The sequence below is a fragment of the Streptomyces sp. NPDC006339 genome, assembly GCF_040612775.1.
Classification (GTDB): domain Bacteria; phylum Actinomycetota; class Actinomycetes; order Streptomycetales; family Streptomycetaceae; genus Streptomyces.
Genome location: NZ_JBEXQW010000012.1, coordinates 57,672 through 169,524 on the forward strand (window position 1 = coordinate 57,672; position 111,853 = coordinate 169,524).

Below are 111,853 nucleotides of genomic sequence, written 5' to 3' on the forward strand. Positions count from 1 at the left end.
GCCCGGCGGACGCGGCGCTGACGCCGACGTCCCGCCTTCCATCACCCACCAGACCCATACCGTACGCACGGCGCCGCCCACGGCCGTCCGGGGCGCGGCCGTGTCGACACACGGCCGTCCGACCCGCCATCCGTCCGACCCACCGGTCGTCCGACACACCGGCCATCCGGCCCACGTCGTTCGGACACCAGGCCGTTCGGAACCCGGCCGTTCGGACACCCGGCCGTCACCCGACCGTTCGCCGGCGTACGCCCGAGGGGGAACCATGTCCACACAGCAGCAGCCCGTGCTGCGTCTGCAGAACCTGACCCGTGTCCACGGCTCGGGCGCCACCGAGGTCCACGCCCTGCGCGGCATCGACCTCGACGTCCACCCCGGCGAACTCGTCGCCGTCATGGGCCCGTCCGGCTCCGGCAAGTCGACCCTGCTCACCATCGCCGGCGGTCTCGACACCCCCACCTCCGGCCGGGTCGTCGTCGAGGGCACCGACATCACCACCGCGGGCCGCAAGGAACTCGCTGCCCTGCGCCGCCGCAGCATCGGCTACGTCTTCCAGGACTACAACCTCATCCCGGCCCTCACCGCCGCCGAGAACGTGGCCCTGCCGCGCGAACTGGACGGCGTCTCCGCCCGCAAGGCCCGCACCGAGGCCCTCGCCGCCCTCGCCGAGATGGACCTCGGCCACCTCGCCGACCGGTTCCCCGACGAGATGTCCGGCGGCCAGCAGCAGCGCGTGGCCATCGCCCGCGCCCTCGTCGGCGACCGCCGGCTCGTCCTCGCCGACGAGCCCACCGGCGCCCTCGACTCCGAGACCGGCGAGTCCGTGCTCGCCCTGCTGCGCTCCCGCTGCGACGCCGGCGCCGCCGGCATCCTGGTCACCCACGAGCCGCGGTTCGCCGCCTGGGCCGACCGCGTCGTGTTCCTGCGGGACGGCGCCGTCGTCGACCAGACCGTACGCAGCGACGCCGACTCGCTCCTGACCGGCCGGGCGGCCCAGCGGTGACGGCCTGGTTCCACTCCTGGCGGGCCGCGGTCCGCATCGCCCGTCGTGACGCCTGGCGCTCCAAGGGCCGCAGCTTCCTCGTCCTCGCCATGATCGCCCTGCCGATCCTCGGTGTGAGCGCCTTCGACCTGACCTTCCGCAGCTCCGAACTCACCGCCGCGCAGCAGCTCGAGCGCACCATAGGCGCCGCCGACGCCCGTCTCATCGACGCGCACGTCGGCGGAGCACCCCTGCTCCAGGACCCCAAGGGCGAGCAGTACGTACCGGCCGCGGGCCTCGACTCCCCGGACAAGCCCTGGCCCGAGGGCGACACCGACGTCACCAAGGCCGTCCCGGCCGGCTCGACGGTGCTCACCGACAGCACCGGCAGCGCCAAGCTGACCACCGCGCACGGCCTGCTCCGGGCCGACGTCCGTGAACTGAAGGCCGCCGACTCCGTCGCCCGGGGCATCATGCGGCTGCGCGAGGGCCGCTTCCCCGAGAAGAACGACGAGATCGCGGCGACCACCCGGTTCCTGGAGAGCAGCGGCCTGTCGATCGGCTCGACCGTCACCGCCCGCGGCTTCGACCGCACCTATGTGATCAGCGGCGAGTACGAGCTGCCCAGCGACCTCACCGCGGAGCAGGTCAACGCCCTGCCCGGCGCCTTCCTCGCGCCGTACGCCAAGGCCGTCGAGAAGGCCGGGATGCAGAAGCCCGACGTCTCCCTCTCGTATCTGGTGAAGAAGCCCGGTGGTTTCACGTGGAACACGGTCCAGGCGATCAACGCCAAGGGCGTCGTGGTCACCTCCCGTGCCGTCATCCTCGACCCGCCCGCCGATTCCGAGGTGCCGCTCTTCCAGAAGGAGGGCTGGGGCTCCTACGAGACCAGCGGGGCCGCCGACGCCGCCGCGCTCGCCGCCGTGGGCACGGTGGTCGGCCTGGCGATGCTGGAGATCTGCCTGCTCGCCGGCCCCGCCTTCGCCGTCGGCGCCCGCCGCTCCCGCCGCCAGTTGGGTCTGGTCGGCGCCAACGGCGGTGACCGCAGCCACATCCGGGCCATCGTGCTGAGCGGCGGCCTCGTCATCGGCGCCGCCGCGGCCGTGGTCGGCACGGTCCTCGCGCTGATCCTGACCTTCGCCCTCCGGCCGCTCCTCGAGGAGTACATGGGCCGGCGGTTCGGCGGCTTCACCGTCCGTCCGGCGGAACTGCTCGCCATCGCCGCGATCGCCGTCCTCACCGGCCTGCTCGCCGCGATCGTGCCGGCCGTCACCGCCTCCCGGCAGACCGTCCTCGCCTCGCTCACCGGCCGCCGCGGGGTCCGCCGCAGCAGCCGCGTGCTGCCCCTGGTCGGCCTCGGCGCCGTCCTGCTGGGCGGCGTCATCGCCCTGTACGGCTCGGTCGTCAGCGACCAGTTCGTCATCGTCGCGGGCGGCTCCGCGATCGCCGAGCTGGGCGTGGTCGCCATGACCCCCGCCCTGGTCGGGCTCTTCGGCCGCACCGGCCGCTGGCTGCCGCTCTCGCCGCGCCTCGCCCTGCGCGACGCCGTGCGCAACCGGGGGCGTACGGCACCCGCCGTCGCCGCCGTCCTGGCCGCCGTCGCCGGCACCGTCGCCGTCTCCACGTACGCCGTGAGCCGGGACGCCCAGGACCGGGCCGGCTACGAGGCCAGCCTGCCCTACGGCGCCGTCGCCGTCCTCGCCCCCGAGGAGGGCGGCCGGGACGCCGCACCGGCCCGCGAGGCCGTACAGCGCACCCTGCCCGTCGACCTGCGCGCCGACGTCTCCCGGATCGCCGTCGGCAAGGCGAGCTGCGCGCCCTGGGGCGAAGGAGCCGGCTGCGGACGCTCGGACATCGTCATCCCGCCGGCCAACGAGTGCCCCCTGTGGGCCCCCACCCCCGACGGCTCCGACCCCTCCGAGAAGTTCACCAAGGAGCAGCGGCGCGCCCTCGCCAAGGACTGGCGCTGCCAGTCCGACCCGAGCAGCGGCTTCCTTCCGCTCCCGGACGGCATCCTCGTCGCCGACGCCTCGCTGCTCACCGTCCTCGGCGTCGACGACCCCGGCGCCGCCCGGGCCCTCGCCGACGGGAAGTACGTGAGCTTCTCCCGCACCCAGGTCGACAGGACGGGCAAGGTCGGCGTGAAGCTGATCACCGACGTGGACGCCGCGAACAAGGCCGCCGAGCAGCGCAAGCCGGTGCCCGGCGAGGTGAAGTCCTTCACCGCCTATCAGGTACGGGACGTCACGCGCAGCTACGGTGTACGGGGCGTGATCAGCCCCGCGACGGCCAAGGCGGCCGGGCTCACCACGGCCCCCCTCGGCGCGTTCTACACCACCGATCACCTGCCCAGCACCGAGCAGCGGCAGAAGCTCGACTCCGAGATCGCCAAGCTCGGCGGCACCGTCAACCTGACCATCGAGGAGGGGTTCGTCAGCGACAACAGCATCGTGCTGCTGACCCTCACCCTCTTCGCCGGCCTGGTCACCATCGGCGCGGCAGGCATCGCCACCGGTCTCGCCCAGGCCGACGCCGAGGCCGACCTCAAGACCCTCGCCGCGGTCGGTGCCCCGCCCCGGGTCCGCCGCACCCTGAGCGGCTTCCAGTGCGGTGTGGTCGCGGCGATGGGCGTGGTCCTCGGCTCGGCGGCCGGTGTCCTGCCGGCGATCGGGCTGCGGCTCACCGAGGAGCGCGAGCAGATCCGCTTCTACCAGGAGGCCCTCGACAACGGCTGGGGCGGCAACGAGAACCCGCCGTACGTGCCGATCGTCGTCCCCTGGGAGACGCTGGGCGCCCTCCTCGTGGCCGTGCCCCTCGGCGCCGCCCTGCTGGCGGCCCTGGTGACCCGCTCGCGCGGGGCCCTGGCCCGCCGCGCCGCGCACTGACCCGTACCGGCTCTTCCTGACCGTACGGAGCGGTTCGTTGCCGTGCTGTGCCCCTGGACGAGGGTGGATCACCCTCGTCCAGGGGCACACCGTCTGGGAAAGCACGCGTGCGAGAGAATGGCGGCATGGAGATGCCGAGGAATGACAGGTCGCAGGAGAGCCCCCAGGTCCTCATCGTGGGCCAGGACGGGATGGCGCTCGGCGGCACTCAGGGTGACGACGAATCCCGCGAGGTCCCGGTGACGGAAATGGTCGAGCAGCCTGCGAAGGTCATGCGCATCGGCAGCATGATCAAGCAGCTTCTGGAGGAGGTCAGGGCGGCACCTCTCGACGAGGCCAGCCGCGTACGGCTCAAGGAGATCCACGCCAGCTCGGTGAAGGAGCTGGAGGACGGGCTCGCCCCGGAGCTGGTGGAGGAACTGGAGCGGCTCTCCCTGCCGTTCACCGACGAGGCCATTCCCTCCGAGGCGGAACTGCGCATCGCGCAGGCCCAGTTGGTGGGCTGGCTCGAGGGCCTCTTCCACGGCATCCAGACGGCGCTGTTCGCCCAGCAGATGGCGGCCCGTGCCCAGTTGGAGCAGATGCGCCGCGCCCTGCCGCCGGGCGTCGCCTCTCACGACGATGACGACGACCAGGGCCCCGGCCGCGGCCGCGCGGTCGGCTCGGGGCCGTATCTGTAGACCGGGAGACCGGTGGGGCGAAGGCCCGGCACCCGCGGCGGCTGTGGCTGCCGCGGGCGCCGGGCCTTCGTCGTGCTCGGGGGCGTGGGGGGGGACGGGGCCGCGCCCGGGTCAGCGGGGCTGGTCGTGTACGGCGGCCGGGTCAGCGGGGCTGGTCGTGGTGCGGTGCCTGGGGCGCCAGGAGCAGCACCTTGCCGACGTGGCCGCTCGCTTCGACGGCCCGGTGGGCCTCGACGGCGTCCGTCATCGCCACCGTGCGGTCCACGACCGGCTTGACCGTGCCCGCGCCGATCAGCGGCCACACGTGCTCGCGGACCGCGGCGACCACCGCCGCCTTCTCGTTCAGCGGGCGCGAGCGCAGCGTGGTGGCGAGCACGGCGGCCCGCTTGGCCATCAGGGCACCCAGGTTCAACTCGCCCTTGACGCCGCCCTGGAGGCCGATCACGACCAGACGGCCGCTGACGGCGAGGGCCTTGATGTTCCGGTCCAGGTACTTGGCGCCGACGATGTCGAGGATGACGTCCGCCCCGGCCCCGTCCGTCGCCTTGTGGAGCTCCTCGACGAAGTCCTGTTCGCGGTAGTCGATGAGGATGTCGGCGCCCAGCTCGGCGCAGCGGGCCAGCTTCTCGGGCCCGCCGGCCGTGACCGCCACCCGCGCGCCGACCGCCTTGGCCAACTGGATCGCCATGGTGCCGATGCCGCTCCCGCCGCCGTGCACGAGCAGCGTCTCGCCCGGCCGCAGGTGCGCCAGCATGAAGACGTTGGACCACACCGTGCAGGCCACCTCGGGCAGCGCCGCGGCCGTCACCAGGTCGACGCCCTCCGGCCGGGGCAGCAACTGGCCCACCGGGACGGCGACCTTCTGCGCGTAACCGCCGCCGACCAGCAGCGCGCACACCTCGTCGCCGACGGACCAGCCCGAGACGCCCGGGCCGAGCGCGACGATCCGGCCCGAACACTCCAGGCCGGGGTACGGGGAGCTGCCCGGCGGCGGGTCGTAGAAGCCCTGGCGCTGGAGCAGATCGGCACGGTTGACGGCGCTCGCCACCACCTCGACGAGAACCTCGCCCTCGGCGGGGACGGGGTCGGGCACCTCGGCCCAGACCAGCGCCTCGGGCCCGCCGGGTTCGGGAATCGTGATCGCATGCATGTCGGCGAGGCTACTCCGGTGCCGGGTGCCGCGGGCGTGCCTCCGGGCCGTGCCTAGTCGTGCGTGGGCGTGGTGAGCGGGGCGACGGGCGCGGCGCGGACGATGGTGATCACCCGGTCGGTCAACTGGAGCGGACTGGCGGCCGGATCGTCGTAACTGAGCAGGCGGTGGCCGCGCAGCACGCTCACCACCAGGTCGTCGGTCTCCCGCACGCTGCGGCCCGCCTCGGCCTTGGTCACCGGGCGTTCGACGAGGTCGAGGCCGGAGCCCTGCTGGATGAGGTCCTCCATCACCGTGCCCGCGCTCGGGCTGAGCACCGAGAGGCCGAGCAGCCGGCCGGCCGCGCTGGCGCTGGTGATCACGGCGTCGGCGCCGGACTGCTTCAGCAGCGGCGCGTTCTCCTCCTCGCGGACCGCGGCGACGATCTTCGCGCCGCGGTTGAGCTGGCGGGCCGTCAGGGTGACGAGGACGGCGGTGTCGTCGCGCTGGGTGGCGATGACGATCTGACGGGCCTTCTGGACCTCGGCCCGCAGCAGCACATCGCTGCGGGTCGCGTCACCGATGACACCGACGAAGCCGTCGGAGTTGGCCGCCTCGATCACCTTGCTGGAGGGATCGACGATGACGATCTGGTCCTTGCGCAGCCCGGTCGCGCACAGCGTCTGGATCGCCGAGCGCCCCTTGGTTCCGAAGCCGACGATGACGGTGTGGTCGCGCAAGGTGGACCTCCAGCGGTTGAGTCGGAATTCCTCCCGGGTGCGCTCCGTGAGGACCTCGAGGGTGGTGCCGACCAGGATGATCAGGAACAGGACGCGCAGCGGGGTGATCAGCAGGACGTTCACCAGCCGGGCCGAGTCGCTGTGCGGGACGATGTCGCCGTAGCCGGTGGTGGAGAGGGTGACGGTCGCGTAGTAGACGCAGTCCAGGAAGTCGAGCGTCTCGTTGGCGTTGTCGTGGTAGCCGTCCCGGTCCACGTAGACGAGGAGGACGGTCGCGACCATCACGCCCAGGGCCATCAGCAGGCGTTTGGCCACCTGGCGCAGCGGGTTCTCGACGACCCGCCCCGGCAGCCGGACCCGGGAGGCCGTCACCTTCTCGTCCGCCTGCCGGGCCATCACGTCACGGCTGGGCAGTTTCACGTGAAACACACTCCTTCGTCCTCGCCCTGGTCGACCGGGCCGGCCTGGTGCATCCGGTGCGCCGGACGCACCTGGTCCGCGGGTCCGGCCGGACCTACGGGGTCGGCGTGGGGCGCCGGGTCGGTCCGAGGCGGCTGCCGCGCCGGGGGCTCCTGCTCGGCGGTGGCCGGCCAGGGAAGGCCGAGGACGTCCAGCGACCGGCCGAGCCGAGCGCCCCCGGGCGGGACCACGGCCATGCCGTCGGCGACGGCGATGCCGCGGAGCATCGCCGGTCCGTTGTAGTGCAGCGGCACCGCCTCGTCTCCGCGCCGGACGACGGGGACGAGCCGGGTGTCGTGCGGATGCCCCTGGATCTCCTCGCGCACCACCACGCGGTACGGGACGGGGGCCGCCCCTCCGCCGAGGGTGCGCAGCAGCGGCTCGGCGAGCGTGAGCAGCCCGGAGACGGCGGCCAGGGGGTTGCCGGGCAGCCCGACGAGATGCCGTGGGCGGCGGGGCGGGGCCGTCTGGGTGTCGGGGGTGGTGGGGGTGTGGGGGGCGCTGGGAGCGCCGGGGGTGCTCGGGGTGCTGGGGGGAGCGCCGGGGGTGCTCGGGGCGTCGGGGGCGTCGAATTCGGCGAGGAGCATGGGGTGGCCGGGGCGGACCTTCACCCCGTCCACGAGCAGCCGGGCGCCCGCCTTGGCGAGCACCGGATGCACGTGGTCGACCGGCCCGGCGGCCGTACCGCCGGTGGTGACGACCACATCGGCGGCGGAACCGGTGACGGCCGCGTACAGCGCCTCCGCGTCGTCCCCGATCCGGCGGGTCCCGAGGACCTCGGCGCCGAGCGCCCGCAACCAGGGGCCGAGCAGGGGGCCGAGGGCGTCACGGATCAGGCCCTCGTGCGGGAGCCCCGAGGCCAGCAGTTCGTCGCCGAGGACGAGCACCTCCACCCGAGGACACGGGTGCACGGTCAGCTCGTCGTATCCGGCCGCGGCGGCGAGCCCGAGCACGGCGGGCGTGACGGTGCTCCCGGCGGGCAGCAGTCGGTCGCCGGAGCGGCACTCCTGGCCGCGGGGCCGGATGTCCTGCCCGGGGACGACCTCCCGCCGGGCGTGCAGCCGGCCGGCGGGGTCGGCGTGGGCGTGCTCGCTGCGGATGACGGCGGTCGCCCCGGACGGCACCCGGGCGCCGGTGGCGATGCGTACGGCGTCGCCGTCGGCGAGCTCGGAGGCGGCGACGTGGCCGGCGAGGACGGCTCCGTCGGGGTCGATCCGCCAGGGGCCGGGGCCGGCGACGGCCCAGCCGTCCATGGCGGAGGTGTCGAAGGAGGGCAGGTCGGTGAGGGCGTGCAGCGGTTCGGCCAGCACCCGGCCGAGCGCCCGCGCGAGCGGGACCGGCTCGGGTGGCCGGGCGGCCGCGGCCGTGGCCCCGGCCCGCGCGGCGACGGCCCGGGCCTCGGGCCAGGGAGTGGCACGGTGGGGTTCGTGGGACGCGCGGCCGCCACCGCTCCGGCCGACGAGGGCGAGGGCGTCGTCCACGCCGTCGTCGGGTACGGGCTCCTGCCTGGTCATCCGGCCTCGTCCTGCTCGGCGGCCCAGCGCTGGGCGAGCGCGGCGGCCTTGGCGGCGGCCTCCGCGACGGCCTCGGCACCGCCGTCCGTCCCGGCCGCCTTCGCCGCCGCGTACCCGACCAGGAACGTGGTCAGCGGCGCCGCGGGCCGCGCGACACCGTGCGCGGCGTCCCGGGCCAGATCGAGCAGCAGGGCGGTGTCGACGTCCAGGTCGATGCCCAGTTCGTCCTTGACTGCGGTGATCCATTCATCCAACACGTTCCCATGCTCCCTGATCCGCGACCGGGCCGTGGCGATGTCCTCCCAGGTGTCGCAGTCGAACGACACGTCGACATCCCCCACCGCGGCCACCGGAACGAGCCGCAGCCCCGCCGTCACCGTCCGCAGCGGAGCCCCCTCCACCCCGCCCCGCTCCCCGACGAGCCGCCCGACCTCCCGCCACAGCGCCCCGACCCGATACGCGGCGACCAACGGCTGCTCCCGCCCTCCGGAGTCCACGCTGACGGCCCCCTCGGCCTCGGGCACCGCCACCAACGCCTCCACGAGCCGCCGCGCGGCCCTGTCGTCGAAGAACGGCAGGTCGGCGGAGAGCACGAGCACGATGTCCCCGGCGGCGTCGGGGTGGGCGGAGTCCCGGGCCGGGCCAGAGTGTGCGACGTTCCCGACGGCGCCGCGCCGGGCGACATCCCGGGCCGCGTCGGCGTGGGTCGAGGCTCGGGCCTCGCCGGGGCGGACCACGCCCCCGGCCGCGTCAGGATCGGTGGAAGCCCCGGCCTCGCCGGGGCGAGCGCCGTCCCCCGCCTCGCCCGGGTGGGCGGTGGCCGCGGCCGGCGGCTCGGCGAGGTGGCGCAGGCCCGCCGCGAGCGCGGCGACGGGGCCGCCGCCGGGTGGGGACTCGCGGGTCCACTCGACGGGGCGGGCGGTGGGTCGGGGATCGGCGACGACGACGGTGCGGCGGGCGTCGCGGCAGCCCGCGAGGACCCGGTCGAGCAGGGGGCGGCCCCCGACCCGTACCGCGGGCTTGTCCGCTCCGCCGAGGCGCCGGGCGGCGCCGCCGGCGAGCACGAGGGCGTCGTACGCGGTCGTCATCCCAGCAGTATGGTCCGTCGCCGCCCCGGGGAACGCAGCCGGGCGGCCCGTCTCACGGAGGGAGACGGCCGCCCGACGGACCGAACGTGTCCGGGACCCGGCGTGGGGTTGGGTCCCGGACGAGACCGCCGGGTGCCGCCGGGGCCCCGTGCCCCGGCCGGCGTACGCCCCGGCGGAGTTCCGCCGACCCGTCGGCGCCGACGGCGCCGCGGGCGGCTCAGAGGGTGCGCAGCAGCACCGCCGGGTTCTCGACGCAGTCCGCGACGTAGCGCAGGAAGCCGCCGGCCGTCCCGCCGTCGCAGACCCGGTGGTCGAAGGTGAGCGACAACTGGACCACCTGACGCACGGCCAGTTCGCCCTGGTGGACCCACGGCTTGGGGACGATGCGGCCGACGCCGAGCATGGCCGCCTCGGGGTGGTTGATGATCGGCGTGGAGCCGTCGACCCCGAACACCCCGTAGTTGTTCAGCGTGAACGTGCCGCCCGTGAGGTCCGCCGGCGTCAGCGTGCCCTGCCGCGCCGACTCCGTGAGCCGGGCGAACTCGGCGGTCAGCGACTCGGCGGTGCGGCCGCCCGCGTCCTTGACCACGGGTACGACGAGACCGCGGTCGGTCTGCGCGGCGAACCCGAGGTGCACGGAGGGGAGCCGGACGATCTCCCGCGCGGCCGTGTCGACCGTGGAGTTGAGCTCCGGGAAGCGGGCCAGGGCGTGGGTGCAGATCCGGGCGAGCAGGGCGAGGACGGAGATCTTCGGTCCGCCCGCCGCGTTCATCGCCGCTCGCGCGGCCATGAGTTCGGTCGCGTCGGCGTCGACCCAGCAGGTTGCGTCGGGGATCTCGGTGCGGCTGCGGGACAGCTTGTCGGCGACGGCGCCGCGCACCCCGCGCAGCGGTACCCGCTCCCCCGCGGTGGCCGTCGCGGCCACGGCGACGGGAGCCGGCGCGGCGGCCGGCCGCTCCCGCTCGGCGAGGGCCGCCTCCACGTCGGCGCGCAGGATCAGTCCGTCCGGTCCCGAGCCGCGGACCTGCCGCAGGTCGAGCCCCTTGTCGCGGGCGAGCTTGCGGACCAGCGGCGAGATGACGGGCACGGGCCCCGTCGGGGCGTCCTGCACGGCGGGAGCGGGCGCGGGCGCGGGGACGGTGGGAGCCGCGGCGGCCGGTACGACGGCCGGTGACGCGCTGCGTACCCGGCGGCGCCGGGCGGCTGGCCCGGCGGTGCCGTATCCGACGAGCACGTTGCCCGAGTACTCCGAGGACTCGGCTGCCTCGGCGTCGGAGCGCTGCCCCGCGGCGGACGCGGTGGAGGCGGGGGAGGCGGCGGCGGACGCGCCGTCGCCGTCCTGGGCGCCGCCGACGGCGACCGTCAGGAGCGGCGCGCCGACGGGCAGTTCCGTGCCCTCGTCGCCGAAGCGGGCGGTGACCACGCCGCCGTAGGGGCAGGGCACCTCCACCATCGCCTTGGCCGTCTCGACCTCGACGACCGGCTGGTCGATGGCGACGACGTCGCCGACGTCGACGAGCCAGCGCACGATCTCGGCCTCGGTGAGCCCCTCGCCGAGGTCGGGCAGCTTGAATTCGAGCACCTGGGCCATCAGCTTCCCGCCTCCCACTGGAGGCGCGCGACCGCGTCGAGGACCCGGTCCACGCCCGGCAGGTGGTGCCGTTCCAGCATGGGCGGCGGGTACGGGATGTCGAAGCCCGCGACCCGCAGCACCGGCGCCTCCAGGTGGTGGAAGCAGCGCTCGGTGACCCGGGCGGCGATCTCGCCGCCGGGCCCGCCGAAGCCGGCCGACTCGTGCACGACGACGGCCCGGCCGGTGCGCTTCACGGACGCGCAGACGGTCTCGTCGTCGAAGGGCACGAGCGAGCGCAGGTCGACGACCTCCAGGTCCCAGCCCTCGGCCTGGGCGGCCTCGGCGGCCTCCATGCAGACCGGCAGGGAGGGGCCGTAGGTGATGAGGGTGGCGCTGGTACCGCGGCGGCGCACGACCGCCTTGCCGATCGGCTCGACGGCGGCCGGCGCCTCGGGTGACCAGTCGGCCTTGGACCAGTAGAGCCGCTTGGGCTCCAGGAAGACGACGGGGTCGTCGGAGGCGATTGCGGCGCGCAGCAGCCCGTAGGCGTCCTCGACGGTGGCCGGGGTGACGACGTGCAGGCCGGGCGTCGCCATGTAGTACGCCTCGGAGGAGTCGCTGTGGTGCTCGACGCCGCCGATGCCGCCGCCGTACGGCACGCGGACCGTGATCGGCATGGGCATCGTGCCGCGGGTGCGGTTGCGCATCCGCGACACATGGCTGATGAGCTGCTCGAACGCCGGGTAGGCGAAGGCGTCGAACTGCATCTCGACGACCGGCCGCAGCCCGTACATGGCCATGCCGACGGCCGTGCCGAGGATGCCCGCCTCGGCCAGCGGCGTGTCGGTGCAGCGGTCCTCGCCGAATTCCTTGGCGAGGCCGTCGGTGACCCGGAAGACGCCGCCGAGGGTGCCGACGTCCTCGCCCATCACATGGACGGTGGGGTCCTCGGCCATCGCGTCGCGCATGGCCCGCTGGAGGGCCTGCGCCATGGTGGCGGGCTTGGCGGCGGCCTTGGTGGCCGGCCGCGCGGTGGCGTGGGTGGTCATCCCGCCTCGCTCTCGGCGTCGAGCTCGGCCCGCAGTTGTGCCGCCTGGTCCCGCAGTTGCGCGGTCTTCTCGGCGTACACGTGGGCGAACAGGTCCATCGGGTCGAGCACGGGGTCGGCGTTCATCCGCTCGCGCAGGCGCGCCGCCATCGTCTCGGCCTCCTCGGCGGCCTCGCGGCGGCCGTCCTCGTCGAGCAGCCCGCGCTCGGTCAGCTCCCGCTCCAGGATCAGGATGGGGTCGTGCGCCCGCCAAGCCTCGACCTCCGCCTCGACCCGGTAGCGGGTGGCGTCGTCGGCGTTGGTGTGGGCGTCGATGCGGTAGGTGACGGCCTCGACGAGGGTGGGTCCGCCGCCGCGCCGGGCGCGGGCCACGGCCTCGGTGAGCACCTGGTGGACGGCGACCGCGTCGTTGCCGTCGACGAGCCGGCCGGGCATCCCGTATCCGACGGCCTTGTGGGCCAGGGAGGGGGCGGCGGTCTGCTTGGCGATCGGCACGGAGATCGCGAAGCCGTTGTTCTGCACGAGGAAGACCACGGGGGCCTGCCACACGGCGGCGAAGTTCAGCGCCTCGTGGAAGTCGCCCTCGCTGGTGCCGCCGTCGCCGACCATGGCGAGCGCGACGACGTCGTCGCCCTTGAGGCGGGCGGCGTGGGCGAGGCCCACGGCGTGCGGGAGCTGGGTGGCGAGCGGGGTGCTCAGGGGCGCGATGCGGTGCTCGTGCGGGTCGTAGCCGGTGTGCCAGTCGCCGCGCAGCAGGGTCAGGGCCTGCACGGGATCGAGGCCGCGGGCGACGGCCGCGAGGGTGTCGCGGTAGGAGGGGAAGAGCCAGTCCCGCTCCTCCAGGGCCAGTGCGGCCGCGACCTCGCTGGCCTCCTGCCCGGTCGTGGAGGGGTAGACGGCGAGCCGGCCCTGCTTGGTGAGGGCGGTCGCCTGCGCGTTGTACCGACGGCCCCGGACGAGCTCCCGGTAGAGCCGGCGCAGCAGCTCGGGGTCGGCGTCGGCCACCGCGTCCGTGCCGAGCACGCGCAGCGGCTCGGCGTCCGGCAGCAGCGGGGCCGGGTCCGTGCGCGGCCGCCATGCCGGGGGCGGGGTGGGCCGGTAGGCACCGGGGGGCTCTTGGACTGTCGAACTGCGCTGTTGCAACGAGTCCACCTCCTCGTGGGAGCGGGCATAACACCCGAAGGCGGGTGGCGCGGAATGTGGCGCGCCTCACCTACCGATTGTTCGGTCGTGGAGGCATTTTGGCTACAGGCACCTCCAGCCTGTGGACAAACGGTTCTCCACAGCTTGGGATGGGTGCAGGTCGTCCACAGGAGAGAGGCGGGGGGACATGGCGGATGAACAAATGGCCGACGTCGACGAGCAGGCGGACACCGAGCCGTTGAACGCGCCCCTGAACGCGCCCCCCGGCGCCGCCCTCCCGGCGGGGTCGGCGACCGGCCCTGCCATGGTCTCCCCGATGCCGCCGGCCCGCCCGCTGGACGCGATCGACCGGGACATCCTGCGACTGCTCCAGGCCGACGGCCGGGCCTCGGTGCGCTCGGTGGCCGAGCGGGTCCACGTCTCGCGCGCCAACGCGTACGCGCGGATCAACCGGCTCATCGACGACGGGGTGATCCGGGGCTTCGGCGCCCGCGTCAACCACGAGCGCGCCGGGCACGGCGCCTCCGCCTACATCACCCTCAAGATCGTCCAGAATTCCTGGCGCACCGTGCGCGAACAGCTCCAGGCCCTGCCGGGCGCCGCGCACATCGCCCTGGTCAGCGGCGACTTCGACGTCCTGCTGCTCGTCCACACCCCGGACAACCGGACCCTGCGCGAGCTGGTGCTCACCCGGCTCCAGTCCATCCCCGAGGTCCTGTCGACCCGCACCCTGCTGGTGTTCGAGGAGACCGACCTCGACCCGGACCCGGACCGCCGCGGCTGACGCACGGCGGCAGCGGCGGGGCGGGCCTCTCAGGGGGCCGTGCGCAGCCCGTCGAAGGCGAGGTGGACGACGGTGTCCGCCAACTGGTCGCGGTCCGTCGTGGAGTCGGGGTGCGGCCGGTACCACTCCACCAGCGAGTTGATCATGCCGAAGAGCAGGCGGGTGGCGAGCCGGATGTCCACGTCCGTCCGCAGGTCGCCGTCGGCCGCCGCGGCCTTCAGGAGCTCGGCCACCCGGTGGTCGAACTCGCGGCGCCGCTCCAGCGCCCACCGCTCGGTCGTCGTGTTGCCCCGCACGCGCAGCAGCAGCGTCACGTACGGCAGCTCGGCGATCAGCACGTCGACGGTCCGCCGGGTCACGTACTCGACCCGCTCGATGGCCCGGCCGCGCCCCGCGGCCGGCTCGTCCAGGATCGCGAAGAGCCCGTCGAGCGCCCGGCTGACCGCCCGCCGCAGCAGCTCCTCCTTGCCGGCCACATGGTGGTAGATCGACGACTTGGAGATCCCCGCCGCCTTCGACAGGTGCTCCATGGAGGTGCCGTCGTAGCCGCGCTCGTTGAAGACCCGGACGGCGACCTGGAGCAGCGTCTCGGGGGTGTAGGTGTCGCGTCGCGCGGTGGTCATCCGATCTCCTCGGCCGGCTCGGCGAAGCCCCGGCGCGCGAGGCCGATGCTCGGCGCGTACCGCCCGGTCGGGTACCGCTTGTGCATCGCCACCAACAGGGAGCAGACTCGCCGGAAGCCGATCTTCGCTCCCCATTCCAGCGGCCCGGCCGGGTAGTTCACGCCGAGCCGCATGGCGGTGTCGACGTCCTCGGCGGTGGCCACGCCCCGGTCGACGGCGTCGACCGCGAGGTCCACCAGCATCGCGACCGTACGGGCCACGATCATGCCGGGCACGTCCCCGATGACGGAGACCTGCTTGCCGAGGGCCTGGAAGAGACCCACCGCCTCGGCGAGCTTCTCGTCCTCGATGCCCTCACGGGCGGAGACGACGATCCGGCCGGCCGACGCGTAGTCGAGCGCCAGGTCGAAGTGGACGATCTCCTCCTGGGGGCGCTCGAAGGAGGTGCTCCCGTTCGCGAGGCGGAGCTGGGCGCCGCGCGGCAGCTCGATGCCGCCGGTGTCGCCCTCCGCCCGCTCGACGGTGATCCCGGCCTCCTCGAAGAGCCCGACCAGCGGCTCGGCCGGCCCGAGGTCGCCGCGCACGACGATCCGCTCGGGGGCCTTCGCCGGGGCCGCGGTGTGCGGCTCGGGGCGCTGGGCCCCTTCCGCGTACGAGAACCAGCCGTGCCCGGACTTGCGGCCGAGCCGGCCCGACTCGACGAGCCGGCGCTGTGCGAGCGACGGCGTGAACTTGGGGTCCTGGTGGAAGGAGTCCCACACGGAACGGGTCACGGCCTCGTTGACGTCCTGGCCGATGAGGTCGGTCAGCTCGAAGGGGCCCATCCGGAAACCGCCGGACTCGCGCAGGGCCGCGTCGATCGTGGCCGGGTCGGCGACGCCCTCCTCGTAGACCCGCAGCGCCTCCGCGTAGAAGGGGCGCGCGACCCGGTTCACGATGAAGCCCGGGGTGTCGGTGCAGCGCACCGGCGTCTTGCCCCAGCGCTTCGCCGTCTCGTACGCGCGCGTGGCGACGTCCGGGTCGGTGGCGAAGCCGCTGACGACCTCGACCAGCGGCAGCAGCGGGGCGGGGTTGAAGAAGTGCAGGCCGACGAACCGGCCGGGCCGCCGCAGCCCTCCGGCGATGGCGGTGACGGACAGCGAGGACGTGTTGGTGGCGAGCACGGTGTCCTCGCCGACGACCTCTTCCAGGTCGGCGAAGAGCCGCTGCTTGACGGGGAGCTGTTCGACGATCGCCTCGACGACGAGGGCGGCGTCGGCGAGCTCGGCGAGGGCGTCCGCCGCGTGCAGCCGGGCCAGCGCCGCGTCGCGCTCCGCCGCGTCCAGCCGGCCCTTCTCGACGAGCCGGTCCAGGCGGCCGGCGACGGCGGTCACGGCCTCGGCGGCCCGGCCGGGGGCGCTGTCGTAGAGGCGTACGGGGTGGCCCGCGACCAGGGCGACCTGGGCGATGCCCTGGCCCATGGTGCCCGTGCCGACGACGGCGACGGTGCGGCTCGGATCGACGGGCCCGGCTCCGCCGGCCGACAGCTCGTCGCTCCCCGGGCGGACGTTCGCGTTGGCGGTCATAGGAGTGATCCTCCCCGATGGGTTTTCCACAGGATCGACGGACCCCCTTGTCCCGACCGATCGTTCGGTTACTCTAACTCCGTACGCGTCTCCCTGCCCAGCTCGACGAGGAGTTGGTCCATCCATGGCCACCGCTCAGTTGACCACCGACCGTCTGGCCGAGAAGCACCGGTCCACGCTCGACCAGGCCCTCGCCACGATCCGCACCCGCGCCTACTGGTCCCCGTATCCGGAGCACCCCAAGGCATACGGGGAGAACGGCTCGCTGGACGCCGCGGCCGGCCTCGCCGCCTACCAGGACCTGCTCGGCAAGCGCTTCGAGCTGGACCAGCCCGGCACCGACGGCTGGACCGGCGGCGAGACCTCGCCGTACGGCCCGGCGCTCGGCGTCGAGTATCCGCACGCCGACATCGACGTGCTGCTGCCCGCCATGCGCGCCGGCATGGCCGCCTGGCGCGACGCCGGCCCCGAGACCCGCGCCCTGGTGTGCCTGGAGATCCTCGCCCGGATCTCCGCCCGCACCCACGAGTTCGCGCACGCGGTCATGCACACCAGCGGCCAGGCGTTCATGATGGCCTTCCAGGCCGGCGGCCCCCACGCCCAGGACCGCGGCCTGGAGGCCGTGGCCTACGCGTACGAGGAGCAGACCCGCACCCCGGCCGGCCGCGCCGCCTGGTCCAAGCCGCAGGGCAAGCGGGACCCGCTGGAGCTCAGCAAGGAGTTCACGCCGGTCGGCCGCGGCATCGGCCTGGTCATCGGCTGCAACACCTTCCCGACGTGGAACGGGTACCCGGGCCTCTTCGCCTCCCTGGCCACCGGCAACCCGGTGCTGGTCAAGCCGCACCCGCGCGCCGTCCTGCCGCTGGCCCTCACGGTCCGCGTCGCCCGCGAGGTCCTCGCCGAGTCCGGTTTCGACCCGAACCTGGTGGCGCTGGCCGCCGAGCGTCCCGGCGAGGGCATCGCCAAGACGCTGGCCGTCCGCCCCGAGATCCGCATCATCGACTACACCGGCTCGACCGCCTTCGGCGACTGGCTGGAGGCCAACGCCCGCCAGGCCCAGGTGTACACCGAGAAGGCCGGCGTGAACACGGTCGTCGTCGACTCCACCGACGACTACAAGGGCATGCTGTCCAACCTGGCCTTCTCCCTGTCCCTGTACAGCGGCCAGATGTGCACCACCCCGCAGAACCTGCTGATCCCCCGCGACGGCATCACCACCGACCAGGGCCAGAAGTCGTACGACGAGGTGGTCACCGACCTCGCCGCCGCGGTCGGCGGCCTGCTCGGCGACGACGCCCGGGCGAACGCGCTGCTCGGCGCCCTGGTCAACCCGGACGTCAAGGCCCGCCTGGAGGCCGCGGCGGCCCTCGGCGAGGTGGCCCTCGCCTCCCGCGAGGTGGTGAACCCGGACTTCCCGGACGCCGTGGTGCGCACCCCGGTCATCGTGAAGCTCGACGGCTCCAAGCCGGACTCCGAGGCCGCCTACTTCTCCGAGTGCTTCGGCCCGGTCTCCTTCGCCGTCCAGGTCGACTCGACCGCCGACGCCCTGGAGCTCCTGCGCCGCACGGTCCGCGAGAAGGGCGCCATGACCGTCGGCGCCTACACCACCTCCGCCGACACCGAGCGCGCCATCGAGGAGGTCTGCCTGGAGGAGTCGGCCCAGCTCTCCCTGAACCTCACCGGCGGCGTCTACGTCAACCAGACCGCCGCCTTCTCCGACTTCCACGGCTCCGGCGGCAACCCCGCCGCCAACGCCGCCCTGTGCGACGGAGCCTTCGTCTCCAACCGCTTCCGCACGGTGGAAGTCCGCCGCCAGTCCTGACCCACGGCCCCCCGGCCCCGCCCCCTACGCCGCAAGGCGCAGGCGGCGGGGCCGGGGTCTAGGCAGGGCCAGAGGCGAAGACGCCGACTCCCTCGTGGGCCCGGCGCCGGTCAAGCGCTCCCGCTCCCGCCGCCGCAGGGGAAGGGCCGGTCCCGCCAGGATCTGTCTGCACGGCCCCGCGGCGGGCGGACGCACCAGCCCCCGGCAGGGTTTCGGGAAGGGGCGGGGTGGGGGAATCGCACCGCGCGGTCACACCCCGGCCCGCACCGTCAGTCGATCTCCGCGTACCGCTGTACCCACGCATGCATCGCGATCGCCGCCGCCGCCCCCGCGTTGATCGACCGCGTCGACCCGAACTGCGCGATCGAGCACACCCTCTCCGCCCGCGCCCGCGCCTCCTCCGTGAGCCCGGGCCCCTCCTGCCCGAACAGCAGCACACACCGCCGCGGCAGCACCGTCCGCTCCAGCGGCACCGCTCCCGGCAGGTTGTCGATGCCGATGATCGGCAGGCCCTCGGCCGCCGCCCACGCGGTCAGCGCCTCCGTGTCCGGGTGGTGCCGCACATGCTGGTAGCGGTCGGTGACCATCGCCCCGCGCCGGTTCCAGCGCCGCCGCCCCACGATGTGGACCTCCTTCGCCAGGAAGGCGTTGGCCGTCCGCACCACCGAACCGATGTTGAAGTCGTGGCCCCAGTTCTCCACCGCCACGTGGAAGTCGTGGCGCCGGGTGTCGAGGTCCGCGACGATCGCCTCCCGCGTCCAGTACCGGTAGCGGTCGACGACGTTGCGCCGGTCGCCGTGGGCCAGCAGCTCGGGGTCGTAACGCTCACCCCGCGGCCACGGCTCCGGGTGCGGCCCGACGCCGACCTCGGGGCCGAACCCCTCGTCGTACTGGATCGGCTCGCCGTCCTGGACCGGCATGGGCTGTTCTTCGGTGGTGCTCACCCGACGAGGGTACGGGGACTGGGCTCGTCACCCGAACGGCCCTGCTCGGCCACCCGCACCCCCGCCTCGCCCCGTTCCCGCGCCCCATCCCGGCCCCGTCCCCGGCCCAGCACTCGGCCCAGCACCCGGTCACGACCGCGCGCGACCCGCGTCCCCGCCCACACCAGGAACACCGTCGGCAGGAAGACCGCGTCCGCGGCGATCATCGCGAGCGAGAAGAACGGCAGTCCGAGCAGCACGGCGATACCGGCGTGCTCCAGCATCATCGCCGCCAGCAGGACGTTCTTGACCTTGCGGTTGAAGAGGGTGAAGGGGAAGGCGACCTGCACGATCACGGTGCCGTACGTCAGCAGCAGCACGATCAGCCCGCTCGCGCCCAGCAGGTCGGAGAGGGCGGGCCACGGCGAGAAGTAGTCGAGCTGGAGCGGGTAGTAGAGCGCGGTGCCGTCCTGCCAGCGCGAGCCCTGGACCTTGTACCAGCCGGCCGTGGCGTAGATCAGACAGACCTCCGCCATGATCACGACGAGGGTGGCGTTGTGGGTGAGGTTGGCCACGACGTCCAGGAGCGTGCGCGGCTCGTCGGACGCGGCGTAACGGCTCACCAGCCACCACAGTCCCTGCCCCAGCCACAGCAGCCACAGCAGCACCAGCAGCCACCACTCCCCGGTGGCGCCGGAGAAGAAGGTGGCGGCCATCAGGAAGCCGCCGAGCACGACCCACAGCAGCGGCCCTACGACTCCGCCGTCACCGGTGCCGGCATTGCCGTCGCCATTGCCGTCGCCGTCGCCACCGGCACGCGCCGCGCGCCGGGCGTCGAGCGACCAGACCTGCGCGCACCGGGTGAGGACGAGGTAGAGCGCCATCAGGTGGATGACGTTGTCGCCGCCGTCGCCCATGAAGATGGAGCGATTCTGCAGGGAGAGCACGCCGGCCATGAAGACCACGGAGACGGCCCGGGTGTGCCAGCCGAGCAGCAGCAGGAGGGCGGAGAGCACGGCGAGGCCATAGACGATCTCGAACCAGAGCCGTCCGTCCGACCACATCAGCACGGTGAACGCGTTGTTGTCGGCGATGAGCCGGTGGCCCATCTCCCAGGACCAGGGGCCGTCGGGGCCGTACAGCTCGAGCCGGTGGGGCCATTCGCGCAGCAGGAAGAGCAGCCAGGTGAGGGCGAAGCCGATGCGGACGATCGCCGTCTGGTAGGGGCCGAGGGCATTCGCCGTGACCTTCTGGACGGCGGCGGCGAGCCGCCGGTCGAAGGGGACGCGAGGCCGCTCGGCGGCGGGGGTCTGGCTCATCGGACGGCCTCCGTCCCGTTCAGGCCCTCGGACCGGGCCCCGGGGCCGGTCTGGGTGCTGGCGTCGGTCCGGGCTCCGGCGCCCGTGGGCCGGTCGGCGGGGGTGACGCGCCACCAGGGCGCGGCGCGGAAGACGGGTGCCGTGTCGACCTTCTCGTTGCTCCACACGGGGGCGGGGACGCCCCGGGTGGCGGAACGCAGTTGGATCTTCTCGACCGTGCCGCCGAGCGCCCGCTCGTCGAGGCGCAGGAGCACGATCCGCCGCATGTACTCCTCCGAGAGCTCGCCGCGCAGCCCGTTGGGGCGGTGGTCTTCGGTGTGGGAGTTGAGGTAGAAGTCCCAGGCCCGGCGCAGCTCGTTCTGGGCGGTGTGGCTGGGCAGGAGGCTGCCGCGGATCCGCGCCGTGTCCTGTGCGGTCAGATCGATCCAGCCGGTGGTCGTGCGGCCGCCGTCCGCGCCGGCGATCTGGGCGCGGACCTCGACGGAGATGTTCTGCTGGAGCGGGTTGGGAGCGAAGAGCTTCCAGTTCTGCTCGAACTCGGGGTACATCCAGTCGTCGACGGCCTCGCCGTGCTTCTTGGTCAGCGTGTTCGAGGGCGCGACGTGCAGGAAGACCATCGCGAGGTGGACGCAGGCGAAGACGCCGAGGACGGCGAGGGCGACGGCCGCGACCACCTGGTAGGGCATGGACAGCGCGGCGATCCCGGTCCTGGGCCGCTCCGTCACCCGTTCGGGCGAACCGCCCGGTTCCGACCCGTCCGGGCCCCCGTCGTCGTACGAGTCCATCGCGCCCCGCTCCCGCTCACACCTCAGCAGTTATCCACAGGGTTGACACCATACGGGCCGCCGAACGACCATTGAAGTCATTCAACCGAACGATCGGTCGGTAGGGGGTCCGATGACCGCAGGTACGGCAGAGACGACGACAGCGACAGCGGGGACGGAGGCGTCCCGAGCGGCCCTCGAAGCGGTGTTCGACGCCGCCGTCGCCGCCGACGAGCGCATCGAGCCCCGCGACTGGATGCCCGACGCCTATCGGGCGGGCCTGATCCGCCAGATCGCCCAGCACGCCCACTCCGAGATCATCGGCATGCAGCCCGAGGCCAACTGGATCACCCGCGCGCCCACCCTGCGGCGCAAGGCGATCCTCATGGCCAAGGTCCAGGACGAGGCCGGACACGGCCTGTATCTGTACAGCGCGGCCGAGACCCTCGGCGCCAGCCGCGACGAGCTCCTCGACAAGCTCCACTCCGGCCGCCAGAAGTACTCGTCGATCTTCAACTACCCCACGCTGACCTGGGCCGACGTCGGCGCCATCGGCTGGCTCGTCGACGGCGCCGCCATCACCAACCAGGTCCCCCTGTGCCGCTGCTCCTACGGGCCGTACGCCCGCGCGATGGTCCGCGTCTGCAAGGAGGAGTCCTTCCACCAGCGCCAGGGGTACGAGGCACTGCTCGCCCTCTCCCGCGGCACCGAGGCCCAGCACGCCATGGCCCAGGACGCGGTGAACCGCTGGTGGTGGCCCTCGCTGATGATGTTCGGCCCCCCGGACGACGAGTCGACCCACTCCGCCCAGGCCATGGCCTGGAAGATCAAGCGCCACTCCAACGACGAGCTGCGCCAGCGCTTCGTCGACATCGCCGTCCCGCAGGCCGAGAGCCTCGGCCTCACCCTCCCCGACCCCGACCTGAAGTGGAACGAGGAGCGCGGGCACTACGACTTCGGCCCGATCGACTGGGACGAGTTCTGGGACGTCCTCAAGGGCAACGGCCCCTGCAACGAGCAGCGGCTGAGCAAGCGCCGCCAGGCGCACGAGGACGGCGTCTGGGTCAGGGACGCCGCCGCGGCGTACGCGGAGAAGCACCAGAAGCACGAGAAGCACATGGGACACGACACCGGGCACCACTCCGGCCAGGACACCGGGCACGAAGCCGGCGACCGGGCCGGACAGCACACGGACGGGGAGGCACGCGCATGACCACCGACGGATGGCCGCTGTGGGAGGTGTTCGTGCGTTCGCGCCGCGGACTGTCCCACACCCACGCCGGCAGCCTGCACGCCCCGGACGCCGAGATGGCCCTGCGCAACGCCCGCGACCTCTACACCCGGCGCAACGAGGGCGTGTCGATCTGGGTCGTCCCCTCCACCGCGATCACCGCCTCCTCGCCCGACGAGAAGGACCCCTTCTTCGAGCCCTCCGCGGACAAGCCCTACCGCCACCCGACCTTCTACGAGATCCCGGACGGGGTGAAGCACCTGTGAACGGCCCCACCACCACCGTCCCGGCCGCGACGCTCGCCCTCGGCGACGACGCCCTCGTCCTCGCCCAGCGCCTGGGGGAGTGGGCCGGCAGCGCCCCCGTCCTCGAAGAGGAGGTCGCCCTCGCCAACATCGCGCTCGACCTCCTCGGCCAGGCCCGCATCCTGCTCTCCCTCGTCGGCGACGAGGACGAACTGGCCTACCTCCGCGAGGAACGCGCCTTCCGCAACTGCCAGCTCGTCGAACAGCCCAACGGCGATTTCGCCCACACCATCGCCCGCCAGTTGTACTTCTCCACCTACCAGCGGCTCCTGTACGGGCGGCTCGCCGCCGGCGAAAGCCCCCTCGCCGGACTCGCCGCCAAGGCGGTCAAGGAAGTCGCCTACCACCAGGACCACGCCGAGCACTGGACCCTGCGCCTCGGCGACGGCACCGACGAGAGCCACCGCCGGATGCAGCACGCCTGCGACGCCCTGTGGCGCTACACCGGCGAGCTGTTCCAGCCCCTCGACGGCCTGGACCTCGACACCGAGGCGATGGAGCGCGCCTGGCTCGACTCCGTCACCGCCGTCCTCGACAAGGCCACCCTCACCGTCCCCTCCGGGCCGCGCACCGGCGCCTGGAGCGCCGGCGCCGGCCGCCAGGGACTGCACACCGAGTCCTTCGGCCGCATGCTCGCCGAGATGCAGCACCTCCACCGCAGCCACCCGGGGGCGTCATGGTGACCGGCACGCCGACCACGGCCCCCACCCCGCTCGAAGAGGAACTGGCCCGGATCGCCGGCGCCGTCCCCGACCCCGAGCTGCCCGTCCTCACCCTCGCCGAGCTCGGCGTCGTCCGCGGCGTCCACGTCCACGGCCCCGGCCGGGTCGAGGTCGAGCTCACCCCCACCTACACCGGCTGCCCGGCCATCGAGGCCATGTCCTCCGACATCGAGCACGCCCTCCACGAGCACGGCGTCCCCGAGGTGTCCGTCGTCACCGTCCTCAGCCCCGCCTGGTCGACGGACGACATCACCGAGGAAGGCCGCCGGAAACTCGCCGAGTTCGGCATCGCCCCGCCCCGCCCCCAGGGCCCGGCCGGCGGTCCCGTCCCGCTCACCCTGGCGATCCGCTGCCCCCACTGCGGCTCCACCGACACCGAGCTCCTCAGCCGCTTCTCCTCCACCGCGTGCAAGGCACTGCGCCGCTGCACCGCCTGCCGCGAACCGTTCGACCACTTCAAGGAGTTGTAGATGCCGTCCCCCAGCGCCGCACGGGCCGGGTTCCATCCGCTCCGCGTGAGCGAGGTCGAGCAGCTCACCGACGACTCCGTGGCCGTCACCTTCGCCGTCCCGCCCGAGCTGCGCGAAGCCTTCCGCCACACCCCCGGCCAGCACCTCGCCCTGCGCCGCACCGCCCCGGACGGCACGGAGATCCGCCGCACGTACTCGATCTGCGCCCCCGCCGTTCCCGAAGGCGAGACGCCCGTCCTGCGCGTCGGCATCCGCCTCGTCGACGGCGGCGAGTTCTCCACCTACGCCCTCAAGGAACTCGCCGTGGGCGACACCGTCGAGGTCATGGAGCCGATGGGCCGCTTCCTCCTCGACCCGCGCCCCGGACACTTCGCGGCCGTCGTCGGCGGCAGCGGCATCACCCCGGTCCTGTCGATGGCCGCCACCCTGCTCGCCCGCGAACCCGAGGCCCGGTTCTGCCTCGTCCGCAGCGACCGCACCGCGGCCTCCACGATGTTCCTCGACGAGGTCGCCGACCTCAAGGACCGCTACCCCGACCGCTTCCAGTTGATCACCGCCCTCTCCCGCGAGGAACAGCAGGCCGGACTCCCCTCCGGGCGCCTCGACCGCGAACGGCTCACCACCCTGCTGCCCACGCTCCTCCCCGTCGGCGCGATCGACGGCTGGTTCCTGTGCGGCCCCTTCGGCCTCGTGCAGAACGCCGAACAGGCCCTGCGCGACCTCGGCGTCGACCGCGGCCGCATCCACCAGGAGATCTTCCACGTCGACGACGGCTCCGCCCCCGCGCCGGCCCCCTCGGCCGACGCCCCCGCGCACGCCACGCTGACCGCCACCCTGCACGGCCGGTCCGGCAACTGGCCCGTCCAGCAGGGCGAGACGCTCCTGGAGACCGTGCTGCGCGCCCGGGCGGACGCCCCGTACGCCTGCAAGGGCGGAGTGTGCGGCACCTGCCGCGCCTTCCTCGTCGCCGGCGAGGTGCGGATGGACCGCAACTTCGCCCTGGAGCCCGAAGAGACCGACGCCGGCTATGTGCTGGCCTGCCAGTCCCACCCCGCCACACCGGAGGTCGAGCTCGACTTCGACCGCTGACCGGCCACGCCCGCCCATTCCCTTCCGGTAGAACCTGTTCTATCTTGACGGTCCGTCAGGTCGGTCCGTCAGAACACGGCGTGCGCCACCGGAAGGGGCAGGACAGTGGACTTCACCTTCACCGAAGAACAGCAAGCGGCCGCCGAAACGGCCAAAGCCGTCTTCGCCGACGTCCCACCCGACGCCGTACCCAGCCCCGCCCTCACCCCGGGCGCGGTCGCCGACGACTTCGACCGCGCCCTCTGGGCCCGCCTCGCCGACACCGACCTGCTCGGCCTCGTCCTCGACCCCGCCCACGGCGGCTCCGGACTCGACGCCCTCGCACTCTGCCTCGTGCTGCGCGAAGCAGCCCGCGCCCTCGCCCGCGTCCCGCTCCTCGAAACCAGCGCGGTCGCCCTCACCCTCCGGCACCACGCCCCCGCCGCGACCGCCGACGCCCTGCTGCCCCGCGTCGCCCGCGGCGAACTCGTCCTCACCGCCGCCGCCCACGGCCGCACCGGCCACGACCCGGCCCCCCTCGCCGTCACCGCCCGCCGCGACACCACCCACTGGACCCTCGACGGCCACACCAGCGCCGTCCCCTGGGCCCACCAGGCCGACCGCATCGCCGTCCCCGCCCACACCCCCGACGGCCACACCGTCCTCGCCCTGCTGCCCCGCACCCAGCCCGGCCTCACCCTGGCCGAGCAGTACGCCACCCACGGCGAACTCCTCGCCGCACTCCACCTCGACGACGTCCGCCTCGACCCCGCCGACGTCATCGACACCGAAGGCGCCTGGGAAGAACTCCACGCACTCCTCACCACCGGAACCTGCGCCCTCGCCCTCGGCCTCGGCGAACAGGTCCTGGCCATGACAAGCCAGTACACCGGGCAGCGCGAACAGTTCGGCCACCCCGTGGCCACCTTCCAGGCCGTCGCCGTCCAGACGGCCGACCGCTACATCGACCTACGCGCCATGGAAGCCACCCTCTGGCAGGCCGCCTGGCGCCTCACCACCGACGCCGGCGGCCCACTCCCCGCCGCGGGAGACATCGCCGTCGCCAAGATATGGGCGGCCGAAGGCGTACGCCGCGTCGTCCAGACCGCCCAGCACCTCCACGGCGGGTTCGGCGCCGACACCGACTACCCGCTGCACCGCTACCACGCCTGGGCCAAGTACCTCGAACTGTCCCTCGGCCCCGCCGCCGCACACGAGGAGGAACTCGGCGACCTGCTCGCCGCCCACCCCCTCGCCTGACCCGCGCACCGACAGACCGTAAACCGCCGCGCCTCTGCCCTGTGGCCCTGTGGCCCGTCGGCTCAGAGCACGTACGCCGGGCTGCCGTCGTCCGTCACCATCGGCCGCCCGGCACCGTCCCAGGCCAGCATCCCGCCGTCCACGTTCACCGCGTCGATGCCCTGACCCACCAGATACTGCGTGACCTGCGCCGAACGGCCACCCACCCGGCACATCACAAACGCCCGCCGGCCCTCCGCCACGGCGTCGGTGACCTCACCGAACCGCGCCACGAACTGGCTCATCGGTACGTGCAGGGCACCCTCGACATGACCGGCCGCCCACTCGTCGTCCTCACGGACGTCCAGCACCAGGGCGTCGGCCGGCACCGAAGCCACGTCGACCGACGGCAGCGGGGCGAAATTCATGGACCAGGCCTTCTCTCTCGACAACTCCGCGCCCACGCGGACGCACCACCATCGAACCTACTGCACCCGGCCTACGCCGCGAGCGACGCGAGCTCCGCCTCACGCTCGGCGACCTGCGCGAGCAACTGCTCGGCGATCTCCTCCAGCAACCGGTCCGGATCCTCCGGCGCCATCCGCAGCATCGCACCGATCGCGCTCTCCTCCAGATCCCGCGCGACCACCGACAGCATCTCCTTGCGCTGCGCCAACCACTCCAGACGCGCGTACAGCTCCTCGGCCTCACTCATCCGCGACTCGGCCACCGGCCCCGCCGCCCACTCCTCGGACAGCTCCCGCAGCAGCTTCTCGTCACCACGGGCGTAGGCCGCGTTCACCCGCGTGATGAACTCCTCGCGCCGCCGGCGCTCGTCCTCCTCCCGCGCGAGATCCGGATGCGCCTTGCGCGCCAGGTCCCGGTACAGCTTGCGAGCCTCGTCGGACGGCCGCACCCGCTTCGGCGGCTGCACCGGCCGGTCCGTCAACATCGCCGCCGCCTCCGCGGACAGCCCGTCGGAGTCGACCCAGTCGTGGAACAGCTCCTCCACCCCGGGCATCGGCATGACCGCGGCCCGCGCCTCCTGCGCCCGCCGCACATCCTCCGGATCCCCGGTACGCGCCGCCCTGGCCTCCGCGATCTGCGCGTCCAGCTCGTCCAGCCGGGCATACATCGGGCCGAGCTTCTGGTGGTGCAGCCGGGAGAAGTTCTCCACCTCGACCCGGAACGTCTCCACCGCGATCTCGAACTCGATCAGAGCCTGCTCGGCCACCCGCACAGCCTGATCCAACCGCGCCTCCGGCCGCTCACCCTCCGACTGCACGTCCTCGGACCGCGCCTCCGGTTGTGCGTTCCCGGACGGCACCCCCTCAGGCCGTACGCCCTCGGGTGCCATGTCCTCGGCCCGCCCGGGCACCGGCCGCTCACCGTCCGGCCGCTCAGCCTCGGGCCGCTCCTCGGACCCGCCACCCACGCCCTGGTCCACGCTCACGTCCACGCCCGTCCACGTCCTCGTTCCGGCTCGTCCCGTCCAGCCTACGGTCCCTCCCGGGGGGGGCTCCCCCTCCCTCCCCCCTCCCCCTCCCACCCCTCCCCCGAAGTCGGCGCCCCGTGACGGGCGACGGGCGTGCTTCAGCTCGGCGACTGCTCGCCGCCGCGCTGCTGCGCTGCCGCGCCACCACCGCGCCGCCGGCACCCTGTCCACTGCTCCTCGGGCCCTCGAACCCACGACTCCTCGGGCGCCCGCCTCCCCTCGGGCGCCCGCGTCCTCTCGCCCCCTCGGCTCAGACGCCGCGTTCCGCGGCTATGCGCCCCGTGCGGATCGCCGACAGCAGGTCGGCGTGGTCGGCGGTGGTGCGGTCCGCGTAGGCGACGGCGAAGGAGGCGATGGCCTCGTCGAGTTCCTCGGTCTTGCCGCAGTAGCCGGCGATCAGTCGCGGGTCCGCGCTGTGGGCGTGGGCGCGGGCGAGGAGGGCGCCGGTCATGCGGCCGTAGTCGTCGAACTGGTCGGCGCTGAGGGCGGCTGGGTCGACGCTGCCCTTGCGGTTGCGGAACTGACGGACCTGGAAGGGCCGCCCGTCGACCGTGGTCCAGCCGAGCAGGATGTCGCTGACCACCTGCATCCGCTTCTGGCCGAGCACCACGCGCCGCCCTTCGTGGCCGGTGTCGGTCTCGGTGAAGCCGACGGCCTTGAGGTGGGGCAGCAGCGCCGAGGGGCGGGCCTCCTTGACCTGGAGGACCAGGGGTTCGCCCCGGTGGTCGAGGAGCAGCACGACGTAGGAGCGGGTGCCGACGCTGCCGGTGCCGACGACGCGGAAGGCCACGTCGTGGATGGCGTACCGGGCGAGCAGCGGAAGCCGGTCCTCGGAGACGGTCTCCAGGTAGGGGCCGAGGGAGGCGGCGACGGCGGCCGCTTCCGCGTCGGGCACGCGGCGCAGGACCGGTGGTGCGTCGACGAAGCGTCTGCCGCCGCCTTCGGTGGCGGGTATGGCTTCGGTGGAGCGGGCGGCGAAGCGGGCGCTGGTGTTGTTGCGGGCCTTGGCGGAGACCCGTTCGAGGGTGCCTATGAGGTCGCGGGCGTCGGTGTGGGAGACGAGTTCCTCGTCGGCGATGGCGTTCCAGGCGTCGAGGGCGGGGAGCCGGGCGAGCAGGCGCATGGTGCGCCGGTAGGCGCCGGCGGTGTCGAAGGCGGCGGCCCGGCAGGTGTCCTCGTCGGCGCCGGCTTCGCGTCCGGCGAGGACGAGGGAGGTGGCGAGCCGTTTGAGGTCCCATTCCCAGGGGCCGACGACGGTCTCGTCGAAGTCGTTGAGGTCGATGACGAGCCCGCCGCGGGCGTCGCCGTAGAGGCCGAAGTTGGCGGCGTGGGCGTCGCCGCAGATCTGGGCGGCGATGCCGGTGACGGGGGAGCCGGTGAGGTCGTGGGCCATGAGGCCGGCGCTGCCGCGGAGGAAGGCGAAGGGGCCGGCGGCCATGCGGCCGATCCTGATGGGGGTGAGCTCGGGGACGCGGCCGCGGTTGGACTCCTCGACGGCGCCGGCGGCGTCGGGCCGGTCGGGGGCGGGGAGGAAGGTGGCGTGGGCGGAGCGGGGGAGGTCCTGTCGGAGTTCCTTGCCGCGCCGTTTGGCTGTGGCGGCCGCTCCGTCGGCGGTGCGCGGGGCGAAGCCGGGTACGTGCGGCAGGCGGGTGGTGCCGTGGGCCGCGGGCCCGCTGTCGGGCGCGTGTTCGCGTTGTGCCGGTAGCGCTGTGCTGGTCACGTCCATGGGACGTCCTCCCCCGCCGTTCGGTGTTCGGCCGACATCGATTGCGTCGACTGGGCCTGACGGTACCGCCGGGTCCACGAGGCCGTCTCCCCCTGTGGACAACGGCCTGTGGACAACTTCGGGCGGCGGATTCGGGGGCCGGTGCGGCCGTGGGGTCGGCCGGGTTCCGGCCGGTCAGACGGCGACCGCCTCCTCCATCTCCTCCTCGGCCTCCGCGGCCTCGTCGGCCTGCGTGTGGGTCTCGTTCGCCGCGGCCGGGGCGGCGTGGGCGGCGGCGGAGTGGCGGCGGGCTTCGGTGAGGCCGGCGAGGACGACGAGGGCGATGCCGGCGAGGAGCCAGAGGGCGAGCACGAGGATGTTGCCGCCGAGGGCGTGGCCGTCGAAGTAGACGTGCTCGCGGACGCCTTCGACGTATCCGGCGCCGTTCCAGAAGGCGTGCAGGGAGCCGAAGAAGCCGGGCTGGAGTTCGGGCCGGTAGATGCCGCCGGAGCTGGTGAAGTTGAGCATCACGAACAGCACCATCACGCCGAGGGTGGTCCAGCGCTTGAGGAAGGTGTGGAGTCCGACGCCGATCAGCAGGATGCCGGCGCTGTACAGCCATGACAGGGCCCAGAGGCCGCCGAGTCCGTGGTCGACGAGGTGGAAGAGGGGCCCGGCGAAGACGGTGCCGATGAGGCTGACGACGAGGGACATGCCGGCGGCGAGGAGGGCCCTGACGCGCATGGGCAGGACGGCTCCGGCGCCGCCGATGACGGCGACGGAGGCGTAGGAGCCGATGCTGAGGGCGACGAGGAGGAAGAAGATGCCCTGCCCTGTGGGGTCGCCGGGGGCGACGGGGGCGACGTCGGTGATCCGGAGCGGGTCGCCGTGGGTGGCGGCGACCTTGGTGAAGACCTTCTCGACGGCCATGGCGCTGGTGTCGGAGGAGGCGGAGGCGACGAGCAGTTCGGGGGTGTCGGTCGGTCCGCCGGGGATGTAGGCGCCGAAGCTGGACCGGTCGTGCAGGGCGGCGGTGGCGGTGGCGCGGTCGGGGACGGTGCGGACGTCGAGGGCGCCGGCGCCCTTGTCCTGGAGGGTCTGGGCGAGGACCTGGGCCTGGGGTCCCGAACCGACGATGTCGACGCGCAGGTCGTGTGGTTCCGGGGCGTGGAAGGCGCCCAGGTAGGCGAGGCCCATGCCGATGCACATCAGCAGGGGGGTGAGCAGGTGGCCGAGGACGTGGCGCAGTGCTCCCTGTGGGGTCGGTCCGGCGGACACCTGAACCTCCATGGTTGGCTTTTACAACTACCTGACCGTTGTACTATACAACTGAAAGCGAAGGTCCGGCCAGCCCACGAGGCCGGCCCGCGGCGACAAGGAGCGCACCATGAGCGACGGCGCGCGGGAGACGTCCCTCGACACCATCCAGCGGGAACTGACGGCCTTCGCCCGCCGGGCGCGGGCCGCCGCGGCCCGGCTCCACCCGGAGCTGTCGCTGGTCTCGTACACGCTCCTGGCCCACATCGACGACCGGCGGGGCTGCCGGGCCACGGATCTGGCGGCCCACTACCTGCTGGACAAGTCGACGGTCAGCCGTCAGATCGGGGCCCTGGAGAAGCTCGGCCTGGTCGAGCGGCGGCCCGACCCGGACGACCACCGGGTGCAGGTGCTGCACCCCACGGAGGCGGGCCGGCAGGTCCTCGCCGCCACCCAGGCCAGCCGGCTGGCCGCGTACGAGGAACGCCTCAAGGACTGGTCTGCCGACGACCTCGCCGCGTTCGCGGCCTATCTGCTCCGCTACAACGCGGCGGGCGACAGCGGTGTGCCGGCCACCCCCGCCGCCTCTGGCACCACCGACACCCCCGGCACCCCCGCCGCCCCCGACAGCATGCCCTGACGCCCGCTACAGCCGGGCGTCGCGGGCCAGCAGTGCCGCCTGGACCCGGTTCTCGCAGTTCAGCTTGGCGAGGATCCGGCTCACATACGTCTTCACCGTGGCCTCGCTCATGTGCAGCCGCCGGCCGGCGTCGGCGTTGGAGAGCCCCTCCCCGAGCAGCGCGAGCACCTCGCGCTCCCGCTCGCTGAGGGCGGTCAGCCGCCGCCGCGCCTCCTCGGCGCGCGCCGCCTCACGGCCCGAGGCGAGCTGCTCGACCACATGCCGGGTCGCGGCGGGGGAGAGATAGGCGTCGCCGGCCGCGGCGGCCCGCACGGCGCGGATCAGCTCGGCCGGCGCGGTGTCCTTCAGAAGGAACCCGGCTCCGCCGTGCTCCAGGGCGCGCAACACGTTCTCCCGCTCGCCGAAGGTCGTCAGGACGATCACCTTCGTCGACGGCGCGGCCCGGCGCAGCTCGGGCAGGGCGGAGAGTCCGTCGAGCACGGGCATCTGGATGTCGAGCAGCACCACGTCCGCCGCGTGGGCGCGCGCCAGGTCGACGGCCTCGCGGCCGTTCGTGGCCTCGGCGGCGACCTCGATCTGCGGGTCCGAGGTGAGGATCATCCGGATTCCGGCTCGGATCAGGGGCTCGTCGTCGGCGATCACGACTCTGATCGGCCGCGCCGCCCCGGCCGCGGCCACCGGGCCCTCGCCCGCGCCCGCCCGTGCCTCGACCCCTGCCCCGCCCCCTGCTCCGGCCCCTGACGCAGCCCCTGCTCCGGTCCCTGCCCCGACCCCTGTCACAGCCTCTCCCCAACGGCTCGCGGTACGCACCGGCCACGCCCCGGGTCGGGGCCCGCCCCCGGCGCCCTGGCGTGGACCGCCCTAGCGCACGACGTCGTACGACTTCTTCTCGATCAGCTTGCCGTCCTTGAAGCAGAACCGGAAAACGGGCTCGGACTCGAAGCTGTCCCCGACCTCCGAACTCATCAGCACCAGGCACTTCGAGCCCTCGGGCTCCGCGGGGCCCTTTCCGTGCAGACCGGTCGTGGTGATGGTGTCGCCCGAGGGGAGCCGGTCGCGGACCTCCTTCTCGCTCTGCCCGACCTTGACGGCGTCGTACTCGGCCGGCTCGATCATGCCCTTCGACATCGAGCCCATCAGGAAGTAGATGCCGAAGCCGCCCGCGACCAGCAGCAGCACCAGCGCCGCGAACGCGATCCCGCAGCCCAGGGCTATCCCGCCGCCCGTGCTCCTGCCCCTGCCCGCCTGCATCGCCATCGCCAACTCCCGCTCGGTCACGGTCCAGTCGGACGGTCCGACCGGTACCCGACCACGGTGGCCTCGCGGACCCTTCATCGACTGCTGCCGGAAGTCGTCGGCCGCATCGACGAAAGACGCGGCGTGCGGGACGGCATGCGAGAGGGCGTGCGGCACCGGGTACGCGAACGTGGGCGACGGCGCGCCCTGGGCAGCGGCCGCGTCCGCCGACGGATCGGCGTACGGGTCCACGTACGGCGCGGCCTCCACCGCCCCGTACGGCAGGACTCCGGCGACCCGGAAGCCGCCGCCGTCGGCGGGGCCTGCGTGGACGATGCCGCCGACCAGACGGGCCCGCTCGTGCAGTCCGGTCAGCCCCTGCCCGCCGCTGACGACCTCGGCGGGCCGGTCGGCCGGGTCCTCGTTGAGGACCTCGACGACGAACGCGTCCGGCTCGTAGCGCACCTCCACGGTGATGGGGGCACCCGGGGCGTGCTTGTAGGCGTTCGTGAGGCCCTCCTGGACGATCCGGTACGCGGCGTGGTCCACGGCCGGCGCGAGCGCCCGGGGCTCTCCGTGCCGGGTCAGGTCGATGGTGGTCCCGGCGGAGCGGGCGGCCAGGACGAGTCCCTCGATACCGGCGGCCCCCCGCGCCGCCCGTCCCGTCTCGTCGCCGGGCCGCGCCACCGGTGCACCCGGGCCCTCGTCCGGGGCCTCGACGCCGTCGCGCAGGATGCCGACAACCTCCCGCAGCTCGTGCATGGCGTCCACGGACGCGTTCCGCAACACCGCCACCACCTCACGCTGGCGGTCCGTCAGATGGGGGTCCACCTCCAGGGCGCCGGTGTGCACGGAGATCAGCGCAAGCTGATGGCCGAGGCTGTCGTGCATGTCCTGGGCGATCCGCTGGCGCTCCCGCATCCTGGCCTGACCGGCGATCATCGCCCGCTCCCGCAGCAACTGGACGTTGCGCTCCTGGAGCGCGTGCAGCAGCGTCCTGCGCTGGGCCCAGTAGCGGTGGGCGAGTCCGGGGGCGAGCGTCGTCGCCAGGAAGTACAGCGTCGAGATGAACGTGACCGTCAGGATCCGGTGGCCGTCCCACATCTCGAGGACGGTGCCGGCGATGTTCAGCACGTACGCGGCGGTGCCCGCGGCCAGCGCCCGGCCCGCGCCCGGGATGTAACGCCCCGCCGACCAGCCGACGAGGATCAGCAGTGCCAGGAAGCCCGGTACGAACGGGGCGAGGAACGACGTGACGAGCAGCGCGGTCACGGGCAGCCGGCGCCGCAGCAGCGACAGCACCGCCGAGGCCAGGGCGACCCCCGCGAGCGCCCAGACCTCCCCGCCGAGGAGGTCCTCGGTGCCGGCGGCCAGCAGTGCCATGACGACGGCGAGCACCACCTCGCCCGCGGTCCTGCGCCGCGACCACTGCCCCGGCACCGCGAACCAGCGCCACCCGGCGCCGAGCCAGGTCCTGACGGTCCGGATCTTCGTAGGAGCTTCCACGCTCGCACGATAGGCGCGGCCTCGGATCGCCCGCCGTCCTCTTTCGTCTCGGCCGCCACCGACGAAGGTCGCGCCGCCGCCGCGTGCCTGCCCCGCGCCCCGATCGTCCACACACGGAAGCCCGCATGAGCGGAGCCCGACATACGCGGAAGCCCCGTAGGTCATCGACCTACAGGGCTTCCGTCTTGTGCGCGAGGGGGGAGTTGAACCCCCACGCCCTTTCGGGCACTGGAACCTGAATCCAGCGCGTCTGCCTATTCCGCCACCCGCGCATTGGGTGGTCTCCGGGCTCCTTCACCTTTCGGTGCGCTCGCCTGGCGACATCTGAAGATTAGCACGTCGGCGACGGTGGATTCACATCCGTTGTTTCGACCCCTCGCCTGCGGAGGAGGAGAGAGAAGGGCACGACGGTCGGGCTCGGCGGTCGGCTCGGCAGTCGGCTCGGCGGTCGGTTCGGCGGTCGGTTCGGCAGTCGTACGACGAGGACACGGAGGAAGTGGGGGGAGTGAGGGGGAGAGGTGACGCACGAGGCACTGCTGCTCCGGTCCCCGGTGCGCGACACTGTCCACAGGCCGCCTCTACGATCCCTGGGGGAAGGTCCGCGGAGGGTCTGTGAGAGGTGACACTCGTCCACAGGGCAGAGAAGGGGAACCAGCCGATTTCCCGACGCGTGGATACGATCAGTAAGCAGTACCAGGACGACAACGACGGAGGAGGTGCCCCATGGGAGTCCTGAAGCGGTTCGAGCAGCGACTCGAAGGTCTCGTCAACGGCACCTTCGCCAAGGTTTTCAAGTCCGAGGTCCAGCCCGTCGAGATCGCCGGCGCGCTCCAGCGCGAGTGCGACAACAACGCGACGATCTGGAACCGTGAGCGGACCGTCGTCCCCAACGACTTCATCGTGGAGCTGAGCGCGCCGGACTACGAGCGCCTCAGCCCCTACTCGGGCCAGCTCGGCGACGAGCTCGCCGGCCTGGTCAGGGACTACGCCAAGCAGCAGCGGTACACCTTCATGGGCCCGATCAAGGTCCACCTGGAGAAGGCCGACGACCTCGACACCGGTCTGTACCGGGTGCGCAGCCGTACGCTCGCGTCGAGTACGTCACAGCCGCAGCCGCCCGCCGGCGGTCCCGCCCCGCATCCCGGCCAGGGTCACCAGCAGCCGCCCCGCGGCGGCTACGGCTACCCTCCGGCCGGCGCTCCGCCGATGCCCGCGACCCCGCCGCCGGGTGCCCCGGCCATGCCGGGACACCGTCCGACGGCTCCGGCCGCGGGCCGCCCCGGCGGCCCCGCGCCCGTGCCGGGAGCGGCCGGTGCGGGCGGGCAGGTCCGCCGCTGGATCGAGATCAACGGCACCCGTCACCAGATTTCCCGCCCGACCCTGGTCCTCGGCCGCAGCACCGACGCGGACGTGAGGATCGACGATCCCGGCGTCTCGCGCCGGCACTGCGAGATCCGGACCGGAACGCCCTCGACGATCACGGATCTCGGGTCCACCAACGGCATCGTGGTGGACGGGCAGCACACCACCCGCGCTACGCTCCGCGACGGCTCGCGGATCGTCGTGGGCAGCACCACCATCGTTTACCGGCAAGCCGAAGGGTGAAGCGGGGGCAATGTCAGAGCTGACCCTGACGGTCATGCGGCTGGGTTTCCTGGCCGTTCTGTGGCTGTTCGTCATCGTGGCCGTCCAGGTCATCCGGAGCGACCTGTTCGGCACGCGGGTCACCCAGCGCGGTTCGCGGCGCCAGGAAGCACGCCCGCAGCAGGGCGGGCGCCAGCCCGCCGCGCCTCCGCAGCAGCGGGGCGGCCAGCAGGCCGCGGGCGGCGGGCGGCAGCGCCGCGGCGCCCCGACCAAACTCGTCGTCTCCGAGGGCACCCTCACCGGCACGACGGTCGCCCTCCAGGGGCAGACCATCACGCTGGGCCGTGCCCACGACTCGACGATCGTGCTGGACGACGACTACGCCTCCAGCAGGCACGCCAGGATCTACCCGGACCGGGACGGTCAGTGGATCGTCGAGGACCTCGGGTCCACCAACGGCACGTATCTCGACCGGACCCGCCTCACCACGGCCACGCCGATTCCGCTGGGCGCGCCGATCCGCATCGGCAAGACCGTCATCGAGCTTCGGAAGTAGTGCTACATCATGAATGAGCGCGAGCGGAGCGAGCGCGCCGGGACGGTCCCGAGGACGGGCCGCCCCGAGGACCGTGCGGCGGCCCGGGCAGCGGGCCAGGGCGGGTACGGGCTCCCGACCGGAGGGTGGGCAGTGTGGCTCGAGACCGGCGGCACCCCGAGGCGGCGCCGACAGGGCAGGTGCGCATGAGCTTGTCACTGCGTTTCGCCGCGGGCTCGCACAAGGGCATGATCCGCGAGGGCAACGAGGACTCGGGCTACGCCGGTCCGCGGCTGCTCGCGATCGCGGACGGCATGGGCGGCCAGGCCGCCGGTGAGGTCGCCTCGTCCGAGGTGATCTCCACCCTGGTGACGCTCGACGACGACGTCCCCGGCTCCGACATCCTCACCTCGCTCGGTACGGCGGTGCAGCGCGCCAACGACCAGCTCAGGATGATGGTCGAGGAGGACCCGCAACTGGAGGGCATGGGCACGACGCTCACCGCCCTGCTGTGGACGGGCCAGCGCCTCGGGCTCGTGCACGTCGGCGACTCCCGCGCGTATCTGCTGCGCGACGGCGTCCTCACCCAGATCACCCAGGACCACACGTGGGTGCAGCGGCTCGTCGACGAGGGCCGGATCACCGAGGAGGAGGCCACCACCCACCCGCAGAGGTCGCTCCTCATGCGCGCGCTGGGCAGTGGCGACCACGTCGAGCCGGACCTGTCCATCCGCGAGGTGCGGGCCGGCGACCGCTATCTGGTCTGCTCCGACGGCCTGTCGGGCGTGGTGTCGCACCAGACCCTCGAGGAGACCCTCGCCAGCTACCAGGGTCCGCAGGAGACCGTGCAGGAGCTGATCCAGCTCGCGCTGCGCGGCGGCGGCCCGGACAACATCACGGTGATCGTCGCCGATGTCCTCGACGTCGACGGCGGTGACACCCTCGCCGGCCACCTCAGCGACACCCCGGTGATCGTGGGCGCGGTCGCCGAGAACCAGGCGCAGCCGCACGACGGCGGCGCGATGCACACGCCCGCGGGCCGCGCCTCCGGGCTCGGCCGGCCGGCGCCGCCCCAGCAGCACGCGATGGGCGGCCCCCCGGCGCAGCCCGGCGGAGGCTTCGGCCCGCCCGGCAGCGGCGACGACCACGGCTACGGCGGGATGCCGCCGCAGGGTTCCTTCGGCGCGTACGCGGAGGACGACTTCGACAAGCCGCGCTCCGGCCGCAAGTGGCTGAAGCGCTCCTTCCTCCTCCTGCTGGCGCTCGGTGTGATCGGCGGCGGCCTGTACGGCGGGCACCGCTGGACGCAGTCGCAGTACTACGTGGGGACGAAGGACGAGCACGTGGCGCTGTACCGGGGCATCAGCCAGGACCTCGCCTGGCTGAAGCTGTCGGAGGTCGAGTCGGACCACCCCGAGATCGAACTCAAGTACCTGCCGGCGTACCAGCGCAAGCAGGTCGAGGACACGATCGCGGGCGGCAGCCTCGCCAAGGCGAAGGCGAAGATCGCCGAGCTGGCGGTGCAGGCGTCGGCCTGCAAGAAGACCGAGCAGCGCCAGAAGGCCGCCGCGGACGCGGCGGACAAGGCGAGCACGCCGCCGCCGTCGGCGGACGGTGCCGCGGCGCCGAACTCCAAGCCCACCACAGCCGCGCCGTCCCCCGGGCCCACCCTGTCCTCGGAGGAGCAGAAGCTGGCCTCGAACTGCGGCAAGCAGTAAGCAGACCCGTAGGGGGCCTTTCACCACCATGAGCGTTGTCACCAACACGACCACCATCGGCGCCATCGAGGCGCCGAGCCGCCGGAACACCGAGCTGGCGCTGCTGGCGTTCGCCGTCGCCATCCCGGTGCTCGCGTACCTCAACGTCGGTCTGGCGATCGACGGCAAGGTGCCGCCGGGCATGGCGGGATACGGGCTGGGGCTCGGCCTGCTCGCGGGCGTCGCGCATCTCGTGGTGCGCAAGTGGGCGCCGTACGCGGACCCGCTGCTGCTGCCGCTGGCGACGCTGCTGAACGGGATGGGACTGGTGCTGATCTGGCGCCTGGACCAGTCGCCGCGCATCATCGCCCGGTACAAGACCTTCAGCCCCGACGCACCGAACCAGATGCTGTACTCGGCGATCGGCATCGCCATGTTCGTGGGGGTGCTGCTGCTCCTGAAGGACCACCGGGTCCTGCAGCGCTACACGTACATCTCCATGGCGGCGGCCCTCGTGCTGCTGCTGCTGCCGCTCGTCCCCGGCCTCGGTACGGATGTCTTCGGCGCCAAGATCTGGATCAACGTCGGTGGTTTCTCGATCCAGCCCGGTGAGTTCGCGAAGCTGGTCCTGGCCGTGTTCTTCTCCGGCTATCTGATGGTGAAACGGGACGCGCTCGCGCTGGCCAGCCGCCGCTTCATGGGGCTGTATCTGCCGCGTGGCCGTGACCTGGGCCCGATCCTGACGATCTGGGCGATCAGCCTGATGATCCTCGTCTTCGAGAACGACCTCGGAACGTCGCTGCTGTTCTTCGGCATGTTCGTGATCATGCTGTACGTGGCGACGGAGCGGACGAGCTGGGTCGTCATGGGTCTGCTGATGTCCACCGCGGGCGCCGTGGTCGTCGGCTCCACCGCCAGCCACGTCCAGTCCCGTGTGGCCGCGTGGCTCGACCCCTTCGAGTGCCTGAAGACGGCCCCGGAGCGGTCGAACATGGCGGCCGCCTGCGACCAGATGACGCAGGTGCTGATGTCCTTCGGCTCCGGCGGCATCCTCGGCACCGGCATGGGGCAGGGCAACTCCGACCTCATCGGCTTCGCCGCCAACTCCGACTTCATCTTTGCCACCGTCGGCGAGGAGCTCGGCCTCACCGGTGTGATGGTCTTCCTGCTCTTCTACGGGCTGATCATCGAACGCGGTGTGCGCACCGCCCTCGCGGCCCGCGACCCGTTCGGCAAGCTGCTCGCGATGGGCCTGTCGGGCGCGTTCGCGCTGCAGGTCTTCGTCGTCGCCGGCGGTGTGATGGGCCTCATCCCGCTGACCGGTATGACGATGCCGTTCCTCGCCTACGGTGGTTCGTCCGTGATCGCCAACTGGGCGTTGATCGGCGTGCTGATCCGTATCAGCGACACCGCGCGCCGCCCCGCGCCCTCCCCCGCCCCGAACCCCGACGCCGAGATGACGCAGGTGGTCCGTCCGTGAACAAGCCGCTGCGCCGCGTCGCGATCTTCTGCGGCCTGCTGATCCTCGCCCTGCTGGTGCGGGACAACTGGCTCCAGTACGTGCGCGCCGACGAGCTGAACGCCCACCCGAAGAACAAGCGGGTCACGATCGAGCGCTACGCCAGCGAGCGCGGCAACATCATCGTGGACGGCAAGCCGATCACGGGCTCGGTCGATTCCAAGGACAACTTCTACAAGTTCAAGCGGACGTACGTCGACGGCCCCATGTGGGCGCCGGTGACGGGCTACGCCTCGCAGGCTTTCGACGCCAGCCAGATCGAGAAGATCGAGGACGGCATCCTCACCGGCAACGACGACCGGCTGTTCTTCGACCGCACGCTCGCGATGTTCACCGGCGAGAAGAAGAAGGGCGGCGACGTCGTCACCACCCTGAGCGGGGCGGCGCAGAAGGCCGCGTACAAGGGTCTGGGGTCGAAGACGGGCGCGGTCGTGGCGATCGAGCCGTCGACGGGCAAGATCCTCGCGCTGGCCTCGACGCCGTCGTACGACCCGGCGTCCTTCGCGGGCTACCACAACGCGGACGCCAAGGCGTGGCAGGCGCTGGAGACGGACAAGAACAAGCCGAAGCTGAACCGGGCGCTGCGCGAGATCTACCCGCCCGGCTCGGTGTTCAAGGTGGTCACGGCCGCGGCGGCGCTGGAGAACGGCGCGGTCAAGGACATCAACGCGGCGACGGACACCCCTGAGGGCTGGAAGATCCCGCTCTCCACGGTGCCGATGAAGAACCACTCGGGCGGTTGTGCCAACGCCAGCCTGAACGAGGCGCTGCGGATCTCGTGCAACTCGGTGTTCGCCAAGCTCGGTGACGACGTCGGCCGGGACAAGATGGCGGAGATGGCGGAGAAGTTCGGTTTCAACGCCGAGCAGTTCACGCCGGTCCGCGCCGTCGCCTCCGTCTACGACAAGAAGGCCGACCGCGGTGGAAACGCGCTGTCGTCGATCGGCCAGTTCAACACGGCCACCACGCCGCTGCAGATGGCCATGGTGACGGCGGCGATCGCCAACGACGGCAAGCTGATGAAGCCGTACATGATCGACAAGCTGGTGGCGCCGAACCTCGACGTCATCAAGCAGAACGAGCCGGAGGAGCTGAGCCGCCCGGTCTCGCCGGAGAACGCGCAGTTGCTCCAGACGATGATGGAGAACGTCGTCGAGAACGGCACCGGCGGCAAGGCCGATCTGGGCATGGCCGGTGTGAAGGTCGGCGGCAAGACCGGTACGGCCCAGCACGGTGAGAAGAACGCCAAGCGTCCCTACGCGTGGTTCATCTCCTACGCCAAGACCGACCAGGGCTCCCCGGTCGCGGTGGCCGTGATCGTCGAGGACGCGGCGGGCACGGACCGTGAGGACATCAGCGGTGGCGGCCTGGCGGCGCCGATCGCGAAGGCTGTGATGAAGGCGGTACTGAAGAGCAGGAGCTGATCTTCCGGGCCGGGACCGCCGCCGGGACCGTTGCCGGATCGCTGCCGGATCGCGGCGGAACCGCCGCCGGATCGCGCTGGGGCTCCCACCAGGGATTCCCTCGCGATTTCTTCGGGATTCCCTCGGGATGCCCTCGCGATTGCACCGCGATCCCGCTCAGGATCCCGGCCGTGATCGCCGGGGGCCGGGCCGGATACCGGTCGGGTATCAGGTGACGGTCGGCGGGCGAAGTGCCTTCCCGCGGCCGGTAGCGTATGCGCGAACAGCACACACCGCCGGACCACACACGGGTGCGGTCGGGACAGACGGAGAGGGCTGGAGAAGCTATGGAAGAGCCGCGTCGCCTCGGCGGCCGGTACGAGCTGGGCTCGGTGCTCGGCCGTGGTGGCATGGCCGAGGTGTACCTCGCGCACGACACCCGGCTCGGCCGCACCGTCGCCGTGAAGACCTTGCGGGCCGACCTCGCCCGTGACCCGTCCTTCCAGGCCCGGTTCCGCCGTGAGGCCCAGTCCGCCGCCTCGCTCAACCACCCGGCGATCGTCGCGGTCTACGACACCGGTGAGGACTACGTCGACGGCGTGTCCATCCCGTACATCGTGATGGAGTACGTCGACGGCTCCACCCTGCGTGAGCTGCTGCACTCCGGGCGCAAGCTGCTGCCCGAGCGCACGCTGGAGATGACCGTCGGCATCCTGCAGGCGCTGGAGTACTCGCACCGCGCCGGCATCGTCCACCGCGACATCAAGCCGGCGAACGTCATGCTGACCCGCACCGGCCAGGTCAAGGTCATGGACTTCGGCATCGCGCGCGCCATGGGCGACGCGGGCATGACCATGACGCAGACCGCCGCGGTGATCGGCACGGCCCAGTACCTGTCTCCGGAGCAGGCCAAGGGCGAGCAGGTCGACGCCCGCTCCGACCTCTACTCCACCGGCTGTCTGCTGTACGAGCTGCTGACGGTCCGGCCGCCGTTCATCGGCGACTCGCCGGTCGCGGTCGCCTACCAGCACGTGCGGGAGGAGCCGCAGCCGCCGAGCGTCTTCGACCCCGAGATCACGCCGGAGATGGACGCGATCGTCCTGAAGGCGCTGGTCAAGGACCCCGACTACCGCTACCAGTCCGCCGACGAGATGCGCGCGGACATCGAGGCGTGCCTCGACGGGCAGCCGGTCGCGGCGACCGCCGCGATGGGCGCGGTGGGCTACGGCGGGGCGTACGGCGGTTACGCGCCGGAGGACCAGCCGACGACGGCGCTGCGCCAGGCCGACCCGGCGGGCGCGCACACGGCGATGCTGCCGCCGATGAACCCGGACGACGGCGGCTACGGCTACGACGACCGCCCCGATCGCCGCCGCCAGAAGAAGTCGAAGACCTCGACGATCCTGCTCGTCCTCGCGGGCATCCTCGTGCTGGTCGGCGCGATCCTCATCGGCCAGGCGGTGTTCAAGTCCAAGGACGGCGCCGACCAGGTGCCGGTGCCGCTGCTCGTCGGCAAGACGCTGAAGGAAGCGGAGGGCCTCGCGCAGAACGCGCAGGTCAAGGTGGTGCAGAGCGGCACCGAGCGGTGTGAGCAGCCGAAGGGCGCGATCTGCCGGCAGTCGCCGGAGTCGCTGCCGGAGGCGAAGATGGACGTCGGCGAGACGATCTCCGTCGTCGTGTCCGAGGGCGCCCCGCAGGTCGAGGTGCCGGACGTCACCGAGAAGCAGCAGGCGAGCGCCGAGGAGCAGCTCCGCGCCAAGGGCTTCAAGGTCACCGTGAAGTACGAGGAGTCCGACCAGGAGCCGGGCCGGGTGCTGAGCCAGAGCCCCGACGGCGGTTCGAAGGCGGAGAAGAACTCCGAGGTCACGATCACCGTGGCGAAGAAGGAGAAGTCGCGTCTGCCGGACGTCACGGGTCGTTCCTACGACCAGGCCGTCCAGGACCTGAAGCTGCTCGGCTTCGAGAACGTGGCCCGTCAGGACGTGGACTCCGACCAGCCCGCGGGCACGGTCATCGGCCAGACCCCCAACGGCAACACGGACCAGCCGAAGGACGTGCAGATCGCGCTGAAGGTCTCCAAGGGCCCGCAGCAGACGCAGCAGCCGGTGCCGTTCGTCATCGGCCAGACCCTCGACGAGGCGCGCGCGACGCTCGCCGCCAACGGCTACCAGCTCGGTAACGTCGACGGTTCCTCCGACGGTGACGCCCGCGTCCGGCAGCAGGACCCGCTGCCGGGGACGCCGGGCCAGCCGAACCAGGCGGTCAACGTGAAGACGGAGAAGAACGGCAACGGTGGCGGCGGCTGGTTCGACTAGAGCCTCCCGCTCTCCATGAGCAGGCCATGAGCAGGCCATGAGTACGGCCCGCGTACGGCATGGGTAAGCCCCGGCGTCCTGGACGCCGGGGCTTACCCATGTCGCCTACCGCAGTTCCGCCGGCGGGGTGCGGGCGGCGTCGACCTTCTCGGTGCGCACCAGTTCGCCCCACACGATGTAGCGGTAGTCGGAGGTGTACATCGGGGTGCAGGTCGTCAGGGTGATGTAGCGGCCCGGCTTGGTCCTGCCGGACTCCTCGGGGACGGGCTGGAGGACGTCCACGTTGTACTTCGTGGTCTGCGGGAGGGTCTTGTAGACCTTGTAGACGTACCAGGTGTCCTTGGACTCGAAGACGATCGGGTCACCGGTCTTGAGCTTGTGGATGTTGTGGAACTTCGCGCCGTGCCCGTCGCGGTGCGCGGCGAGCGTGAAGTTGCCCTTCTTGTCCTGGGGCAGGGCGGACTTCACGGGTTCGGTGTAGTAGCCGGCGACACCGTTGTTGAGGGTCTCGGGGTCGGTGCCCTTCTTCACCAGCACCTCGTCGCCGCCGAAGGCCGGCACGTGCAGGAAGCCGATGCCGTCCTTGGTGTCGAGCGCGCCGGGTCCGCTGTCGGCCCAGTGGTCGCGGACCTGGTCGCCGTCCTTGTCGGCGGCCCGGTCGGCGAGGACGTTGGTCCACCACAGGGAGTAGACGACGAAGAGGCCGAGGACCAGGCCGGCGGTGATGAGGAGTTCACCGAAGACGCTGATGATCCCGGCGATCCGGTTGCGCGCACGTGCCACTAGGTCGTCCCGTCGAGGTGTGGAGGAGCTCGGTCGTGGGGGTCAGCCTACGAGCGCGTCCGGCTTTCCCTTGCTGCGCGGGCGTTCCTCGACGAGCTTTCCCCACACGATCATGCGGTACGTGCTCGTGAACTCCGGCGTGCAGGTCGTCAGCGTGATGTAGCGGCCGGGCTTGGTGAAGCCGGAGCCCTTCGGTACGGGGTCGATGACGGCCACGTTGGACGGCGCGGTCTGCGGCAGGATGCTCGCCATCTCGTACGTGTAGTAGGCGTCCCGGGTCTCGACGACGATCGGGTCGCCGGGGACGAGGCGGTTGATGTACCGGAACGGCTCGCCGTGGGTGTTGCGGTGCCCGGCGACGGCGAAGTTGCCCTGCTTGTCGGCGGGCATGGCGGTCTTCAGCCTGCCCTCGGCGTAGTGGCCGACCATGCCCTTGTCGAGGACCTTGTTCTTGTCGATGCCCTCGGCGACGGGGACGACGACGTCCAGCTTCGGGATGTACATGAGGGCGAAGCCCTCGCCGGGCTCGAAGGCGCCGGGCTTGCGGTCCTCCTGGGACCAGGAGTTCTCGATCTTCTCCTTGGCCTTGTCGGTCTCGTGGCCGGCGCGGACGTTGGTCCACCACAACTGGTAGGTGACGAACAGCAGCATGACGACGCCGAAGGTGATGAACAGCTCGCCGACGACACGGCTGAGGACGACGCCGACGCTGTCCTTGGCGGCGCGGGCGGCGCGGCGGGCCTCCACGCGGGAGAGCGGCGCGGTGGCCTGCGCGGGCGCGGCCGGCTCGGGGGCGGCGCCGCGGCCCTTGCGCTTGGCGGCCCGGCGGCGCTCGGCCCGGCCGGGACCGGGTGGCGGCGCGGCGGCCGGTTCGACGGTGCGCAGCGCCATCGTCCCGTCGTCCGGCTCCTGCGGCTGCTCGTAGGGAGCGGGAGAAGGACCGGGGGGAGGAGCCGCGTACGTCTCCTGCGCGGGTACGTACGCGTCCGGCGGAGCCGCGTAGGCGTCCTGAGCGGCTGTGTACGCATCCTGAGGATCCGGGTACGTGTCCTGAGGGGCTGTGTAGGCCCCCTGAGGCTGCTGGACGGCCTGGACGCCCTGGTAGGCGTCCGGCCCCGGTATCGCCTCGTAGACGGCCGTCTCGGCCTCGTACAGCGGCTGCGCGGCGGGGTGTGCGGGCCCGGGTGCGGGTCCCGAGGCGGGGTCGGGGGAGGGTGTCGGCTGGGGCTCGGGCTCGTCCGGCAGGTTCGTCGCCCGGAACCACGGAGACCCGGCCGTCACGCGACGGCCTTGCCCACCACCGGCGCGAGTCCCGCCGACCGTGCGACCGCCCCCTTGTCGCCGCACTGCTCCAGCCAGTTGGCGAGCATCAGGTGGCCGTGCTCGGTGAGCACCGACTCGGGGTGGAACTGCACGCCCTCGACCGGCAGTTCGCGGTGGCGCAGCCCCATGATGATGCCGTCCTCGGTGCGCGCGGTGACCTCGAGCTCGGCCGGCAGGGCGGCGGGCTCGGCGGCCAGCGAGTGGTAGCGGGTCGCGGTGAACGGCGAGGGCAGGCCGGTGAAGACGCCCTTGCCCTCGTGGGTGACGAGGGAGGTCTTGCCGTGCAGCAGCTCGGGCGCGCGGTCGACGACTCCGCCGTAGGCGACGGCCATCGACTGCATGCCGAGGCAGACGCCGAAGACGGGTACGCCGGTGGCGGCGCAGTGGCGCACCATGTCGATGCAGACCCCGGCCTGTTCGGGCGCGCCGGGCCCGGGCGACAGGAGCACCCCGTCGAACCCGTCCTGCGCGTGGGAGAGCTCCACCTCGTCGTTGCGCAGGACTTCGCACTCGGCGCCGAGCTGGTAGAGGTACTGAACGAGGTTGAAGACGAAGCTGTCGTAGTTGTCGACGACGAGAATTCGCGCGCTCACTGGCCGTCCACCGTCACATCGTTGAACGGAAGCAGGGGCTCCGCCCAAGGGAACACGTACTGGAAGAGGACGTAGACGACCGCGAGGACCAGCACGACCGAGATCAGCGCCCGCACGAGGGCGTTGCCCGGCAGGTGCCGCCAGATCCATCCGTACATGACGTCCGCCGCCCCTTCCGTTCGTTACGGCACCAGAGTACGGGTCGCGGGGCGGTCGCGGGTCAGCCGTCCAAAGCCTGTGGACGACCGGCGGTCACGGGCCGGGTGGCGTCCAGGTGCGCCCAGGCGATCAGCCGGTGGCTGCTGCCCCACTCGGGGTCGCAGGTGGTGAGGGTGAGATAGCGGCCGGGGCCGGTGAAGCCGGACCCGCGCGGTACGGGATCGACGACGGCGGTGTCGGTCGGCACCGTGCGGTGGGGCGCGCGGACGATCCGGTACGTGTACCAGGTCGTGCCGTCGGTGAGGACGACGGCGTCGCCGCGGCGCAGGCGGGGGAAGTCCTTGAAGGGGTCCCCGTAGGTGCGGCGGTGTCCGGCGACGGCGAAGTTCCCGGTGGCGCCGAGGCGTGCGGTGCCGGCGTAGTGGCCGAGGCCCTTCTTCAGGGTGGCGGCCCGGGTGCCTTCCAGGACGGGCCACTCCCAGTCGCGGCCGAGGCGGGGGACGTACATGACGGCGAGGCCCTTGCCGTCGGCGTACGGGGCGGGGGCGGGCGCGGGCGCGGGCCCGGGCGGTCCGGAGGGTGGTGCGGGGGCGGCCGGCGCGACCGGGCGGTCCGCCCACTCCTTCTGGAGGCCGGCGAGCTGCCCGGCGGCGGCGCTGTCGGCCCGCACGCCCGTCCAGTACAGGACGTACCCGACGAAGAGGACGATCAGGGCGCCGACGGTGATGCACAGCTCGCTGAGGCTCCGTACGACCAGGCGCAGCGCCACCGGCCCCTCCCAGGCAGTCGGCCTCAGCTCACGGGCTTCGCGTAGTGGAGGTCCACTGTGCCCGAGTAGCCGGGAAGAGTCACCGCCCGGTGCTCGTCCACTTTCCAGCCGAGGCCGTATGCCTTCACGTAGAGCTGGTAGTTCTGGATGGCGGGGGAGTCGGCGAGGGCCCGGGTCAGCCGGTCGCGGTCACCGACGGCGGTGATTCTGTAGGGCGGCGAGTAGACGCGGCCCTGGAGGATCAGGGTGTTGCCGACGCAGCGCACGGCGCTGGTGGAGATGAGGCGCTGGTCCATGACCCGGATGCCCTGGGCGCCGCCCTGCCACAGGGCGTTGACGACGGCCTGGAGGTCCTGCTGGTGGATGACCAGGTCGTTGGCCTGCGGCTCGGGGTAGCCGGGGGCGGCCTGGGCGTTCGGCGGGGCGTCGTTGAGGGTGACGGTGAGGCCGGGGCCGCGGGCCTCGGTGGTGCCGGCGGCCGCCTCCAGGGCGCGCAGCCGCTCGTCCTGGGCCCGGGTGGAGCCGTCGTCGCGGGCGGCGAGGGCGTCGACCTGGCGGCGCAGGGCGGCGGTGGTCTCGTCGAGGCCGGCGTTCTTGTGGCTGCGCTCCTCGATCAGGTCGGAGAGCCTGAGCAGGGAGGCGTCGGTGCGCAGGTTGGTGCCCTTGGCGGTGTTGAAACTCGTGACGAAGATGAGTCCGGCGAGGGCGAACACGGCAGCGGTGAGGGCCCGGACCGGGCGCCACCCGAGGCGTCGGCCCGGCTGTGCGGGAGTGTCGGCGGAATTGCTCAACGTACCCTGATCCCCTTCGGTGCCGCGGAAGCACTACGCTAACGGACGCCCGGGGGACGCAGCGGTCCTCTACGTCACATCCCGGCGCCAGCCACAGTTCCCTGCGCGGTCACGCAGCGCATCGACAGGAGAGTCCCTCGTGCCGAAGTCACGGATCCGCAAGAAGGCCGACTACACGCCGCCGCCCGCCGCGAAGCAGGCCGCGTCCATCAAGCTGACGAACCGTAGCTGGGTGGCACCGGTGATGCTGGCGTTGTTCGCCATCGGGCTGGTGTGGATCGTGGTCTTCTACGTCACCGACGGCACGCTGCCGGTCAAGTCCCTCAGCAACTGGAACATCGTGGTGGGCTTCGGCTTCATCGCCGCCGGCTTCGGTGTCTCCACCCAGTGGAAGTGACCCGTCAAGCTCTGCCCTGAGTTATCCACAGTGTTGTGCACAGCACTGGATAACTTAAGAAGATCTGTGGATAACTCTCGCGAGGTTGACGCCGGTACGACCGCGAGTTCGCGGGGACAGCCCCGCACCGCCCTTCGCCCCTGACACGAAATGCCTGGTCAGAGGCGGAGGGCGTGGTCATGTCCCGACCAGCGTGGCCATCCCGCCACGCACTGTGGATAACTCTGGGGAAAGCTTCCCTCAGAGCTCGTCCACAGCACTCACCGCTCAGGTGAGCGCGGCGGTGCGGCCGAGCACCATCCCCAGGTCGACCAGGAGCAGCAGGCCGCCCACCCCGTACTGCACCAGCTCCCGCCGGGCCCGGGGCGCGTGCACCAGCCCGTACGTGAGGACGGCGCCGGCGACGAGGCCGCCGATGTGCGCCTCCCAGGAGACACCCGGCCGGGCGAAGGTGAACACCAGCGAGATCGCGACGAAGAGCATGACCGGCCGCATGTCGTAGCGCCGGCGCCTGGCGAGCACCACCCAGGAGCCGATCAGGCCGTAGACGATGCCCGAGGCACCGAGCGACGCCTGGTTCGGGGCGTCCAGGAGATAGACGAGCGCGGAGCCGGAGAGCCCGGACAGCAGGCACAGCGCGGCGTAGCGGACCCGGCCGAGCTCCGGCTCCACGATCCCGCCGATGAGCCACAGACCGAGCATGTTGAAGACGAAGTGCGCGACCTCCTGATGGAGGAAGGCCGAGGTGATCAGCCGGTACCACTCGCCGTCCGCGACGCCCACGACCTGGCCGAGCACCGGGTTGTAGGCGTACCCGATCATGACCAGCTCGCCCACGAAGCGCTCGCCGGCCACCTGGACCGCGATGAACAGGGCGAGGTTGACCGCGATGAGGATCTTGGTGACGAACCGCTCGTCCGCCGCCACCCGGCCGCCCGCGAGCGTCCTCGGCTGGTTGGCGTCCGGGGCGTGGCCGGTGCCGGAGCCGTTCCGCACGCAGTCCGGGCACTGGAAGCCGACGGACGCGGACACCATGCAGTCCGGGCAGATCGGCTTCTCGCAGCGGGTGCAGCGGATGCCGGTCTCGACGTCCGGGTGTCGGTAGCAGTGCATCAGGGTCCTTCCGAGGGCGGTCGTCGGGAACGGGTCAGCACGTCGCCCCGCCCTCCTGACGGACGGGCGGGGCGCGAAGGTTCCCGGAACCCCGCGGGTCAGCGGCTCTCGATGACGACGGTCTCGAGGACGATGTCCTCGACCGGGCGCGTGGTGCTCGGGTTGGTCTCGACGGCGGCGATGGCGTCCACGACCTTCTTGCTCGCCTCGCCGACGACCTCGCCGAAGATCGTGTGCTTGCGGTTGAGCCAGGTCGTCGCGCCGACCGTGATGAAGAACTGCGAGCCGTTGGTGCCGGGGCCGGCGTTGGCCATCGCGAGCAGATACGGCTTGTCGAAGAAGAGCTCGGGGTGGAACTCGTCGGCGAACTGGTAGCCCGGGCCGCCCGTGCCGTCCGCCAGCGGGTCGCCGCCCTGGATCATGAAGTCCTTGATCACCCGGTGGAAGACCGTGCCGTCGTAGAGCGGCGCCGTGGAGACCTCGCCGGTCGCCGGGTGGGTCCACTCGCGCTCGCCGCGGGCGAGTTCCACGAAGTTCCTGACCGTCTTGGGAGCGTGGAACGGCAGCAGCCGAATCTCGATGTCGCCCTGGCTGGTCTTCAGAGTCGCGTAAAGCTGCTCGGCCACGATCCGCCCTTCTCACACCTCGTACCGGCGCGCTCGCGCCCGTGGTCCGATCCTCGCATGCCCCGGATGCCCGCCCCACATGCCGGAGCACGGTCCGGCAGGCATGATTCCGAAAAGGATGGAAAGGCGAAAACCCGACATCGCCACCGAGGAGGAGGAATCCCGTGACCCGCATGGACAGCGTGCGCGCCGCGACAGGTTCGGCGAAGGAGAGCGTCCTGCACGCCGCGGAAGTGGTGGCGCCGTACGCCGGCACGGCCAAGGACCAGGCCGCCCTCTATGCGCACGAAGCGCGCGTCAAACTTGCTCCCACCGTATCGAAGGCCGCTCGGCAGGCCCGTGTTCAGGCCCGTCAGGCCCGTGTTCTGGCACGCATGCAGTACGACAGTCATGTCGCACCGCGCGTACCGCCGCGGGTCGACGAGGCCGCGCATCGTGCGGCGGCCGTGACCCGCAAGGCCGCCCGTCAGGCGACCGTCTACACCGTTCCGCGTGTCGAGCACGCGGTCGCCGCGACCGGTCCCGTCCTGGAGGAGGCCGGGTCGCGTTCGACTGCCGCCTGGGCCGCGCTGCGCGGTCAGGTGACGCCGAAGGACGTACGGAAGATCGTGAGGATGCACCGGCGTCGGGCCAGGGCCGGACGCCTCGCCAAGGGACTCGCGGTCCTCGGCCTGCTGGCCGGCGGCGCGTTCGCCGCCTGGAAGTGGTGGGACAAGCAGGCCAACCCCGACTGGCTGGTCGAGCCGCCCGCTCCCACCGAGGTGGACGACAGGACGGCGCATGCGTCGGTCGTCGACGACGGATCGTCTCTCGATCCCGAGGTGGCGGCCAAGGAGGCCGAGGCCGGGACGGAGGCGGAGGGCACGGACCGCGACGAAGAGCGTCGCTGATCACCGGCCGGTCGACGGACGGACTGCTCCGGGGTGACGGCGAGGGGCGCGGCGGAGAATCCGCCGCGCCCTACGCGGCGTGAGCGGCCGGAACGGCGGCCGGCGCGGCCTGAGCGGCCGCCGTGCCCGCGGGGGCCGGCGTGCCGGCGGTGGCGAGGGCGGCACCCGCCAGGTCGAAGGCGTCGGCCGGGACCGCCTCGGTCGAGGCGTCGGCGCGCAGGTGGCGGACGGAGGGGGAGGAGCCGTGCGCCTCGGCGCGGATGCGCTGCTTGATGGTGGGCGGCAGGGCACGGCCCCGCGCGGTGTGCCACGGTTGGGCCGCCCGTTGTGCCGGTACGGAGGCCAGGGCGCGCGCCTGCTTCGTCGTGGGGGCGGACGCGGGCGTGGCGGCCGGCTCCTCGCCCTGCTGGAGGGCGGTGCGCTGGGCGGCGGTGGCGGGGCTCGCCAGGCCGAGGGAGGCGAGCAGGGCGAAGAGGACGGAGACGAAGGCGGTCCAGAACTGCTTGACCTTGGCGGTGGCCATGACCCCTCACTTTCGTGATGTCGAGGTTCGAGACGAGTCGGGCGTTCTCGGATGGTTCATTTCGGATTGCGCGCTTTTCGTACCTTCCTCATGATGAGGAAGCGCGTCCGCGATCCGTGGAGCGACGCCGTCGCCGCGCAGTTCTTCCGATGAACACCACTCGTCCGGCTCAGTGCGCCCCGGCCGGTTCCGCGGCCCGCCCGCCCGGCTCGCCCGGCTCGCCCGCCGGTCCGTACGGGGCCCGGGAGCGCTCGGCCCAGCGCACCGCCGGTTTCGTGGCGAAGCCCGCCACCACGAAGATCCCGCCCAGGACCAGCCAGCCCGCCACGCCCCAGCCGATCAGCAGCGTGGTGACGAGAAGCGGTCCCAGCGTCCTGGCGATCGGCACGCCCGTGCCGTAGAAGCCCTGGTACTGGCCGATCCGGTCGGCCGGCGCGAGGGAGAAGCCGATCTGCCACGACCCGGCGGAGTGGCGCATCTCGGCGATCACCTGGAGGACGGCGCCGAGGACGAGCACCGCGACCGTCGGCCAGGGCCCGAAGCCGGCCGCCGTCACCGCGAACACCGCGCACGACGCCAGCATGACGAGGCTGGAGCGGCCCACCGCCCGGGTGGCCTCGCCGAGCCCGGTCACCGAGCGCGCGGCCCGCACCTGAAAGAGCATCACCGCGCCGGTGTTGAGGACGAAGAGCGCCGAGACCGTCCAGCCGGGTGCCGAGGTCCGCTCCACGATCCACAGCGGCAGGGCCAGGCTGAGCAGGGGCAGCCGGAGCAGCAGCAGCGCGTTGAGGAGGGTGAGCACCGCGTACGGGCGGTCCCGCAGCACCACGAGCCGCGGCTCGCCGCCGGCCCCGGCCGGGGTGCCCGGCAGCGCCGGGAGCCGGTGCAGCACCAGGGCGCAGACGAGGAAGCCGGCCGCGTCGAGGGCGAAGACCGCGAGGTAGGCGCCGCGGGTCCCGGCGCTCAGGGCGAGGCCGCCGAGCGCGGCGCCGACGGCGAGGCCGGCGTTGAGCGTGGCCTGGATCCGGGCCAGCATCCCGACCCGGGCGGCCGGCTCGACCAGACCCGCGAGGAGGGCCTGGCGGGCCGCGGCGAGGCCGCTCTGAGCCGTGGCGTACACGACGGCGGCCAGCAGGAAGGGCAGGAAGGAGCGGATCAGGAGGAAGGAGGCGACGGCCGCCGCGGTGGCCAGGGCGAGGAGCACGGCGCTGCCGCGCGGCCCGCGCCGGTCGGCCAGGTGCCCGAGCGGCACCCCGGCGAGCGAGCCGATCCCCCAGGCCACGGCGAGTCCGGCCCCGATCTGCGGGGCGGACAGGCCGACGATCCGGGAGAAGTAGAGCGCCGAGGTCACATAGAAGGCGCCGTCGCCGATCGCGTTGCTGAGCTGGGCCGCCAGCAGCGCTCGCTGGGTCCGTGTGGGGCCGCCGGTCTTCGTCGTCTTCGCCATGGACACGACGCTACGGCCGGGTGGCCCACTGATCCTGGTCCATTCCAGCCCCGTACGGCTGGGCCACTTCCCCACCCGTACGAAAAAGCTCCCCGCCCCGCGTTACCGCAGGTCAGGGAGCTTTTTTCCGGAGTGGAGCCTAGGGGAGTCGAACCCCTGACATCTGCCATGCAAAGACAGCGCTCTACCAACTGAGCTAAGGCCCCGGAACGACAACAGAGTACCGGGTCACCCCCCGTATTCCGCAAAAGGATTGGGACTCCCCGTGGGCGACCACGCTCCGTAAGATGCTGATCGGGGTTCGCAGTGGCGAACCCAAGGGATGGGGAGAAGTAGTAATGGATACAGCGCAGCAGGAAGCCACGGCCAGAGCCCGAGAGCTTCAGCGCAGTTGGTACGGGGAGCCGTTGGGGGCGCTCTTCCGCCGGCTGATCGACGATCTCGGACTGAATCAGGCCCGGCTCGCGGCCGTGCTCGGCCTGTCGGCGCCCATGCTGTCGCAGCTCATGAGCGGCCAGCGGGCCAAGATCGGCAATCCCGCTGTCGTCCAGCGTGTCCAGGCCCTGCAGGAGCTCGCCGGCCAGGTCGCCGACGGCAGCGTCAGCGCGGCCGAGGCAACCGACCGGATGGACGAGATCAAGAAGTCCCAGGGCGGCTCCGTCCTCACCTCCGGCAGCACGGCCACCGCCACCAGCGGCGCGCCCACCGTGCGCCGCGTGGTCCGGGAGATCCAGTCCCTGCTGCGCTCCGTGGCCGCGGCGGGCGACATCATCGAGGCGGCCGACTCGCTCGCGCCCGCGCACCCGGAACTGGCAGAGTTCCTCCGGGTGTACGGCGCGGGACGCACCGCGGACGCGGTGGCCCACTACGAGTCGCACCAGAACTGACGCCGGTACGGCATCATCCGAGACGGTACGGGGAGCGGGCGCAGCGCGATGGGTGAGGTCTTCGCTGGGCGGTACGAGCTGATCGATCCGATCGGCCGCGGTGGGGTCGGCGCGGTGTGGCGTGCCTGGGACCACCGGCGCCGCCGCTATGTGGCGGCGAAGGTGCTCCAGCAGAGCGACGCCCACACCCTGCTGCGCTTCGTCCGCGAGCAGGCGCTCAGGATCGACCACCCGCACGTCCTCGCCCCGGCCAGTTGGGCCGCGGACGACGACAAGGTCCTCTTCACCATGGACCTCGTGGCGGGCGGCTCGCTGGCGCACGTCATCGGGGACTACGGCGCGCTGCCGCCCCGCTTCGTGTGCACCCTGCTCGACCAACTGCTGTCCGGACTGACCGCGGTGCACGCGGAGGGGGTCGTGCACCGCGACATCAAGCCGGCCAACATCCTGCTCGAAGTGACCGGGACCGGACGGCCGCATCTGCGGCTGTCCGACTTCGGCATCTCGATGCGCAAGGGCGAGCCCCGGCTCACCGAGACCAACTACGTGGTGGGCACGCCCGGTTATTTCGCGCCCGAGCAACTGATGGGCGCCGAGCCGGACTTCACCGCGGACCTGTTCGCGGTCGGCCTGGTCGCGCTCTATCTGCTCCAGGGCCGCAGGCCGGACTCCCAGGCCCTCGTGGACCACTTCATGATGTACGGCACGCCGAGCGCCCCCCGGGGGATCTCCGAGCCTCTGTGGCAGGTGATCGCCGGGCTGCTGCAGCCCGACCCTCAGGCCCGCTTCAAGACGGCCACGGGCGCGCGAAAGGCGCTGAACGCGGCGGCGGAGCTGCTGCCCGAGCCCGGCCCCGCCGAGGAGCCGGTCGAGATCCGCGACCAGATCGGCCCGCTGCCGGCCGGCTTCGGCCCGAACGGCCCCGAGCCGGCGCAGCCCGGCCAGGCACCCCGGCAGGACCCTCAGCAGGACCGTCAGGACACGCCCCCGCACCTGCCGAACCCGTCCGAGACCGGCAGCTTCCATCTGCCGCCGCCGCCCCGGACGCCCACCCGGCCCGTGGCCGTCCCGCCGGCCCCGGCCTACGGCCCGGCCCCGTCGCCGCTCGCCTCGCCGGCCGGGCACGCTCAGCCCGGACCCGCTCAGCTCGGGACTCCCCCGGCCGGGGCCCCGGCCACGCCCCCCGTACAGCCGTCCGCGCACTCCCCCGCCTCCTTCGCCCAGGCCCCCACGGCCGCGGCGCCGTACGAGCAGGTCTCCACTCGTTCATACACCGCTCAGGCCGCATCGGTTCCCGCGCGCCGGCCGGGACCGCCCGCGAAGGTCGCGGTCCCGGTGCTGGTCGTGGCGCTCGTCTGCTACGCCGTGGGGATCTGGGCGCTCATCCAGGCGTAGGCCCGGCGCCCGCCGCCCGCCGGGCCAGCAGCCACCAGGCGCCCAGGCCCAGGACGAGGACCGTGCCGGCGCCGATCCCGGCCACGCCGACGACCCGCAGCGTGCCGCTCCTGGCCGCCTGCGGGCCGCTCTGGCCGGTGGCGGCCGCGTCCCGGTCGTCCTCGGTCACCGTGAAGGGCCCGGGATCGCCGTCGTACGGCGGTGCGGGCTTGGGCTGCCCGGTGACGTTCACCCGCAGGGTCAGCGGCAGGGGCTTGTCCCCGTACGCCTTGGCGATCTCGGGGCTGAGCGTGGCCGACAGGTAGTACCAGCCGGCGAACCGCAGGCCGTTGGTGGCGTCGTCCGAGGCGAAGCGGTTCTCGAAGGCCACGGGCCGCTCCGGGTCGAACGCCAGGGTCGACGGATCGCCGTCGTAGCTCAGGTCCCGGCTGGCGACGTAGCCGCGGGCCGGATTCATCAGGGACAGCGTGAGCGCGTTGCTGACGAAGGTGTCGGCGACGGGGCTGCTGCCCAGCTCGGCGGTGGCGAAGATCTGCTGGCCCCAGTCGACCGGGACCCGGTAGTACACCGTCTGGCCCGGCTTGATGTCGGTGCGCCACTCGCCCTGGCGCACCGAGGCCGCGTCGTGGAACCCGCCGCCTCCGTCCCGCCGTTGCGGCCCGCCCGTGGGCGGCTGGGGCGTGCCCGAGGCCCAGTTCTCCGGCAGCGCCGTCGGGCCCGTCTTCTTCACGCCCGGCTCGGTCAGGTAGCGGATCTCCAGCTCCCAGTCCGCGCTGTCGTCCTGGGAGGTGCGCTCCACGAGGACGTAGTACGCGCCGGCCTGCCGGCAGGTGGAGGAGTCCGGGTCGATCGTGCGGTGGGTGTACGCGGCGAGCGGCCGGGTGAAGCCGGAGCCGCCGAAGTTCACCGACTGGTAGCCGCAGTCGGTGCCGGAGCCGTCCTGCATGCTCACCTTGAGACCGTCGCTGTAGCCGGCCTTGGCAGCGGTCCTGGGGACGGCCACGACCGACACGTAGGCGTTCTGCTTCTCGTCGAGGTCGACGCGGTAGTAGAGCTTGCCGTTCTTCTGGATGGTGTCCCGGTAGCTCTGGCCGGCCTTCAGCCGCTCGGCGTCCAGATTGGAGACGGCGCCCTTCACCCGCTGGGCCGCGCCGTCGAAGGTGTAGCCGCCGCCCTCACCGGCCGCCCACGCGCCGCCCGGCAGCGCGAGCGCCGCGCACATCGCCGCGGCCAGCACCCCCGCCGTACGTCCGGTGGATCCCCGTTGCCTCTTCACGCGCTTCTCCTCGTCCCGTCCGTGCGCGCCCATCCTGCCCGCTCGCCCGACCGAGACCCTACAAATTTGCGACAGCAAGCAATTCATTGGCATTCGCGAACAGGCCGCAACAGAGTGAGGCCCCGGCCGCTCACCGCGGCCGGGGCCTCACTCACTGACGCTCTTCGTCTCACACACCCGAACCTGCGGGCACGGAGTCGGTCGCCTCCGTCCACAGATCCTGCTCGGCGCGATCCGCCTGGATCTGGCGGTACACGAGGAGCCCGCCGATGGCGGCCAGTGCGACCAGGAGAAGCTTCTTCACCGCGCGACCTCGTCTTTCGTTGACGTAGGAGACTTCTGACGCCCACTCTACACACCGGCCGATACCGATCGGTGACCTAGGCCGCCAACGCGTCCCGCAAAGCAATCGGCCCGGACGGGTGAACCGTCCGGGCCGATCTTCGATGTGGGGCTAACAGGATTTGAACCTGTGGCCTCATCCTTATCAGGGATGCGCTCTAACCAACTGAGCTATAGCCCCGCCGCGCTTTGCGGTGTGTGTCCCGCGCGCTGACTCCTGAAGATTAGCGCACGTGGGGGCCAGTCCCAAAATCGGTTCCGGGACGGCCCCCGGGCAGGTCGCCTCGCAGGTCACTCGTCCTCGGCGAGGGTGAGCTCCACACCGCCCACGAAGCCGGCCGACAGGTTGTAGATGAACGCGCCCAGCGTGGCCAGGGCGGTCATCAGGACCACGTCGATCACCGCGATGACCGAGGTGAACATCAGCACCCGCGGCAGCGACAGGAAGGACTGCAGGTCGAAGCCGTTGGACTCGTTGGAGCCGGTGGCCTCGCTGATCGTGCCGCCGACGGTCGAGAAGACACCCATGGCGTCCATGACCATCCACAGCACCGCCGCGGCCACCACGGTGCAGATGCCGAGCGCGATGGAGAGCAGGAAGCTCATCTTCATCACCGACCACGGATCGGCCTTGGCGACCCGCAGCCGTGCCTTGCGCGTGCGCGGGGTGGTGCGTGCTCCCGTGCGCGGCTTGCGCGAGGCCGCGGTGGCCGGGCCGCCCGTGGGCACGCCCTGGGCCGGAGTGCCCTGCGCCGGCGTGCCGTATGCCTGCGGCGGGCGGTAGGGCCCGCTCTGCGGCTGCGTCCCCGCGCGCTCTCCGGGCAGCGGCCCGTTGTACGCCTCGTACGAGGGCCCCTGCCCCCGAGTGTCCGTCACCGTAACCCCCTGGGAGTCCGTGGCGGAGCCACGGGCACCGCTCGATCCTGCGGACCGGCCGTCGGCCGAACCGGCGCCCGTGGCTCCACTCACGCTCTACTCCTCGTGCTCCCCGGTCGCGGGCTCCGTGCCCTCGACCGCCTCGGCCGTCTCCACAACCTCACCCGCGTCGGCCGCGTCCTCGACGTCATCGTCCTCGGCGCCGGCCTCGGCGTTGCGGGCGATGCCGACGACGGCGTCACGCTTGCCCAGGTTGATCAGCTGGACGCCCATGGTGTCACGGCCGGTCTCCCTGACTTCGTTGACTCGCGTACGAATCACACCACCGGACAGCGTGATGGCGAGGATCTCGTCGGTCTCCTCGACCACCAGCGCGCCCACGAGCGAGCCGCGGTCCTCCACGATCTTGGCGGCCTTGATGCCGAGGCCGCCACGACCCTGGACGCGGTACTCGTCGACCGGGGTGCGCTTGGCGTAGCCACCGTCGGTCGCGGTGAAGACGAACGTACCCGGCCGGACGACATTCATCGAGAGCAGCTCGTCGTCCTCGCGGAAACTCATCCCCTTGACGCCGGAGGTCGCGCGGCCCATGGGGCGCAGCGCGTCGTCCGAGGCGGTGAAGCGGATCGACTGCGCCTTGCGGCTGATGAGCAGCAGGTCGTCGTCGGCGGAGACCAGCTCCGCGCCGATCAGCTCGTCGTCGCTGCCGTCCTCCCGCTCGCGCAGGTTGATGGCGATGACACCGCCCGAGCGCGGGGAGTCGTAGTCCTTCAGGGCGGTCTTCTTCACCAGACCGGCCTTGGTGGCGAGCACCAGGTACGGCGCGGCCTCGTAGTCGCGGATCGCGAGGATCTCGGCGATCTGCTCGTCCGGCTGGAAGGCCAGCAGGTTGGCCACGTGCTGGCCGCGGGCGTCCCGGCCGGCGTCCGGCAGCTCGTACGCCTTGGCCCGGTAGACCCGGCCCTTGTTGGTGAAGAAGAGCAGCCAGTTGTGGGTGGTGGTCACGAAGAAGTGGTCGACGATGTCGTCCTGCTTCAGCTTCGTGCCGCGCACGCCCTTGCCGCCGCGCTTCTGGGAGCGGTAGTCCTCGGTCTTCGTGCGCTTCACATAGCCGCCACGCGTGATGGTGACGACGATGTCCTCCTCGGCGATCAGGTCCTCGATGGACATGTCGCCGTCGAAGGGCACGAGCTGGCTGCGGCGGTCGTCGCCGTACTTGTCGACCAACGCCGTGAGCTCGTCGCTGACGATCCCCCGCTGCTTCTCGGGCGAGGCCAGGATCGCGTTGTACTCGTTGATCTTCGCCTGGAGCTCGTCGTGCTCCGCGACGATCTTCTGGCGCTCCAGGGCGGCGAGCCGGCGGAGCTGCATCTCGAGGATGGCGTTGGCCTGGATCTCGTCGATCTGGAGCAGGCCCATCAGGCCCTCGCGGGCGACGTCGACCGTGTCGCTGCGCCGGATGAGGGCGATGACCTCGTCGATCGCGTCGAGCGCCTTGAGCAGACCGCGCAGGATGTGGGCGCGCTCCTCGGCCTTGCGCAGCCGGAACTTCGTCCGGCGCACGATGACCTCGATCTGGTGCGTCACCCAGTGGCGGATGAACGCGTCGATCGAGAGGGTGCGCGGCACGCCGTCGACGAGCGCCAGCATGTTGGCGCCGAAGTTCGTCTGCAGGTCGGTGTGCTTGTACAGGTTGTTGAGGACGACCTTGGCGACCGCGTCCCGCTTGAGCACGATGACCAGGCGCTGGCCGGTGCGCGAGGAGGTCTCGTCGCGGACGTCGGCGATGCCGCCGATCTTGCCGTCCTTCACCAGGTCGGCGATCTTCTGCGCGAGGTTGTCCGGGTTGACCTGGTAGGGCAGCTCGGTGACCACCAGGCACTGGCGGTTCTGGATCTCCTCGACCTCGACGACCGCGCGCATGGTGATGGAGCCGCGGCCGGTGCGGTACGCCTCCTCGATGCCCTTGCGGCCGACGACGAGCGCGCCGGTGGGGAAGTCGGGGCCCTTGATGCGCTCGATGAGCGCGTCGAGGAGCTCCTCGTGGGTGGCCTCGGGGTGCTCCAGGTACCACTGGGCGCCGGCGGCGACCTCGCGCAGGTTGTGCGGCGGGATGTTGGTCGCCATGCCGACCGCGATGCCGGCGGAGCCGTTGATCAGCAGGTTCGGGAAGCGGGACGGCAGGACGGTCGGCTCCTGGGAGCGGCCGTCGTAGTTGTCCGTGAAGTCGACGGTCTCCTCGTCGATGTCGCGGACCATCTCCATCGACAGCGGCGCCATCTTGCACTCGGTGTAGCGCATGGCGGCCGCCGGGTCGTTGCCCGGGGAGCCGAAGTTGCCGTTGGAGTCGACCAGCGGCATCCGCATGGCCCAGGGCTGGGCGAGGCGGACGAGCGCGTCGTAGATCGAGGTGTCGCCGTGCGGGTGGTAGTTGCCCATGACGTCGCCGACGACGCGGGCGCACTTGTAGAAGCCCTTCTCGGGCCGGTAGCCGCCGTCGTACATCGCGTACAGCACGCGGCGGTGCACCGGCTTGAGGCCGTCACGGACGTCGGGCAGAGCGCGCGACACGATGACGGACATCGCGTAGTCGAGGTACGAGCGCTGCATCTCGGTCTCGAGCCCCACGGGCTCGACGCGCATGCCCACGCCGGGAACCGTCGGCTCCTCTTCGGGCATCACAGGGGTGTTCTCGTCGGCCATTGCCGGTCTTCAGTCCTTTCGTACGGTCAGATGAGGCCGACTCAGATGTCGAGGAAGCGGACGTCCTTGGCGTTGCGCTGGATGAACGAGCGCCGAGCCTCGACGTCCTCACCCATCAGCACCGAGAACAGATCGTCGGCCTGTGCCGCGTCGTCGAGGGTGACCTGGCCGAGCACGCGGTGGTCCTGGTCCATGGTGGTGATGCGCAGCTCTTCGGCGTTCATCTCGCCGAGACCCTTGAAGCGCTGGATCGAGTCTTCCTTGATCCGCTTGCCGTTCTGCTTGCCCAGCTCGACCAGCGCGTCGCGCTCGCGGTCCGAGTAGGCGTACTCGAAGTCGTCCCGGCCCCACTTGATCTTGTACAGCGGGGGGCGGGAGAGGTAGACGTGCCCGGCCTCGACCAGCGGCCGCATGAAGCGGAAGAGGAAGGTCAGCAGCAGGGTGTTGATGTGCTGGCCGTCGACGTCGGCGTCCGCCATCAGGATGATCTTGTGATAGCGGAGCTTCTCGATGTCGAAGTCCTCGTGGACACCGGTGCCGAAGGCGGAGATCAGCGCCTGGACCTCGGTGTTCTGGAGGATCTTGTCGATCCGCGCCTTCTCGACGTTCAGGATCTTGCCGCGGATCGGCAGGATGGCCTGGTACATCGGGTTGCGGCCGGACTTGGCCGAGCCGCCGGCGGAGTCACCCTCGACGATGAAGATCTCGCACTTGGTGGGGTCGTTCGACTGGCAGTCGGAGAGCTTGCCCGGCAGGGACGCCGACTCCAGGAGACCCTTGCGGCGGGTCAGGTCGCGGGCCTTGCGGGCGGCCACGCGCGCGGTGGCGGCGGTGATGCCCTTGCGGATGATGTCCGCGGCCTCGTTGGGGTTGCGGTCGAACCAGTCGGTCAGGTTCTCGAAGACGACCTTCTGGACGAAGGTCTTCGCCTCGGTGTTGCCGAGCTTGGTCTTGGTCTGGCCCTCGAACTGCGGCTCGCCGATCTTGACCGAGATGATCGCGGTCAGACCCTCGCGGATGTCGTCGCCCGTGAGGTTGTCGTCCTTCTCGCGGAGCAGCTTCTTCTCGCGCGCGTACTTGTTGACGAGCGTCGTCAGCGCGGCGCGGAAGCCCTCCTCGTGGGTGCCGCCCTCGTGGGTGTGGATCGTGTTCGCGAACGAGTACACGCCCTCGCTGTACGAGGAGTTCCACTGCATCGCGATCTCGACCGAGAGCAGGCGCTCCTTGTCCTCGGCCTCGATGTCGATGACCGTGGGGTGGATCAGGTCGCCCTTGCGCGAGTTGAGGTACTTCACGAAGTCGACGATGCCGCCCTCGTAGTGGTACTTCACGGTGCGCGCGGACGGCTCGGCGGCGGCCTCGGCGTCCGGGTCGTCGGCGCCGACGGTGGCCTTCGCGGACTCCCGCTCGTCGGTGAGCGTGATCGTCAGGCCCTTGTTGAGGAAGGCCATCTCCTGGAAGCGGCGCGAGAGCGTCTCGAAGGAGTACTCGGTCGTCTCGAAGATGTCCGGGTCGGCCCAGAACGTCACCGAGGTGCCGGTCTCGTCGGTCGCCTCGTGCTTCGCGAGGGGCGCGGTGGGGGCGCCCATCTTGTAGTCCTGCGTCCAGCGGTGGCCGTCGGTCTTGATCTCCACCGAGACCTTGGTGGAGAGCGCGTTGACGACGGAGACGCCCACGCCGTGCAGACCGCCGGAGACCGCGTAGCCGCCGCCGCCGAACTTGCCGCCCGCGTGGAGGACCGTCAGCACGACCTCGACGGCCGGCTTGCCCTCGGACTCGACGATGCCGACGGGGATGCCGCGGCCGTTGTCGACGACGCGGACGCCGCCGTCGGCCAGGATCGTCACGTCGATGGTGTCCGCGTGACCGGCCAGGGCCTCGTCGACCGAGTTGTCGACGACCTCCTGCACCATGTGGTGCAGACCGCGCTCTCCGGTCGAGCCGATGTACATGCCAGGGCGCTTACGCACCGCATCCAGACCCTCGAGGACCTGGATGTTGCTGGCGGTGTACTGGTTGTTCTCGTTGGGGTTGCCGGAATCGGCCACGAAGCGCCCTTTCTGGCACAGCACAAGCCGTTCTCCGGGCATACGGGAGCGGCTGCGTCGTTCGACATGTTCCGCAGGGTGGCGGGATTGTCTCCCAGTCTACCGGTACCACTGACACTCATGGGGGTTTGCCGGTACCTGAATGCTCATGTGCCGCCCTCGACGGGCGCGAGACGACTCCCCATATCCGGGGAGGGGCTCCAGACGCCCCTGACGGCCACCTAGCGCTTCGGGCGGTGACCCGTAGTGGGCACGCGCCCCGCGCGGGGGTCCCGCGCCCGTCCCGTACCGCTACCCGTAGGTATCTCCGGGGCCCACGGACCCCGGCGCCCGCAGTGGCCCGTACCCCCGCCGGGGCCCGCCGGGACCGAGGACCTTGATCATCCGGACCGTGCCGTGGCCCAGGTCCTCGTTGAGGCGCGCGACCAGGCGGGGCGCGAGCAGCCGGAGCTGGGTCGCCCACGCCGTGGAGTCGCACTGCACGGTGAGCACCCGCTCCTCCGGGTCCTCGTCGTACTTCAGCGGGACGCAGTGCTTGGCGAGGTCCTCGCCCACGATCTGCGGCCAGCGCCCCATGACCCCGCCGACCGCCGCGGGCGTCTCCCAGCCCCGCTCGGTGATCAGCCGGTTGATCGCGGCGCCGAGCGCCATCGGGTCGCGCCCGTCGGCGCGCGCGCCGGAGCGCAGGCCGCCGCCGCGCCGGGCCTGCTTCTTCTGCTGGGCCGCCGCGCCCCGCGCCTTCGCCTGCTCCTTGGCGGCGCGCAGCGCGACGCGGGCCAGGTCGACGCCGGAGGGCTCGGGGGCCGTCGGCGCCGCGGACTTGTCCACAGGCTGTGGGGAAGTTTCGCCGTTCCTCGCCGTCATGCCTGCACCGGCCTTTCCACCGTGCCGCCGCCCACCAGGTACCGCGCGCCCGCGAGCACGCCCGGGACGTCGTCGTCGACCGCCGCCGTGACCAGGACCTGCTCGCCCGGCGCCACCAGTTCCGCGAGCCGCTCGCGCCGGCGCGCGTCCAGCTCGGCGAAGACGTCGTCGAGGATCAGGACCGGCTCGTTGCCCTCGGCGCGCAGCAGGTCGTACGAGGCGAGCCGCAGCGCCAGGGCGTAGGACCAGGACTCGCCATGGCTCGCGTAGCCCTTGGCCGGCAGGTCGCCGAGCTTGAGGAGCAGGTCGTCGCGGTGCGGTCCGACCAGCGTGACGCCCCGCTCGATCTCCTGCTTGCGTACGTCGGCGAGCGCGGCGATCAACTGCCCGTACAGCTCCTCGCGGGTGTGCCCGGAGCCGGGTGCGGAGGGCTTGTACTCCAGCAGGACCGGTCCGCCGGCGGGGGCCAGTTGCTCGTACGCCTTGTCGGCGAGCGGGCGGAGCGTGTCGATGAGGTCCAGCCGCTGGGCGAGGAGCTCGGCACCGGCCCGGGCCAGGTGCTGGTCCCACACGTCCAGGGTGGACAGGTCCAGGGAACGGCCGCCGTGCCGCCGGGCCATGGCCGCGGACTTCAGGAGCGTGTTGCGCTGCTTGAGCACCCGCTCGTAGTCCGAGCGCACGCCCGCCATGCGCGGCGCGCGCGCCGTGATCAGCTCGTCGAGGAAGCGCCGGCGCTCGCCGGGGTCGCCCTTGATGAGCGCCAGGTCCTCGGGCGCGAACAGCACGGTGCGTACGATCCCCAGCACATCACGCGGCCTGACCTGCGAGGACCTGTTGATACGGGCCCGGTTGGCGCGGCCCGGGTTGAGTTCGAGCTCGACCAACTGGGAGCGCTCGCCCTGGGTGACGGCGGCCCGGATGATCGCCCGCTCCGCGCCCATGCGCACCAGCGGGGCGTCGGAGGCGACGCGGTGGCTGCCGAGGGTGGCGAGATAGCCGACCGCCTCGACGAGATTGGTCTTGCCCTGGCCGTTCGGCCCCACGAACGCGGTGACGCCCGGATCGAGCGGGACCTCGACCCGGGCGTAGGAGCGGAAGTCGGCCAGCGACAGATGCGTGACGTGCATGGTGGGCGCCGACCTTCCCCCGGCGGGCTGTGCACCGCCGGGTGCACAGCCTGTGGATTACTTCTTCGTCTCGACCGCGTGACCGCCGAACTGGTTGCGCAGCGCGGCGATCATCTTCATCTGCGGCGAGTCGTCCTGACGCGACGCGAACCGCGCGAACAGCGACGCGGTGATCGCCGGCAGCGGTACGGCGTTGTCGATGGCGGCCTCGACGGTCCACCGGCCCTCGCCGGAGTCCGACGCGTAGCCGCGCAGCTTCTCCAGGTGCTCGTCCTCGTCGAGGGCGTTGACCGCGAGGTCGAGCAGCCACGAGCGGATGACGGTGCCCTCCTGCCAGGAGCGGAAGACCTCTCGGACGTCGGTGACGGAGTCGACCTTCTCCAGGAGCTCCCAGCCCTCGGCGTATGCCTGCATCATCGCGTACTCAATGCCGTTGTGGACCATCTTCGCGAAGTGGCCCGCGCCGACCTTGCCCGCGTGGACGGAGCCGTAGGGGCCCTCGGGCTTGAGCGCGTCGAAGATCGGCTGGACGCGGGCCACGTTCTCGGCGTCGCCGCCGTACATCAGCGCGTAGCCGTTCTCCAGGCCCCAGACGCCGCCGGAGACGCCGCAGTCGACGAAGCCGATGCCCTTGGCGGCGAGCTCCTCGGCGTGCTTCTCGTCGTCGGTCCAGCGGGAGTTGCCGCCGTCCACCACGATGTCGCCGGGGGAGAGCAGGTTCGCCAGCTCGTCGATGGTGGACTGGGTCGCGGCACCGGCCGGGACCATGACCCACACGACGCGCGGACCCTTGAGCTTGCCCACAAGCTCTTCGAGGCTGTGGACATCGGCGAGGTCCGGGTTGCGGTCGTATCCGATGACGGTGTGGCCTGCGCGGCGGATGCGCTCACGCATGTTGCCGCCCATCTTGCCGAGACCGACGAGACCGAGCTCCATCAGAGATTCCTTAAGCGTCGTGTGCGGTTTACCCGGGTCCGAGCCTACGCCCGGCCCCGGGTGCACACCTGTGGGGTCAGCCGCTCAGGCGTACCGGCATGATCAGGTACTTGTAAGCCTCGTCGGCCTCCGCGTCGACCGCCGGCCTGCCGCTCAGGAGGGCGGGCTTGGTGGAGGTCGTGAAGGACAACTGGGCGACCGGGGAGTCGATCGCGCTCAGGCCGTCCAGGAGGAAGGTCGGGTTGAAGGCGATCGAGATGTCGTCGCCGTCGAGCTGCGCGTCGACCCGCTCCACAGCCTGTGCGTCGTCGCTGGAGCCGGCCTCCAGGATGAGCACGCCCTGCTCGAAGCTGAGCCGGACCGGGGTGTTGCGCTCGGCCACGAGGGCCACGCGCTTGACGGCCTCCACGAAGGGGGCGGTCTCGATCACCGCGATCGAGTTGAACTCGGTCGGGAAGAGCGTCCGGTACTTCGGCAGGTCGCCCTCGAGCAGGCGGGTGGTGGTGCGGCGGCCCGCGCCCTCGAAGCCGATCAGGCCCTCGCCCTTGCCGGAGCCGGAGAGCGCCAGGGTCACGGTGTCGCCGCTGGTCAGGGCCTTGGCCGTGTCCAGGAGCGTCTTGGCGGGCACCAGGGCGACGGCGGAGGCGTCCGGAGACTCCGGCTTCCACAGGAACTCGCGGACGGCGAAGCGGTAGCGGTCGGTGGAGGCCAGGGTGACCGTGTCGCCCTCGATCTCGATGCGCACACCGGTGAGGACGGGCAGCGTGTCGTCACGGCCGGCGGCGATGGCCACCTGGGCGGCGGCGGCCGCGAAGACCTCACCGGGGACGGTGCCGGTCGCGGTGGGCATCTCCGGCAGCGCCGGGTACTCCTCCACGGGCAGCGTGTGGAGGGTGAAGCGGGAGGAGCCGCAGACCACGGTCGCCCGTACACCGTCGGTGGAGATCTCCACCGGGCGGTTGGGCAGGGCGCGGCAGATGTCGGCGAGCAGGCGGCCGGAGACCAGGACCGTGCCGTCCTCCTCGACCTCCGCCTCGACGGAGACCCGCGCCGAGACCTCGTAGTCGAAGCTGGAGAAGCTCAGCGCGCCGTCCTCGGCCTTCAGCAGAAGGCCCGCGAGTACGGGCGCCGGCGGACGGGCCGGAAGGCTGCGGGCCACCCACGCCACCGCCTCCGCGAGTACATCGCGCTCCACCCGGATCTTCACCGGAACCGCCTCCTGCTTGTTGCTGGCTCTTCGTCGACTGCGGGAACCAGTCTGACGTACGCCACCGACACTCGGTGCGGCTCGGGGTCAAGTCGGGTCGAGAGCTCGACGAAGCTCCGGCGCCGAGTTGTGCACAGGTCCCACTTCGAAGCAGATTCCGGGCTAACTATGAGTGGGAGTAGTAGTAGGGCCTGTGGAAACCGTGGATAACGCCATCCACGCAGGTCAGACCCAGTTTTTTGTCCACCGACCCTGTGCACGGCACCGGTGGACAACCGGGGTGTTCTGTGGACACGCGAAAGTTCTGCACACCCGATTCACAGGCCATGGGGAGTTCTCCCCAGTGCTGTCCCCAGCTTTCCCCCGGTTCCCCACAGCCCAAACGTCTCCCTTGGTGTGACGGCTTTCACTCGGGCCAGTGAGCGGGGGTGTTTCGTTGCCGAACAGTGGACAGCGCTGTGGAGAAGCTGTGGGCAACCGACCCCTGCCTGTGGGTTGCCGGTGGACAACCGAGCGGAGCTCCTGTGGACGGAATTTTTGTCCACAGGCTGTGGAGATCGGTTGCCAACAATTCCACACCCCTCTGAGCTGGAGCGATGGGCTGTCACCCGCCCTGCCTGTGGATGCGATCCGGATAACTCCGCAGTCCCCACCCTGTGGACGGGAGATCATCCCCCAATCTGTGGAGAACCCGCCACCGGAACGGAGTAATCGAACAGCGGCCGCGAGGGGCCGGTGGCCCGGGAACGCCGAAGGGCGCCCCGGAAGGTCTCCCGGAGCGCCCTCGGAGGGTCGCGGACGGCGTTCTCAGCCGTTCTTGATGCGGTTGGTCAGCTCGGTGACCTGGTTGTAGATGGAGCGCCGCTCGGCCATCAGGGCGCGGATCTTGCGGTCCGCGTGCATGACCGTGGTGTGGTCGCGGCCGCCGAACTGCGCGCCGATCTTCGGCAGCGACAGATCCGTGAGCTCCCGGCACAGGTACATGGCGATCTGGCGGGCCGTGACCAGGACCCGGCTGCGCGAGGAGCCGCACAGGTCCTCCACCGTCAGACCGAAGTAATCGGCCGTCGACGCCATGATCGCGCCGGCGGTGATCTCCGGAGCCGCGTCCTCGCCGCCCGGGATCAGGTCCTTGAGGACGATCTCGGTGAGCCCGAGGTCCACCGGCTGCCGGTTGAGGCTCGCGAAGGCGGTCACCCGGATCAGGGCGCCCTCCAGCTCGCGGATGTTCCGCGAGATGCGGGAGGCGATGAACTCCAGCACCTCCGGCGGGGCGTTGAGCTGCTCCTGGACCGCCTTCTTGCGGAGGATCGCGATGCGCGTCTCCAGCTCGGGCGGCTGCACATCGGTGGTCAGGCCCCACTCGAAGCGGTTGCGGAGCCGGTCCTCCAGGGTCACGAGCTGCCGGGGCGGCCGGTCCGAGGAGAGCACGATCTGCTTGTTGGCGTTGTGGAGCGTGTTGAAGGTGTGGAAGAACTCCTCCTGCGTCGACTCCTTGCTCGCGAGGAACTGGATGTCGTCGACGAGCAGGATGTCCACATCGCGGTAGCGCTTGCGGAAGGCGTCGCCCTTGCCGTCGCGGATCGAGTTGATGAACTCGTTGGTGAACTCCTCCGAGCTCACGTACCGCACCCGGGTGCCGGGGTAGAGGCTCCGCGCGTAGTGCCCGATGGCGTGCAGCAGGTGGGTCTTGCCGAGCCCCGACTCCCCGTAGATGAAGAGCGGGTTGTACGCCTTCGCCGGCGCCTCGGCGACCGCGACGGCGGCCGCGTGCGCGAAGCGGTTCGAGGAACCGATGACGAAGGTGTCGAATAGGTAGCGGGGGTTCAGCCGCGCGTGCTGCTCGCCGGGTGCGCCGGACCCGGCGCCCTGTCCGGACGAGGAACCGCCCATGCCCGGGCCGCCGCCGACGCCCGGCCGCGGCCCATGGCCGGCGCCCGGCCCTCCGTGACCCGGGCCGCCATGGGCGGGTCCACCGTGACCCGGACCGCCGGAGCCCTCCGGCTCGGACCGGTCGGCACGCTCGGGGCGCTGCTGCTCGTACGGGGAGCGGTCGTCGTACCGCGGCTGCTGGGGCTGCTGCGGGCGGGCCGTCGCGTACGGATCACGCTCCTGGAAGCCGCCGAGCCGCTGCTGCTGCCAGGTGATCTCCTCCTGGGCGCGCGGCCAGACGCCCGGGTCGGGGCGCTGCTGCTGGTACTCGGGGTAGGCGGGCCGGGCGGTCGGCAGACCGTCGTCCGGCAGCGGACGCCCGTAGTCGTCGTACTTCTCGTACGGCTTCTCGTATCCGTCGTACTTCCCGTACGGCTGCTGCGCGGGCCGGGCCTGCGGCGCGGGCGGGGAGGGCTCGCCGACGGAGTCGTCCACGGTGATCGCGATCCGGATCGGCCGGCCGCAGGCGCGGGTGAGGGCCTCGCTGATCAGAGGGGCGAGGCGGCCTTCGAGGACCTGCTTGCCGTACTCGTTGGGGACCGCGAGCAGCGCGGTGTCGGCCACCAGTGCGAGTGGCTGGCAGCGCTCGATCCACTGCTTGTCCTTGGGCTCGATGCCCTGGCCTTCGCCGAGGAGCTGTTCCAGCACGCGCGGCCACACTGCGGCAAGATCGGCAGGTACGTCAGCCACGGGGCACGCTTCCTCGCAGGTCCCACGAATGTGTGGTTCTCGGGACGGTGGGTCGAAGTCCGTAAGGACAGGTAAGGACAGAACGGAAAAAGATTGCGGAGTCCAGCCACGGTAGTCGGGGCGGCTGACGTGGTTCAAGTTGTTGTCCACAGCCTGTGCACAATGGGGGGTGACGACAGGTCGGTTTGACCGGATGGCGTAGCCGCGCGTACCGTAACCAGGTCGAGTTGTCGATGGCTGCTGCCGCCTGCCTCCGATGGGCAAAGATCACCATAGGTGATCACGAAGCGGTGCACTCGGGCGTATTGCGAGCTACTCGTGGGCGCACGGTGACAGCCAGGCGATGTCCCGCCACCACCCGAATCATTTCTGGAGCCCCCGAGTGAGCAAGCGCACCTTCCAGCCGAACAACCGTCGTCGCGCGAAGACCCACGGCTTCCGCCTGCGCATGCGTACCCGTGCCGGCCGAGCCATCCTGGCCGCCCGTCGTGGCAAGGGTCGCGCCCGCCTGTCCGCCTGATCCGCGTACAGGTCATGACGTGCTGCCTACCGAGAATCGGCTGAGGCGGCGCGAGGACTTCGCGACCGCGGTACGCAGAGGACGCCGGGCCGGACGCCCGCTCCTCGTCGTCCATCTACGCAGCGGTGCAACGGACCCGCACGCGCCTGGGGAGAGCGCTCCCCCGACGCGTGCGGGTTTCGTCGTGAGCAAGGCCGTAGGCGGCGCGGTCGTCCGCAACCAGGTGAAGCGTCGTCTGCGCCATCTCATGCGCGAGCGGCTCACCGAGCTGCCCCCCGGTAGCCTGGTGGTCGTACGGGCGTTGCCCGGAGCCGGTGACGCCGACCACGCCCACCTGGCCCGAGACCTGGACGCCGCTCTCCAGCGGTTGCTGGGAGGGGGCACGCGATGAAGTACCCGCTGCTGGCTCTCATCAAGTTGTACCAGTGGACGATCAGCCCTCTCCTGGGCCCTGTCTGCCGGTACTACCCGTCGTGTTCCCACTACGGATTCACGGCCATCGACCGGCATGGCGCGATCAAGGGCACGGCCCTCACCGCCTGGCGCATCCTGCGGTGCAATCCGTGGTCGCCCGGAGGCGTGGACCATGTGCCCGCGCGCAAGCGGCCGCGCTGGCACGAGATGCTCAGGAACGCGCTGCGCGGCGACAAGGGCGGGATCTCCGTCGAGACGAGCCCGGCCGCAGAGACCTCGCCCAATGCTCAAGGAGCCTGATTAGTGGACACGATTGCCAGTCTGTTCGCATTCATCACCACGCCCGTCTCATGGGTGATCGTCCAGTTCCACAAGCTGTACGGGGCGATCTTCGGCCCTGACACGGGCTGGGCCTGGGGCCTGTCGATCGTGTCCCTCGTGGTGCTGATCCGCATCTGCCTGATCCCGCTCTTCGTGAAGCAGATCAAGGCGACCCGGAACATGCAGGCGCTCCAGCCGAAGATGAAGGCGATCCAGGAGCGCTACAAGAGCGACAAGCAGCGTCAGTCCGAAGAGATGATGAAGCTGTACAAGGAGACGGGCACCAACCCGCTCTCCTCGTGCCTTCCCATCCTGGCCCAGTCGCCGTTCTTCTTCGCGCTGTACCACGTGCTGAGCAAGATCGCCGAGGGCGAGCGGATCGGCGCCCTGAACCAGCAGCTCGTCGACAGCGCGCGTGAGGCGCACATCTTCGGCGCCCCGATCGCGGCGAAGTTCATGGACTCGCCGGACAAGGTCGAGGCCCTCAACGCCTCGCTGACGGATGTGCGCATCGTCACCGCCGTCATGATCATCCTGATGTCGGCCTCGCAGTTCTTCACCCAGCGCCAACTGATGATGAAGAACGTCGACCTCACGGTGAAGACCCCGTACATGCAGCAGCAGAAGATGCTCATGTACATCTTCCCGGTGATCTTCGCCGTCATGGGCATCAACTTCCCCGTCGGTGTCCTCGTCTACTGGCTGACCACCAACGTGTGGACCATGGGCCAGCAGATGTACGTGATCAACCAGAACCCGACGCCGGGCAGCAAGGCCCAGGACGCCTACCTGCAGCGCCTGCTCAAGAGCGTCACCCACCACGGTGAGGTCCGCGGCCGCGGCCGCAAGCGGGTCGTCAAGGCCATCGTCGCCAAGGGCTCGGACCGCAACGAGAACGAGCGCCGCTTCTTCGCGGGCCTGGCCAAGGCCGGTTTCGCCGCCCAGGCCGACGGCACCGTGGTCAAGAGCGACACCGTCTCCGTCGAGGCGGAGGGCGGTGCCGGCACCCGGCGCCAGCAGCCCAAGCGCCAGACCAAGGCACAGCGCCAGGCCGCCGCGGCCCAGCAGGCGGCGCAGGCGAAGGAGGCCGAGGACTCGGCTTCGTCCGCCGAGGACCGGACCGAGGACAAGGCCGCCGCTCCGTCGCTGGAGAAGGAGCCGAAGCCGCCGGCCAAGGGCAGCACCAAGGCCAGTGCCCAGGAAGCGGCCGACAAGCCGGCGCGGCCGAGCCGGGCCAACTCCGGCGGCGGCCGCCAGGGCAAGACCGGCCAGCGCAAGGGTCAGCAGCGGCCCAAGCACCCCTCCTCCAAGAAGTAAGCCTCCACGAAGCAAGAAGGAGTCCATCCGTGACGGAAGGCACCACCTCCGCCGCCGAGGGTGGCGACACCCTGACCCGCCTGGAGCAGGAGGGTGAGATCGCGGCCGACTACCTCGAGGGCCTGCTCGACATCGCCGATCTCGACGGTGACATCGACATGGACGTCGAGGCGGACCGGGCGTCGGTCTCGATCATCAGCGACTCCAGCAGCCGCGACCTGCAGAAGCTCGTCGGCCGCGACGGTGAGGTGCTGGAGGCCCTTCAGGAGCTGACCCGGCTCGCCGTGCACCGCGAGACCGGCGACCGCAGCCGGCTGATGCTCGACATCGCGGGCTTCCGGGCGAAGAAGCGCTCCGAGCTCGCCCAGTTGGGTGCCCAGGCCGCGGACGAGGTCAAGACCTCCGGCAAGCCGGTCAAGCTGGACCCGATGACGCCGTTCGAGCGGAAGGTCGTGCACGACGCGGTCGCCGCCGCCGGTCTGCGCAGCGAGTCCGAGGGCGAGGAGCCGCAGCGCTTCGTCGTCGTGCTTCCCGCCTGAGCCCTCTCGTAGAGTCGGCCCCGTCTGTTCGCAGGCGGGGCCGAACTTTGTCAGCCTGATAGTCAGCCACCACAGTGCGCTCGCGCGGTACGCGTGCGGTACGGAAGGACGGTTCCCCGTGACGGAGGCAGCGGAGCTTCCCCAGGCGCCGGAGCAGGCGCAGACAGTCTTCGGCGAGTACTTCCCCGAGGCGGTCCGGTACGCGGAGCTCCTGGCGGACGCCGGGGTCAAGCGGGGTCTCATCGGCCCGCGAGAGGTCCCCCGGCTGTGGGAGCGCCATCTCCTGAACTGCGCCGTGCTCTCCGAGGTTGTCCCGGAGGGCGTCACCGTCTGCGATGTCGGCTCCGGCGCCGGCCTGCCCGGAATCCCCCTGGCCCTGGTCCGCCGCGATCTGAAGATCACGCTCCTGGAGCCCCTGCTCCGCCGTACGACCTTCCTCCAGGAGGCCGTCGAGCTGCTCGGACTCGACCATGTGACCGTGGTGCGCGGTCGCGCCGAGGAGATGCTGGGCAAGCTGCCCTCCGTGCACGTCGTCACCGCGCGGGCCGTGGCGCCGCTCGACCGGCTGGCCGGCTGGGGCGTCCCGCTGCTCCGTCCCTACGGCGAGATGCTCGCGCTGAAGGGCGACACGGCGGAGGAGGAGATCAGCGGTGCCCGTGCCGCGCTCTCCAAGCTGGGTGTGGTGGAGGCATCCGTGCTGCACGTGGGCGAGGGGATCGTCGATCCGCTGACCACCGTGGTCCGGGTCGAGGTCGGCGAGAGCCCCGGTGGTGTGAGGTTCGCCGCCAAGCGCGCCAAGGCGGCCCGGCCCAGCCGGCCCCGACGCCGCCGCTGAGGCGTCCTGTTTCGTCCCCGCTGATCCGTACAAGCTGCGATACGTACATATTTCGGAGTGTCGAGCGGTCCCGGCCCTGCGGCGCGTGCATCGTGTTTCACGTGAAACGTCGCTCACTGCTGCAGGGGATCATCAGCCGCGGCCGCGCGGCCGCCACGCCCCGTGACCGCAAGCCTCTGGCGAAACCCCCCGTGAGGGTTAAGGGGTTGTCCACAGAGGTGGATTCATCCACAGAACCACGGGCCTCGCTGGTTCACGACCCCGAAAGCATGGCAGGCTCTGTTCATCGCGAGCCTGAAGCCGAGGAGAGTGAATCCTTGCGGTCCGACGCCAACATCGCGGGACCGATGACCGATCCGGTCCCCGGTCCCCGAACCGAATCGGTAGGGGCGGATGTTTCACGTGAAACACCGCCTCCGATGGACGACACCCCCATCGGTCGTGCAGCCCAGCTCGCCGTAGAGGCCCTGGGCCGCGCCGGCGAGGGGCTTCCCCGGCCCGCGCAGACCCGGGTCATGGTGGTCGCGAACCAGAAGGGCGGCGTGGGCAAGACCACCACGACGGTCAATCTGGCCGCCTCGCTCGCGCTCCACGGCGCCCGTGTCCTGGTCATCGACCTCGACCCGCAGGGCAACGCCTCCACGGCGCTGGGCATCGACCACCACGCCGAGGTCCCCTCGATCTACGACGTTCTGGTGGAGAGCCGCCCGCTGTCCGAGGTCGTCCAGCCCGTCCGGGATGTCGAGGGCCTCTTCTGCGCCCCCGCCACGATCGATCTCGCCGGTGCGGAGATCGAGCTGGTGTCCCTGGTGGCGCGGGAGAGCCGACTGCAGCGAGCGATCCAGGCGTACGAGCAGCCGCTCGACTACATCCTGATCGACTGCCCGCCCTCCCTCGGTCTGCTGACCGTCAACGCCCTGGTGGCGGGAGCCGAGGTGCTGATCCCCATCCAGTGCGAGTACTACGCGCTGGAGGGTCTCGGTCAGCTCCTGCGGAACGTCGACCTGGTGCGGGGGCACCTCAACCCCGCGCTGCACGTCTCCACGATCCTTCTCACCATGTACGACGGCCGGACGAGGCTCGCCTCGCAGGTCGCCGACGAGGTGCGCAGTCACTTCGGCGAGGAGGTCCTGAGGACCAGCATTCCTCGGTCGGTGCGTATCTCGGAGGCCCCGAGTTACGGACAGACCGTGCTCACCTATGACCCGGGTTCCAGCGGTGCCCTGTCGTATCTCGAAGCGGCGCGCGAGATCGCCCTGCGCGGTGTCGATCTGCACTATGACGCCACCCAGGCCCACGGGGGACACTCCCCGCTGGGTCACCAGAACAGCCAGCGAATGTCGGAGGGGATCCAGTGAGCGAGCGACGTAGGGGGCTGGGGCGTGGGCTCGGTGCGCTGATCCCCGCTGCTCCCCAGGAACGACAGGTGCCGGCCGTCGGGGTGGGCTCCGCCCCGGCCGCGACGTCTCCCAGTGCCCTTCCGGCGCTCGGCTCGGACCGGGGGGTGGCCGCGGCGAAGCTGGCGACCCTTCCGGCGAGCCCGCAGTCCCCTGACTCGGTGGTGCCGGTGGCCGAGGCCGAGCCGCTGCCCGAGTCCCCCGCCGGGGCCCACTTCGCCGAGCTGCCGCTGGACTCCATCACCCCGAACCCGCGTCAGCCCCGCGAGGTGTTCGACGAGGACGCTCTGGCCGAGCTGATCACCTCCATCAAGGAGGTCGGTCTGCTCCAGCCGGTCGTGGTCCGGCAGGTGGGTGCCGAGCGCTATGAGCTCATCATGGGTGAGCGTCGCTGGCGGGCCTGTCGTGAGGCGGGCCTGGAGCGGATCCCGGCCATCGTCCGGGACACCGAGGACGAGAAGCTGCTGCTGGACGCCCTCCTGGAGAACCTGCACCGGGCGCAATTGAACCCGCTGGAAGAGGCCGCCGCCTACGACCAGCTACTCAAGGACTTCAACTGCACGCATGACCAACTGGCCGACCGGATCGGACGCTCGCGTCCCCAGGTCTCCAACACGCTGCGCCTGCTGCGGCTCTCCCCGCCGGTGCAGCGCAGGGTCGCCGCCGGTGTCCTCTCGGCCGGTCACGCTCGTGCGCTGCTGTCCGTGGAGGACGCGGAGACCCAGGACAAGCTGGCCTACCGGATCGTCGCCGAGGGCCTTTCGGTGCGGGCCGTGGAGGAGATCGTCGCGGTGATGGGCTCGGAGCCCTCGTCGCCGGTCAAGCCCAAGGGCCCGCGCGCGGGCACCCGGGTCTCTCCGGCTCTCCGGGACCTGGCGACCCGGCTGTCGGACCGCTTCGAGACTCGGGTGAAGGTCGACCTGGGCCAGAAGAAGGGCAAGATCACCGTCGAGTTCGCCTCGATGGAGGACCTGGAGCGCATCCTGGCCACGCTCGCCCCCGGCGAGGGCCGTGTCCTGGACCAGGGAGCGTCCGACGAGCATCCGGAGCAGGGCTCCGAGGGCTGAGCCGGCTTTTCGAGGCCCAAGGGCGGGGCGTGTTCCGGTGCCCACCGGAACACGCCCCGCCCTTTGCCTGTCTGCGGTATCGCCTCGTTCGGGTCGTCGTTACGATTCTGGGAGGCGTATTCGTACAGCGATGGCCGAGGGAAGCGAGGAGCAGCCGTGGGGCGTCGGCTCGTACCGCTCACGCTGGACAACCTTCCGGATCTCCCCAAGCGATGTCGTTCCTGTGTCTTCTGGGAACTCGACCCGGTGAGCGGCGAGGCCGCGGTGAAGGCCGGTCGCCCGGAGCTGGAGAAGGAGGCATGGATCTCCGCCGTGCTGCTCGAATGGGGATCCTGCGGCCGGGTGGTCTATGTCGACGAGGTGCCCGTCGGCTATGTGCTCTACGCGCCGCCGGCGTATGTGCCCCGCTCCACCGCCTTTCCCACGAGCCCGGTCGCTGCGGATGCCGCGCAACTCATGACGGCGTGGATCATGCCGGGGTACCAGGGGCAGGGACTGGGACGGACGATGGTGCAGACCGTGGCGAAGGATCTGCTGAGGCGAGGGTTCAAGGCGATCGAAGCCTTCGGCGATGCCCGCTGGAAGGAGCCGGCCTGTGTGCTCCCCGTCGACCATCTCCTGGCCGTGGGTTTCAAGACGGTCCGGCACCACCCCACCTTTCCGCGGCTGAGGCTGGAACTGAGGACGACGCTCTCCTGGAAGGAGGATGTCGAGATGGCCCTCGACCGGCTCCTCGGTGCGGTGCAGAAGGAGCCGGTGCTCCGGCCTCTCTGACCGATCTCGGCAGCAGCCCGGCAGACGACAGCGGCCCGCCCCCTCGGAAGGGGGCGGGCCGTCGCTGTTTCACGTGAAACAGGGAGAAGGTCAGGCCTTCTCCTCGACGAAGTCCGCGAGGTCGCGCAGGATGGCGGCCTTCGGCTTGGCGCCGACGATGGTCTTCACGACCTCGCCGTCCTTGTAGACGTTCAGCGTCGGGATGGACATGACGCCGTACTTGGCGGCAGTGGCCGGGTTCTCGTCGATGTTGAGCTTCACGATCGTGATCTCGTCGTGCTCGGCGGCGATGGCCTCGAGCGACGGAGCGATCATGCGGCACGGGCCGCACCACTCGGCCCAGAAGTCCACGAGGACGGGCTTCTCGCTCTTGAGGACCTTCTCCTCGAAGTCAGCGTCGGTAACGGTGATAGTGGCGCCGGCCACGGCGGCCTCCTTCATTCGCGGGGTGTGGGGCAGGGGAGCTGGGGGTCAGACCGCAGGGGTCTCGGCGAGCTTCTCGCTGTCGACGAGAGCGGCCAGGAAGCGCTCGGCGTCGAGCGCGGCCGAGCAGCCGGTGCCGGCGGCGGTGATCGCCTGACGGTAGGTGTGGTCGACGACATCACCGGCGGCGAAGACGCCCGGGATGTTCGTGCGCGTCGACGGGGCGTCGACCTTCAGGTAGCCCTCCTCGTCCAGCTCGAGCTGGCCCTTGAAGAGCTCGGTCCGCGGGTCGTGGCCCACGGCGATGAAGAGACCGGTCACCGGGAGCTCGCTGGTCTCGCCCGTCTTGGTGTTGCGCAGGGTCAGACCGGCGAGCTTCTGCTCGCCGTGGATCTCGGCCACCTCGCTGTCCCAGGCGAACTTGATCTTCGGGTCGGCGAAGGCGCGCTCCTGCATCGCCTTGGAGGCGCGCAGCGAGTCACGGCGGTGGACGATCGTGACCGACTTGGCGAAGCGGGAGAGGAAGGTGGCCTCCTCCATCGCGGTGTCACCACCGCCGACGACGGCGATGTCGTGCTCCTTGAAGAAGAAGCCGTCGCAGGTGGCGCACCAGGAGACACCGCGGCCGGAGAGGGCGTCCTCGTTCGGCAGGCCGAGCTTGCGGTGCTGGGAGCCCGTGGTGACGATGACGGCCTTGGCGCGGTGCACGGTGCCGGCGGTGTCCGTGACGGTCTTGATCTCGCCGGTGAGGTCGACGGCGACGATGTCGTCCGGAACGAGCTCGGCGCCGAAGCGCTCCGCCTGGGCACGCATGTTGTCCATCAGGTCCGGGCCCATGATGCCGTCACGGAAGCCGGGGAAGTTCTCCACCTCGGTCGTGTTCATCAGGGCGCCACCGGCGGTGACGGCACCCTCGAACACGAGCGGCTTCAGCGACGCACGGGCCGTGTAGAGCGCAGCGGTGTAACCCGCGGGCCCGGAGCCAATGATGATCACGTTACGGACGTCGCTCACGGGTTTCTTCCTCGTCTCTGCAGACTGCCTACTGCCTACGGGGGGCGGTCGGATCGGTCACTGTCACCCCACCCAACCGATCCTACGGGGCGGGCATTCCCGAACCCGCCGCCCGGCACGGAGGAGACGTCAGGAGCGGGGAACGGATTCCTGCGTCAGCACCTCGGCCGTGCCGTTCCCGCCGCCCGAGGCGCAGGACGCGTCGAGCACATAGGCCAGCACCCGGGACCCGTCCCTGGTGTCGGGCAGCACGACGAGATAGGCGGCCGTTCCCTGGTAGTCGCCCTGCCGGAAGGCGAGGACGGTGTCGGTGCGTCCCGTCCCGGCCTTGACGCACTCGGGCAGGGTCGCCGCCAGGGTCCGCTGGTCCCCGGCACCGCCGTCCTCGGCGGAGAGCGACTCGTGTGGCGCCCCGCGGTCCTCGGGTGCCTGGAAGGTGCCGTTCTGCCGCAGCAGGGCCTGCACCGTGGAGGCGACCGGCGCTCCGTCGAACCGGGCCGAGCCCGCGGCGGTGACGTCGGACCTCCGGTCGGCGGCCGGGTCTCCACCACCGAGGTTCAGGGCACCGGACTGGACGAAGAACAGACTCAGACCGAGGGCCGCGGCGCCGAAGGCCGCGCCGACGGCGGCGACCCGGCGACGGGACCTGCGGGGGCGGCCCGGGCCGGTGGAGGCCGCAGGGCGGCCCGCCGGCCGTCCGGCGGTCGCCGCGGGGGCCGGCACGGGGGGCCGGACGCGCGATGTTTCACGTGAAACATGGGTGTCGGCGGCCGGTGCCGGTGCCGTGGCGTTCAGGAGTGCTTCGGCGGCGAGGGCGGCATCGATGCGTCCGGCGATCTCGGCAGGCATCCGGGGCGGCCCCGGGAGGGTACCGAGGAGACCTCGGATCTCCTCCAGAGAGGCCCGTACGTCCGCACAGAGCGGGCAGCCGTCGAGGTGCTGCCGCACGGCCGCGCTGCGGGAGGGCGAGAGCAGCCCTTCGGTGAGGTCGGAGATCTCCGAGACGTCCGGGTGCTGAGTCGTGTCGGCCGTGGAAGTCACGCGCGCCCACCTCCGCCCTTCACAGCCGCTGGATTGCTCGGTCCGGTATCCGTCGGTCCCGGCACCGGTGGGACGGATGCCCCCGGCGTCCGGTTCCTTCCCCGGTCGAGCCCGTCGTTACCCACCGCGTCGCCGCGCAGATGAGTGAGCAGCGGCAGCAGCTTGGCCCGTCCCCGCGCACAGCGGCTCTTCACGGTCCCGGTGGGGACATCGAGGATACGAGCGGCTTCCGCCACCGGGTATCCCTGCATGTCGACGAGGACGAGTGCCGCCCGTTGCTCGGTGGGGAGCGTCGCCAGGGCGGCGAGGAGCTGGCGGTGGAGGTCCTCGCGCTCTGCCGGGGCCTCGGCGGACTCGTGCGGTTCGAGGAGCTGCTCGAACCGGGCGGTGTCGTCCACGGGCGAGGTCCGGCGCGAGGCGGTCTTGCGGGCCCGGTCGAGACAGGCGTTCACCGTGATGCGGTGCAGCCAGGTCGTGACGGCCGACTGGCCCCGGAAGGTGTGGGCGGCCCGGAAGGCCGACACGAGGGCGTCCTGGACGGCGTCAGCGGCTTCCTCGCGGTCGCCGAGCGTCCGCAGGGCCACCGCCCACAGCCGGTCCCGGTGGCGGCGTACGAGCTCACCGAAGGCGTGCGGATCGCCGGCCACATGGCAGGCCAGCAGTTCCTGGTCGCTGCGCTCGTCGCGTATGGCGTCGTCCAACGGTGAGCCCCTCCCCTCGGGTGCGGCGTCAGCTAGTGATCTTGATGTCCGAGATCTCGCCCCGGAACCCGCCACCGCCGCTCGGCAGGTCGGTCAGCCAGACGAGGACGTAGCGCGTCTTCACGGGCTGGGTGGGCTGGAGGGCCACCTGTGTGCCGTTCCCGGAAGCCTGGGTGGCGTAGCCGCCGGGCTCCCCGGGGTGCGAGGACGCGTTCTCGGGTGCGGTGCGCAACTGGACCGACGTCGGCCCCTGGAAGGTGACCTCCACCTTGGCGACCTGCTGGACACTGCCGAGATCGAGGACGATGCCCACGCCGCTCTTGAGGTTGCCGAACTTCGAGTACCCGTCGTACCGCATGGTCTTCCATGTGGTGCCCGGGTCGCCGTCGTAGGCGTTCTTTATCTGACCGGGGTTCTCCGCGCCGTCACCGAGCGGGTCGAAGTCGTGGGCGTCGACGATCGCGACCGGCTTGCCGGTGGCCGCCGGCACCTTCGGGTCGTCGTTCTTCGGTTCCTGCGTGGTCTGCTGCGGCTCGGCTCCCGTGCTCTGGTCCAGGAGCCGGTCCGCGATCTGCCAGCTACCCAGGCCCAGGGCGGCGATGAGAAGGGCCGACACGGCCCACTTCAGCGCCTTGCCGGTACGGCTCTGCAGCGGGGGCGGCGGGACCGCCACGGGCTGCGTCACCGCCGGGCGGGGCTGGGGGCGTCCGTAGGTGCCCTGCTGGTAGGTGGTGCGCTGGTACTCGGGCGGGGTGGGGAGGGGGAACTCCGGCTCCGGCGGGCGGATGCGGGGCATCGCCGCGACGGCCTTGGCCAGCTCGTCCGGGGTGGTGCAGGGCGGCTCCTGGCGCGAGGCGGTGGCCCCGTCGTTCGCCAGGGCCCGCATGGCGATCTCGGACAGGCCGCGGTGGACGCCCGCCCGCACCTGGTCCGGGGCGAGCAGTCCGACGCCCTTGGGGAGGCCGGAGAGGCCGTACGCGTCGTTCTCGTACGGCCAGCGCTGGGTGAGTGCCGCGTAGAGCAGGGCACCGATCGCCTCGGTGTCCGTGCGCTGGGGGCGCTCGACGCTGATGCCGCGCAGGGCGGCGTTCACGGCGAGGCCGCGGATGCGGTACTGGCCGGTGGAGCTGCGCAGGACGGCGCTGGGGGTGAGCCGGAGGTGGGAGAGGCCCTCACGGTGGGCGGCGGCCATCGCCTGGGAGACCTGGCTGACGAGCTGGTAGGCGTCGTGCGGTTCCATCGGGCCGGCCGCGAGCAGCGCGGTCAGCTCGGTGGAGTCGGGCAGCCACTCGTGGACGACGTAGACGAGGTCGTTCTCCTCGACCGCGTCGAGGACCTGGACGAACCGCGGGTCGCCCAGGAGGGCCGCGGAGCGCGCGGCGGCCAGCACGGAGCGGGCCCGGCTGTGGTCGGCGGGCAGGATGTGCACACCCACGGCCCGGCGCAGTTTCTCGTCGACGGCGCGCCAGCTACTGAATCCGTCCAGACGGGTGACGCACTCCTCCAGCCGGTACCGCCTCGCCAGCTTGTGGCCGCTGTGCAGCTCCGGTGCCGTGAGGGAGGACTGTTCGCCGCTCTTTCGTTCGACCGCCTTGTTGTCCGTGGCCTCGGCGGACGTGACCGCCTTCTTCTGCGCTTCCGCCACCCCGTCGGTCGCGGCCTTGTCCGCCTTGGCGGTCAGCGGATCTTCTCCGCTGTTGTCGGCCACGTCGACGGCAGCCGTGCTACGTTCCGCCACCGTCGTTCCTGCCTCCCCATCCGTTGCGCCACATCCAACAGCCAAGCCAATTGTGCCCACAGTCCGGCGCTCTGCACGACACGCGTCGGCGGGCGAAGGTTGTGCGAACCCCGCCCGCCCGTCTCGCGGCTAGCGTCCGAGCCGCCCGCGGACCATGCCGACCATGGAGTTGAGCTCCGCGATCCGCATGCGCTTGGCCGCGAGGAAGAAGACGCCGAGGAGGACCGCGCCGCCGGCGAACAGGGCGACGAGCGAGCCGAGGGCGCCTTCGCCGAGCAGCTTCAGCAGGCCGAAGCCGGCCGCTCCGGCGACGAACGCGGCCGGCAGCGACGCCAGGCACAGGCGGGCGTAGGTACGCATCACATGGGCGCCGTCCAGGTCGCCGCCGAGCCGGTTGCGCAGACGGCGCCAGGCGACGCCGACACCGACCGCGTAGGCGAGGCCGTAGGAGGCCGCCATGCCGACGACGGCCCACTGGGCGGGCAGCAGGACGTAACAGAGGGCCGAGGCGGCCGCGTTGACGGCGGCGACGATGACCGTGTTGTAGAAGGGCGTCCGGGTGTCCTCGTAGGCGTAGAAGCCGCGCAGGACGACGTACTGGACGGAGTACGGGATCAGGCCGAGGCCGAAGGCCATGAGGATGAAGCCCATGCCGCGGGCGGCCTCGACGCCGCTGGAGGCGTAGAGCAGGGTGCACATCGGGACGCCGAGGGCCAGGAAGGCGAACGAGACCGGGACGATGGCGACCGCCGAGTTGCGCAGGCCCTGCGAGATGTCGTCGCGGACGGCGCCCGGGTCGTCGTCGTGCGCGGCGCGGGAGATGCGCGGCAGGAGCGCGGCCATGACCGAGACGGTGATGATGGCCTGGGGCATGCCCCAGATCAACTGGGCGTTGGAGTACGCGAGGAAGCCGGCGCCGTTCTTGCCGGACTCCTCACCGGCCGCCGTGGCGAGCTGGGTGACGACCAGGACGCCGGCCTGGTTGGCCAGGACGAAGAGCACCGTCCACTTGGCCAACTTGACCGTCTTGCCGAGGCCGTGGCCCTTCCAGTCGAAGCGGGGACGGAAGCGGAAACCGGTCTCGCGCAGGTACGGGATCATCGCCAGGGCCTGGACGGCGAGGCCGAGCAGGGTGCCGATGCCGAGCAGGCGGATGCCCTCGTCGGGGATGGTCCGGACGCCCATGTGGGACTCGGCGGAGGTGCCGTAGACCCAGATGAACAGGCCGAACGTGGCGATCATGACGATGTTGTTGAGGACCGGGGTCCACATCATCGCGCCGAACTTGCCGCGCGCGTTGAGGATCTGACCCATCACCACGTGCACACCCATGAAGAAGATCGTGGGCAGGCAGTAGCGGGCGAAGGTGACGGCGACGCTGTTGGCCGCCGCGTCGTCGGCGATGGTGTTCGACATCAGCCGGATCAGCAGCGGGGCCGCGAACACGGCGAGCGCGACGATCACGCCGAGCGCGACCATGACGAGGGTGAGCAGGCGGTTGGCGTATGCCTCGCCGCCGTCCTCGTCGTTCTTCATCGAGCGGACGAGCTGCGGGACGAACACCGAGTTGAGGCCGCCGCCGACGGTGAGGATGTAGATCATCGTCGGCAGGGTGTAGGCGATGGTGAAGGTGTCACCGAGCAGGGCGGCGCCGAGTGCACCGGTGATGACCAGGCTGCGGACGAAGCCGGTCAGGCGGGAGACGAGGGTGCCGGCCGCCATCAGGGCGCTCGACTTGAGCAGCCCGGAGGCGCGGCCGGCCTTCTTCGGGGCGGGCGCGGGCATGGGCTGCGGCTCCGGGGACGGCGGAGGCACCTGGCCGGGCGTCTGCTGGTCCCGGTACAGGTGGGCGAAGGCGTCCGGCTCCGGGTCGTCCTCCCCCGCCCGGGTCACCAGGTCGTCGACACCGGTGAACTGGACCGTGCGGGCGTCGTCGCCGTACGGCAGGTGACGCGACGGCCCGTCGGGCTCGGGGGCGGGAGTCTGGGCCCAGACGCGCGGGTCCGGCGCGTGCTGGGGCACGGCGGGCTGCTGGTAGAGCGGCTGCGGGTCGGCGTAGGTGCCCGGTGGGGGCGGCGGGTGCGCGGCGCGGTCGTAGAGCGCCTCGGTGACCGGGTCCTGCGCGGACAGGTCCCGCGCCTGGTAGGGGTCGTGGCTGTAGGCGTCCTGGACATAGGGGTCCTGGGCGTACGGGTTCTGCTGGTCCGGTGCGTACGGAGCCGGGGCGCCCTGCTGAGGCGGCGGCACCGGCGCGTGGCCGGGTGCCGGGGCCGGGGGCGTGCCACCGGTCGGCGCGGTGCCGTCCGCGCCTTGGCCGCGGTCACCGTCGTACGGCGCGTTCATGGTTACCCCACCTCATCGTCCCCGGCCGACCGGCCACGACATCGCTCAACGGTCCACTTTCTCACCCGGGCCCGACGGGTCGCCGCTTTCGGGCCCGGTGTCCGGTGTCGGGTCACTCGGCTGCTCGGGTTCGGCCCCGTCCGAGGCCGCCTCGGCCGCCTCCGCCCCGGGCCTGTGCTCCGGTCCGGCGTCGGCATCGGCTTCGGTATCCGTCCCCGCTTCGGCTTCGGCTTCGGCTTCCGCTTCGGCGTCGGCTTCGGCGTTCCGGGCGGCGGCGCGCTTGCGCTGGCTGTACATCCGGACGCCGGCGAGCACGAGCAGCAGCACACCGCCGGCGATCACGAGCATGACCGTGGGGGTGATCTCGGAGACCTTCACGGTGAACGTCATCGGCTTGCCGTAGGGCGTGCCGTCCGCGGTGTAGAGCTGCGCCGTCATCGGGACCTGGCCGTTGGCGTTGGCCGTGGCGGTGAACTTCACCGACTGGCTGTGGCCGCCGTCGATCTTCACGGGCAGCTCGGAGACGGCCTCGCCGCCGTTCAGCTTCAGACGGGTCTTGTTGCCGGAGGTCAGCCGCAGCACCAGGCCGTCCACACCCTGGAGCAGCTTGTTCTGCACGGTCACCGGAATGGTCGCGCTGCGTCCGGAGAGCAGGAGGTCCGACTTGTCGATCAACTGCACTTCCGCCGTGAGGCTCCGCAGGTAGGTGAGGACCTCGTTGCGGTAGAGGGCGGCCGACGGGGCCTGGCCCCGCCAGGAGGCCGACATCTCGCGGCTGATCGCGTTGGTGAACGGCGGCACCACGCGGTCCGGGGCGGTCAGGATGACCTTGAAGTCGTCCAGCTCGTCGCGGGTCGTCTTCATCTGGTCGAAGGCGTCGGTGCCGAGCTCCTGGGCGCGCAGCTTCTTCGGGTACGAGCGGCTGCTCGGCACCCGCTTCGACGCGTCCGGGTCGGCCTTGACGGTGGTGGCGGCCATCAGGTCCAGCGGCTCGGTCCAGCGCTGGGCGGAGAGGCCGTGCAGCGCCGCCGCCATGCTCTGCGCCTGCGAGGTGGTCGGCATGCGCTGCGGGGCGACGACGACACTGCGCTGGTCCTCGGGCAGCTCCAGGGTGATCGCCAGGGACTGGGCGAGGAACTCCTGGACGGCCAGGGTCGAGCTCTCGGCCCGGATCATGTCGCCCTGGAACGCCTTCGACAGGCTGGCGTCGGTCACGACCGCGGTCGTGCCGCCGCCGATGGGGCGGGCCGAGGTCGGCGTGTACGACAGGTCGTCCCGGAAGCTGTCACTGCGGGCGATCACGTGGCGGGCGCCCGCGGAGGTCGCGACGGCCATGATCGACGGGTCGACGGCGCCGTCGACGGGCCAGGAGAAGTCGGTGGACGGCTTCACGTGGAGGATCGTCTCCACCGTGGTGGAGGCCAGGGCGGTCGCCTGCTGGAGGTGGCTGAGGGAGCCGGGCACCTCCTTGCCGTGGTGGGCGAGGGAGGCCAGGTCGGGGTCGGCGAAGGGCAGCGCGACCACCTTGCGGCCCTGCACGGCCTTCTCCAGGGCGTTCAGCCACTGCTCGGCGACGGCCTGGTTCCGGCCCGGGACCTCGGTCGTCCCGCTCTTGACCGTGTAGGGCTCGGTCATGGCGTTGACGCTGGCCAGCAGATCGGGGTCGATCACCCAGGTGACCGGCAGGTCCTTGCCGAGCGCGACCATCTCGTGGAGCCGGCCGCCCGGGGCGAGCTCGGCGGCGAGATCGTCGTTCTCGAAGACCGGGGTCTGCTGGACGTTCGCGCCCGTCTCGGCGGAGACATGGGCGGTGGAGATCAGCGGCCAGAGGTAGGTGAGCTGGGTCTTCTTCTCGGCGGCCTCCGGCTGGTACGGCAGGAAGGTCCGCTCGATGCCGAGGACGCGGTCGTAGGACTGGCCCGCGGTCCGGCCCGTGAGGGAGACGCCGAGCTGGTAGACGCCGGCGTCGTCCAGGTCGAGCTTGGACACCGGTACGGAGAGCGTGAAGTCCTTGCTGAGCCCGGCTCCCAGCGAGGGGATCCTGACGCTGTAGGAGCCGCCGAGCGGCGCGGGGTCCCGGCCGTCGCGGTAGCCGCCGCGGTCGGAGACGTCGTCGATCTCGCTGCGGCTGGTCATCCGGGGACCGACCCGGAGATCGACCGTGGCATCGGTCACGGCCTGCTTGCTCTCGTTGGTGACCGTGCCGGTGATGGTGAGGGTGTCGCTCTCCACAGGGGCGGTCGGCGCCAGTGTGTCGACCGACACGTCGACGGGCCCCGAGCTGTCGGAGGTCTCGGCGGCCGCCGCCGTGGGGGCGGGAACGCCCTGGAGGAGCCCGGCCAGCAGCGGGGCCGCGACGGCGAGGGAGGCCGTGCGCCGCAGCCAGCGGCGGGCAGGTGAGGGAACGGTCCCCTGGATAGCTGCCGCCTCGGCCACGCGTCGCCCGTCCTCGTCGTTGTCTGTGGTGTCAGTGGTGTCGGTGGTTCCCGGTTGCTGTGTCCACGCATGGTAACGAGGCACGCGGTGGCCAAGTGCCGGGGACTGCGCCAGCCGATGTGACGGGGACGGCGCGGAGGGGCGGCGCGTGTGCGGCCTCGTGGCGGTCGGCCCCGCGAGGGCCCACCGGAAATCGAGGACGTCACGGTGAGCCGGGGCACGTACCCTTTTCTGTTGTGCCGAACGCCAACGAAGACACCCCGACTGCACTGAGCCAGGTGCAACGCCGCGCGGTCAGCGAACTGCTGCGTGTGTCCCCTGTCGCCGACGACCTCGCCCGCCGATTCCAGGAGGCCGGGTTCAGCCTCGCGCTGGTCGGCGGCTCGGTACGCGACGCCCTCCTCGGCCGTCTCGGCAACGACCTGGACTTCACGACCGACGCCCGGCCCGAGGACGTGCTGAAGATCGTCCGCCCCTGGGCCGACGCCGTCTGGGAGGTCGGGATCGCCTTCGGCACCGTCGGCTGCCAGAAGGAGGCCCGCGTCGGCGACGCCGTGCAGCACTTCCAGGTCGAGGTCACCACCTACCGCTCCGAGGCGTACGACCGCACCTCCCGCAAGCCCGAGGTGTCCTACGGCGACTCCATCGAGGAGGACCTGGTCCGGCGCGACTTCACTGTCAACGCCATGGCCGTGGCGCTCCCGGAGAAGGAGTTCATCGACCCCCACGGCGGTCTCGAGGACCTGGCCGAGCGAGTGCTGCGGACGCCGGGCACACCCGAGGAGTCCTTCTCCGACGACCCGCTGCGCATGATGCGCGCCGCGCGCTTCGCCGCGCAGTTGGACTTCGAGGTGGCCCCCGAGGTGGTCGCCGCCATGAAGGAGATGGCCGGCCGGCTGGAGATCGTCTCGGCCGAGCGCATCCGTGAGGAGCTCAACAAGCTGCTCCTCTCGGCGAACCCCCGCAAGGGCCTCGGGCTGCTCGTCGACACGGGCCTCGCCGACCATGTGCTCCCCGAGCTGCCGGCCCTGCGCCTGGAGAGCGACGAGCACCACCGGCACAAGGATGTCTACGAGCACTCGCTCACGGTGCTCGACCAGGCCATCGCCCTGGAGGAGGACGGCCCGGACCTCGTGCTGCGCCTCGCGGCCCTGCTGCACGACATCGGCAAGCCGCGCACCCGCCGCTTCGAGAAGGACGGACGGGTCTCCTTCCACCACCACGAGGTGGTAGGCGCCAAGATGACCAAGAAGCGCATGACCGCGCTCAAGTACTCCAACGAGATGATCAAGGACGTCTCGCGTCTCGTGGAGCTCCACCTGCGCTTCCACGGCTACGGCGCGGGTGAGTGGACCGACTCGGCCGTCCGTCGCTACGTCCGGGACGCGGGGCCGCTGCTCACCCGTCTGCACAAGCTCACCCGATCCGACTGCACCACCCGCAACAAGCGCAAGGCCGCCGCCCTCTCGCGGACCTACGACAGCCTGGAGGAGCGCATCGCGCAGCTCCAGGAGCAGGAGGAGCTGGACGCGATCCGTCCCGACCTCGACGGCAACCAGATCCAGGAGATCCTGGGCATCCGTCCCGGGCCGGCCGTGGGGCGCGCGTACAAGTTCCTGCTGGAGCTGCGCCTGGAGAACGGGCCGATGGGGCACGAGGCCGCGGTGGCCGCGCTCAAGGAGTGGTGGGCGACCCAGAGCGACTGACGAGGGGCCGCTTCACAGGTCCGGTCCCCGGTCGACGTTTCACGTGAAACATCGACCGTGGAAACGGCGCAGGGGTGATGTTTCACGTGAAACATCACCCCTTTCCGCGTGCGCGGAGGAGGCCGAGCGCGACGACGGCGTAGAGCCCTCCCACCAGCGCCACGATGGCCGGGGAACGGCCGTCCGGCGGAAGCATCAGGGCGGCGACCCCGGCCGCCCCGACGAAGGCGACGTTGAACAGCACGTCGTAGAGCGAGAAGACCCGGCCGCGGTAGGAGTCGTCCACCGAGGTCTGGACGACGGTGTCCGTGGAGATCTTCGCGCCCTGGGTGGTCATGCCGAGCACGAAGGCGGCGACGAGGAAGGGCGTGCGGGCGAAGGTCAGCCCCAGGGCGGGGGCCAGCACGGCGGCGGCACCGGCGCAGACGGTCATCCAGCCGAACGGGCCCAGTCTGCCGATCACCCACGGGGAGAGCACCGCCGAGGCGAAGAAGCCGGCGCCCGACGCGGCGACGGCCATCCCGAGCACGGTGAGGCCCTCCGATTCGGTGGTGCTCCAGGCGTACCGGCTGAGCATCAGCACCGTGACGAACAGGGCGCCGTAGCAGAAGCGCATGACGGTCATCGCGGCGAGCGCGCGGGCGGCGGGTCGCCGCTCGGACAGGTGCCGCAGTCCGCCCGCCAGCCCCCGTGCGGTGGAGGCCAGGGCGGCGAGGATCCCGGGCTGGACGACGTCCGGGTCCGGTCCGAGGAGCTCACGGGACATCCGGAGCGAGGCCAGGCCGGAGCAGAGATAGAGGACGGCGCCCAAGAGGACGACGACGGCATCGGAGTCCCCGGCGAGGAGGCGCGCCCCGAAGGCGAGCCCGCCGCCCGCCGTCGCGGCGAGGGTGCCCGCGGTCGGCGAGAGGGAGTTGGCCACGACCAGGCGTTCGTCGTCCACTACGCGCGGCAGTGCGGCCGAGAGTCCCGCCAGTACGAAGCGGTTGACGGCCGTGACCGAGAGGGCGGAGACGTAGAAGAGCCAGTCGGGTACGGCGGCCAGGATGAGCACGGCGGTGCCGGCCGCCAGGAGGGCGCGCAGAAGGTTGCCGTAGAAGAAGACCTGGCGTCGCCGCCAGCGGTCGAGCAGGACGCCGGCGAACGGCCCCACGAGGGAGTAGGGGAGCAGCAGGACCGCCATGGCCGCCGCGATGGCCGCCGCGCTGGTCTCCTTCTCGGGGGAGAAGACGACGTACGTGGCGAGGGCGATCTGGTAGACGCCGTCGGCGCACTGGGAGAGCAGGCGCACGGCGAGCAGGCGGCGGAAGTTGCGCAGGCGCAGGAGGACGCGCAGATCACGCACGACGGGCATGGCAGCAAGACTCACATATGACGAGGGTCCCCGGGCAGTGCCGCCCGGGGACCCTCCTCATCGATCCGCTCGACCCTCAGGTCAGCGCTCGACCTCGCCCTTGATGAACTTCTCGACGTTCTCGCGGGCCTCGTCGTCGAAGTACTGGACCGGCGGGGACTTCATGAAGTAGAACGTCAATTGCTACCCGGAGATTAGGAGTTCCAGCAGCTCAGAGGCCACTTTCTTCCGCTCTCCCTCTGGGAGAGAAGTCAGAATGGGAGAAATTTGGGAGATGATCTTGGGCTGGGGGTTGGCGAGGTGCTCCGTGAGCAGCTCATCAAGGGCCCGCACAGGAGACCAGGGGGACAGTGCCGCCCGCGCTGCGAGGGCCTGCCGCCACACGTCGGTCAGACCCTGCTTGAGACGCAGCCGCATGCCGGCGGTGACGTGGGAGTAGATGGCCGGGGTCGAGCTGTCGATGTGCCCCATGCGCTCGTCGATGAGGACCTTGGGCGTGCCGAGATCCTCCATGATCGCCTTGCCGCTGTGGCGGAGCCCGTGGGGAGTCAGCCCCTGCTTGATCGGTACCCAGCACGCGTCGGACTGGGTGGCCGAGTACCGTCCGCGCACGACCTGCCCGGGCCAGGGCTCGGCGCGGACGCACACCGGCCTCGGAGGGTCCTCGCTGCCTCGTGACGGGTACCACCCGCTGGCCGCTGGGGTGAAGACGCTGTGCCGGAACTCGTTCCGGCCCCAGTGGGGCGTGTAGTCCGACCACGTCGGGCCTGCCCCGCGCAGTCTCGCCAGAGCCTCCTGTACGCGCCTCCGGGACTCTTCCGAGACCTGCCCCTGTCCAAGTGCCCGGCTCACCGTTGCCGGGCCCACACCGGCTTCTGTGGCGATCTGCGACCGTGTGATCCGGCGCTCAGGCAGCAGGGACGCCGCCCGGAATATGAACTTCAACCCGTGACAGGAACAGGGAGCGGGACGTGTCCGCGCGATGTGGTCCCGCACCAGCTTCGTGAGCCAGGGCATCGAGTCGATCGTCCGGTAGCTGTCGTCCTTGGGGGGACACCATACGAACGACCCGTCCAGCAGCTCGTAGAGCTGCGCCTCGACCCGGAACACCTCGTCGCGAACGTACTTCTCTTCCAGACCGGTGATCTCACCCCAGCGCATTTGTGTGTAGGTCGCGAGGATCACCATCACGAACTCGTCGTCTCGGCCGGTCATGATCGCCGCGCGTTCCGCGACCAGGAGCGCCCCGAGAGCGTCCGTGATGACCTTCTCGGCCGTACGCGTCTTCGAACGGCCAGCCCGCCGGCCGCGGCCCCGGCGGGGACGGGCGGGATTCCGCCCCTCCAGCTCGCCTTCGTCGATCGCATCGTCGAGGATGAGCGCCAGGAGCCGGCGGTAGGTGGCTACTGATGACACCTCGTAGAGCTGTTTCTCGGAGAGCTCCCAGGCGTCCACCACCGCACGCGTGATCTCCGGCAACCGCATGTGCCCGAAGGCCGGGAGCAGATGCGCCTCGATGTGGTTCCGATAGTTCTCCATCGTGGAAGCGGCGAGCTCTTGGCGTGCATACCAGCGGGCCACGTACTCGCCAAACGTCGGTGCGAGGACGGGGCCCGCCGCGGGCAATTGGCCGGCCCGAACCTTGGCTTCCTCGTCGTTCGCGGCCTGCCGCGCCTCACGTGCGGTCCGGTACTTGATTACCTGGCCGTTCGCGTCCTTGACGCTCGGGTACTTTCCGTTCGCGTCCTTGTACCGGGCGCGGTAGTAGTCGCCACGCTTCTCGGGAAAGCCCATGTCCCCCTCCTATGTCCCGGCCCCCGGCGCTCGGTATCAGCGCTGCGAAGTTGCCTGCTGCACGAGCTGGGCCAGGCCGAGAGTGAAGATCTCGCCGTTGTGCAACTGCACCAGGCCGCCTTCGGCGAGCTGCTCCCGTACGGCCGCATTCATCGCGGCGATCACCTCGGGCAGCGTGAGGGACGGGTCAATGTAGAACGTGATCCGACCTGCCCTCTCGACGATCGTGACCGGGAACAGCGCCGGCACGGGAGCCTCGCGAAATCTGATCATCAGTCGTCCTCATCTGCTTCGGTCCGCTCGGCGGCCTCGATCATGGCCAGCCACCTCTTGCGCTCCTTCGGCTCCATGCCAGCGAGATGGGCCACGATGACCCGGACGTCATCGCCGTAGCCGGACAGCTCGGTTGCCTCGTAGTCGAGGTACTGGATCGCCGCAGCCCGCTTCACGACGGACACCGGCCTGCCGATCGCAGCAGCGATAGCCTCCAGCCTCTCCGGCCCTGGTGTCTTGACTGCGGTATTCGTGGCGATCTTCTGCAAGTAGGGCTTGGAGACACTGTGGCCGGCGGCCCGCGCCCTGTCCTCCATCTCCTTGTAGGAGACGCCACGGTCGTTGACGTCGCGCACCATGCGACTCAGCTCGTCACGGTCCATCTCTCGTGTCAGCCGATCCGGGATCTCGGTGGGGTGGTCGTGCGATCCGCGCGTGCGTTCCGCTGCCATCGTTACCTCTCTGGTGCCAGTCGGCCCCACGTGTCTCACGAGGCGTTCCCCGTGTCTCTCGAATTGCCTGCTCAGGCGACCTGATCGTCCCAAGTCTGAGACGAATCGTCTACAGCTCACCGTATCCGGTGGTGCCGTTTTTGCTGAAGCTTCACATCCGGTCGTTCTGATTCGTAGACGATTCGTTCCCGACTGTGCTTCACTGTTCTCGTTCGTAGCCGGAACGGTCCGATTGGGAGACGTTGAACACCCTCTATCGACTCCGCGACCTTGGCGTACTCAAGTTCGTCATGGAGCACCCCGGGCGCGGGGCGCCGTACACCATAAGAAGCCTGGCCAGCGAGGCCGGAGTACCTGCTTCGACGGTGGGGCACCTCGTCTCGGGCAGGAGCGCGGCGTGCAACGTCCTGGCTGCACACGAGATCGCAAAGGCGTTGGGCGTCGGCGTGCTGGTCCTTTTCGCGCCTCCATCGTCTCCAGAACAGAACGATTCGTTTCACGAAGACATCCACGAGAGAGGAAGTGACCAGGAATGGCCCGTTCGAGCCCGCCGCCCGGACTGATCTACATCGAAGACACGGCGGCCGGTCCCGGTATCGCGACGCGGCTGGGAATCGCCCCCGGGACGGTCCGCCGGTGGCGCTCCCTCGGCCAGGGCCCCGCCACCTTCCGCATCGGCAAGAAGGTCGTCGCCCGCATCAGCGCCGTCGAGGACTTCCTCGCCCAGCGCGAGCGTGAGGGCCGCCGGCCCCGCACGAGGGCCGCGTGATGAGCCGTCTCCCGCGCCTGCACAAGCCCGAGGAGATCGCAGAGTCGCTCGGTTGCTCCACGTGGTGGCTGAAGGAGCAGGCCCGCAAGAAGAACATCCCGGCAGTCAAGATCGCCGGGGCCTGGCGCTTCACCGACCAGCACCACGCGGAGATCCTCCGGCAATTCGAAATCGCCGCGTCTCCCACCCCTCAGACCTCGACGTCTACCCGATCGACGGCTACCGAGCGCTACGCCGCCGACCCGGCTCCCGTCGCCGTTCTGACCCCTCGCACCCCTCGCCGCCGCAAGTCCGCGGCCTGAAGGTACGGGGCCCGAGGCCGGGCCTGGCCTCGGGCCCCAACGGCCCTCACCCACGAATCGAGGAACCGTGACTCACCCTACCCATCTCCCGCCCGAATCCTCCGCACTTGTCCGCGCAGCGGACGGCTCCCGCTGGCGTCCGGCCGGCCGCACGCCGACCGGCGAGCAGATGTACGTGCTCGACGGCGTCGACCCCGAGACCTGCGCCCGCTGGGTGCGTGCCCGCGAGTCCGAGCTCGTCGAGCTCGTCGGCGAGCTCACGCCTGTGGTCGACCTGACCAAGGCGGGTGCCCAGTGATCCCCGCCGCCTGCGCCCTCATCTGGGTCCTCGGAGTCCTCGCCGTTCGCTACGCCCTCACGCGCTCCGACCGGCGAACGGCGGGTGATCGCCGATGACTGGGCGACTCACCGAGCGGCGCCTCGCGGAGATCCGCGCGGGCCAGACCGAGTACCGCACCACCGAACAGCTCGACCAGGACGTTCGTGACCTCCTGGCCGAGCGGGACGTACTGCTGGCCGAGGTCGGGCAGGGGAAGGGCACCGCGCCGTGCGGCGAGCTCACCCCCGCGCCGGCGCCCGGTCTGGCCCGCCGTGCCGAGGTTCAGTTCGCCGTGCACGGTCCGGTGCAGCTCCTCGACGCGACGCTCCGCGACCTGGAACCCGACTACTACGGCACCAGCTACCGGCAGCTCGGCGGCTGGCTGCCCGACATGGTCCACGTCCCGCTCCCGCGCGGCACCGAGCGCATGGAGTACGCGCACTTCCCCGGCCACGTCATGCCGTGCGAGATCAACGTGCAGGTCGACACGACCAGGACACGCGACGGGTCGCGCTACATGGCCATCGAGTGGCGGCGGGAGCGTCCCTGATGGCTACCGACCCGAGCGACTTCTGCACCAACGCCCTGTGCGGCGGCGCTCGCGACGCCTGCGGCTGCCCGCACGACATCAACACCCAGGCACTCATGGCCTGTCCGTCCTGCGGCGGCGAGTGGTGGCGGGAGCACGGCGGTACGTCGACTCGCTGCCTGCACCGCGCCTGCGGCAAGGAGGGGTCCGTCGTGCGGCGCGCGCCGCTCTACGCCCCGGCCGTCGACGAGGCCGGCGCGCCCCTCGACATCCCCGACGCCGACCCCGACGACTGCTTCGCCGAGCTGATCGATGGCTCCTGGACGAACTGCGGGTGCCCCGACTGCGAGCAGCGAGAGACCGAAGACGACGAGACGGAGATGTACGGATGACCCCGCACGAGCACCACGCCCGCGCCGAGGAGCTGCTCGCCAGGGCCGACACGTGGATGGACGCCGACACCGGGTGGAAGGCTCGGCTCAGCACTGACGAGCGGCTCGCCCACCGGAGCGCGGACCTGACCGCCGCTCAGGTGCACGCGACCCTCGCCACGCTCCTGCCGATCCTCACCCCCCGGTCGGACGCCGAGCTCACCGTGTACCGGGCGCAGCACGACGCCATCCCGCTCGGCCTCTACACCAACCGCGCCGCCGCCCGGGCGCACTGCGAGGAGCTGCTCCGCCGGGACATCTCCGGCGGCTCGCTCGGCTGGGTCCCGGACCACGGCGGGCCCGACTCCCCCGAGGACCTGGTCGTGGTCGGCCCGGGCGGCGACGAGGACGGCCCAGACGAGACCGTCACCGGCTACGTCGTCACCCCGCTGTCCGTCGCTACGGCGTACGACGCCGAGGCGGACGAGTGAGCGCCCCGGCCGTCGTCGAGGACGGCATCGCGCACGGCGAGCCCCGCGGCTACGTCCAGCACAGGAAGCTCGGCGTCCCGTACTGCCAGCAGTGTCGTGACGCACACGCCGCTCAGGCCCGCAAGGCGGCCGAGGCACGTCGACGCTGGAACCGTGGCGAGACCGGCACGCCGACGGCGCCCCGCACGGTGCCGACCGGCCGGGACTGCACGGTGAGCGGCTGCGGCGACCTCGCGGCCGTGCCGCAGCCGGCCGCCCGCATGGTCCGCGTCGAGTGGCCCGGATCGCGGGAGCCCGCCCGCTGGTACTGCCCCGGCCCGTGCCAGGCGTACGGCCGGGCCCTCGCCGAGGTCCGGGCGATCGGAGACAGCCGTGCGTGACTTTCTCGGCCTGGCCGTCCTCGTCCTGCTGCTCGCCGGGGCCGCCACCACGACCCTCGCCGCCGTGTGCGCGACGATCGCCGCCGGGCGGGCCCTGCGCCGCCTCATCGCGCCTCGGCCGCGCCCCGTTCCTCACGTCCCGCCCCCGCGCCGCTACGTGTGGCTGGCCTGCCACACCCCGCGCTGCGGCCACCTCCAGACGCCGCACTACCCGGCCGGTCCCGGCCGCGTCGAGTGCAACCACTGCGGCACCGTCCGCCCGCGCCCGTGAGGCGCCGGCCTCCGCCGTGCGGTCGCCTCGGGCCCCACGGACTCAAGCGCGCCCGCCTCTACGTCACCGGCTGGTGCTGCGACCGCCACACCCCAGCCGCCCTCGCCGGCCGCCCCGAGGTCCCCCCCGGCCCCGGCTGGCCGCCCGGCGCCTACCTCTTCGCCACCACCCCCGACCCGCACCCGACCGACCTGGAGTAGCCGTGAGCACCATCCCCACCCCCGCCGACGTCTTTCGCCGCCAGGCCCACCCCCTCATCGCCCCCGGCCCGCACGACCCCGAGAACGACGCCCCGTTCCGCTCCCTCTACGAGCGTGGCATCACCGGGGCCCGGCTCATCCGCACCACGAAGCTGGTCGCCCTCACGCTCGCCTCACACGCGGACTGGGCCACCGGCCGCATCCCGGACGAGGCGCAGCCCCGCCTCGGCGGCCTCGTCGAGGAGACCGCGCTGCACCCCGGGCAGGTCGTCGTCTCGCTCAACATCCTGGAGCAGCGCGGCTGGATCCGCCGTGACGCCCGCAGCCGCCGCTGGAACGTCGCCACCGTCCAGCTCGCGATCCCCGGCCCGATCCTGCGCCGCCTCCGTGAGGACCACCCGGCCTGACCGGCCCCGGCCGGGGCCCTGCCCCCCGGCCCGCCCGGTCCCACCCGTACCAACCGAGAGGCACCCCGTGGACGTCGAGCAGCCCCCCAGGACGGGCAGCGTCGCGCACGCGTTCGGCAACGCTCTCGCCCGCCAGTGGGCGAGCGTGTTGCCCCGGCCGCTCACCGGCGGCTTCCTTACGACGCTGTACGCCCTGCGCGCCCTCGCGTCCGCCGATGGCCGCCTGCGCTACGAGCGCGACGGAGCGGCCATCACGATCCAGCAGATCGCCAAGGCGTGCCGCAGCGACCAGAAGGACGTCCGCACCTACCTGACCGCTGCGGTCGCTGCGGGAGTCGTCGCCATCGTCGAGGACGGTCACGGGAAGGGCCGGACCCGGGGGCGCGCCGTCATGTACGCCCTGCTGCTGTGCCCCAACCCGGACTGGGAGCGCGCCGCCGGCATCGTGTGGATCGCGCAGCAGAAGAAGAAGGAGCAGCGCGCCGCCGCCGCTGCCCGCAAGGCCGCCGCTGCCGCCCGAGGGTCGGGGGACAGTGCCCCGACCCCTGACGATGACACCTCGGGGGACAGTGCCCCGACCTCCGATCGGTCCACCTCGGGGGACAGTGCCCCGAGGTCGGACGGAGACGGGTCGGGGGACAGTGCCCCTACCCAGGTCGGGGGACAGTGCCCCGAGGGGGTCGGGGGACAGTGCCCCGACCACCCAGGAAGTACCCATGAACTACCCCATGAGGTGGCTGAGGTAGTACCTCAGCCACAGGACGGGCGCGGGCGCGCGAGAGAGGAAGCGCGCTTCGAGCAGTCGGAGAAGCACCGCCGCTGCGCCGCCGGCTGCGGCCAGCCGGTCATCCGGCTCGACCGCATCCTGTGCACCGGCTGCGAGCGCCGCGCCCAGAAGCCCAGTACCCCCGGGCCGGTACAGGGCGCGTTCATGATCTCGCTGCCCCCGGCCTCCGGGGCCCTTCCCAGCCCCCGCGACGCCGCACGGCCCCCTCAGGCCGAGCCGGACCCGTTCGCGCCGCAGCGGACCTGTGACTGCGGTCGCAAGTACCGGGCCGCTGCCCCCGGCCGCTGCCGCGACTGCATCGAGGCCGCCGCCCGCGACCGCGCCACCGGCTGACCCACCACACCCAGACCTCGGAGACCTGATGACCACGCCTCACGGCTCGACGCCCTGCCCGTCGTGCGGCCAGCCCATCCGCTGGGCCGTCACCGCCGCAGGCCGCAGGCAGGCCCTCGACGCCGCCCCCGACGACACCGGCAACCTCGGTGCCTACACCGACGGCACCGGCCGCCTCCGCGTCCGCGTCCTCACCGCCGAGCGCCCCACCCTGGAGCACGCCGAGTGGCGCGCGATGCCCCACGCCGCCACCTGCACGCGGCCCCGGCCGCTGCGCCGGACCGGCACCCGGCACCGCAGCGGCGTGCGGCCGGCCCCGTGGCGGGGGCAGCAGCGATGAGCACGACCGACACCCCCGCAGCCGCGGTGACCGTCCCGCCCGAAGAAGGCGGCGGGTGGCGCGAGTTCGGTCTCTGCCGCCAGGTCGACCCCGAGCTCTTCTGGCCCGAGCCGGGTACCTCGACCGCCGCCGCCCGGCGGATCTGCACCGCCTGCGAGGTCCGCAAGCCCTGCCTGGAGTGGGCCATCGAGCACGGCGAGCCGGGCGTGTGGGGCGGCACCACCCCGAACCAGCGCACGGCCATCCGCCGCACCCGCGCCGCCCTCCGGCAGACCGCCGGCGGGAGCCGTACCACCGCACGCCCCGACCGACCCTGACCACCAGGAGCGCCCCCTTGCCCGAGACCAGCCCCGGGGACGTTGAGCGCCTCGCCGGGTACCTCGCCGCCGCCCGCCGCGCCTGCGGTGCGCCGACCTGGCCCGACGTCCCCGAAGCGGTCCGCCGCCTCGTCGCCGAGCGCGACCGCGCCAAGGCCGCCGTCGACGCCGTCCTCGCCTGGTGCGACGACCTCGACGGCGCAGCCCGCATCCGCCACGGCGACCCGTACGCCGAAGACACCCACGCGATCGCCCTCCGGGCCCTCCTCAGCTCGCACCTGGAGCACGCATGAGCCTTTGCCTGATCTGCACCCACCCCTCCGACGCCCCCCGCACCGCCTGCGCCCGCTGCGGCGACCGGCTGCGCGGCTGGCTGGCCGAGATTCCCCGCCAGCTCGTGCTGCTCGCCGCGTCCCTGGAGCTCGGCGCACGCCCCGCGCAGGGGTACGGCGGCGCCGGCCGCGCCCACTCCCCGCTCCCCGTCCGCGGCGACGTCCTCACCCTGCTCGGGCCCGCCGCGCCCGGCCCCGTACGGGACAGCGCCCGCGACCAGACCGGCCCTGCGCCCGTGCACGCGATCCTGTACGCCTGGGCCGACCAGCTCGCCGAGGACCTCGGGCACGACCTCCCGCCCATGACCCCCCGCGCCCCCTACGCCGACTACCTCGCCCGCCACCTCGACCACATCGTCCGCTCCGCCTGGGTCGCTCTCCTCCACGCCGAGCTCGCCGACGTCGTCCGCCGCATCCGGGCCATCACGAGCACCGAGCCCCGCCGCCGCGCCCTGGACGCCCCCTGCCCGTCCTGCGCCGCCTTCGGTCTCGGGCACACCGACTGGCAGGCGTACGTGGACTGCGAGACGTGCGGGCTGCTCCTGACCCCGACCGAGTACGACGAGCACCGTGCCGCCGTCATGCCCGCCCTCGTCCGCATCGGCATCCTCATGACGGCCCGCGAGCTCACCCAGGAGGCATCGTGAGCACCGTCCCGGCCCCGACCGACCGGATCGCCCGCCGCCGTCTCCAGGTGGCCCAACTGCGGCGGGACAAGAAGTCGATCCGGGACATCGCCCGAGAGCTCGGCGTCGGCCGCAGCACCGTGCAGCGGGACATAGACGCCATCGAAGGGGACACGCCGCCCGCCCCTGACCACATCGAAGGGACACCGAACATGCCCGTCCCACGGGACACCGAGACAGCCGCCACCCCGCCCACACCGGCCGCCGGGACACCGTCCCAGCGTCCCAAGACGATGGCGCCCATGTCCCTCATCCTGGCCGCCGACGCCCAACTCATCGACGACCTCGCCGTCCTCACCCGCACCGGGGACCGCCCCGAGGTGGCCGCGAGGTTCGCCATCGGCTTCCTGGCGTCCGTCTACCGTCGAGCCTGGCAGGACGGCGTCTACCCGCCGGACGCCACGCCCCGCATCGGGCAGTACACCCTGGAGCCCCACCGCCCCGCCTCGGACGACCGCAGCAAGTAAGCGGCTGGACATGATCGCCACTTAGCGCAACACTGGTGCCAGCAGCACACGTGTGCCCATAGTCCCCTTCGGCCCCGCCTCGGCGGGGCCGTCGCGTTTCCGGAGGTGATCGTGGGCGCCCTGTACACCGCTGCCGAGGCCGCTGAGCACGCCACCCGGTGGCGCCGCATCATGTCGGCCGGCGCCGCCGCCGTCACCCCGGCCACCATCCGCTCATGGGCCAGCCGCGGCCACCTCACCCCCACCGGTCTCGACGAGCGCGGCCACCCCCTGTACGCACACGCCGACGTCGCCCGCGCCGAGGCCGCCACTCGCGCCCGCGCGCTGCGCCTCGTCGGCATCACCCAGTCCAGCTAGGTCACAGGACGATCAACCGCCTCCGCGCCGTCGCTCCGTTCGGCGACGCTGGGCCAATGCGCAGGAACATCACCAGCCTCACGGCCGTCGCCGCACTCGCCCTTGCCCTCACCGCGTGCGGTAGCAGCGACGAGCCGGCCCCCGAGAAGCCCACCGCCCCGACCACCCAGCCCGCCCCCTCCACCACCGCGAGCAAGAACCCCGGCGGCCTGCCAGCCAAGCCCGAGGGTGCCGAGCGCACCGCGCTCCTGGCCGCCCTCAAGGCCGTGCATCCCGCACTCGTCGCCGACGAGGACAAGGCCATCTCCAACGCCCGGAACCAGTGCTCCACCATCACCGGCGGAGGCGACGCCCAGTCGACCGCCAAGCAGCGGTTCTCCACCAGCGAGCACCAGGTGAGCGACACCGAGGCCCTCGCGATCAACGCCGCGCTCCAGGCGACCCTCTGCGCCTGACCCTCCGGCCCGGCCCGTCCGTTCCCCCATAGCGGACGGGCCTTCCTCGTCCCTGGAGGTGGGCCATGGCCAAGCGGACCGACCTCACCGAGTACGGCTACCGCAAGGCCCGCGCCCGCTTCCTCGCCGACAACGACGTGTGCCACATCTGCGGGCACGCCGCCGCCGACACCGTCGACCACGTCGTCCCTGTCTCGGCCGGCGCCGACCCCACCGACCGGGACAACTGGCTGCCCGCGCACGGCGTGAACGGCTGCCCGACCTGCGGGCGGAAGTGCAACGGCGAGAAGGGCGACCGCGCCATGAGCCCGGCCTCGACCTTCCGCACGTCACGCGACTGGTACGCGGGCCCGTGACCTACGGCGCCTGAACTTTTAGCCAACGCCGCTCCCCAGCCCCGCGCCCAGCTTTTATTTTTCTCCCCCCGGCCCTGACCAGCCCATATGCGATTGCTGAGCCCCAGCGTCGGGAGGTGTCCCATGGCTGCGCGCCCCCTGGAGATCGGACCCGCCGGGGTCCACCTGGGCCAGGCCGTGACCCGGCTCCGCGAGGCCCGCGGGTGGGATCAGGAGACCCTCGGCGCCCGTCTGGCCGCCGAGGGCCGGCCGATGTCTCAGCCGGTCCTGTCCCGTGTCGAGGCCGCGACGAGGCGGGTCGACGCCGACGACCTCGTCGCGCTCGCCGCCGCGCTCGGCGTCGCCCCGGCCGCGCTCCTGCCCGCGACTGAGACCGCCCCGGCCGCCGTCCCCTCGCCCGCGCCCACCGCGCTCGCCGACGAGGCGGGTCCCGTGAGCTCGGCGCTCGCCGACGACATCGAGCAGCTCGGTGACCTCATCGGCATGGAGCCGACGCTGGCCGCGACCGCGATGCGGCTGGCCCGACAGATCGACGGTCACGCGCCAGTCGAGTGCGACGAGTGCGGCACACCGGTCCAGGTCCCTGCCGACCCGCGGCTCCTGCCGCAGTTGGCACGCGAACTCCGGGCGACCGTCGCCGTGCTGCTGGAGGGACGGGCGACGGATGAGGACGATGACGACGGCCTCGATGACCTCGGAGTCGTCTGAGACTTGGGCGCCGCCGGCCTCCTTCGCCGAGGACCTGCTCGATCGGTACGGCCTGACCTGCCCGCCGCGCTGGGGCACCCCGCGCAACCCGAACTTCCCCAGCCTCGGCCCGAAGCTGTGGAAGGTCATGACGGCGCTCGGCGCCCCGCCGATGCCCTGGCAGAAGTACGTCACCGACGTCGCCCTCGAAATCGACCCGGCCACGGGCGTGTTCGTGCACCGCGAGGTCGGCCTCAGCGTCTCCCGGCAGCAGGGCAAGACCGAGCTCACCCTCGGTGCCCAGGTCCACCGCGCCCTCGCGTTCCCGCGACAGAACATCATCTACGCGGCCCAGACCCGAGGTATGGCGAGGCAGAGGTGGGAGGATGAGTTCTGGGAGAAGATTTCCGGCTCACCGCTGGCCAGGCGCGCCCGGATCCGGAAGTCCAACGGCAACGAGGCCATCCTCTGGACGCCGACCCGCAGCCGTATGGGCATCACCGCCAACACGGAGAAGGCTGGCCACGGCCCGCCGCTCGACCTCGGATTCATCGACGAAGCTTTCGCCCACGAGGACGACCGCCTGGAGCAGGCGTTCAGCCCGGCCATGCTCACCCGGGCCATGGCTCAGCTTTGGTGGGCGAGCGCGGGCGGCACAGAGAAGTCCGTGTGGCTGAACAAGAAGCGAGCCAAGGGCCGCGAGCTCATCGAGGCCCTGTGGGAAGCGCTCGCCGAGGACCCGGCCGCTCCCCGGCCGCGCGCGGCGTACTTCGAGTGGTTCGCCCCCGACGACATGCCCCGGGACGACCCGGCCACCTGGTACGCAACGCTGCCCGCGCTCGGGCACACGGTCACCGAGGACACGATCCGGGCCGAGCTGGAGAAGCTCGACCCGGCCGAGTTCGACCGCGCGTACCTGAACCGGACGAGGAAGTCGACACCGCCGGCCGACCCCAACGTCCCGAAGGACGCGTGGCCGCAGCTCGCCGACGAGCAGTCCCGGCCGGCCGCCGACGAGGTGGCGCTCGCGCTCGACGTCTCGAAGGACCGGCGCTACGCCAGCATCGGCGCGGCGATCCGGCGCCCGGACGGCACCGTGCACCTGGAGCTGCTCGACCGCCGGGCCGGTACGGACTGGGTCGTCGCCGCGGTCGCCCGCCTCGCCGCCCTGTGGCGCCCGCTCGTCGTTGCGGTCGCCTCGACCGGCGCGCCCGCGGCCTCGCTCATCGACGACCTGGTCGCCGCCGGCATCACCGCGCCCGAGGACAAGGAGCACCCGCACCGCGGGCACCTCGTCGTGATGCGCTCGGGCGACATGGTCGAGGCGTGCGGGCAGCTCGCCGACGCGATGAGGCAGGGCACCGTCCGGCACATCGAGCAGGCCCCGCTCACCGCCGCTGTCAACGGCGCCCGCACGCGCCGCGTCGGCGACGCGTGGGTCCTCGACCGCACCGCATCCCTCGTCGACGTCGCCCCACTCGTCGCCGTCACCGAGGCCCGATGGGCACTACTGGCCCGCGGGCCGGCCGTCCTTGACGACTACGACATCGCCGACAGCTTTGGGTGAGGAGGTCCACATGGGCGTATGGCAGCGGATGCGCGGCCTCTTCGCGACGAGGGACGCGCAGTTGACCAGTCCCGAGGAGCTGCTCGCCGCGGCCCGGCATGCCCGCGGCGGCAGTACGGTGCCGGTCACCAACGAGTCGGCCATGCGGCACTCCGCCGTGTGGGCCTGCCTTCGGCTCCGGGCCGACCTCGTGTCGTCCTTCCCCGTGGACGTCTACCGGCGCGTGGGCGGGATTCAGGTCGAGGTCGCGAAGCCCCCGGTGCTCGTCGCCCCGGGCGGGCCCCAGGTCCGCATCCGTGAGTGGCTGTACTCGACCCAGGTCGACCTCGACCGCGCGGGCAACGCGTTCGGGATCATCTCCGAGCGGTCCGGGGTGATCGGGCCGGACGGCCGCGGCCTGCCCGCGCGCATCGATCTCGTCCCCCTGGCCGACGTCACCGTCCGCGTGCGCGGCTCGGAGATCACGAAGTACGTGATCGGCGGCCAGGAGTACGAGCCGTGGGAGGTCTGGCACGAGAAGCAGTACACCGTGGCCGGTGTCCCCCTCGGCCTCTCGCCCGTGGCGTACGCGGCGTGGACGCTCGAAGAGTCCCTGACCGCCCAGCGCTTCGCCCGCGATTGGTTCGCCGGCGGCGCCGTCCCCCTGGCCACACTGAAGAACACCGCCAAGACGATCAACCCCGAGCAGGCCCGCGTGGCCAAGGAGTCGTTCAACGCCAGCGTCAGCAACGGCGACTTGTTCGTGCACGGCATGGACTGGGAGTACAAGCCCATCCAGGCCGTCGCCAGCCAGTCCGCGTTCCTGGAGGCGCGCGAGTTCGGGAACGTGGAGGTCGCCCGGTTCTTCGGCTGCCCCGGCGACATGATCGACGCCGCCGTCTCCGGCAGCAGCATCACCTACGCCAGCATCACGCAGCGCAACCTCCAGTTCCTGATCATGAATCTCGGGCCGGCCGTAGCGCGTAGAGAAGAAGCGTTCACCTACGGCCTCGTCTCTGGGCCCCGGTTCGTCAAGCTCAACTCCGACGCGATGCTCCGCATGGACCCCGAGGCCCGCGCCCGCACGATCCGCTCGGAGATCGACGCCCGCACGCTCACGCCCGACGAGGCCCGCGCGCTCCAGGACCGGCCGCCGCTCACGCCCAGCGATTACGAGCAGTTCGACCGGCTGTTCGGCAGCCGCGCCGCCGTCCCTCCGACTCCAGCCCCGGGAGCTACGCCATGACCGACACCACGCTCGCCGAAGCTGCGGCGGCCCGAGCCCAGCACGTACGGCAGCGCGCCGACCGCCCGTCCCAGCGCCGCAGCGCCGCTCAGCCCGGCACCCGCGCCACCGTCCGCGCGGCGCTGTCCGGCCTCGAGGTCCGGGCGGCCGACGACGGCGCCGGCCTGCTCGACTTCCGGGGACACGCCTCCGTGTACGAGCAGGCATACGAGATGTGGGACTACTACGGCCCGTACACCGAGATCGTCTCGGCCGGGGCCGGCGCCGAGTCCCTCGCCCGCGCCGACCTCGACGTGCCGCTCGTCCTCGGCCACGACCAACTGCGCCGCCTCGCCCGCACGACGAACGGCAGCCTCATCCTCACCGAGGACGAGCGCGGCCTGTCCGTCCACGCCCCGGCCCTCGACCCCGCCGACTACGACGTCGCGTACATCGCGCCCAAGCTCAGGTCCGGCTTGATCGACGAGATGTCGTTCGCGTTCCGCATCGAATCGGGCCAGTGGTCCCCGGACTACACCGAGTACCGGATCAACCGCTTCGACATCCACCGCGGCGACGTCGCCATCGTCGGCTACGGCGCCAACCCTCACACCGTCGGCGCCGGCCTCGCCCGCGAGGCCGCACCGACGAGCAGCAGGGCCCGCGCGCTCCTGGAGCTCGCCCTCGCCCGCTGACCCACGAACTTCCCGCCGCCCGGCGGGAGCACAAGCCCTGCGCTCACGCGCACGAGCCCACCCGGCGCCGTCGCCTCGGGTGGCCGTCTGTCTGGACCGGGGCGTCTGGAATCCCACGACCAAGGAGACGAGCATGACGCTCGACGACCTGATCGCCCAGGCGCGCACCGCGCTTTCGACGGCGATCACCGCCCGCCAGCAGGAGCAGGACGCCCTCATGGCACTGCGCTCCGATCCGACCCTGACCGAGGAGGCAGTCACCGCACGGGTCGCCACCCGCGACGCCGCCGACGCCGAGGTCACCCGCCGCCAGGAGGCCCTCGACAAGCTGCTCGCCGAGCAGGCCCGCGAGGCAGAGATCGCCGCCCTGGCCGCCCGCTCCGCGCCAGCAGCCACCCGGGCGCCCGCTTACGACCAGGTCCACCGCGTGGGCCAGGAAGAGCGGACGTACCGGCCGGACCAGGACCGCCGCGGCGCCGGATTCCAGGGCGACGTCCTGGGCGCCTTCATGGGCGACTACGAGGCCCAGGCCCGCCTCGCCCGCCACATGCAGGAGGAGCGCACCGAGCGCGGCAACCGGATCCGCGAGACCCGGGCGGTCGGTACCGGCGCCTTCGCCGGCCTGGTCATCCCGCAGTACCTGACCGACATGTACGCGCCGCTGGCCCGAGCCAACCGGCCGTTCGCCGACGCGTGCCGCCCGCACACGCTGCCGGCGCAGGGCATGACCGTGGAGATCTCCCGCGTCACGACCGGCTCGTCCGTGGACAATCAGTCGGCGGAGAACGGCGCCGTCGCCGAGCAGGACATGGACGACACCGCCCTGTCCGTCCCGGTCCGCACCGCGGCCGGCCAGCAGACCGCCTCACGGCAGTCCATCGAGCGCGGCGCCGGCGTCGAGAACGTCATCCTCGACGACCTCTTCCGCGCCTACGGCAGCCGCCTGGACAACACCCTGCTGAACGCCGCCACCGTGGGCCTGACCAACGTCGCGACGGCCGTCTCCTACACCGATGCCAGCCCGACCACCGCCGAGCTGTACCCGAAGGTCATCGAAGGGCTGTCCGGCGTGGAGGCGGCGCTGCTCGACCAGGCGTCCGGCGACAACCTCGCGATCATGCACAGCCGTAGGTGGTACTGGATGCAGAACGCGATGGGCACCTCGTACCCGCTGATCACTCAGCCGGGCGTCGTCGCCCAGACCCTCGGCGCCAACTACGCCGAGGCGTACGGGCGCGGCGTGCGCGGCATCCTCCCCAACGGCACCCCGGTCATCGTCGACAACAACATCGCGACCAACCTGGGAGCGGGCACCAACGAGGACGAGATCTACCTCGTGGACCGGCAGGAATGCCACCTGTGGGAGGACCCCGACGCCCCGGTCTACATCCGTGCCGAGCAGGCCAAGGCCGCCAACCTTGGCGTCCTGCTCGTGGTCTACGGCTACTACGCGTTCACCTTCCAGCGGCAGCCGCACGCCCGGAAGATCGCGGGCACCGGCCTCATCACGCCGACCTTCACCGGCGCCTGATCAACCCCCATCTCCACCACGGCCCGCCTCCACGCCGAGGCGGGCCGTGGTGCTTCACCCCCACCTCACGGAGGACCCCATGAGCGACGAGCCGCTGACCGAAGACACGATGATCGCCGCGCTCCTGCGCGAGCGCGAGGGCTTGGCCCAGCGCGGCCTCGACGAGCGCGTCGCCCAGGTCGACGAGCAGCTCAAGCTCCGCGGCTACAAGCCCCCGGCCCGCGGCAAGAGCGGCCAGCAGAAGCCCGCCGCGACGTCCGGCGAGCAGGCCCAGGGCGACGGCAAGCCCCAGGGCCGCCAGCAGCCGGCCGCTGACCAGACCTGATGGCCGAGGTCTATGGCACCGTCGCCGCCCTGAAACGGCGGCTCAACATCGCCGCCGCCGACACCACCGCCGACGACCTCCTCCAGGCCGCGCTCGCCGCCGCCTCCCGAGGCATCGAGCGGGCGACCGGGCGGCGGTTCTGGCTCGACACCGAGCCCACCACCCGCACCTACTCCACCGCCGGCCGCGTCGCCCGCCGTGACGACGGAGCTCTCCTCCTCGTCGACGACATCGGCAGCGCCACCGGCCTGCTCGTCGAGACAGGCTCGGGCGGCACCTACGCCCCGGTCACCGGCTACGAGACCAGTCCCGACAACGCGATCGCCGACGGCCGCCCCATCACCGGCCTCCTGCGCGCAGTCGGCGGCTGGGGCACGGCCACCATCCGCGTGCGGGTCACCGCCCGCCACGGCTGGCCGGCCGTCCCCGACGACATCACCGAGGCCGCGTTGATCCAGGCCACCCGCCTCTACCGCCGCAAGGACTCCCCCGAGGGAGTCACCGGCTCCGCGGAGTGGGGCGTCGTCCGGCTGTCCCGCCGCGACCCCGACGTCTGGAACCTCATCGAACCCTTTGTCCTGCCCGGCTTCGGCTGACGCGGGAGAGGAGGAACACCATGCGAATCCGTATGCGGGTCACGCTGCCCGGCTCCCGCCACGGAGCCCCCTGGCCCGACAAGGGCACCACCCTCGACGTCCCCGACGACGAGGCCGAGCAGCTCATCCGGTACGGCGCCGCCGACCCGGCCGAGCCCACGCTCGCCGACCCGCCCCCGGCCCCGCCCGCCAGTAAGCGGCGCAAGACCGAGGAGTAGGAGGCCCGCATGCGCATGTCCGCCATCCGGGCCGCCGTCGCCGACGCCGCCCGCGCCGTCACCATGCCGGCCGGGACGCTTGCGCTCACGTGCACCGCGTATGTGCCGGACGCCGTCAGCGCCCCGCACTTCTTCTGCGCGGAGTACGACATGGAGTTCGACAAGGCCATGAGGCGCGCCCTCGACGAGGCGACCCTCACGTGCCGCGTCCTCGTCGGCCGTGCCGACGACCGCGCCGCCCAGGAGCTCCTTGACGCCCTGCTCGAAGGGTCCGGTCCCACCTCCCTGAAGGAGGCCATCGAGGCGGCCCGCGGCGCCCCGGGCGAGTACGCCCTCGGCGGCCTGGCCGACGACCTGCGCGTGACCCGGATCCAGGGCTACCGCTGGTACGAGCACCAAGGCACGCAGTACGTCGGGGCCGAGCTCATGATCCGCATCATCGGGAAGGGGGCCCCGTGAGCAAGCAAGTCCTCACCGACTGCCGCCTCTTCGCCGTCGCCGCCGACCTTTCCGGCCACTCCAACAAGATCGAAGTCTCTGCCGGGCATGAGGTGAAGGAGACCACCAACTACCGGTCGCAGGGGTGGAAAGAGGTCATCGGCGGCCTCGGGTCGGCGGAGATCTCCGGTGAGGGTCAGTGGGAGGCCGGCGACCCGTCCAAGGTCGACGACGCCTCATGGGCCCAGCTCGGCGGCGTCGGCCCGTGGACCGTCTGCCCCGGCGACTCCACCGTCGGCGCCCTCGCCTACCTCACCAACGCCCTGCGCGCCGACTACAAACTCCTGGACGCCGTCGGCGAGGTGGCGCCCTGGAGCGGCACAGCCAAGAGCTCCTGGCCGCTGGTACGCGGGCAGATCGCCCACCCGCCCGGCACCGCCCGCACCGCTTCCGGCTCCGGCACCGCCGTGCAGCTCGGCGCCGTTCCCGCCGGGGCCCGGCTCTACGCCGCGCTGCACGTGCTGTCCGCGGCCGGGACGACCCCGTCCCTCACGGTCTCTGTCCAGTCGGACGACGCCGCCGGCATGGCCTCGCCCACGTCGCGCCTCACGTTCGCCGCCGCGACCGCGGCCGGGGGGCAGATCCTGCGCACGGACGGCACGGCCATCACGGACACCTACTACCGGGCCACCTGGACCGTCTCCGGGACGTCGCCCTCTTTCCTGTTCGCTCTCTCCCTGGGAATCAGGTGATCGCCCATGCCCATGATGGTCCTGACCTCCGAGTACGTCGCTCTCGCCGGCGTCGACCTGTCCGAGTACGCCCGCAAGGCCGAACTCGCGGTCGAGGTCGAGGAGAAGGACGTCACGACCTATGCCGCGGCCGGGTGGAAGGTGCTGCTCGGCGGACTCAAGTCCGGTGAGCTCGGCTGCGAGTTCCTCCAGGACTACGCCGCCACCCGCATCGATTCCATCATCTGGCCCCTGCTCGGCACGGTCGTCCCCTTCGAGGTCCGCCCGACCAACGCCGTCGTCTCCGCCTCCAACCCGAAGTACACCGGCTCCGTCCTGGTGAAGGAGTGGAAGCCCATCGAGGGCAGCGTCGGCGACGAGGCCACCTCGGGTGTCAGCTTCCCCACCTCCGGCGCCGTCCTGCGCGCCACGGCCTGATGCCCGCCGGCGGCCTGCCGTTCGAGCTCGGCGTCGATGCGCGCGAGGGCCTGGACGCGCTCACCCGCGCGATCCGCGCCGAGGAGGACGGCAAGGAGCTCCGCCGCGAGCTCGCCAAGAACATGCGCACCTCCCTGCTACCGGCCGCCGCGATGGCCAAGAGCGGGATCATGTCCATGGCCTCCGCCGGCCCCGGCACCTCGCCTGCGCTGCGCTCCTCCATCGCCCGCAAGATCCGGCCCGAGGTCAAGCTCGGCGGCAGTTGGAGCGGTGCCCGGATCAAGGCGTTCAAGACCAAGAACGTCCGCGGCTTCCCCAACGCCCCCAAGCGCACCAACCGCGCTCGCGGCTGGCGCCACCTCGTCTACGGCCGGCCCGACACCTGGGTCACCCAGCACGGCAAGGTCCGCTGGTTCGACCACGCCATGGAAGGCGTCGAGCCCAACGCCCGCGAGGCCGTCGAGCGCGCCATGGAGGACATGGCGCGCCGCCTCGCCACCCGCACCCGATAGGAGCCCCCGACGTGTTTCTGATCTACCACCCCGAAGGCCAGGACGAGCCGACCCGCTGGCGCTACAACCCCAGGCGCGGCCTGCTCGCGCCCGAACGCGAGGACATCGAGCGCAGAACCGGAATGCCCTACGCCGAGTTCACCCAGGCTGTACTCAAGGGCTCGTCGCTGTGCCGCCGGGCGCTGCTGTATGTCTTCCTGCGCCGCGACCACCCCAAGCTGCGCTGGGAGGACGTCGGCTTCGAGTGGGACGAGCTCCGCCTGGAGTACTCGAAGCAGGAGTGGCAGACCATGCGGGACGGCGCTGTCGAGCGCCTCCACGGCGAGGAGCTCGCCGCCGCGCTGGAGGAGTTTGACCGGCTCATCGAGCAGGCCGAGGACGACCCCGAGGAGTCGGGAAAAGCCCGGCCGCCGATCGCCGACTGAGGCAATTGGGCAACGCCGCCCACCTGCTCGGGATCAAGCCCGACGACTGGGCCGGCCTCACCGTCGAGGAGACCGACGCGCTCCTCGACTGGCTCGACGCCTACAAGGCGGCCCAGGACGAGGCCGAGCAGAAGATGAGGAGGTGATCCTGTGTCGGACACCTCCCTCGTGTTCAACCTGGTCGCCCGCGATAAGGCCACCGGCGAGCTGTCCGCCATGGGCGAGCGGTTCAACACCGCGGCGGCGACCATCGGCGCCGGCTTCGCCGCCGCGCTTGGCGTCAGCGTCATGACCCACATGAACATGGAGGCCGCCGGGTCGAAGCTCGCCGCCCAGCTCGGCGTGGGCCCGACCGAGGCCGCTCGCCTCGCCGAGGTCTCCGCCGGCGTGTTCAAGGAGGGCTGGGGCGACTCCATCGAGACCGTCAACGCCGCGATCAAGGGCGTGTACCAGAACATCGGCGACGTGAGCGCGGTCGAGGGCGGCCTGGAGGGCATTTCCAAGAAGGCGCTCGCGCTCGCCCACACCTTTGACCAAGAGGTCGGCCCCGTCACAGCAGCCATCGGCCAGATGCTCAAGACCGGCCTCGCCAAGAACGCCACCGAGGCGTTCGACATCGTCACCCGCGGATTCCAGACCGGCGCCAACCGCGCCGATGACCTGCTCGACACGATCACCGAGTACGGGACCCAGTGGCGGAAGTTCGGCCTCGACGGCGCCACCGCCATGGGCCTGATCTCCCAGGGTCTCAAGGCCGGCGCCAGGGACGCCGACATCGTCGCGGACTCGATCAAGGAGTTCTCGATCCGCTCGGTCGACGGATCCAAGACCACGGCGGACGGCTTCAAGGCCATCGGCGAGAACGCCACCAGCATGGCGGCGAAGATCGGCGCGGGCGGCGCCACCGCCACGGCCGCGCTCGACCTCACCCTCGACAAGCTGCGCGCTATGGAGGACCCCGTCAAGCGCGAGGCTGCCGCGGTCGCCCTGTTCGGCACCCAGGCCGAGGACCTCGGCGCGGCCTTGTACAGCCTCGACCCGTCAGCCGCCGTCGCCGCGCTCGGCCAAGTCGGCGGCGCGGCCGACAAGATGGCCAAGACCGTGCACGACAGTCCAGCCGCCGCCTTGGAAGCGTTCAAGCGCTCCGTCATGGTCGAGCTCGGCGCCGTCGGTGGCGTCGTCGCCACCTTCGCCATGGAGAACACCGGTCTCACCAAGGGCTTGGCCTACACCCTCGCGGGCCTCGCCGCCGTGGTCCTCACGGTCGCCGCCGCGCAGCGGGTCTACGCGGCCTACACCGCGATCGCGACCGTGGCCACCACGGTCATGAACTCGGCATCGGTCGCGGCCGTCGCCGGGTGGGCGCGAATGATGGCCTGGGGACTCATGACCTACACCCGGATCGCCGCTGCCGCGGTCGCCTCGGCCGCCACGACCGCGGCCTCCTGGGTCGGCTCCGCGCTCGTGTCCATCGGCACCTGGATCGCCGCCGTCGTCCGGGCCGGGGCCGTCGCCGTCGCCCAGTTCGCGATGATGGCGACCCGCGCCGTCGTGTGGGCCCTCACGATGGCGGCACAGTGGCTCATCGCCATGGGCCCGATCGGCTGGGTCATCGCCATCGTCGTGGCACTCGTCGCCCTCGTGATCGCCAACTGGGACAAGATCCTTGCGTTCACGAGCAAGATCTGGCCCGCGATCTGGGGCGCGATCAAGTGGGCAGGCCAGCAGATCTGGAACTTCTTCCTGAACTGGACGATCGTCGGTCTCGTCATCAAGCACTGGGACAAGATCAAGGCCGGTGTGACCAGCAAGGCCATGGGACTTGTCTCGTGGATGCGGGGCTTCCCCGGCATGATCGTCCGCGCGCTCGGCTCCCTCGGGAACCTGCTCGTCGGCAAGGGGCAGGACGTCGTCCGCGGTCTGTGGAAGGGCATCCAGGGCATGGGCCCATGGCTGCGCTCCACCCTCTCCGGATGGGCCCGCCGCCTCGTCCCGGGCCCGATCGCCAAGGCCCTCGGGATCGCGAGTCCCTCGCGGGTCATGGCCGCCGAGGTCGGCCGCTGGATCCCCGCCGGTGTCGTCCAGGGCATCGAGGCCGGACAGCCCGAGCTCGCCCGCACCATGTCCACCCTCGTCCAGGCCCCGCCCGCCACGGCCGCCCTCGCCACCGGCCAGCGACTCGCCCCCGCCGCCGCGCCGCTTGCCCGCGGCGGGATGGCCGGTGCGGGCGTCGTCACCGTCCGCCTGGAGACCACCGGCGCCGACTCCGCCGTCCGCACCCTGCTCCAGAAGATCGTCCGCGTCGAGGGCCGCGGGTCGGTCCAAGTCGCCTTCGGGCAGTAAGGAGGCACCCCGTGGCGTTCCCCAGCACCCCGCTCGACGTCCTCGTCGAGCTCCAGGTCGGCGGCACGTGGACGGACATCACGGCCGACACCTACACCCGGTCGCCGATCGGGATCGAGTGCGGACGCTCCGAGGAGAGCGTCCGCACCAACCCGGCCAAGTGCACGCTGGAGATCAACAACCGGTCGGGCAAGTACTCGCCGCGCAACCCCCGCAGCCCGTACTACGGGCTGATCGGCCGCAACACCCCGATCCGTGTCTCCGTCAACAGCGGCCCGTCCTTCCTCAGCACCACGGGCGCAACCGGCAGCGGCGCCCGCACCCCGGACGCTGCGGCGCTCGACGTCACGGGGGACATCGACATCCGGGTCGACGCCACCCTCGACAACTGGCGAACGACCGGGGTCGTGCCGTCCGTCGACCTCGTCGGGAAGTGGTCAACGACCGGTAACCAACGATCATGGATGGTCCAGAGTCGGGACGGGAAACCCCACCTGGAGTGGTCGCCGGACGGCTCGACGGTGCTCCAGGCCGACGCCACCGTCATGCC

The 111,853-nt window shown here is 71.7% G+C and carries 117 protein-coding genes and 3 tRNA genes (2 of these 120 only partly in view); 68 read left to right on the top strand and 52 right to left on the bottom strand.

Features of this window, described 5'->3' with window-relative positions; translation table 11 throughout:
• The 4 genes from ABZ135_RS12110 to ABZ135_RS12125 all read left to right on the top strand — a co-directional run.
• A protein-coding gene (locus ABZ135_RS12110; protein ID WP_356694538.1) for a PadR family transcriptional regulator crosses the window boundary here: on the top strand, positions 1–21 show its final stretch. The gene continues 633 nt to the left of window position 1, outside the view; 21 of the gene's 654 nt are visible here — the last part of the coding sequence; the start codon falls outside the window, past its left edge; its stop codon occupies positions 19–21.
• A gap of 244 nt (positions 22–265) precedes the next feature.
• Complete coding sequence (locus ABZ135_RS12115) at positions 266–1,003, top strand: ABC transporter ATP-binding protein (RefSeq protein ID WP_356694540.1); 738 nt, start codon at positions 266–268, stop codon at positions 1,001–1,003.
• Complete coding sequence (locus ABZ135_RS12120; protein WP_356694542.1) at positions 1,000–3,867, top strand: ABC transporter permease; 2,868 nt, start codon at positions 1,000–1,002, stop codon at positions 3,865–3,867. The genes ABZ135_RS12115 and ABZ135_RS12120 overlap by 4 nt, the downstream gene beginning before the upstream one ends.
• Positions 3,868–3,992: 125 nt before the next feature.
• The gene (locus ABZ135_RS12125; RefSeq protein ID WP_356694544.1) at positions 3,993–4,547 is read left to right on the top strand and encodes a bacterial proteasome activator family protein; all 555 of its coding nucleotides are present in this window, start codon (positions 3,993–3,995) and stop codon (positions 4,545–4,547) included.
• 142 nt (positions 4,548–4,689) lie between these two features.
• Here the strand turns inward: ABZ135_RS12125 and ABZ135_RS12130 are convergent, their stop codons facing one another.
• From ABZ135_RS12130 to pdhA, 7 genes are all read right to left on the bottom strand, one after another.
• Complete coding sequence (locus ABZ135_RS12130; protein WP_356694546.1) at positions 4,690–5,697, bottom strand: NAD(P)H-quinone oxidoreductase; 1,008 nt, start codon at positions 5,695–5,697, stop codon at positions 4,690–4,692.
• A 53-nt stretch (positions 5,698–5,750) separates the two neighbouring features.
• Positions 5,751–6,836, bottom strand: a complete 1,086-nt coding sequence (locus tag ABZ135_RS12135) for a potassium channel family protein (RefSeq protein ID WP_356694547.1) — start codon at positions 6,834–6,836, stop codon at positions 5,751–5,753.
• Entirely contained in the window at positions 6,833–8,389 is a 1,557-nt protein-coding gene (locus ABZ135_RS12140; RefSeq protein WP_356694549.1) for a molybdopterin molybdotransferase MoeA, read from the bottom strand. Before ABZ135_RS12140 ends, ABZ135_RS12135 begins: the two co-directional genes overlap by 4 nt.
• Positions 8,386–9,477, bottom strand: coding sequence for a DUF6457 domain-containing protein (locus ABZ135_RS12145; RefSeq protein WP_356694551.1), 1,092 nt, complete (start codon positions 9,475–9,477; stop codon positions 8,386–8,388). The genes ABZ135_RS12140 and ABZ135_RS12145 overlap by 4 nt, the downstream gene beginning before the upstream one ends.
• A gap of 217 nt (positions 9,478–9,694) precedes the next feature.
• Entirely contained in the window at positions 9,695–11,068 is a 1,374-nt protein-coding gene (locus ABZ135_RS12150; RefSeq protein ID WP_356694553.1) for a dihydrolipoamide acetyltransferase family protein, read from the bottom strand.
• Positions 11,068–12,099, bottom strand: coding sequence for an alpha-ketoacid dehydrogenase subunit beta (locus ABZ135_RS12155; protein ID WP_356694555.1), 1,032 nt, complete (start codon positions 12,097–12,099; stop codon positions 11,068–11,070). The genes ABZ135_RS12150 and ABZ135_RS12155 overlap by 1 nt, the downstream gene beginning before the upstream one ends.
• On the bottom strand, positions 12,096–13,250 hold the full coding sequence (gene pdhA / locus ABZ135_RS12160; RefSeq protein WP_356694557.1) for a pyruvate dehydrogenase (acetyl-transferring) E1 component subunit alpha: 1,155 nt from the start codon (positions 13,248–13,250) through the stop codon (positions 12,096–12,098). Before pdhA ends, ABZ135_RS12155 begins: the two co-directional genes overlap by 4 nt.
• 295 nt (positions 13,251–13,545) lie before the next feature.
• Here pdhA and ABZ135_RS12165 point away from each other — a divergent pair, with 295 nt between their 5' ends.
• Positions 13,546–14,025: an Lrp/AsnC family transcriptional regulator gene (locus ABZ135_RS12165; RefSeq protein WP_356694774.1), complete on the top strand. Its 480-nt coding sequence runs from the start codon at positions 13,546–13,548 to the stop codon at positions 14,023–14,025.
• A 29-nt stretch (positions 14,026–14,054) separates the two neighbouring features.
• Here ABZ135_RS12165 and ABZ135_RS12170 read toward each other — a convergent pair whose 3' ends face one another.
• Together ABZ135_RS12170 and ABZ135_RS12175 are read right to left on the bottom strand one after the other, a co-directional pair.
• Complete coding sequence (locus ABZ135_RS12170; RefSeq protein WP_356694559.1) at positions 14,055–14,648, bottom strand: TetR/AcrR family transcriptional regulator; 594 nt, start codon at positions 14,646–14,648, stop codon at positions 14,055–14,057.
• On the bottom strand, positions 14,645–16,108 hold the full coding sequence (locus tag ABZ135_RS12175; RefSeq protein WP_356694776.1) for a 3-hydroxyacyl-CoA dehydrogenase: 1,464 nt from the start codon (positions 16,106–16,108) through the stop codon (positions 14,645–14,647). The genes ABZ135_RS12170 and ABZ135_RS12175 overlap by 4 nt, the downstream gene beginning before the upstream one ends.
• Before the next feature lie 229 nt (positions 16,109–16,337).
• Here ABZ135_RS12175 and paaN point away from each other — a divergent pair, with 229 nt between their 5' ends.
• A complete protein-coding gene (paaN, locus tag ABZ135_RS12180) occupies positions 16,338–18,035 on the top strand; it encodes a phenylacetic acid degradation protein PaaN (protein WP_356694561.1) in 1,698 nt (565 codons plus the stop codon).
• Between the two features lie 269 nt (positions 18,036–18,304).
• Here paaN and ABZ135_RS12185 read toward each other — a convergent pair whose 3' ends face one another.
• Genes ABZ135_RS12185 through ABZ135_RS12195 form a run of 3 tightly spaced genes read right to left on the bottom strand, consistent with a single transcriptional unit; the run spans position 18,305 to position 21,062 of the window.
• Positions 18,305–18,955, bottom strand: coding sequence for a TrmH family RNA methyltransferase (locus tag ABZ135_RS12185; protein ID WP_356694778.1), 651 nt, complete (start codon positions 18,953–18,955; stop codon positions 18,305–18,307).
• A gap of 20 nt (positions 18,956–18,975) precedes the next feature.
• Positions 18,976–20,277 (bottom strand): HTTM domain-containing protein, encoded by a 1,302-nt coding sequence (locus ABZ135_RS12190; protein WP_356694563.1) that lies wholly within the window; start codon positions 20,275–20,277, stop codon positions 18,976–18,978.
• Positions 20,274–21,062: a DUF5819 family protein gene (locus ABZ135_RS12195; protein WP_356694565.1), complete on the bottom strand. Its 789-nt coding sequence runs from the start codon at positions 21,060–21,062 to the stop codon at positions 20,274–20,276. Before ABZ135_RS12195 ends, ABZ135_RS12190 begins: the two co-directional genes overlap by 4 nt.
• Positions 21,063–21,174: 112 nt before the next feature.
• Here ABZ135_RS12195 and paaA point away from each other — a divergent pair, with 112 nt between their 5' ends.
• The 6 genes from paaA to ABZ135_RS12225 all read left to right on the top strand — a co-directional run bounded on the left by paaA (position 21,175) and on the right by ABZ135_RS12225 (position 26,097).
• Positions 21,175–22,254, top strand: a complete 1,080-nt coding sequence (gene paaA / locus ABZ135_RS12200; protein ID WP_356694566.1) for a 1,2-phenylacetyl-CoA epoxidase subunit PaaA — start codon at positions 21,175–21,177, stop codon at positions 22,252–22,254.
• Positions 22,251–22,538 carry a 1,2-phenylacetyl-CoA epoxidase subunit PaaB gene (gene paaB / locus ABZ135_RS12205; protein WP_327375298.1) on the top strand — a complete coding sequence of 96 codons (288 nt, stop codon included), beginning with the start codon at positions 22,251–22,253 and terminating at the stop codon, positions 22,536–22,538. Before paaA ends, paaB begins: the two co-directional genes overlap by 4 nt.
• The gene (paaC, locus tag ABZ135_RS12210) at positions 22,535–23,260 is read left to right on the top strand and encodes a 1,2-phenylacetyl-CoA epoxidase subunit PaaC (RefSeq protein WP_356694568.1); all 726 of its coding nucleotides are present in this window, start codon (positions 22,535–22,537) and stop codon (positions 23,258–23,260) included. Before paaB ends, paaC begins: the two co-directional genes overlap by 4 nt.
• Positions 23,254–23,769 (top strand): 1,2-phenylacetyl-CoA epoxidase subunit PaaD, encoded by a 516-nt coding sequence (paaD, locus tag ABZ135_RS12215; RefSeq protein WP_356694570.1) that lies wholly within the window; start codon positions 23,254–23,256, stop codon positions 23,767–23,769. Before paaC ends, paaD begins: the two co-directional genes overlap by 7 nt.
• Positions 23,770–24,858: a 2Fe-2S iron-sulfur cluster-binding protein gene (locus ABZ135_RS12220; RefSeq protein WP_356694572.1), complete on the top strand. Its 1,089-nt coding sequence runs from the start codon at positions 23,770–23,772 to the stop codon at positions 24,856–24,858.
• A 105-nt stretch (positions 24,859–24,963) separates the two neighbouring features.
• Complete coding sequence (locus tag ABZ135_RS12225) at positions 24,964–26,097, top strand: acyl-CoA dehydrogenase family protein (RefSeq protein ID WP_356694574.1); 1,134 nt, start codon at positions 24,964–24,966, stop codon at positions 26,095–26,097.
• Between the two features lie 62 nt (positions 26,098–26,159).
• Here the strand turns inward: ABZ135_RS12225 and ABZ135_RS12230 are convergent, their stop codons facing one another.
• The 4 genes from ABZ135_RS12230 to ABZ135_RS12245 form a co-directional block, all read right to left on the bottom strand.
• Entirely contained in the window at positions 26,160–26,504 is a 345-nt protein-coding gene (locus ABZ135_RS12230) for a rhodanese-like domain-containing protein (RefSeq protein WP_356694576.1), read from the bottom strand.
• Positions 26,505–26,575: 71 nt separating this feature from the next.
• Entirely contained in the window at positions 26,576–27,433 is an 858-nt protein-coding gene (locus ABZ135_RS12235; protein WP_356694780.1) for a hypothetical protein, read from the bottom strand.
• A 388-nt stretch (positions 27,434–27,821) separates the two neighbouring features.
• Positions 27,822–29,297 carry a DUF2252 domain-containing protein gene (locus ABZ135_RS12240; RefSeq protein ID WP_356694578.1) on the bottom strand — a complete coding sequence of 492 codons (1,476 nt, stop codon included), beginning with the start codon at positions 29,295–29,297 and terminating at the stop codon, positions 27,822–27,824.
• Between the two features lie 174 nt (positions 29,298–29,471).
• Positions 29,472–30,566, bottom strand: a complete 1,095-nt coding sequence (locus tag ABZ135_RS12245; RefSeq protein WP_356694580.1) for a hypothetical protein — start codon at positions 30,564–30,566, stop codon at positions 29,472–29,474.
• Between the two features lie 97 nt (positions 30,567–30,663).
• On the opposite strand from ABZ135_RS12245, the gene ABZ135_RS12250 reads away from it, so the two are divergent.
• Positions 30,664–31,173 carry a MarR family winged helix-turn-helix transcriptional regulator gene (locus ABZ135_RS12250; RefSeq protein WP_356694582.1) on the top strand — a complete coding sequence of 170 codons (510 nt, stop codon included), beginning with the start codon at positions 30,664–30,666 and terminating at the stop codon, positions 31,171–31,173.
• A 6-nt stretch (positions 31,174–31,179) separates the two neighbouring features.
• On the opposite strand, the gene ABZ135_RS12255 is transcribed toward ABZ135_RS12250, so the two are convergent.
• The 3 genes from ABZ135_RS12255 to ABZ135_RS12265 all read right to left on the bottom strand — a co-directional run bounded on the left by ABZ135_RS12255 (position 31,180) and on the right by ABZ135_RS12265 (position 34,187).
• The gene (locus ABZ135_RS12255; protein WP_356694584.1) at positions 31,180–31,815 is read right to left on the bottom strand and encodes a response regulator transcription factor; all 636 of its coding nucleotides are present in this window, start codon (positions 31,813–31,815) and stop codon (positions 31,180–31,182) included.
• 219 nt (positions 31,816–32,034) lie between these two features.
• Positions 32,035–33,792 carry a histidine kinase gene (locus ABZ135_RS12260; protein ID WP_356694782.1) on the bottom strand — a complete coding sequence of 586 codons (1,758 nt, stop codon included), beginning with the start codon at positions 33,790–33,792 and terminating at the stop codon, positions 32,035–32,037.
• Between the two features lie 311 nt (positions 33,793–34,103).
• Positions 34,104–34,187, bottom strand: a tRNA-Leu gene (locus ABZ135_RS12265).
• Positions 34,188–34,638: 451 nt separating this feature from the next.
• Between ABZ135_RS12265 and ABZ135_RS12270 the strand changes: the two genes are divergently transcribed.
• The 6 genes from ABZ135_RS12270 (at position 34,639) to pknB (ending at position 42,968) form a co-directional block, all read left to right on the top strand.
• Positions 34,639–35,520 carry a DUF3662 and FHA domain-containing protein gene (locus ABZ135_RS12270; RefSeq protein WP_356694586.1) on the top strand — a complete coding sequence of 294 codons (882 nt, stop codon included), beginning with the start codon at positions 34,639–34,641 and terminating at the stop codon, positions 35,518–35,520.
• 10 nt (positions 35,521–35,530) lie between these two features.
• A complete protein-coding gene (locus tag ABZ135_RS12275; protein WP_356694588.1) occupies positions 35,531–36,055 on the top strand; it encodes an FHA domain-containing protein in 525 nt (174 codons plus the stop codon).
• A 185-nt stretch (positions 36,056–36,240) separates the two neighbouring features.
• Entirely contained in the window at positions 36,241–37,752 is a 1,512-nt protein-coding gene (locus tag ABZ135_RS12280; protein ID WP_356694590.1) for a Stp1/IreP family PP2C-type Ser/Thr phosphatase, read from the top strand.
• Between the two features lie 28 nt (positions 37,753–37,780).
• Entirely contained in the window at positions 37,781–39,211 is a 1,431-nt protein-coding gene (locus ABZ135_RS12285; protein WP_356694592.1) for an FtsW/RodA/SpoVE family cell cycle protein, read from the top strand.
• A complete protein-coding gene (locus tag ABZ135_RS12290; RefSeq protein WP_356694594.1) occupies positions 39,208–40,674 on the top strand; it encodes a penicillin-binding transpeptidase domain-containing protein in 1,467 nt (488 codons plus the stop codon). Before ABZ135_RS12285 ends, ABZ135_RS12290 begins: the two co-directional genes overlap by 4 nt.
• 326 nt (positions 40,675–41,000) lie before the next feature.
• Positions 41,001–42,968: a Stk1 family PASTA domain-containing Ser/Thr kinase gene (pknB, locus tag ABZ135_RS12295; protein ID WP_356694596.1), complete on the top strand. Its 1,968-nt coding sequence runs from the start codon at positions 41,001–41,003 to the stop codon at positions 42,966–42,968.
• Positions 42,969–43,073: 105 nt separating this feature from the next.
• Here pknB and ABZ135_RS12300 read toward each other — a convergent pair whose 3' ends face one another.
• From ABZ135_RS12300 to ABZ135_RS12325, 6 genes are all read right to left on the bottom strand, one after another.
• Positions 43,074–43,751, bottom strand: a complete 678-nt coding sequence (locus tag ABZ135_RS12300) for a class E sortase (RefSeq protein ID WP_356694598.1) — start codon at positions 43,749–43,751, stop codon at positions 43,074–43,076.
• 42 nt (positions 43,752–43,793) lie between these two features.
• Entirely contained in the window at positions 43,794–45,032 is a 1,239-nt protein-coding gene (locus ABZ135_RS12305) for a class E sortase (protein ID WP_356694600.1), read from the bottom strand.
• Positions 45,029–45,667 carry an aminodeoxychorismate/anthranilate synthase component II gene (locus tag ABZ135_RS12310; protein WP_356694602.1) on the bottom strand — a complete coding sequence of 213 codons (639 nt, stop codon included), beginning with the start codon at positions 45,665–45,667 and terminating at the stop codon, positions 45,029–45,031. The genes ABZ135_RS12305 and ABZ135_RS12310 overlap by 4 nt, the downstream gene beginning before the upstream one ends.
• Positions 45,664–45,825: a hypothetical protein gene (locus ABZ135_RS12315; protein WP_345486919.1), complete on the bottom strand. Its 162-nt coding sequence runs from the start codon at positions 45,823–45,825 to the stop codon at positions 45,664–45,666. The genes ABZ135_RS12310 and ABZ135_RS12315 overlap by 4 nt, the downstream gene beginning before the upstream one ends.
• 62 nt (positions 45,826–45,887) lie before the next feature.
• On the bottom strand, positions 45,888–46,595 hold the full coding sequence (locus tag ABZ135_RS12320) for a class E sortase (RefSeq protein ID WP_356694604.1): 708 nt from the start codon (positions 46,593–46,595) through the stop codon (positions 45,888–45,890).
• Between the two features lie 23 nt (positions 46,596–46,618).
• Positions 46,619–47,386, bottom strand: coding sequence for a DUF881 domain-containing protein (locus tag ABZ135_RS12325; protein WP_356694606.1), 768 nt, complete (start codon positions 47,384–47,386; stop codon positions 46,619–46,621).
• A gap of 139 nt (positions 47,387–47,525) precedes the next feature.
• Here ABZ135_RS12325 and crgA point away from each other — a divergent pair, with 139 nt between their 5' ends.
• A complete protein-coding gene (gene crgA, locus ABZ135_RS12330; protein WP_345486916.1) occupies positions 47,526–47,783 on the top strand; it encodes a cell division protein CrgA in 258 nt (85 codons plus the stop codon).
• A gap of 267 nt (positions 47,784–48,050) precedes the next feature.
• Here crgA and ABZ135_RS12335 read toward each other — a convergent pair whose 3' ends face one another.
• Complete coding sequence (locus tag ABZ135_RS12335; protein WP_356694608.1) at positions 48,051–48,896, bottom strand: rhomboid family intramembrane serine protease; 846 nt, start codon at positions 48,894–48,896, stop codon at positions 48,051–48,053.
• 98 nt (positions 48,897–48,994) lie between these two features.
• Positions 48,995–49,522, bottom strand: coding sequence for a peptidylprolyl isomerase (locus ABZ135_RS12340; protein ID WP_356694610.1), 528 nt, complete (start codon positions 49,520–49,522; stop codon positions 48,995–48,997).
• 164 nt (positions 49,523–49,686) lie between these two features.
• On the opposite strand from ABZ135_RS12340, the gene ABZ135_RS12345 reads away from it, so the two are divergent.
• Positions 49,687–50,412, top strand: a complete 726-nt coding sequence (locus ABZ135_RS12345) for a DUF5324 family protein (protein WP_356694612.1) — start codon at positions 49,687–49,689, stop codon at positions 50,410–50,412.
• Between the two features lie 70 nt (positions 50,413–50,482).
• Here the strand turns inward: ABZ135_RS12345 and ABZ135_RS12350 are convergent, their stop codons facing one another.
• The 3 genes from ABZ135_RS12350 to ABZ135_RS12360 all read right to left on the bottom strand — a co-directional run bounded on the left by ABZ135_RS12350 (position 50,483) and on the right by ABZ135_RS12360 (position 52,588).
• Positions 50,483–50,935 (bottom strand): DUF6344 domain-containing protein, encoded by a 453-nt coding sequence (locus ABZ135_RS12350; RefSeq protein ID WP_356694614.1) that lies wholly within the window; start codon positions 50,933–50,935, stop codon positions 50,483–50,485.
• A 169-nt stretch (positions 50,936–51,104) separates the two neighbouring features.
• Positions 51,105–52,382: an MFS transporter gene (locus ABZ135_RS12355; protein WP_356694616.1), complete on the bottom strand. Its 1,278-nt coding sequence runs from the start codon at positions 52,380–52,382 to the stop codon at positions 51,105–51,107.
• Positions 52,383–52,515: 133 nt separating this feature from the next.
• A tRNA-Ala gene (locus tag ABZ135_RS12360) sits at positions 52,516–52,588 on the bottom strand.
• 132 nt (positions 52,589–52,720) lie between these two features.
• Between ABZ135_RS12360 and ABZ135_RS12365 the strand changes: the two genes are divergently transcribed.
• Both ABZ135_RS12365 and ABZ135_RS12370 read left to right on the top strand, forming a co-directional pair.
• Positions 52,721–53,269 (top strand): DNA-binding protein, encoded by a 549-nt coding sequence (locus ABZ135_RS12365; RefSeq protein WP_356694618.1) that lies wholly within the window; start codon positions 52,721–52,723, stop codon positions 53,267–53,269.
• Between the two features lie 48 nt (positions 53,270–53,317).
• Positions 53,318–54,664, top strand: a complete 1,347-nt coding sequence (locus ABZ135_RS12370; protein WP_356694620.1) for a serine/threonine-protein kinase — start codon at positions 53,318–53,320, stop codon at positions 54,662–54,664.
• On the opposite strand, the gene ABZ135_RS12375 is transcribed toward ABZ135_RS12370, so the two are convergent.
• From ABZ135_RS12375 to dnaA, 11 genes are all read right to left on the bottom strand, one after another.
• The gene (locus ABZ135_RS12375) at positions 54,651–55,940 is read right to left on the bottom strand and encodes a hypothetical protein (RefSeq protein ID WP_356694622.1); all 1,290 of its coding nucleotides are present in this window, start codon (positions 55,938–55,940) and stop codon (positions 54,651–54,653) included. The two genes, ABZ135_RS12370 and ABZ135_RS12375, sit on opposite strands and share 14 nt — an antisense overlap.
• Positions 55,941–56,109: 169 nt before the next feature.
• Entirely contained in the window at positions 56,110–56,244 is a 135-nt protein-coding gene (locus ABZ135_RS12380; RefSeq protein ID WP_003958712.1) for a DLW-39 family protein, read from the bottom strand.
• A gap of 145 nt (positions 56,245–56,389) precedes the next feature.
• A tRNA-Ile gene (locus ABZ135_RS12385) sits at positions 56,390–56,463 on the bottom strand.
• A 110-nt stretch (positions 56,464–56,573) separates the two neighbouring features.
• Positions 56,574–57,158 (bottom strand): DUF3566 domain-containing protein, encoded by a 585-nt coding sequence (locus tag ABZ135_RS12390; protein WP_356694624.1) that lies wholly within the window; start codon positions 57,156–57,158, stop codon positions 56,574–56,576.
• Positions 57,159–57,254: 96 nt separating this feature from the next.
• Entirely contained in the window at positions 57,255–59,861 is a 2,607-nt protein-coding gene (gene gyrA, locus ABZ135_RS12395) for a DNA gyrase subunit A (protein WP_356694626.1), read from the bottom strand.
• A 41-nt stretch (positions 59,862–59,902) separates the two neighbouring features.
• On the bottom strand, positions 59,903–61,933 hold the full coding sequence (gyrB, locus tag ABZ135_RS12400) for a DNA topoisomerase (ATP-hydrolyzing) subunit B (protein ID WP_356694628.1): 2,031 nt from the start codon (positions 61,931–61,933) through the stop codon (positions 59,903–59,905).
• Positions 61,934–62,200: 267 nt separating this feature from the next.
• The gene (locus ABZ135_RS12405) at positions 62,201–62,773 is read right to left on the bottom strand and encodes a DciA family protein (protein WP_356694630.1); all 573 of its coding nucleotides are present in this window, start codon (positions 62,771–62,773) and stop codon (positions 62,201–62,203) included.
• The gene (recF, locus tag ABZ135_RS12410) at positions 62,770–63,900 is read right to left on the bottom strand and encodes a DNA replication/repair protein RecF (protein WP_356694632.1); all 1,131 of its coding nucleotides are present in this window, start codon (positions 63,898–63,900) and stop codon (positions 62,770–62,772) included. Before recF ends, ABZ135_RS12405 begins: the two co-directional genes overlap by 4 nt.
• A gap of 57 nt (positions 63,901–63,957) precedes the next feature.
• Positions 63,958–64,836 carry a phosphogluconate dehydrogenase (NAD(+)-dependent, decarboxylating) gene (gene gnd / locus ABZ135_RS12415; RefSeq protein WP_356694634.1) on the bottom strand — a complete coding sequence of 293 codons (879 nt, stop codon included), beginning with the start codon at positions 64,834–64,836 and terminating at the stop codon, positions 63,958–63,960.
• 76 nt (positions 64,837–64,912) lie between these two features.
• Entirely contained in the window at positions 64,913–66,043 is a 1,131-nt protein-coding gene (gene dnaN, locus ABZ135_RS12420) for a DNA polymerase III subunit beta (protein ID WP_356694636.1), read from the bottom strand.
• Positions 66,044–66,850: 807 nt separating this feature from the next.
• A complete protein-coding gene (dnaA, locus tag ABZ135_RS12425; RefSeq protein ID WP_356694638.1) occupies positions 66,851–68,665 on the bottom strand; it encodes a chromosomal replication initiator protein DnaA in 1,815 nt (604 codons plus the stop codon).
• A 382-nt stretch (positions 68,666–69,047) separates the two neighbouring features.
• On the opposite strand from dnaA, the gene rpmH reads away from it, so the two are divergent.
• From rpmH to ABZ135_RS12470, 9 genes are all read left to right on the top strand, one after another.
• A complete protein-coding gene (rpmH, locus tag ABZ135_RS12430) occupies positions 69,048–69,185 on the top strand; it encodes a 50S ribosomal protein L34 (protein ID WP_125638610.1) in 138 nt (45 codons plus the stop codon).
• A 19-nt stretch (positions 69,186–69,204) separates the two neighbouring features.
• Positions 69,205–69,576 (top strand): ribonuclease P protein component, encoded by a 372-nt coding sequence (gene rnpA, locus ABZ135_RS12435; protein ID WP_356694641.1) that lies wholly within the window; start codon positions 69,205–69,207, stop codon positions 69,574–69,576.
• Positions 69,573–69,899 carry a membrane protein insertion efficiency factor YidD gene (gene yidD / locus ABZ135_RS12440; protein ID WP_356694643.1) on the top strand — a complete coding sequence of 109 codons (327 nt, stop codon included), beginning with the start codon at positions 69,573–69,575 and terminating at the stop codon, positions 69,897–69,899. The genes rnpA and yidD overlap by 4 nt, the downstream gene beginning before the upstream one ends.
• A gap of 3 nt (positions 69,900–69,902) precedes the next feature.
• Positions 69,903–71,237: a membrane protein insertase YidC gene (gene yidC, locus ABZ135_RS12445; protein WP_356694645.1), complete on the top strand. Its 1,335-nt coding sequence runs from the start codon at positions 69,903–69,905 to the stop codon at positions 71,235–71,237.
• 29 nt (positions 71,238–71,266) lie between these two features.
• Positions 71,267–71,776, top strand: a complete 510-nt coding sequence (locus tag ABZ135_RS12450) for a R3H domain-containing nucleic acid-binding protein (protein WP_356694647.1) — start codon at positions 71,267–71,269, stop codon at positions 71,774–71,776.
• Between the two features lie 118 nt (positions 71,777–71,894).
• Positions 71,895–72,611 (top strand): 16S rRNA (guanine(527)-N(7))-methyltransferase RsmG, encoded by a 717-nt coding sequence (gene rsmG / locus ABZ135_RS12455; protein ID WP_356694649.1) that lies wholly within the window; start codon positions 71,895–71,897, stop codon positions 72,609–72,611.
• A gap of 269 nt (positions 72,612–72,880) precedes the next feature.
• Positions 72,881–73,969, top strand: a complete 1,089-nt coding sequence (locus tag ABZ135_RS12460) for a ParA family protein (RefSeq protein WP_356694651.1) — start codon at positions 72,881–72,883, stop codon at positions 73,967–73,969.
• Positions 73,966–75,075: a ParB/RepB/Spo0J family partition protein gene (locus ABZ135_RS12465; RefSeq protein ID WP_356694653.1), complete on the top strand. Its 1,110-nt coding sequence runs from the start codon at positions 73,966–73,968 to the stop codon at positions 75,073–75,075. Before ABZ135_RS12460 ends, ABZ135_RS12465 begins: the two co-directional genes overlap by 4 nt.
• 156 nt (positions 75,076–75,231) lie before the next feature.
• The gene (locus tag ABZ135_RS12470) at positions 75,232–75,849 is read left to right on the top strand and encodes a GNAT family N-acetyltransferase (protein ID WP_356694655.1); all 618 of its coding nucleotides are present in this window, start codon (positions 75,232–75,234) and stop codon (positions 75,847–75,849) included.
• A gap of 90 nt (positions 75,850–75,939) precedes the next feature.
• On the opposite strand, the gene trxA is transcribed toward ABZ135_RS12470, so the two are convergent.
• The 7 genes from trxA to ABZ135_RS12505 all read right to left on the bottom strand — a co-directional run bounded on the left by trxA (position 75,940) and on the right by ABZ135_RS12505 (position 85,545).
• Complete coding sequence (gene trxA, locus ABZ135_RS12475; protein ID WP_356694657.1) at positions 75,940–76,275, bottom strand: thioredoxin; 336 nt, start codon at positions 76,273–76,275, stop codon at positions 75,940–75,942.
• A 45-nt stretch (positions 76,276–76,320) separates the two neighbouring features.
• Positions 76,321–77,286 carry a thioredoxin-disulfide reductase gene (gene trxB, locus ABZ135_RS12480; protein WP_356694659.1) on the bottom strand — a complete coding sequence of 322 codons (966 nt, stop codon included), beginning with the start codon at positions 77,284–77,286 and terminating at the stop codon, positions 76,321–76,323.
• Positions 77,287–77,415: 129 nt separating this feature from the next.
• Entirely contained in the window at positions 77,416–78,327 is a 912-nt protein-coding gene (locus ABZ135_RS12485; protein ID WP_356694661.1) for a zf-HC2 domain-containing protein, read from the bottom strand.
• Complete coding sequence (gene sigM, locus ABZ135_RS12490) at positions 78,324–79,028, bottom strand: RNA polymerase sigma factor SigM (RefSeq protein ID WP_356694663.1); 705 nt, start codon at positions 79,026–79,028, stop codon at positions 78,324–78,326. The genes ABZ135_RS12485 and sigM overlap by 4 nt, the downstream gene beginning before the upstream one ends.
• 28 nt (positions 79,029–79,056) lie before the next feature.
• The gene (locus ABZ135_RS12495; protein WP_356694665.1) at positions 79,057–80,766 is read right to left on the bottom strand and encodes a serine/threonine protein kinase; all 1,710 of its coding nucleotides are present in this window, start codon (positions 80,764–80,766) and stop codon (positions 79,057–79,059) included.
• A 129-nt stretch (positions 80,767–80,895) separates the two neighbouring features.
• A complete protein-coding gene (gene murJ / locus ABZ135_RS12500; protein ID WP_356694667.1) occupies positions 80,896–83,109 on the bottom strand; it encodes a murein biosynthesis integral membrane protein MurJ in 2,214 nt (737 codons plus the stop codon).
• Between the two features lie 45 nt (positions 83,110–83,154).
• Entirely contained in the window at positions 83,155–85,545 is a 2,391-nt protein-coding gene (locus tag ABZ135_RS12505; protein WP_356694669.1) for a DUF6049 family protein, read from the bottom strand.
• Positions 85,546–85,781: 236 nt separating this feature from the next.
• Here ABZ135_RS12505 and ABZ135_RS12510 point away from each other — a divergent pair, with 236 nt between their 5' ends.
• The gene (locus ABZ135_RS12510) at positions 85,782–87,251 is read left to right on the top strand and encodes a CCA tRNA nucleotidyltransferase (protein ID WP_356694671.1); all 1,470 of its coding nucleotides are present in this window, start codon (positions 85,782–85,784) and stop codon (positions 87,249–87,251) included.
• A 94-nt stretch (positions 87,252–87,345) separates the two neighbouring features.
• On the opposite strand, the gene ABZ135_RS12515 is transcribed toward ABZ135_RS12510, so the two are convergent.
• The 4 genes from ABZ135_RS12515 to ABZ135_RS12530 form a co-directional block, all read right to left on the bottom strand.
• Entirely contained in the window at positions 87,346–88,605 is a 1,260-nt protein-coding gene (locus tag ABZ135_RS12515; protein WP_356694673.1) for an MFS transporter, read from the bottom strand.
• A 183-nt stretch (positions 88,606–88,788) separates the two neighbouring features.
• Positions 88,789–90,399, bottom strand: a complete 1,611-nt coding sequence (locus tag ABZ135_RS12520) for a LacI family DNA-binding transcriptional regulator (RefSeq protein ID WP_356694675.1) — start codon at positions 90,397–90,399, stop codon at positions 88,789–88,791.
• Positions 90,400–90,435: 36 nt separating this feature from the next.
• Positions 90,436–90,672, bottom strand: a complete 237-nt coding sequence (locus tag ABZ135_RS12525; protein WP_356694677.1) for a hypothetical protein — start codon at positions 90,670–90,672, stop codon at positions 90,436–90,438.
• The gene (locus tag ABZ135_RS12530) at positions 90,672–91,124 is read right to left on the bottom strand and encodes a hypothetical protein (RefSeq protein ID WP_356694679.1); all 453 of its coding nucleotides are present in this window, start codon (positions 91,122–91,124) and stop codon (positions 90,672–90,674) included. Before ABZ135_RS12530 ends, ABZ135_RS12525 begins: the two co-directional genes overlap by 1 nt.
• A 532-nt stretch (positions 91,125–91,656) precedes the next feature.
• Here ABZ135_RS12530 and ABZ135_RS12535 point away from each other — a divergent pair.
• From ABZ135_RS12535 to ABZ135_RS12705, 35 genes are all read left to right on the top strand, one after another.
• On the top strand, positions 91,657–91,893 hold the full coding sequence (locus ABZ135_RS12535; RefSeq protein WP_356694681.1) for a helix-turn-helix domain-containing protein: 237 nt from the start codon (positions 91,657–91,659) through the stop codon (positions 91,891–91,893).
• Positions 91,893–92,195, top strand: a complete 303-nt coding sequence (locus ABZ135_RS12540) for a DNA-binding protein (protein ID WP_356694683.1) — start codon at positions 91,893–91,895, stop codon at positions 92,193–92,195. Before ABZ135_RS12535 ends, ABZ135_RS12540 begins: the two co-directional genes overlap by 1 nt.
• Before the next feature lie 67 nt (positions 92,196–92,262).
• The gene (locus tag ABZ135_RS12545; protein WP_356694685.1) at positions 92,263–92,493 is read left to right on the top strand and encodes a hypothetical protein; all 231 of its coding nucleotides are present in this window, start codon (positions 92,263–92,265) and stop codon (positions 92,491–92,493) included.
• Positions 92,494–92,587: 94 nt separating this feature from the next.
• A complete protein-coding gene (locus ABZ135_RS12550; protein WP_356694687.1) occupies positions 92,588–93,064 on the top strand; it encodes a hypothetical protein in 477 nt (158 codons plus the stop codon).
• Positions 93,064–93,435, top strand: a complete 372-nt coding sequence (locus ABZ135_RS12555) for a hypothetical protein (RefSeq protein ID WP_356694689.1) — start codon at positions 93,064–93,066, stop codon at positions 93,433–93,435. The genes ABZ135_RS12550 and ABZ135_RS12555 overlap by 1 nt, the downstream gene beginning before the upstream one ends.
• Positions 93,432–93,905: a hypothetical protein gene (locus ABZ135_RS12560; RefSeq protein ID WP_356694691.1), complete on the top strand. Its 474-nt coding sequence runs from the start codon at positions 93,432–93,434 to the stop codon at positions 93,903–93,905. The genes ABZ135_RS12555 and ABZ135_RS12560 overlap by 4 nt, the downstream gene beginning before the upstream one ends.
• Entirely contained in the window at positions 93,902–94,285 is a 384-nt protein-coding gene (locus ABZ135_RS12565; RefSeq protein WP_356694693.1) for a hypothetical protein, read from the top strand. The genes ABZ135_RS12560 and ABZ135_RS12565 overlap by 4 nt, the downstream gene beginning before the upstream one ends.
• The gene (locus ABZ135_RS12570; protein ID WP_356694695.1) at positions 94,278–94,556 is read left to right on the top strand and encodes a hypothetical protein; all 279 of its coding nucleotides are present in this window, start codon (positions 94,278–94,280) and stop codon (positions 94,554–94,556) included. Before ABZ135_RS12565 ends, ABZ135_RS12570 begins: the two co-directional genes overlap by 8 nt.
• Positions 94,553–94,756 (top strand): hypothetical protein, encoded by a 204-nt coding sequence (locus ABZ135_RS12575; RefSeq protein WP_356694697.1) that lies wholly within the window; start codon positions 94,553–94,555, stop codon positions 94,754–94,756. The genes ABZ135_RS12570 and ABZ135_RS12575 overlap by 4 nt, the downstream gene beginning before the upstream one ends.
• A gap of 2 nt (positions 94,757–94,758) precedes the next feature.
• Positions 94,759–95,163, top strand: coding sequence for a hypothetical protein (locus ABZ135_RS12580; protein WP_356694699.1), 405 nt, complete (start codon positions 94,759–94,761; stop codon positions 95,161–95,163).
• A gap of 67 nt (positions 95,164–95,230) precedes the next feature.
• The gene (locus ABZ135_RS12585) at positions 95,231–96,283 is read left to right on the top strand and encodes a hypothetical protein (protein ID WP_356694700.1); all 1,053 of its coding nucleotides are present in this window, start codon (positions 95,231–95,233) and stop codon (positions 96,281–96,283) included.
• A 28-nt stretch (positions 96,284–96,311) separates the two neighbouring features.
• Positions 96,312–96,623: a hypothetical protein gene (locus ABZ135_RS12590; RefSeq protein WP_356694702.1), complete on the top strand. Its 312-nt coding sequence runs from the start codon at positions 96,312–96,314 to the stop codon at positions 96,621–96,623.
• Positions 96,620–96,940, top strand: coding sequence for a WhiB family transcriptional regulator (locus ABZ135_RS12595; protein WP_356694704.1), 321 nt, complete (start codon positions 96,620–96,622; stop codon positions 96,938–96,940). Before ABZ135_RS12590 ends, ABZ135_RS12595 begins: the two co-directional genes overlap by 4 nt.
• Before the next feature lie 17 nt (positions 96,941–96,957).
• Positions 96,958–97,233 carry a hypothetical protein gene (locus ABZ135_RS12600; RefSeq protein ID WP_356694706.1) on the top strand — a complete coding sequence of 92 codons (276 nt, stop codon included), beginning with the start codon at positions 96,958–96,960 and terminating at the stop codon, positions 97,231–97,233.
• A complete protein-coding gene (locus tag ABZ135_RS12605) occupies positions 97,230–97,919 on the top strand; it encodes a hypothetical protein (RefSeq protein ID WP_356694708.1) in 690 nt (229 codons plus the stop codon). Before ABZ135_RS12600 ends, ABZ135_RS12605 begins: the two co-directional genes overlap by 4 nt.
• On the top strand, positions 97,916–98,425 hold the full coding sequence (locus ABZ135_RS12610; RefSeq protein WP_356694710.1) for a helix-turn-helix domain-containing protein: 510 nt from the start codon (positions 97,916–97,918) through the stop codon (positions 98,423–98,425). The genes ABZ135_RS12605 and ABZ135_RS12610 overlap by 4 nt, the downstream gene beginning before the upstream one ends.
• A gap of 111 nt (positions 98,426–98,536) precedes the next feature.
• Positions 98,537–98,782 carry a MerR family transcriptional regulator gene (locus ABZ135_RS12615; RefSeq protein ID WP_356694712.1) on the top strand — a complete coding sequence of 82 codons (246 nt, stop codon included), beginning with the start codon at positions 98,537–98,539 and terminating at the stop codon, positions 98,780–98,782.
• A 56-nt stretch (positions 98,783–98,838) separates the two neighbouring features.
• Positions 98,839–99,237 (top strand): hypothetical protein, encoded by a 399-nt coding sequence (locus ABZ135_RS12620; RefSeq protein WP_356694714.1) that lies wholly within the window; start codon positions 98,839–98,841, stop codon positions 99,235–99,237.
• A gap of 65 nt (positions 99,238–99,302) precedes the next feature.
• On the top strand, positions 99,303–99,593 hold the full coding sequence (locus tag ABZ135_RS12625) for an HNH endonuclease signature motif containing protein (protein ID WP_356694716.1): 291 nt from the start codon (positions 99,303–99,305) through the stop codon (positions 99,591–99,593).
• A 123-nt stretch (positions 99,594–99,716) separates the two neighbouring features.
• Positions 99,717–100,301 carry a helix-turn-helix domain-containing protein gene (locus ABZ135_RS12630; RefSeq protein ID WP_356694718.1) on the top strand — a complete coding sequence of 195 codons (585 nt, stop codon included), beginning with the start codon at positions 99,717–99,719 and terminating at the stop codon, positions 100,299–100,301.
• Positions 100,267–101,847, top strand: coding sequence for a terminase family protein (locus tag ABZ135_RS12635; protein WP_356694720.1), 1,581 nt, complete (start codon positions 100,267–100,269; stop codon positions 101,845–101,847). The genes ABZ135_RS12630 and ABZ135_RS12635 overlap by 35 nt, the downstream gene beginning before the upstream one ends.
• A 10-nt stretch (positions 101,848–101,857) precedes the next feature.
• Positions 101,858–103,072 (top strand): phage portal protein, encoded by a 1,215-nt coding sequence (locus tag ABZ135_RS12640; RefSeq protein ID WP_356694722.1) that lies wholly within the window; start codon positions 101,858–101,860, stop codon positions 103,070–103,072.
• Positions 103,069–103,746: an HK97 family phage prohead protease gene (locus ABZ135_RS12645; RefSeq protein ID WP_356694724.1), complete on the top strand. Its 678-nt coding sequence runs from the start codon at positions 103,069–103,071 to the stop codon at positions 103,744–103,746. The genes ABZ135_RS12640 and ABZ135_RS12645 overlap by 4 nt, the downstream gene beginning before the upstream one ends.
• Before the next feature lie 133 nt (positions 103,747–103,879).
• Positions 103,880–105,277 carry a phage major capsid protein gene (locus tag ABZ135_RS12650; protein WP_356694726.1) on the top strand — a complete coding sequence of 466 codons (1,398 nt, stop codon included), beginning with the start codon at positions 103,880–103,882 and terminating at the stop codon, positions 105,275–105,277.
• 79 nt (positions 105,278–105,356) lie between these two features.
• Positions 105,357–105,602: a hypothetical protein gene (locus ABZ135_RS12655; RefSeq protein ID WP_356694728.1), complete on the top strand. Its 246-nt coding sequence runs from the start codon at positions 105,357–105,359 to the stop codon at positions 105,600–105,602.
• The gene (locus ABZ135_RS12660; protein WP_356694730.1) at positions 105,602–106,198 is read left to right on the top strand and encodes a phage gp6-like head-tail connector protein; all 597 of its coding nucleotides are present in this window, start codon (positions 105,602–105,604) and stop codon (positions 106,196–106,198) included. Before ABZ135_RS12655 ends, ABZ135_RS12660 begins: the two co-directional genes overlap by 1 nt.
• A 20-nt stretch (positions 106,199–106,218) precedes the next feature.
• Complete coding sequence (locus ABZ135_RS12665; protein ID WP_356694732.1) at positions 106,219–106,416, top strand: hypothetical protein; 198 nt, start codon at positions 106,219–106,221, stop codon at positions 106,414–106,416.
• A gap of 9 nt (positions 106,417–106,425) precedes the next feature.
• Positions 106,426–106,875 carry a hypothetical protein gene (locus tag ABZ135_RS12670; protein WP_356694734.1) on the top strand — a complete coding sequence of 150 codons (450 nt, stop codon included), beginning with the start codon at positions 106,426–106,428 and terminating at the stop codon, positions 106,873–106,875.
• Positions 106,872–107,606 carry a hypothetical protein gene (locus ABZ135_RS12675; RefSeq protein WP_356694736.1) on the top strand — a complete coding sequence of 245 codons (735 nt, stop codon included), beginning with the start codon at positions 106,872–106,874 and terminating at the stop codon, positions 107,604–107,606. The genes ABZ135_RS12670 and ABZ135_RS12675 overlap by 4 nt, the downstream gene beginning before the upstream one ends.
• Positions 107,607–107,612: 6 nt before the next feature.
• A complete protein-coding gene (locus ABZ135_RS12680; protein WP_356694738.1) occupies positions 107,613–108,023 on the top strand; it encodes a hypothetical protein in 411 nt (136 codons plus the stop codon).
• Entirely contained in the window at positions 108,023–108,535 is a 513-nt protein-coding gene (locus ABZ135_RS12685; RefSeq protein ID WP_356694740.1) for a hypothetical protein, read from the top strand. The genes ABZ135_RS12680 and ABZ135_RS12685 overlap by 1 nt, the downstream gene beginning before the upstream one ends.
• Positions 108,536–108,546: 11 nt before the next feature.
• Complete coding sequence (locus ABZ135_RS12690; protein WP_356694742.1) at positions 108,547–108,960, top strand: hypothetical protein; 414 nt, start codon at positions 108,547–108,549, stop codon at positions 108,958–108,960.
• Positions 108,961–108,965: 5 nt separating this feature from the next.
• Positions 108,966–109,106 carry a hypothetical protein gene (locus ABZ135_RS12695; protein ID WP_356694744.1) on the top strand — a complete coding sequence of 47 codons (141 nt, stop codon included), beginning with the start codon at positions 108,966–108,968 and terminating at the stop codon, positions 109,104–109,106.
• Between the two features lie 4 nt (positions 109,107–109,110).
• Positions 109,111–111,303 carry a phage tail tape measure protein gene (locus tag ABZ135_RS12700; RefSeq protein ID WP_356694746.1) on the top strand — a complete coding sequence of 731 codons (2,193 nt, stop codon included), beginning with the start codon at positions 109,111–109,113 and terminating at the stop codon, positions 111,301–111,303.
• A gap of 11 nt (positions 111,304–111,314) precedes the next feature.
• Positions 111,315–111,853, top strand: partial view of a hypothetical protein gene (locus ABZ135_RS12705; RefSeq protein ID WP_356694748.1) — the 5' end (the start) only. It continues 2,224 nt past the right edge of the window; only the first 539 of its 2,763 coding nucleotides appear in the window; the start codon lies at positions 111,315–111,317; its stop codon lies off the right edge, out of view.

What these genes read in the sequence shown, in the direction of transcription:
- ABZ135_RS12280 (WP_356694590.1), top strand. Translation starts at nt 36,241, where the DNA reads ATGAGCTTGTCACTGCGTTTCGCCGCGGGCTCGCACAAGGGCATGATC.
- ABZ135_RS12185 (WP_356694778.1), bottom strand. Translation starts at nt 18,955, where the DNA reads ATGCCGGTCCAGGACGGCGAGCCGATCCAGTACGACGAGGGGTTCGGC.
- ABZ135_RS12145 (WP_356694551.1), bottom strand. Translation starts at nt 9,477, where the DNA reads ATGACGACCGCGTACGACGCCCTCGTGCTCGCCGGCGGCGCCGCCCGG.
- ABZ135_RS12315 (WP_345486919.1), bottom strand. Translation starts at nt 45,825, where the DNA reads ATGTACGGATGGATCTGGCGGCACCTGCCGGGCAACGCCCTCGTGCGG.
- ABZ135_RS12285 (WP_356694592.1), top strand. Translation starts at nt 37,781, where the DNA reads ATGAGCGTTGTCACCAACACGACCACCATCGGCGCCATCGAGGCGCCG.
- ABZ135_RS12590 (WP_356694702.1), top strand. Translation starts at nt 96,312, where the DNA reads ATGACCACGCCTCACGGCTCGACGCCCTGCCCGTCGTGCGGCCAGCCC.
- ABZ135_RS12515 (WP_356694673.1), bottom strand. Translation starts at nt 88,605, where the DNA reads ATGCCCGTCGTGCGTGATCTGCGCGTCCTCCTGCGCCTGCGCAACTTC.
- ABZ135_RS12460 (WP_356694651.1), top strand. Translation starts at nt 72,881, where the DNA reads ATGGCAGGCTCTGTTCATCGCGAGCCTGAAGCCGAGGAGAGTGAATCC.
- ABZ135_RS12140 (WP_356694549.1), bottom strand. Translation starts at nt 8,389, where the DNA reads ATGACCAGGCAGGAGCCCGTACCCGACGACGGCGTGGACGACGCCCTC.
- ABZ135_RS12220 (WP_356694572.1), top strand. Translation starts at nt 23,770, where the DNA reads ATGCCGTCCCCCAGCGCCGCACGGGCCGGGTTCCATCCGCTCCGCGTG.
- ABZ135_RS12625 (WP_356694716.1), top strand. Translation starts at nt 99,303, where the DNA reads ATGGCCAAGCGGACCGACCTCACCGAGTACGGCTACCGCAAGGCCCGC.
- ABZ135_RS12240 (WP_356694578.1), bottom strand. Translation starts at nt 29,297, where the DNA reads ATGGACGTGACCAGCACAGCGCTACCGGCACAACGCGAACACGCGCCC.
- ABZ135_RS12405 (WP_356694630.1), bottom strand. Translation starts at nt 62,773, where the DNA reads ATGACGGCGAGGAACGGCGAAACTTCCCCACAGCCTGTGGACAAGTCC.
- ABZ135_RS12250 (WP_356694582.1), top strand. Translation starts at nt 30,664, where the DNA reads ATGAGCGACGGCGCGCGGGAGACGTCCCTCGACACCATCCAGCGGGAA.
- ABZ135_RS12370 (WP_356694620.1), top strand. Translation starts at nt 53,318, where the DNA reads ATGGGTGAGGTCTTCGCTGGGCGGTACGAGCTGATCGATCCGATCGGC.
- ABZ135_RS12335 (WP_356694608.1), bottom strand. Translation starts at nt 48,896, where the DNA reads ATGCACTGCTACCGACACCCGGACGTCGAGACCGGCATCCGCTGCACC.
- ABZ135_RS12365 (WP_356694618.1), top strand. Translation starts at nt 52,721, where the DNA reads ATGGATACAGCGCAGCAGGAAGCCACGGCCAGAGCCCGAGAGCTTCAG.
- ABZ135_RS12540 (WP_356694683.1), top strand. Translation starts at nt 91,893, where the DNA reads ATGAGCCGTCTCCCGCGCCTGCACAAGCCCGAGGAGATCGCAGAGTCG.
- ABZ135_RS12130 (WP_356694546.1), bottom strand. Translation starts at nt 5,697, where the DNA reads ATGCATGCGATCACGATTCCCGAACCCGGCGGGCCCGAGGCGCTGGTC.
- ABZ135_RS12670 (WP_356694734.1), top strand. Translation starts at nt 106,426, where the DNA reads ATGCGCATGTCCGCCATCCGGGCCGCCGTCGCCGACGCCGCCCGCGCC.
- ABZ135_RS12555 (WP_356694689.1), top strand. Translation starts at nt 93,064, where the DNA reads ATGGCTACCGACCCGAGCGACTTCTGCACCAACGCCCTGTGCGGCGGC.
- ABZ135_RS12350 (WP_356694614.1), bottom strand. Translation starts at nt 50,935, where the DNA reads ATGGCCACCGCCAAGGTCAAGCAGTTCTGGACCGCCTTCGTCTCCGTC.
- ABZ135_RS12530 (WP_356694679.1), bottom strand. Translation starts at nt 91,124, where the DNA reads ATGGCAGCGGAACGCACGCGCGGATCGCACGACCACCCCACCGAGATC.
- ABZ135_RS12150 (WP_356694553.1), bottom strand. Translation starts at nt 11,068, where the DNA reads ATGGCCCAGGTGCTCGAATTCAAGCTGCCCGACCTCGGCGAGGGGCTC.
- ABZ135_RS12155 (WP_356694555.1), bottom strand. Translation starts at nt 12,099, where the DNA reads ATGACCACCCACGCCACCGCGCGGCCGGCCACCAAGGCCGCCGCCAAG.
- ABZ135_RS12190 (WP_356694563.1), bottom strand. Translation starts at nt 20,277, where the DNA reads ATGAGCCAGACCCCCGCCGCCGAGCGGCCTCGCGTCCCCTTCGACCGG.
- ABZ135_RS12645 (WP_356694724.1), top strand. Translation starts at nt 103,069, where the DNA reads ATGACCGACACCACGCTCGCCGAAGCTGCGGCGGCCCGAGCCCAGCAC.
- ABZ135_RS12650 (WP_356694726.1), top strand. Translation starts at nt 103,880, where the DNA reads ATGACGCTCGACGACCTGATCGCCCAGGCGCGCACCGCGCTTTCGACG.
- ABZ135_RS12685 (WP_356694740.1), top strand. Translation starts at nt 108,023, where the DNA reads ATGCCCGCCGGCGGCCTGCCGTTCGAGCTCGGCGTCGATGCGCGCGAG.
- ABZ135_RS12355 (WP_356694616.1), bottom strand. Translation starts at nt 52,382, where the DNA reads ATGGCGAAGACGACGAAGACCGGCGGCCCCACACGGACCCAGCGAGCG.
- ABZ135_RS12170 (WP_356694559.1), bottom strand. Translation starts at nt 14,648, where the DNA reads ATGACCACCGCGCGACGCGACACCTACACCCCCGAGACGCTGCTCCAG.
- ABZ135_RS12260 (WP_356694782.1), bottom strand. Translation starts at nt 33,792, where the DNA reads ATGGCACTGCTGGCCGCCGGCACCGAGGACCTCCTCGGCGGGGAGGTC.
- paaB (WP_327375298.1), top strand. Translation starts at nt 22,251, where the DNA reads ATGACCACCGACGGATGGCCGCTGTGGGAGGTGTTCGTGCGTTCGCGC.
- ABZ135_RS12175 (WP_356694776.1), bottom strand. Translation starts at nt 16,108, where the DNA reads ATGGGCCAGGGCATCGCCCAGGTCGCCCTGGTCGCGGGCCACCCCGTA.
- ABZ135_RS12125 (WP_356694544.1), top strand. Translation starts at nt 3,993, where the DNA reads ATGGAGATGCCGAGGAATGACAGGTCGCAGGAGAGCCCCCAGGTCCTC.
- ABZ135_RS12655 (WP_356694728.1), top strand. Translation starts at nt 105,357, where the DNA reads ATGAGCGACGAGCCGCTGACCGAAGACACGATGATCGCCGCGCTCCTG.
- ABZ135_RS12635 (WP_356694720.1), top strand. Translation starts at nt 100,267, where the DNA reads ATGACGACGGCCTCGATGACCTCGGAGTCGTCTGAGACTTGGGCGCCG.
- ABZ135_RS12525 (WP_356694677.1), bottom strand. Translation starts at nt 90,672, where the DNA reads ATGATCAGATTTCGCGAGGCTCCCGTGCCGGCGCTGTTCCCGGTCACG.
- ABZ135_RS12245 (WP_356694580.1), bottom strand. Translation starts at nt 30,566, where the DNA reads ATGGAGGTTCAGGTGTCCGCCGGACCGACCCCACAGGGAGCACTGCGC.
- paaN (WP_356694561.1), top strand. Translation starts at nt 16,338, where the DNA reads ATGGCCACCGCTCAGTTGACCACCGACCGTCTGGCCGAGAAGCACCGG.
- gnd (WP_356694634.1), bottom strand. Translation starts at nt 64,836, where the DNA reads ATGGAGCTCGGTCTCGTCGGTCTCGGCAAGATGGGCGGCAACATGCGT.
- yidD (WP_356694643.1), top strand. Translation starts at nt 69,573, where the DNA reads ATGAAGTACCCGCTGCTGGCTCTCATCAAGTTGTACCAGTGGACGATC.
- ABZ135_RS12620 (WP_356694714.1), top strand. Translation starts at nt 98,839, where the DNA reads ATGCGCAGGAACATCACCAGCCTCACGGCCGTCGCCGCACTCGCCCTT.
- paaA (WP_356694566.1), top strand. Translation starts at nt 21,175, where the DNA reads ATGACCGCAGGTACGGCAGAGACGACGACAGCGACAGCGGGGACGGAG.
- ABZ135_RS12640 (WP_356694722.1), top strand. Translation starts at nt 101,858, where the DNA reads ATGGGCGTATGGCAGCGGATGCGCGGCCTCTTCGCGACGAGGGACGCG.
- pknB (WP_356694596.1), top strand. Translation starts at nt 41,001, where the DNA reads ATGGAAGAGCCGCGTCGCCTCGGCGGCCGGTACGAGCTGGGCTCGGTG.
- gyrA (WP_356694626.1), bottom strand. Translation starts at nt 59,861, where the DNA reads ATGGCCGACGAGAACACCCCTGTGATGCCCGAAGAGGAGCCGACGGTT.
- ABZ135_RS12550 (WP_356694687.1), top strand. Translation starts at nt 92,588, where the DNA reads ATGACTGGGCGACTCACCGAGCGGCGCCTCGCGGAGATCCGCGCGGGC.
- ABZ135_RS12665 (WP_356694732.1), top strand. Translation starts at nt 106,219, where the DNA reads ATGCGAATCCGTATGCGGGTCACGCTGCCCGGCTCCCGCCACGGAGCC.
- ABZ135_RS12275 (WP_356694588.1), top strand. Translation starts at nt 35,531, where the DNA reads ATGTCAGAGCTGACCCTGACGGTCATGCGGCTGGGTTTCCTGGCCGTT.
- ABZ135_RS12270 (WP_356694586.1), top strand. Translation starts at nt 34,639, where the DNA reads ATGGGAGTCCTGAAGCGGTTCGAGCAGCGACTCGAAGGTCTCGTCAAC.
- ABZ135_RS12235 (WP_356694780.1), bottom strand. Translation starts at nt 27,433, where the DNA reads ATGGCACCCGAGGGCGTACGGCCTGAGGGGGTGCCGTCCGGGAACGCA.
- murJ (WP_356694667.1), bottom strand. Translation starts at nt 83,109, where the DNA reads ATGAACGCGCCGTACGACGGTGACCGCGGCCAAGGCGCGGACGGCACC.
- paaD (WP_356694570.1), top strand. Translation starts at nt 23,254, where the DNA reads ATGGTGACCGGCACGCCGACCACGGCCCCCACCCCGCTCGAAGAGGAA.
- ABZ135_RS12520 (WP_356694675.1), bottom strand. Translation starts at nt 90,399, where the DNA reads ATGGGCTTTCCCGAGAAGCGTGGCGACTACTACCGCGCCCGGTACAAG.
- ABZ135_RS12660 (WP_356694730.1), top strand. Translation starts at nt 105,602, where the DNA reads ATGGCCGAGGTCTATGGCACCGTCGCCGCCCTGAAACGGCGGCTCAAC.
- ABZ135_RS12195 (WP_356694565.1), bottom strand. Translation starts at nt 21,062, where the DNA reads ATGGACTCGTACGACGACGGGGGCCCGGACGGGTCGGAACCGGGCGGT.
- ABZ135_RS12165 (WP_356694774.1), top strand. Translation starts at nt 13,546, where the DNA reads ATGGTCTCCCCGATGCCGCCGGCCCGCCCGCTGGACGCGATCGACCGG.
- ABZ135_RS12115 (WP_356694540.1), top strand. Translation starts at nt 266, where the DNA reads ATGTCCACACAGCAGCAGCCCGTGCTGCGTCTGCAGAACCTGACCCGT.
- recF (WP_356694632.1), bottom strand. Translation starts at nt 63,900, where the DNA reads ATGCACGTCACGCATCTGTCGCTGGCCGACTTCCGCTCCTACGCCCGG.
- ABZ135_RS12230 (WP_356694576.1), bottom strand. Translation starts at nt 26,504, where the DNA reads ATGAATTTCGCCCCGCTGCCGTCGGTCGACGTGGCTTCGGTGCCGGCC.
- ABZ135_RS12680 (WP_356694738.1), top strand. Translation starts at nt 107,613, where the DNA reads ATGCCCATGATGGTCCTGACCTCCGAGTACGTCGCTCTCGCCGGCGTC.
- ABZ135_RS12630 (WP_356694718.1), top strand. Translation starts at nt 99,717, where the DNA reads ATGGCTGCGCGCCCCCTGGAGATCGGACCCGCCGGGGTCCACCTGGGC.
- ABZ135_RS12535 (WP_356694681.1), top strand. Translation starts at nt 91,657, where the DNA reads ATGGCCCGTTCGAGCCCGCCGCCCGGACTGATCTACATCGAAGACACG.
- ABZ135_RS12560 (WP_356694691.1), top strand. Translation starts at nt 93,432, where the DNA reads ATGACCCCGCACGAGCACCACGCCCGCGCCGAGGAGCTGCTCGCCAGG.
- ABZ135_RS12605 (WP_356694708.1), top strand. Translation starts at nt 97,230, where the DNA reads ATGAGCCTTTGCCTGATCTGCACCCACCCCTCCGACGCCCCCCGCACC.
- ABZ135_RS12595 (WP_356694704.1), top strand. Translation starts at nt 96,620, where the DNA reads ATGAGCACGACCGACACCCCCGCAGCCGCGGTGACCGTCCCGCCCGAA.